Source organism: Kitasatospora sp. CB02891 (assembly GCF_002803145.1).
In the GTDB taxonomy this organism is placed as follows: Bacteria; Actinomycetota; Actinomycetes; order Streptomycetales; family Streptomycetaceae; genus Kitasatospora; species Kitasatospora griseola.
The window spans coordinates 250,425-364,226 of the sequence record NZ_NNBO01000007.1 but is presented as its reverse complement, the minus strand read 5'-3'; the positions used below and the strand labels follow the sequence as shown (position 1 = coordinate 364,226).

Genomic DNA, 113,802 nt, shown 5'->3' with positions numbered 1-113,802 from the left:
GGTGTCGCGCGGGATGGACACCACGGAGACGGACTTCCGGTCGGCGGAGATGTGCATCAGCATCATGGTGTCGCTGCGCTGTGCGCCCAGCTGCCAGGCCGGGGCCTTCGCAGCCTGCCCGGTGGTGGGCCGGTCCGCGCGGGCGTCGAGGCCGACCAGCAGGAAGGTCTGGCCGGAGTGCGGGACGGCGGTGGGCTGCCCGGCGCCGCCGGTCGGGAAGGCGTTCGGGATCCGCGCCACCGAGGACGCGTAGTGGTCGGCGGTCCACACCAGGGCGCCGAAGCCGGCGCCGAACAGCACCAGCAGCACGGCGAGGGTCCACAGCAGCAGCCGGCGGCCCCGGCGGCGGCGCGGCGCGGTCTCCGCCTCGCTCGAAAGGTCGCCGTCCCGGTCGTCGTCCCGGTCGTCGTCGCGGTCGAAGATGCTGAGCGGCCTCTGGTCCTCGTCGGCCTCGTCCGGCCGCTCCTCGGCAGTCATGCGCGCATTGTGAACCTTCCGTACAGACTTTCGGGCGGAAATCGTGGAACCGGCCGCCCCCCCGCTGGTAGGGGTACCGATAGCATCTGTGCCTGCGGCCGTCGCATTGCCTGGAACGGCCCGAACGAAAGGGAACACCCGTGGCTCCGCGCATCACGGTGATCGGTACTGGCTACCTGGGCGCCACGCATGCTGCGTGCATGGCCGAGCTCGGTTTCGAGGTCCTCGGGCTGGACATCGACCGGGACAAGCTCGCCGCGCTCGCCGCCGGCCGGGTGCCGATGTTCGAACCCGGGCTGTCGGAGCTGCTGCTCAAGCACGTGGCGGGCCACGAGGGCTCGACCGGCCGGCTGCGGTTCACCGACTCCTGGGAGGAGGTCGCGGCCTTCGGCGACGTGCACTTCATCTGCGTCAACACCCCGCAGCGCAAGGGCGAGTTCGCCGCCGACATGAGCTACGTGGACGCCGCGGTGGACTCGCTGGCCCCGCACCTGGACCGGCCGACCCTGGTGGTCGGCAAGTCCACCGTGCCGGTGGGCTCGGCGAACCGGCTGGCGGACCGGCTGGCCGCGCTGGCCCCGGCCGGCGAGCAGGTCGAGCTGGCCTGGAACCCGGAGTTCCTGCGCGAGGGCTACGCGGTCGGCGACACCCTGCACCCGGACCGCCTGGTGGTGGGCGTGCGCAGCGAGCACGCCGAGCAGGTGCTGCGCGAGGTGTACGCGGGCCCGATCTCGGACGGCGTGCCGTTCGTGGTGACCGACTTCCCGACCGCGGAGCTGGTGAAGGCCGCCGCGAACTCCTTCCTGGCGACCAAGATCTCGTTCATAAACGCGATGGCCGAGGTCTGCGAGAGCGCCGGCGCGGACGTGGTCCAGCTGTCCAAGGCGCTCTCCTACGACGCGCGGATCGGCGGCCGGTTCCTGAACGCCGGGCTGGGCTTCGGCGGCGGCTGCCTGCCCAAGGACATCCGGGCGTTCATGGCCCGGGCCGGGGAGCTGGGCGCCGACCAGGCGCTGACCTTCCTGCGCGAGGTCGACTCGATCAACATGCGGCGCCGCTCGCGGATGGTCGAGCTGGCCCGCGAGCAGTGCGGCGGCGGCTTCCTGGGCCGCCGGGTGGCGGTGCTGGGCGCGGCGTTCAAGCCGAACTCGGACGACATCCGGGACTCGCCGGCGCTGAACGTGGCCGGCCAGATCCAGCTGCAGGGCGCCCAGGTGACGGTCTACGACCCGAAGGCGATGGACAACGCCCGCAAGATGTTCCCCAGCCTGTCGTACGCGCCGTCCGCCCTGGAGGCGGTCCAGGGCGCGCACGTGGTGCTGCACCTGACCGAGTGGCAGGAGTTCCGCGAGCTGGACCCGGCCGAGGTCGGCGCGCTGGTCGCCGAGCGCCGCATGCTCGACGGCCGCAACGTGCTGGACGGCGAGTCCTGGCGGGCCGCCGGCTGGACCTACCGGGCGATGGGCCGGCCGTTCTCGGAATGACCGTGCCGGGCGGTTCGTTCTCACCGGCATGAGCTACGGAGACGACGCCACCGTCCGGAAGATCCTCACCTCCTCCGGCGACACCTGGGCCGTGGTCGGCCTGTCCACCAACACCGCGCGCGCCGCGTACGGGGTGGCCCGGGTGCTGCAGCGGGCCGGCAAGCGGATCGTGCCGGTGCACCCGAAGGCCGAGACGGTGCTCGGCGAGCAGGGCTACGCCTCGCTCGCCGAGATCCCGTTCCCGGTCGACGTGGTGGACGTGTTCGTCAACTCCGAGCTGGCCGGCCCGGTCGCCGACCAGGCGGTGGCGAAGGGCGCCAAGGCCGTCTGGTTCCAGCTCGGAGTGGTCGACGAGGCCGCCTTCGACCGCACCCGGGCCGCCGGGCTGGACATGGTGATGGACCGCTGCCCGGCGATCGAGCTGCCCCGGCTGTGAGCCGGCGTCAGCCGACCCGGACGGGGAAGGCGATGTCGCAGACCAGGTCGTCCGGGGCGGCGGCCGTGAAGTCGGCGAAGTAGACCTCCCGGCCCCGCCCGGTGCGCTCGGCGCCCGCCGACTCGATCCACCCGCAGACCGCGTCGTAGGCGCTGAGGATCTGCGGGAAGTCCACCTGCGCCTTGGTGATCCGGGTGTACGCCTCGCGGTGCGCGGGCTCGACCCGGTGCGGGACGGTGACGTCGCCGGCCCGGGCCGGGTCGATCGGCACGCAGACCTCGACCGGGCCGTCGGCGTCCTCGTCGACGTCCCCGTGGTAGATCACGAACGGGGCGGCGACCGGGCCGCCGAGGCCCGCGGCGGCCTCCGTCAGCCGGGCGGTGGCGCCGCCGATGAAGTCGTCCAGCTCCTCCGGCCTGGCCCGCCGCTGCTCGGTGAGCACCAGCTGGTCCGGCACCTCGCGCTGTTCGATCCGGTACATCTCGTCGATTCCTTCCAGTCCGCTGAGTTGGACGCGGAGGTGTTCGGCCAGCGCCCGCTGCGAGGCGGTGCGCCGTTCGACGGCCGCCCAGTACGCGGCGACCCGCTCGGCCGCCTCGGCGCTCGGCAGGGCGAGCACCTCGGCGACCGTGGCGAGCGGCATGTCCAGGCCGCGCAGCCGCACGATCAGCCGTGCGGTGCGCAGTCGGCCGGCCCGGTAGTACCGGTAGCCGGTGGCCTGGTCGACCAGGTCCGGCGGCAGCAGGCCCTGCCGGTCGTAAAGCCGCAGCGCCTTCGGCGACAGCAGGCCCCGGCGGGCGAACTCACCGGTGGTGAGCAGCCGTTCTTCCTCCACGCCGGTCAGCGTGGGGCCTGCCCCAGGGGCAGGGTCAATCCGGTCGTTCACGCGCCGTCCAACTGCTCCCGGGTGGCGATCGACGGCCCGCGCTCGGCCCGCAGGCGGCGGGCCACCGTCTCGGCCTCGCGCAGCACCCGGACGGCGTTGTGCCAGGTCAGCTTGGCGAGGTCGGCCTCGGACCAGTCGCGGCGCAGGAGTTCGGCGATCAGCACGGGGTAGCCGGCCACGTCGTCCAGGCCGGCCGGCAGGAACGGGGTGCCGTCGAAGTCGCCGCCGATGCCGATGTGGTCGATGCCCGCCACCTCGCGCATGTGGTCGAGGTGGTCGGCGACGTCGGCGACGGTGGCGACCGGGCGCGGGCGATCGGCCGCGAAGGCCTGCTGCACGGCCGTCGCCGCCGCGGAGGTGTCGAACGGGCTGAACCCGTGTGCGGTCATGTTCGCGTCGGCGGCGTAGGTCCACTCGATGGCGTCGGCCAGGACGAACATCGGCACGAAGGTGGCCATCGCGACCCCGCCGTTGCCGGGCAGCGCGGCGAGCACGTCGTCGGGGACGTTGCGCGGGTGGTCGCAGATCGCGCGCGAGGAGGAGTGCGAGAACAGCACGGGGGCCTCGGAGACCCGCAGCGCGTCGCGCATGGTGTCGGCGGAGACGTGCGAGAGGTCGACCAGCATGCCGAGCCGGTTCATCTCCCGGACCACCTCCTCGCCGAACCGGGTGAGGCCGCCGTGCACCGGCTCGTCGGTGGCGGCGTCCGCCCACGGCACGTTGGAGTTGTGGGTGAGCGTCAGGTACCGGACCCCGAGCGCGTGCAGCGCCCGCAGGGTGGCCAGCGAGGAGTTGACGGAGTGTCCGCCCTCCGCGCCCATCAGCGAGGCGATCCGGCCCTCCTGGCGGGCGCTCTCCAGGTCGTCGGCGGTCAGCGCGAGCCGCAGGTGCTCGGGGTACCGCTCGGTCATCGCCCGGACGAAGTCGATCTGCTCCAGCGTCGCACTGACCGCGTCGTCGCCGGACAGCTCCGCGGGCACGAACACCGACCAGAACTGCGCACCGACCCCGCCCGCCCGCAGGCGGCCGAGGTCGGTGTGCAGCCGGTGGCTCTGATCGGCCGCCAGGTCGACGGCGTCGAGGTCGTACCCGGCCTGGGCGCGCATCGCCCACGGCAGGTCGTTGTGGCCGTCCACCATGGGGGTGGTGCGGAGGACGGCCCTGGCACGCTCGATCAGTTCGGGAGTCATCCTCCCGTTCTACTACTTGCCGAAGCCGAAGGACTCGTTCCCCGCCACCTTGGCCCGGAGCTTGCGGCCCTTCTCGGTCGCCTGGCTGTTCAGCTCGGCCTGGAACTCGACCATCTTCTCGGCCAGTTCGGCGTCGAACGCGGCCAGCATCCGCACCGCGAGCAGCCCCGCGTTGCGCGCCCCGGCCACCGAGACCGTCGCCACCGGCACCCCGGCCGGCATCTGCACGATCGACAGCAGGCTGTCCATCCCGTCCAGGTACCGCAGCGGCACCGGCACCCCGATCACCGGCAGCGGCGTCACCGACGCCAGCATCCCGGGCAGGTGCGCCGCGCCGCCGGCCCCGGCGATGATCGCCTTCAGCCCGCGCCCGTGCGCCTGCTCCCCGTACGCCACCATCTCGCGCGGCATCCGGTGCGCGGAGACCACGTCGACCTCGTACGGGATCTCGAACTCGTCGAGCGCCTGCGCGGCGGCCTCCATCACGGGCCAGTCGGAGTCCGAGCCCATCACGATGCCGACCAGGGGGTTAGTCATTCGGTGATCGTTCCTCGCAGGTAGGCGGCCGCGTGGCGGGCGCGCTCGCGGACGTCTTCGAGGTCGTCCCCGAAGACGTTGACGTGGCCGACCTTGCGGCCGGGCTTCACGTCCTTTCCGTACATGTGGATCTTGAGGCCGGGGTCGCGGGCCATGCAGTGCAGGAAGGGGTGGTACATGTCGGGGTAGTCGCCGCCGAGGACGTTGACCATGACGGTCCACTTGGCGCGGGGGCGGGGGTCGCCGAGGGGGAGGTCGAGAACGGCCCGGAGGTGGTTCTCGAACTGGGAGGTGACGGCGCCGTCCTGGGTCCAGTGCCCGGAGTTGTGCGGGCGCATGGCGAGTTCGTTGACCAGGATGCGGCCGTCGCGGGTCTGGAAGAGCTCGACCGCGAGGTGGCCGGTGATGTCGAGGTCGCCGGCGATCCGGAGGGCGAGCTGCTGGGCCTCGTCGGAGAGGGCGGGGTCGAGGTCGGGCGCGGGGGCGGTGACCTCGGCGCAGATGCCGTTCTCCTGGACGGACTCGACCACCGGGTAGGCGACGGCCTGGCCGCTGGGCGAGCGCACCACGTTGGCGGCCAGCTCGCGGACGAAGTCGACCTTCTCCTCGGCGAGGACGGGGACGCCCGCGAGGAACGGGGCGGCGGCCTCGGCCTCGTCCTTGACGACCCAGACGCCCTTGCCGTCGTAGCCGCCGCGCACGGTCTTCAGGACGACGGGGTAGCCCGCGCCCTCGCCGGCGAACGCGGTGACGTCGGCCGGGTCGGCGACGATCCGGTGCCGGGGGCAGGGGACGCCGATGGAGTCCAGCTTGGCCCGCATCACGCCCTTGTCCTGGGCGTTGACCAGCGCCTCGGGGCCGGGGCGGACCGCGATGCCCTCGGCCTGCAGGGCGCGCAGGTGCTCGGTGGGCACGTGCTCGTGGTCGAAGGTGACGACGTCGCAGTCGGCGGCGAAGGCCCGCAGCACGTCGAGGTCGCGGTAGTCGCCGTACTCGGTGGTGCCGACCACCTGCGCGGCCGACTCCTGGGGAGTGTCGGCGAGGAGTTTGAAGCGGATGCCCAGCGGGATGCCCGCCTGGTGCATCATGCGGGCGAGCTGCCCGCCGCCGATGACTCCGACCACTGGAAAGTTCGCATTACCCGCTACAGTCACGCGCTCCAGGATATCGGGGCCGGTCAGGGGCCCGACACCGGCGTGCGCCGGGGGCGTGCACACCGGGCGTGGCACGGAGCACACAGAATGTGCGGGTAGCCTGGTGCGCCGGATCGCACGACACCATTTATCCGATCATGTGAACCATACGGAGCAGCCCGGATGACGATCACCACGGAATCGCGCCCCTCGTTGTCCCAGCGACTGCGCGGCCTGTCCCTGGAAGCGGTCGGCTTCGCCGTGATCGGCGCCTCGGGCGTGGTGGTCAACTTCGCCCTGTTCTGGATCCTCAACAACGTCGTCGGCCTGGCCTCGCTGCGCGCCAACATCGCGGCCACCCTGGTGGCCATCGCCACCAACTACCTGGGCTACCGGTACTGGCTGTACAAGGACCGCGACGCCGCCTCCCGCAAGCGCGAGATCACGCTGTTCCTGCTGTTCAGCGGCATCGGCATGCTGATCGAGACCGGCACCCTCGGCTTCACCCAGTACGTGCTGGGCCTGGACACCCCGTTCGAGAAGCTGGGCGGCAAGTTCCTGGGCCTGGTGATCGCCACCGTCTTCCGCTTCATCTCCTACCGCACCTGGGTGTTCAAGGCGATGCCCGAGCTGGAGGACCCCGAGGTGGTGCAGGAGGCCGAACTGCTGCTGGCCGCCGAGGACAACCGCTCGCTCACCAACTGACGTCACTCGCCCGCGTGGGCGAGGAACAGCGCGAACACCGGCGGCCGCAGCGACAGCAGTTCGAGGCGGCCGCCGTCGGCTTCGGCGAGGTCGCGGGCGACGGCCAGCCCGATGCCGGTGGAGTTGCGGCCGCTGACCGCCCGTTCGAAGACCCGGTTGCCGAGCTCCCGGGGAACGCCCGGCCCCTCGTCCTGGACCTCGGCGACCACCGAGCTGCCGGAGCGGCGGGCCCGCAGCGTGATGGTGCCGGCGCCGTGCATCAGCGAGTTCTCGATCAGCGTGGCCAGCACCTGGGAGACCGTGCCGGGGGTGCCGATCACCGGCACGTCGCGCAGCCCCTCGACGACCAGCTGGCGTCCGCTGTCGCGCAGCGTCGGGGCCCACTCCTCGACCTGCTGCTTGAGCACGTCGTCCAGGCAGAAGCTCACCGCGGTGGGGCTGTTGGGGTCGCGCTGGTTGGTGAGCAGCCGCTGCACCACGTCGGTGAGCCGCTCGACCTGCTGGAGGCCGATGGTGGCCTCCTCGCGGACGGTGTCCGGGTCCTCGGCGAGCGCGGTGATCTCCTCCAGCCGCATGGAGAGCGCGGTGAGCGGGGTGCGCAGCTGGTGCGAGGCGTCGGCGGCGAGCCGGCGCTCGGCGGTGAGCATCCGGGCGATCCGTTCCGCGCTGGTGTCCAGCACCTCGGCGATCCGGTCGAGTTCGGGCACCCCGTAGCGGCGGCCCTGCGGGCGGGGGTCGCCGGAGCCGAGCCGTTCGGCGGTCTCGGCGAGGTCGGTGAGCGGCCGGGCCAGTCGCTTGGCCTGCCAGACCGCGAGCGCCACGGCGGCCTGCACGGCCAGCAGCGCGACCACGCCGAGCAGCAGCAGCATGTTGCCGATCTCGTGGTCGAGCGCGGCCCGCGACTGGGCGACGGTGACGGTCTCACCGCTGGCCCCGGACTCGGTGGCGGTCAGCGCGGGCCCGTCGACCGGGCGGCCGAGGACGATCTGCGGCTGCCCGGGGATGTCCACGGTGACGTAGAAGTTCTCGGTCACCACGGCGGCGAACTTCTCGCCGGTGACCGGCTCGCCCGCGGCGAGCCGGCTCTCCACCAGGCCGAGCACCCGGACCGCCACCGCGTCCACCCGGTCGTTGGCGGCGTTGGTGATGGACTGCTTCTCGATCAGGGCCAGCGGCACGCAGAACACCGCGACCACCACCAGGACGACGCCCAGCAGTGAGTTGATCATCCTGCGCTTCACGCCGGGTGGACCTTCAGCTCTTCTCGAAGCGGAAGCCGACGCCCCGCACGGTGGCGATGTAGCGCGGGTTCGCGGCGTCGTCGCCGAGCTTCTTGCGCAGCCAGGAGATGTGCATGTCCAGGGTCTTGGTGGAGGTCCACCAGGTGGTGTCCCAGACCTGGCGCATGATCTCCTCGCGGGTGACGACCCGTCCGGCGTCCCGCACCAGCACCCGCAGCAGCTCGAACTCCTTGGCGGAGAGGGTGAGTTCCTCCTCGCCGAGCCAGGCGCGGTGCGACTCGATGTCGATCTTCACGCCGTGCGCGCCGGTGGTGAGCTGGTCGACGTTGCCGCGCCGGAGCAGGGCGCGGACCCGGGCGAGCAGCTCGGCCAGCCGGAACGGCTTGGTGACGTAGTCGTCGGCGCCGGCGTCCAGGCCGACCACGGTGTCCACCTCGTCCGCGCGGGCGGTGAGCACCAGGACCGGGAAGCTCTTGCCGTCGGCGCGCAGCCGCCGGCACACCTCCAGGCCGTCCATCTCGGGGAGCCCGAGGTCCAGCACGATCAGGTCGACGTCCTCGCTGAGGCCGGCGCCCAGGGCGGCCGGTCCGTCCTCGCGGACGAGCACCTCGTAGCCCTCGCGGCGCAGGGCGCGGGCCAGCGGTTCGGAGATTGCCGGGTCGTCCTCGGCCAGCAGCACACAGGTCATAGGGGCGATGGTAGACCGCTCGGGCACGCCCGATCAGGGGGTCTTCCGAGCTTTCGGCACGCCCGGGCGGCGCGCTGTGAACACTGTCACAGGGTGTGATCAACTTGCATTCCCGGGCATCTTCGGCAACAACTGCGCTTACATGGACATTCTTCGCACGAGCCTTGCCATCACAGGTAATTCTCCCGTCGAGGCATCGAAAGGCACAGTGCAGCGGCACCCTGCTTTACCTTCCGCATACCATTCACGCTCCGCAGTCAACCGAACTCGCGACTTACAGTGGTGGAGAACCCGAGCAAGACAGGCAAGGAATCAGCATGGCTTCGAGCACCCTGGAGTCTGAGGAACGGATCTCGACCGGTAACGGACGGACCTTCCTCGGCCACCCCCGCGGCCTCGCCACCCTCTTCATGACGGAGACGTGGGAGCGTTTCAGCTTCTACGGCATGCGCGCCCTGCTGGTCGTCTACATGTCGGCCAAGGCGGCCGACGGCGGCCTGGAGATGCAGGTGGCCACGGCCACCGCGGTGTACTCGGTCTACAACGCGATGGTCTACCTGCTGGCCCTGCCCGGCGGCTGGATCGCCGACCGGCTGCTCGGCGCCCGGCGCACCGTGGCCCTGGGCGGCGCGATCATCATGATCGGGCACTTCCTGCTCGCTGTGCCGGCCTCGGCGGCGTTCTTCGCCGGCCTGGTCTTCATCGCGATCGGCTCCGGCCTGCTGAAGGCCAACATCTCGACCATGGTCGGCCACCTCTACGACGGGCCCAACGACCCGCGCCGGGACGGCGGCTTCACGATCTTCTACATGGGCATCAACCTCGGCGCCTTCCTCGCGCCGCTCGCCATCGGCACCGTCGGCCAGAAGGTGAACTGGCACCTGGGCTTCGCGATGGCCGGCGTCGGCATGGCCCTCGGCCTGATCCAGTACCTGCTGGGCACCCGCCACCTCAGCCCGCGCTCCAGCGTGGTCAGCGCCCCGATCACCCCCGAGGAGCGCCGCACCGTGCTGCGCAAGGCCGGCCTGTGGCTGGCCGCCGCCGCGGTCTTCTACGGCGTGGTCGTCGGCACCGGCAACTTCAGCGTCTCCTGGGCGATCTGGCCGCTCTCGCTGGCCGGCATCGCCATCCCCGTCCTGGTGTTCAGCCGGATCCGCCGCGACCCGGAGCTGAGCGGCGAGGAGCGCTCGCGGATGAGCGGCTACCTGTGGTTCTTCGCCGCCGCCGCCGTGTTCTGGATGATCTACGACCAGTCCGGTTCGACGCTCAGCGTGTTCGCCGACCGCAACACCGCCGGCAGCCTGTTCGGCTTCTCGTTCCCGTCCAGCTGGTTCCAGTCGCTGAACCCGCTGTACATCATGGCGCTCGCCCCGGTGTTCGCCTGGCTGTGGAACGCCGCCGCCCGCCGCGGCCGCAACCCCTCCACCACCGCCAAGTTCGCCTTCGGCCTGCTGATGATCGGCGCGTCGTTCCTGGTGATGATGCTGGCGATGGCGGCGGCCAGCGGCGGCGTCAAGGTCACCCCGCTGTGGCTGGCCGTGGTCTACCTGATCCAGACCACCGGCGAGCTCACCCTCTCCCCCGTCGGCCTGTCCGTCACCACCAAGCTGGCGCCCGCCAAGTACGCCAGCCAGATGATGGGCATCTGGTTCCTCGCGGTCACCGCGGGCGACTGCGTGGCCGCCCTGAGCCAGCTGGCGCTGGGCGACAGCGTGGTCGGCTCCACCTGGTACTTCGCCGCCCAGGGCCTGCTCGCCATCGCCGCCGGCGTCGGCCTGTTCACCGCCCGCGGCCGGATCGGCAAGCTGATGGGCGACGTCCGCTAGCACCGCGGAGCAGGGCGGGGTCGGGCTTTCCTGACCCCGCAGACAGGGCGGGGTCAGACCTTCCTGACCCCGCCCTGCCACACGGCGGCGGTCAGCGGGACGCCCGGGCGGTACGCCAGGTGGACGTGCGAAGGCGCGTCCAGCAGCAGCAGATCGGCCCGGGCCCCCGGGGAGACCCGCCCCACATCGGTGCGGCGCAGTGCCAGTGCCCCGCCCGCGGTCGCGGCGTGCACCGCCTCGTCGGGGGTCATGCCCATCTCGCGCACCGCGACGGCGACGCAGAACGGCATCGAACTGGTGAAGCTGGAACCGGGGTTGCAGTCCGTGGACAGCGCGACCCGCGCCCCGGCGTCCAGCAGCCGCCGGGCGTCCGGATAGGGCGCCCGGGTGGAGAACTCCGCGCCCGGCAGCAGGGTGGCCACCGTGTCCCCGTCCGCCAGCGCCGCCACGTCCTGGTCGGTCAGGTGCGTGCAGTGGTCGGCGGACGCCGCTCCCAGCTCCACCGCCAGCTGCACGCCCGGCCCGAAGCTCAGCTGATTGGCGTGCACCCGCGGTGCCAGGCCCTTCGCCATCCCGGCGGTCAGCACCGCCCGCGCCTGGTCGCCGTCGAACGCCCCGCGCTCGCAGAACACGTCCACCCACCGCGCGAACGGGGCGCACGCCTCCAGCATCTCCCCCGTCACCAGCTCGACGTACCCCGCCGGATCCTCCGCGAACTCGGGGCCCACCACGTGCGCCCCGAGGTACGTCGTCTCCTCGGTGTGCCCCGCCGCGATCCTGAGCGACCGCGCCTCGTCGGCGGTGCTCAGCCCGTACCCGGACTTCACCTCCACGGTCGTGGTGCCCTGCCGCAGCATCTCCGCCAGGAACCGGGTCAGGTTCGCGTTCAGCTCCGCGTCCGACGCCGCCCGGGTCGCCGCCACCGTGGTCCGGATCCCGCCGGCCGAGTACGCCCGCCCCGACATCCGCGCGTTGAACTCCGCGGTCCGGTCCCCGGCGAACACCAGATGCGAATGGCTGTCCACGAACCCGGGCAGCAACGCCCGCCCGGCCGCGTCGACGGTCTCGTCGGCAGCGGGGGCGGCCACGCTCCGGCCCACCCACGCCACCCGGTCGCCCTCCACCACCACGGCGGCGTCCGGGATCAGCCCGAGCGGCCCGTCCCCGAGCGCCGGGTCGTTGGTGACCAGCGATCCAATGTTGCCGATGAGCAGGCTCACAGAATGATCCTTCGTCAGTTTCGTACTTCTCTTCACCGCGCGGAGCGGGAGGCGAACGTCCGCCGGATCGCGACTCCGGGAAGACGCCCTACCGCAGTGCGGCCACGGCTCCTGCCAACTGCTCCGCCACGTCCGGCACGAACTGGTGCACCCCGTCCTTGACGACGTGCCGCCCGCCCACCACCACGTGCCGTACGTCCGCCGCACTCGCCGCGAACACCGCGATCTCCGCGCCCAGCGAGGCCGGCGCCCCGGCCGTCCGCACGCTGTCGAGTGCGATCACGCAGAAGTCGGCCAGCGCCCCGGCCTCCAGCCGTCCGGCTTCGTCCCAGCCCAGCGACGCGTGCCCGTCCTCGGTGCCGGCCCGCAGCAGCGCGTTCGCCGTCCAGTGGCCCCTGGTGCGGGTGCGCAGGCGTTCGTCGAGCTCCAGCGCCCGGGCCTCCTCGAACGGGTCGATGACGGCGTGGCTGTCGGAGCCGAGGGTGATCGGGCAGCCCGCGGCGGCCAGCCGCTTGGCGGGGCCGATGCCGTCGGCGAGGTCCCGTTCGGTGGTGGGGCACATGCAGACGACGGTGGTGCTGTCCGACAGCAGCCGGACGTCCTCGTCCGTCAGGTGCGTCGCGTGGACCACCGAGGTGCGCGGCCCGAGGACGCCGTGGTCGGCGAGCAGGCGGGTCGGGGTGACGCCGTGCGCGGTGAGGCAGGCGTCGTTCTCGGCGGTCTGCTCGGAGAGGTGGACGTGCAGCGGCGCCTTGCGCATCGCGGCCCAGTGCGCGACGGCGCCCAACTGGTCGGCGGGGACGGCCCGCACGGAGTGCACCGCGGCGCCGATCCGGGCGTGCTCCGCGCCGGCCAGCGCGGCGGCCCGCTCGGCCCAGGCGTCCGCGGTCCCGTCGGAGAACCGCAGCTGCTCCCGGGTCGGCTCCGCGCCGAAGCCGGACGACAGGTAGCAGGTGTCCAGGAGCGTGATCCGGATGCCGGCCCGGGCGGCGGCCTCGATCAGCGCCTCGCCCATCGCGTTCGGGTTGTCGTACCGGACGCCGCCGGGCGCGTGGTGCAGGTAGTGGAACTCGCCGACGGCGGTGATGCCGGCCAGTGCCATCTCGGCGTACACCGCGGTGGCGAGCGCCAGGTAGCTGTCGGGGTCGAGCGCGGAGGCGACCCGGTACATGGTGTCGCGCCAGGTCCAGAACGTCCCGGAGCCGACCTGCACGGTGGAGCGCAGCGCCCGGTGGAAGGCGTGCGAGTGCGCGTTGGCCTGCCCGGGCAGGGTCAGCCCGGCGAGCCGCACGGCCCCGGCGGGGCATGGCCCGCTGTCGGGGGTGACCTTGGCGATCCGCCCGCCGGGGCCGACCGCGATCAGCACCTCGCGCTCGACCGCGGCGCCGTCGGCGTGCGGCAGCCAGGCGTGTTCGGCCCAGTACGTCACGACGGCTGACATGCGAGGTCCTCCAGTACGTCGGCGAGGGCGGCGACTCCGGCGTGGCAGTCGGCCCGCTCGGCGTGTTCGGCCGGGGAGTGCGAGACCCCGGTGGGGTTCCGCACGAACAGCATGGCGGTCGGGACGGCGGACGCCAGGATCCCGGCGTCGTGTCCCGCCCCGGTGGGCAGGACGGGGGCCTTCAGGAGGCCGGCCAAGTGGTCGCGCAGCGGGCCGTCGAAGTCGACGACGGGCGTGAAGGACTCGCGGGTGAGCGTCACCCGGACGCCGTCGCGTTCCCCGCGTTCGGCCGCGGACTGCTCGATGGCGTCGACCAGCTGACGCAGCGTCTCCTCGTCGGCGGCCCGGGAGTCCAGCCAGCCGCGGACCAGCGAGGCGATCGCGTTGGTGCCGTTGGGTTCGACGGCGACCTTGCCGAAGGTGGCGAGCGCCCCGGCGAGCCGGGCCTTCTTGCGGGCGGCGAGCACCGTGGTGGCGTAGGTCAGCATCGGGTCGCGGCGGTCGTCGAGCCGGGTGGTGCCGGCGTGGTTGGCCTCGCCGTGGAAGTCGAACCGCCAGCGGCCGTGCGGCCAGATCGCGCCGGCCACGCCGACCGGGTGCTCGTCCGTCAGCCACCGGCCCTGTTCGATGTGGAGTTCGACGAACGCGCCGATCCGGCCGAGCAGTTCGGGGTCCGGGCCGATCTGCGCCGGGTCGTGGCCGGCCTTGAGCATCGCGTCGGGCAGCCACACCCCGTCGGCGTCGCGCAGCCGGTACGCGGCGTCCCGGTCGAGGACGCCGGCGGCGAGCCGGCTGCCCACGCAGGCGACGCCGAACCGGGCGCCCTCCTCGTCGCCGAAGTTGGCGATCGCCAGCGGGCGGGTGAACTCCGCGCCGCGGGCGCGGAGTTCGTCGAGAGCGGCGAACGAGGAGATCACTCCGAGCGGGCCGTCGTAGGCGCCGCCGTCGGGGACGGAGTCCAGGTGCGAGCCGGTGACCACGGCGTTCCCGGCGGCGGGGTCGCCGAGCCAGGCCCACTGGTTGCCGTTGCGGTCGGTCTCGTAGTGCAGGCCGCGGGCGCGGGCCTGTTCCTCGAACCAGGCCCGGCACTCGGCGTCGGCGGAGTTCCAGGCGTGCCGGCGGTAGCCGCCGGAGGAGGCGGAGCGGCCCACGGGGAGCAGCTCCGCCCACATCGCGTCGAAGCCCTCGGTCACAGCTCGGCCATCGGCACGCGAACGCCCCGCTCGTCGGCGACCTCGCTCGCCCGGTCGTAGCCGGCGTCGACGTGCCGGATGACGCCCATGCCGGGGTCGTTGGTGAGGACGCGGCGGATCTTCTCGCCGGCCAGCGCGGTGCCGTCGGCGACGGTGACCTGCCCGGCGTGGATGGAGCGGCCGATGCCGACGCCGCCGCCGTGGTGGATGGACACCCAGGACGCGCCGGACGCGACGTTGACCATGGCGTTGAGCAGCGGCCAGTCGGCGATCGCGTCGGAGCCGTCCAGCATCGCCTCGGTCTCCCGGTAGGGGGAGGCGACGGAGCCGCAGTCCAGATGGTCGCGGCCGATCACGATCGGTGCGGACAGCTCGCCGGAGGCGACCATGTCGTTGAACCGCTCGCCGGCCTTGTCGCGCTCGCCGTAGCCCAGCCAGCAGATCCGCGCGGGCAGGCCCTGGAAGTGCACCTTCTCCTGGGCCATCTTGATCCAGCGGTGCAGCGACTCGTTCTCCGGGAACAGGTCGAGGACGGCCTTGTCGGTCTTGTGGATGTCCTTCGGGTCGCCGGACAGCGCGGCCCAGCGGAACGGGCCCTTGCCCTCGCAGAACAGCGGCCGGATGTACGCCGGGACGAACCCGGGGAACGCGAACGCCCGGTCGTAACCCGCGAGTTGGGCTTCGCCGCGGATCGAGTTGCCGTAGTCGAAGACCTCCGCGCCGCGGTCCTGGAAGCCGACCATGGCCTCCACGTGCCGGGCCATCGACTCGCGGGCGCGCTGGGTGAACTCGGCGGGCTTCTCGGCCGCGTAGCTCGCCATGTCCTCGAAGGCGACGCCGGTCGGCAGGTAGGCCAGCGGGTCGTGGGCGCTGGTCTGGTCGGTGACGATGTCGATCGGGGCGTCCATCGCGAGCAGCTGCGGCAGCAGGTCGGCGGCGTTGCCGAGCAGGCCGATGGAGAGCGGCTGCCGCTTGTCGCGGGCCTCGGTGGCGAGCTGCAGCGCGTGGTCGAGGCTCTTGGCCTCGACGTCGAGGTAGCGGTGCTCGATCCGGCGGGCGATCCGGGACGGGTCGCAGTCGATGCAGATCGCCACGCCGCCGTTCATGGTGACGGCCAGCGGCTGGGCGCCGCCCATGCCGCCGAGGCCGGCGGTGAGGGTGATGGTGCCTTCCAGCGTTCCGTTGAAACGCTTGTTGGCCACGGCCGCGAAGGTCTCGTAGGTGCCCTGGAGGATGCCCTGGGTGCCGATGTAGATCCACGAACCGGCGGTCATCTGGCCGTACATGGTGAGGCCGAGCGACTCCAGGCGGCGGAACTCCTCCCAGTTCGCCCAGTCGCCGACCAGGTTGGAGTTGGCGATCAGCACCCGGGGCGCCCACTCGTGGGTCTGCATCACGCCGACCGGCCGGCCGGACTGGACCAGCATGGTCTCGTCCTGCTTGAGGCCCTGGAGGGTCTTCACCATGGCGTCGAAGGAGCGCCAGTCGCGGGCGGCCTTGCCGGTGCCGCCGTAGACCACCAGCTTGGACGGGTGCTCGGCGACCTCCGGGTCGAGGTTGTTCATCAGCATCCGCAGGGCGGCTTCCTGCTGCCAGCCCTGCGTGCTCAGCCCGGTACCCCGTGCCGCGCGCACCTCGCGCGGGCCGCTCGCCTGCTCTGCCATGGACCAGCCTCCTTGCGGATGGATTCATTCACGATCAAGCAGAGTGAATATATCCAAACAACATCGGGCTGGCCAGAGTCTCGACGGCCCGCGTCGGCGCCTGTCCCCTCAGCTCTTCCCCGGCTCTTTCGGCGGAGCCTCCGGTGGACCGCCGCCCGGCGGACCGTCTCCCGGTGGACTTCCCGGACCGCTCCCGCCGTACTCGCCGCGCAGCGCCGCCAACCGGTGCCGGTACTCGTCGACCTCGATCTCGCCCCGGGCCAGCCGCTCGGCCAGCAGCCGCTCCGCCTCCGGGACCCGGCCGTGCGGCGGGCTCCCCCACTGCTTACCGTCCCCCGATCCGGTCGTCCGACTCGTCGAGTACATCCGCCACAGCGCGGCCAGCACGACGATCACCAGCAGCACGAACAGCATGAACGTGATCCCGGGCAGCACCCACGACCAGCCGCCGTGGTACCCGCGGTGCCAATACATGTCGATCACCCGCCACCGCACCCGAACGGGTGCGCCGATTCCAGTCTGCGCCCTCAGGCCGCCGCGTCGCCGTCCCAGTCGATGCCGATCTCGGCGAGCCAGCGGCGGTCCTCGGCGTCGGGCTGGGCGTTCGGGTCGCCGGGGCCGCCGTCAGCGGGGCGGTTCTCGTCGGAACCGCTCTCGCCGGGGCGGGCCGGCGGGCGCGGGACGTGCTGGACCGGGCCGACGCCGTAGCGGGCGGCGGCCGCGTCGGCGGCCGGGTCGCCGGGCTCCAGGACGCCGATGTGCACGGCCTCCTCGTCGCCCGGGTCGAGCACGGTGAGTTCGGGGTGCGGCGGGCGGCGGAGGGCGATGCGTCGGCCGCACTGCGGGCAGGACCATTCGTCGGCGCCGGAGCCGAGTCGTCCGGTGAGCCGCATCTGGTGGATCGGTGGTGGCATTGGACTTCCCCCGTCCAAGGCTGTCTTCGTCCCTACCGGGAAGATGCCCGCGCACGGCCGGTCGTCAACCCGGTACCGGGGTGTCATTGGGGGAACAACGGGTGTCAGTCCAGGAACAACTGACGGGCCGTCGCCGACTGTTCGATGGCTTCGAGCCGGGCTTCCGCGCCGGGGATCTCGTCGCACATCGCCTGCAGCAGCACCCGGCCGAGCACCATCGGGGCGCAGGCGGTGTCGAAGACCAGACCGGTGCCGACGGCGGCGGGCAGCATCAGGTCGGAGAGCTTGGCGACCGGGGCGAACGCGGAGTCGGCGACGGTCAGCACGGTCAGTCCGCAGTCGCGGGCCACCGCGAGGGCGTCCATCAGTTCGCGCGGGTAGCGGGGCAGCGCGAAGCACAGCAGGGCGCTGGCGCCGGCCGAGACGGCCTGCTCCAGGCGGTCGGCGAGCATCGAGCCGCCCTCGTCGAGCAGCCGGATGTCGGGGTGGACCTTGGCGGCGAAGTAGGAGAAGCCGCGGGCCTGGGCGGAGGCGGCGCGCAGGCCGAGCACCGGCAGCGGCCGGGAGGCGGCCAGCACCCGGGCGGCGCGGACGATCGGCGCGGGGTCGGCGAGCAGCTCGGCCAGGTGCCGCAGGTGGGCGATCTCGGCGAGCACGGCCTGCTGGTGCTCGTTGCGGACCACGTCGTGGTGGCTCTCCGGGTCGGCGGCCTCGCCGACGCCGAGTTCGCGCAGCTGCTTGCGCAGCGCGGGGTAGCCGTCGTAGCCGAGCGCGACGGCGAACCGGGTGACGGACGGCTGGCTGACGCCGGCGAGTTCGGCGACCTCGACGCTGGACAGGAACGGCGCCTCGGTGGCGTGCTTCACCAGCGAGTGGGCGATCCGCCGCTGAGTGGGCGTCAACCGGTGGCCCTCGAAGAGCTGGAGCAGCCGGGCGGACGGCCCGCTGTTCGTTCCGGTCTCGTCCAGGGCGGTCATCTCGGGTACCTCCACGCTCGGTTGGGCGGTCGCCGGTGGCTTCGGCGGTGGGACGACTGTGGCGCAGTCCCGACAGACGGGCAATCGCGTTCCGCCTGACGGGACGGGCGCATCCGGAGGGTGGTCGGCGCGCCCGTCCCGTGTCACATCATCAGGCGAGCGGACCGGTGACCCGCTGGACCGCCTCGATCAGTGCGCCGGTGCCGACCAGTTCGGCGGCGGCCTCCAGGTCCGGGGAGAGGAAGCGGTCGCGGCCGGGCCCGCCGACGCCGGCGGCGCGGGCGGCGGCGATCGCGGCGGCGGTCGCCGGGGCGAGCACCCCGGGCTGCTCCGCGGCCTGCTCGCGCATCTCCAGCGCCCGTGCGGAGGCGACGAGTTCGACGGCCAGCACCCGACCGAGGTTGGCCACCGCCTGGCGCAGCTTGCGGGCCGCGGACCAGCCCATCGAGACGTGGTCCTCCTGCATCGCCGAGGACGGGATGGAGTCCACCGAGGCGGGCACCGCGAGCCGCTTGTTCTCGCTGACCAGCGCCGCCTGCGTGTACTGGGCGATCATCAGACCGGAGTCCACGCCCGGGTCGTCGGCGAGGAACGCGGGCAGGCCGTGCGAGCGGGCCGTGTCGAGCAGCCGGTCGGTGCGGCGCTCGGAGATCGAGGCCAGGTCGGCGGCGGCGATCGCCAGGAAGTCCAGCACGTAGGCGACCGGTGCGCCGTGGAAGTTGCCGTTGGACTCGACCCGGCCGTCGGGCAGCACCACCGGGTTGTCGACGGACGCGGCGAGCTCCCGGTCGGCCACCAGCGCGGCGTGCGCGAGGGTGTCGCGGCCGGCGCCGGCCACCTGCGGGGCGCAGCGGATCGAGTAGGCGTCCTGGACCCGCGGCGCGTCGTCGTGGTGGTGGCCGGTCAGCCCGGAGCCGCGCAGCACGGCCAGCATGTTGGCGGCGGCCGCGGCCTGGCCGGGGTGCGGGCGGATCGGGGCGTGCAGCTCGGGGGCGAGCACCCGGTCGGTGGCGAGCAGCGCCTCCAGCGTCATCGCGGCGGTGATGTCGGCGGTGGTGTACAGGCGCCGGAGGTCGGCGAGGGCCATCACCAGCATGCCGAGCATGCCGTCGGTGCCGTTGATGAGGGCCAGGCCCTCCTTCTCCAGCAGTTCGACCGGCTCGATGCCGGCGGCGGCCAGCAGCTCGGCGGCGGGCTTCTCCGCGCCGTCGGGGCCGAACGCGGTGCCCTCGCCCATCAGGACGAGCGCGCAGTGCGAGAGCGGGGCGAGGTCGCCGGAGCAGCCGAGCGAGCCGAACTCCCGCACCGCCGGGGTGATTCCGGCGTTCAGCAGGGCGGCCATGGTCTCGGCGACCAGCGGGCGCACGCCGGTGCGGCCGGAGGCCAGCGTCTTCATCCGCAGGAACATCAGCGCCCGGACCACCTCGCGCTCCACCGTCGGGCCCATGCCGGCGGCGTGCGAGCGCACCAGCGAGCGCTGGAGCTGGGCCCGCAGTTCGGGGCTGATGTGGCGCACCGCCAGCGCGCCGAATCCGGTGGACACCCCGTACACGGGGCGGGGCTCGGCGGCGAGGGCGTCGATCCGGGCGCGCGCCCCGGCCATCTCGGCGAGGGCGTCCGGCCCGATCTCCACCCGGGCCCCGCCCCGGGCCACGGCGAGGACATCCTCGGCGCTGACGTCGGCCTTGCCGACCTGGACGACGACACTGTGCATATCCATATGCACATTCTCATCAGGTGAATGCGGATATGACAAGCAATCGTTCGGCACACCGCGGATGGTTGACTGGCCCGCGGAGGTGCGACACGGATGGCGCGGGCAACGGTACGGCGGCGAGTGGTGCGACTGCGCGACGGGGAGCGCGGCGCGCGGCCCGACAGTCTGGCGGCGGAGGAACCGCTGGAGATCCGGATCGGCGGCGAGGCGCTGACCGTCACCATGCGCACCCCCGGCCACGACTTCGACCTGGTGGCGGGCTTCCTGGTCGGCGAGGGCCTGGTCGCGGCCACCGAGGAACTCGCCGCGCTCCGCTACTGCGCCGGCACCGACGCCGACGGCGCCAACACGTACAACGTGGTCGACGCGGCCGTCCGCGGCGCGCGCCCGGCGCTCTCCGCGCACCGCAACCTGCTCACCACCAGCGCCTGCGGCCTGTGCGGACGCGACACCGTGGACGCCGTGCGCACCCGCAGCCGGTGGGACGTCTCGGCCGACCCGCTGACGCTCGACCCGGAGGTGCTCTACGCGCTGCCGGACAGGCTGCGCGCCGCCCAGCGGACCTTCGACTCCACCGGCGGCCTGCACGCGGCCGCGCTGTTCGCCGCCGACGGCGCCCTGCTGTGCGCCCGCGAGGACGTCGGCCGGCACAACGCGGTGGACAAGGTGGTCGGCTGGGCGCTGCGCGAGGGCCTGCTGCCGCTGCGCGGGCACGTCCTGCTGGTCTCCGGCCGGGCCTCCTTCGAACTGACCCAGAAGGCCGCGCTGGCCGGTCTGCCGCTGCTGGCGGCGGTCTCCGCGCCGTCCTCGCTCGCCGTCGACCTGGCCGAGGAGCTCGGCCTCACCCTGGTCGGCTTCCTGCGCGGGCGCAGCGCGAACGTCTACACCCGCGCGGACCGGATCGCCGGCGGCTGAACCGCCGGCGATCCGTCGAGGGGCCTCAGCGCGGCCAGAGGCTGGTGCGCCAGGTGTGCGGGCCGGGCGCGGGGACGGGACGGGGAGTGCGGCTGGTCCACGCGGTGGCCGGGCCGCTCGCGGAGGCCGCCCCGGCCCCGGCGGCGGCCCGGGCTTGGACCACCGCCAGGACGGTGGCCAGCTCCTCGGGGGTCGGCTGCCCGTGCAGCACCTGAATGGGAGTCATGCGGGTGAGCCCTTCTGCTACAGCGGGATGTTGCCGTGCTTCTTCGGCGGCAGCGCCTCCCGCTTGCCGCGCAGCGCCCGCAGCCCGCGGACGATGTGCCGGCGGGTCTCGCTGGGCGCGATGACCGCGTCGACGTAGCCGCGCTCGGCGGCCAGGTACGGGTTGAGCAGGGTGTCCTCGTACGAGGCGAGCAGCTCGGCCCGGCGCTCCTCGGCCCGGCCCTCGGCCTCGGCCGCGGCGATCTCCCGGCGGTGCAGGATGTTGACCGCGCCCTGCGCGCCCATCACCGCGATCTGCGCGGTCGGCCACGCCAGGTTGATGTCGGCGCCCAGGTGCTTGGAGCCCATCACGTCGTACGCGCCGCCGAACGCCTTGCGGGTGATCACGGTGATCAGCGGGACGGTGGCCTCCGCGTAGGCGAAGATCAGCTTCGCGCCGCGGCGGATGATGCCGTCCCACTCCTGGCCGGTGCCGGGCAGGAAGCCGGGCACGTCGACGAAGGTCAGCACCGGGATGTTGAACGCGTCGCAGGTGCGCACGAAGCGGGCGGCCTTCTCGCTGGCCGCGATGTCCAGGCAGCCCGCCAGGTCCATCGGCTGGTTGCCGACCACGCCCACCGGGTGGCCCTCGACCCGGCCGAAGCCGACCACGATGTTGCCCGCGTACAGCGGCTGGACCTCCAGGAAGTCCCCGTCGTCCAGCACGTGCTCGATCACCCGGCGGATGTCGTACGGCTGGTTCGCCGAGTCCGGGACGATGCTGTCGAGCTCCAGGTCCTCGTCGGTGATCGACAGGTCCGCCTGCTCCGGGTAGACCGGCGGGTCCGAGAGGTTGTTGGAGGGCAGGTACGAGAGCAGGCTCTTGACGTACTCGATGGCCTCCTTCTCGTCGGCGGCCAGGTAGTGCGCGTTGCCGGACTTGGTGTTGTGGGTGCGGGCGCCGCCCAGCTCCTCCATGTCCACGGTCTCGCCGGTGACGGTCTTGATCACGTCGGGGCCGGTGATGAACATGTGCGAGGTCTTGTCGGCCATCACCACGAAGTCGGTGACCGCCGGCGAGTACACCGCGCCGCCCGCGCACGGGCCCATGATCAGCGAGATCTGCGGGATCACGCCGGAGGCGTGCACGTTGCGGCGGAAGATCTCGCCGTACAGGCCGAGCGAGACCACGCCCTCCTGGATCCGGGCGCCGCCCGAGTCGTTGATGCCGATCATCGGGCAGCCGGTCTTCAGCGCGAAGTCCATCACCTTGACGATCTTCTCGCCGAACACCTCGCCCAGCGAACCGCCGAACACCGTGAAGTCCTGCGCGAACACCGCGATCTGGCGCCCGTCCACGGTGCCGTAGCCGGTCACCACGCCGTCGCCGTACGGCCGGTTCTTCTCCTGGCCGAAATTGGTCGAACGGTGCCGGGCGAACTCGTCGAACTCCACGAAGGAGTCCTCGTCCAGCAGCTCCAGGATCCGCTCACGGGCCGTCAGCTTGCCCTTGGCGTGCTGCTTCTCGACCGCGGCGGCGGAACCGGAGTGCACCGCCTCGTCGATCCTCCGCCGCAGGTCGGCGAGCTTTCCGGCGGTGGTGTGCGGGTCGTTCGGTGCCTCGGCCATTGCGGTGGCTCTCCCTGCGTCCTCGGCCGCCGGCCCGGGGCGTGGAGGGTTGCGGGCAGGGCGGCACTGCGGTCTACCGTTGCGTAGCGTAGCCAGCCCGGAGGCCTCCGCGGCTATGGCCATCGACACATCGTGCCACTGCCCGGATTGCGGGACGATGATGCGGAGTGCGGCCGTCGGCCTGGCCCTAGGGTGGTGGGGGTGAGCACACCCGAGAGCCCCCGACCCCGCCGCTCCGGACTGCGCGGCTTCGGCCACGGCGGCCCGTCCCCGTGGACCGACCTGGACCGCCCCCCGCTCGACGAGGCCGCCCTGCGGCTCGACCTGCTGCGCCCGGGCGCCCTGTGGACCTCACTCGATGTGGTGAGCGAGACCGGCTCCACCAACTCCGACCTGGCCGCCCGCGCCAAGGACGGCGCGCCCGAGGGCGCCGTGCTGGTCGCCGAGTCGCAGAACGCCGCCCGCGGCCGGCTCGACCGCCGCTGGACCGCGCCGCCCCGCTCCGGGCTGTTCCTGTCGGTGCTGCTGCGCCCGCAGGGCGTGCCGATGGAACGCTACGGCTGGCTGCCCATCCTGATCGGCACCGCCGTCTCCGCCACCCTCGACCGGATCGCCGGCGTCCGCACCGGCCTGAAGTGGCCCAACGACCTGCAGGCCGAGGTCGACGGGCAGGAACGCAAGCTCGGCGGCATCCTCACCGAACTCTCCGGCGGCGCCGTGATCGTCGGCCTCGGCCTCAACGTCTCGCTCCGGCAGGCCGAGCTGCCCGTCCCCACCGCCGGCTCGCTGGCGCTGGCCGGCGCCGAGACCACCGACCGGGCCACCCTGCTGCGCGCCGTGCTGCGCGAGTTCGCGGAGCTCTACGGCGAGTGGACGGCCGCCGCCGGCGACCCGCACGCCAGCGGACTGCTCCCCGCGTACACCGCCCGCTGCACCACCCTGAACCGGCCCGTGAAGGTCCAACTCCCCGGCGAACGCGAACTGCTGGGCGACGCGGTGGCCGTCGACGGCGACGGCCGGCTGGTGGTCCGCACCCCCGACGGCGCCCGGCACGCCGTCGCCGCCGGCGACGTGGTGCACGTACGCCCGCAGAACTGACCACGTCGCGCAGGGCCGGTCTCACCCTGCGGGACCCTCGGACCGGCTGCCGGGCGGATGCCCCGGATTACGCGATTCCGTGCGAACATTCCACCTGGCAGCGGTGTGAGGCTCGCCACTACCCCCGCGGTGGTCGCGCAGCCAACCCCGAGGACGGCAAGACACAAGTGCGCAGACGCACGGGGACGGACCGGTGACAGACAACGGCGGCGCCACCACGGGCTCCGGCAACAGCGGCTCTCCCGCCGGCACGCCCGGCGAGACGGACGAGACCACCGTCGCGACCGACCTGGAGCGGCTGATCCTCGACGCCCCGCGCAAGTACACCCCGTACCAGGCCGCACGCGCCGCCGAGGTCCCGATGGACCTCGCCACCCGCTTCTGGCGCGCCATGGGCTTCCCCGACATCGGCCAGTCCCGCGCCCTCAACGACAACGACGTGATCGCGCTGCGCCGCCTGGCCGGCCTGATCGAGTCCGGGCTGCTCAGCGAGCCCATGGCGATCCAGGTCGCCCGCTCCACCGGCCAGACCACCGCGCGACTCGCCGGCTGGCAGATGGACACCTTCCTCGACAACCTCACCCAGCCCGTCGAACCCGGCCTCACCCGCTCCGACGTCGCCTACCCGCTGGTCGAACTGCTCCTCCCCGAGCTCGAACAGTTCCTGGTCTACGTCTGGCGCCGCCAGCTCGCCGCCGTCACCGGCCGGGTCGTGCAGGCCGCCGAGGACCACGAGATCACCTCCGGCCGGCTCGCCGTCGCCTTCGCCGACCTGGTGGGCTTCACCCGGCTCTCCCGCCGCCTGGAGGAGGAGGAGCTCGGCGAACTCGTCGAAGGCTTCGAGAACACCTGCTCCGACCTGATCGCCGGCCAGGGCGGACGGGTCGTCAAGACCCTCGGCGACGAGATCCTCTTCGTCTCCGAGGACCCGGCCACCGTCGCCGAGATCGCCCTCTCCCTGGTCGAGACCCTCGCCAAGGAGGACAACATGCCCGCCCTGCGCGTCGGCATGGCCTTCGGCACCGTCACCTCCCGCATGGGCGACGTCTTCGGCACCACCGTCAACCTGGCCTCCCGCCTCACCTCCATCGCCCCCAAGGACGCCGTCCTGGTCGACGGCGAACTCGCGGCGGCCCTCGAACACAACGGCACCGCGACGCTCCCCGAGACCTCCCCCGCCCCCGGCCACCGCTTCCACCTCCAGCCCATGTGGCGCCGCCCGGTCCGCGGCCTCGGCCTGGTCGAACCCTGGCTCCTGACCCGGACGCCCACCGCCACCGCCTGAGCGGCGCACTACGACTCGTCGGCGCCCGTCGCGCAGTTCCCCCGCGCCCCTGTGTTCACGCCCGCCTGCCTAGCCAAAAATCCTCCCAAACCCCCCTAGGCTGGACGAAACAGCCCGCGGGAGGGAATGTGGCGACGATGAGTGAGCAGGTTGCGGCGCCGGACTCGCGGTTGCAGGCGGTGGTGGAGCTCGCACAGGCGATGGCCGGGGCGATGACGCCGCTGGAGGCGGTGCGGGCCGCGGCGGCGCGGGCGACGTCCGCGTTGGGGGCGACGATGGCGGCGGTCTCGGTGTGGGACCGCGAGTCGGGCCGGCTGCGGGTGCTGGTCAATCACGGGGAGCTCGCGCCGGGCGAGGAGGAGCTGCCGGAGGACGAGTCGTACCCGGTCGCGGACTTCCCGGAGATCGTGACGTACCTGGAGGAGCACTGGACCACCGGCCGGCTCCCCCGGGCGTGGGTGCAGACGGCGGAGGACCTCGGCCCGCACGCCGGTCATCCGCTTCCGGCGTCCGGCGCGTTCTGCCGCTCCCGCGCCGCGGGCCTGCGGCGTCGCGGGAGGGGCTGCTGCCTGGTCGCGCCGATCGTGCTGCACGGTCAGGCGTGGGGCGAGCTGTACCTGGCGCGCGGGATCGGGATGCCGGTGTTCACGGACGCCGACGCCGAGTACGCGACCCTGCTGGCCGCGCAGATCTCGGCGGGCCTGGCGCAGACCGAGCGGGTCGCCGACCTGCGCCGCCTGGCGTTCACGGACGCGCTGACCGGCCTGGCGAACCGTCGCGCCGTGGACGCCCGGCTGGAGGAGGCCCTGAAGGCGCACACCCGGGACGGCGTGGTGGTGACGCTGGTGGTGTGCGACGTGAACGGGCTGAAGCGGGTCAACGACCAGCTGGGCCACGAGATGGGCGACCGGCTGCTGGAGCGGTTCGCGCACCAGCTGTCGCTCACCGCGGCGAAGCTGCCGGGCAGCCTCGCCGCACGCCTCGGCGGCGACGAGTTCTGCCTGCTCGCGGAGGGCCAGTCCGCCGACGAGGTGGTCGCGGTCGCGGAGGAACTGTGCGCCCGCGCACTGGAGTTGACGGACGGCGAGGGCGTCGCCTGCGGGATCGCCTCGACCGGGGACTCGATCGGCCCGGTCACCACCGCGGACCGGCTGTTCCGGCTGGCCGACGCCGCGCAGTACCGGGCGAAGGCGGCCCGGGCCGCGCACCCGGTGGTGGCGGGCCGGGGCCACGGGCCCGGGTTCGCACCGGATCCGGTGGTGCAGCTCGCGGACAGCCGACGGGCGCCGAGCGGCCGGCCGAACGGCGACCGGCGGCGGTTCCGGGGCTCCGCGCACAGCGCCGACCCGGGGCAGCTGCTGGCGGCGGTGCTGGCCGCCCTGGACCAGGGCGGCGTGCAGGGCGCGGTGACGCATCCCGCGGACACGCTGGGGCGGCTGTCGGTCCTCGCCGAGACCGCGTCCCGACTGGTGAACGCCGTCGGCTGGTGGGTGTCGTACGTACCGCCGGGCTCGCCGCTGATGCGCACCGCCCGGCACGCCGTGTACCGGATGACCGGCGGCCCGGCCTCGGCCCGGGCACAGACCCAGCGGGCCCAGATCGAGGCCCCGGACGCGGTGTTCGACCTGCGGCACTACCCGCTGACCGGCCGGGCGGTGACCGGCGGGGCGTTCGCCCTGCGGGTCGGCGCTCCGGGCAACGACGCGGCGGAGGAAGCGGTGATGGTGGTCTCCGGCTACCGGGCGATGGTCGCGGCGGGCGGTGCGAACCCCGCGGGCGGCTGGCTGGTGGAACTCTTCGCCGACGAGTCCACCCTGCCCCTCGGCCAGGTCGCACCGGCCCTGCGCTCACTGGTGGCCGTGGCCCTGTCGGGGCCGTGCTCCCCGCCGCCGTCGTGACACGCGGCGAGGAGCACGACGGCGGCGCGGGCGGGTGCGAGACCGGGGGCGCCGCTCAGGGCCTGCCCGGCCGCTCAGCGGGCGAATTTCCGCCCGACCGCGAAGCTGCCCGGCCCGACCGCCGCGATCAGCAGGAACGCCCAGCAGAACAGCACCGCGGGCTCGCCGCCGTTCTGCAGGGGGAACAGCGCGTTCTGCTGGTGGACGGAGAAGTAGGCGTAGGCCATCGAGCCGGAGGCGACCAGCGCGGCGGTCCGGGTGCCGATGCCGAGCAGGACCAGCGCGCCGCAGACGAGTTGGATGACGGCGGCATACCAGCCGGGCCAGCTGCCGATCGGGACGGTGCCGCCGCCGTGCGCCCCGCCGAGGATGCCGAAGAGGGAGGCGGCGCCGTGGCACGCGAACAGGAGGCCGGTGACGGCCCGGTAGAGCGCGACGAGGTGCGGGCGGGCCGCGTCGGTGGCGGCTCTTGCGGTGGTGACGAGGTCGGACATGGGACTCCTCAGCCGGAACCAGTGGGGTGGTCTGCTGTGCGTGCCCTGACCTGGAGTCGACCTGCCGTCGGTCCGTGGGGGGAGTTCGGCTCCCCGCACGGAGCCGATCATGAACCGGACAAGTCAGTGGGTCCATTGCAGGGTGACAACGGCGCGACGTCAAGCAGGCGTCCGAACCATCACTCGTGCCGGGACTGAGTACGGATACTCAGGCGCCGCACCGCTCCCGCGTTGCAGGCTGATCGAATGCTCTGGTCAGACCCCCGCGACGAACCTTCGCCCGAGGCCCGCGAAGTCCAGCGCAGGCTGCACCGGACGGCGGTGGTGCTGGCGGTGCTGGCCGTGATCGCCGCGACGCTGCTGCTGGCCCGGCACGGCTAGGCTGGGCGGCATGACCGCTCGCCGCCCGCTCGTTCTCGCGTCCGCCTCCCCCGCCCGGCTGGGCCTGCTGCGGCAGGCGGGCCTGGATCCGCTGGTGCGGGTGAGCGGGGTGGACGAGGACGCGCTGTCCGCGCCGACGCCCGGCGAGCTCGCGCTGGTGCTGGCGGTGGCGAAGGCCGAGAAGATCGCCGGCGAACTGGCCGCCGAGCCCGGCGAGCCGCCGCTGGTGATCGGCTGCGACTCGGTGCTGGAGCTGGACGGCCTGGCGCTCGGCAAGCCGGCCGACGCCGCGGAGGCGATCGAGCGCTGGCGGTCGATGCGCGGCCGCGCGGGCGTGCTGCGCACCGGCCACTGCGTGATCGACACCGCCACCGGACGGCAGGCGCGGGCCACCGCTTCCACCACCGTCCGGTTCGGCACGCCGGACGACGCCGAGGTCGCCGCCTACGTCGCCTCCGGCGAGCCGCTGCACGTGGCCGGGGCGTTCACCCTGGACGGCCGTTCGGCACCGTTCGTGGAGGGGATCGACGGCGACCCCGGCAATGTGATCGGCCTGTCGCTGCCGCTGCTCCGCCGCCTGCTCGCCGAACTGGACGTGCGGATCACCGACCTGTGGGCCTGACGGGTCCTCAGCCCGCCGCGGGGGCGTGCTTGGCCAGGTAGGCCTTGACGTCTGGCAGCGCGCCGTCCTTGAGCAGCGGCGCGCCGTGGTTGCCGCCCGGGTAGATCTTCAGCTGCTTGTCCTCGGCCACCGAGGCGGCGTACAGCTCCTTGGCGTTGGCGGCGAACGGGGCGTCCATCTCCTCGGCGGCGAAGTAGGTCGGGATCTTCACCGACTTGACCGCGAGCCCCGCGTTGAACTGGTTGAACACGTCGGGCGAGCTGAGCGAGACCACGGCCTTGATCGGCAGCGGGCTGTCCAGCTTGGCGGCGACCAGCGAGGAGGTGCCGCCCTTGGAGGCGCCGATCAGGGCGAGGCCGGTGACGCCCTTCTCCTTGAGGCGGACGGCGGAGGCCTTGATGCCCTCGGTGACGTCGCCCTCGGAGGTGAAGGCCAGCACGGCGTACCCGGCCTTGGTGAACTCGCCGAACACCGGCGCCCATTCGCACAGCGAGCCGCTCAGCTGGTGGGAGAAGATCACCCCCACCTTGGCCCCGCCGGCGTCCGAGTCGCGGTAGTAGGCGTCCAGGCCGGTGCCGCCGGCGGTGCCCGCGTCGAGGGCGAACGAGCCCTTGGCGGCCTGTTCCTCGGTGAGGCAGCCGTAGGTCTTGGCGGTGGGCGACGGCGTGGCCGCGGCCTTGGTCGAACTGCCGCTGCTGGAGCAGGCGGTGAGCAACAGGGCGGTCGTCGCCAGGGCGACGGGCAGGACGATGCGCTTCACGATTCCCCCGTGAATTCTGCGGATATGTGGTGGCGACGCTAGGGACGGCCGCCGAACCGGGTCAATGGTCTGAACCATTCCGTTATGCCGCGGCGGTAAGAGAGGAAGCGGCTTCCGGTTCGCAAGGTGCGGAATTGGACAGAACCGGGGCCCCACATCTGTTGCACAGTTCCACACCCTGGGCAGGTGGGCCGCCGTTAGGCTGGCGAACCGGACCGGAAAGGGGCGACGGGAAGCGGAAAATGACCGATGGTGTGCTGAACGTCGTGCTGGGCCTGGTCGCTTCGGCGATCAGCGCGGGCCTCGGCTGGCTGGCGCAGACGCTGCGCCGGCGGCGCCGGCTGGAGCGGGAGCGCGCGTTCTTCGGGCTGACCTCCGGCGGCGAGGCGCTGCTGGTCGCCAACCGGCAGGTCTCCTCGGCCGATCCGCACAGCGTGGCCCGTGACGACGTGTACGCGCTGATGGAGCTGGCCGCGCTGGTCCGCGAGTGCGGCGCCCGGTCCGTGCTGACCTCGCACGACGAGGTGCGTCAGGGGCTGGGCGACAAGACCGAGTTCTGCGTGGGCGGCCCGGAGAGCAACGCCCGGACCGCCGCGCACCTGGCGTCCTGGCTGCCCGGCGCGGCGTTCGTCGCCCCGCCGGAGGGCGCCGGGCATCCGGTCCGCACGCTGCTGGTCGGGGACCGGGAGTTCGCCTTCCGGACGGCCGCCGAGCAGCCGGGCGGGACGGCGTACGCGCTGCTGGCCCGGATACACCTGCGGCCGGGCAGCCGACCGGTGTTCCTGATCGCCGGTCAGACCGCGGTCTCCAACCACGCCGCGGTCCGCTACCTGGCCGCCCACCACCGGTCGCTGGCCCGCCGGCACGGCCCGGACGGGGCGTTCGCAGTGGTGCTGCGGGTGGTCAACACCCGCGCCTACGGCCCGGACGTGGTCGAGTTCGAGGCGGACGTGACCGCCGGGGCGACCGCCCCGCCGCAGCCGGCGGCCGCTTGATCCGACACCCCGGTGTGGCGAAGGCCACCCGGTCCGCCCGGCTCGCCGGGCGCCCCGGCGCGGCCCCCCGCGCGTCCGCGACCTGCGGCGCGCCGCCAACCGCCGCCGCCCGTACGGAAATCGGGACACCGAGCGTGTGAGCACGCTCACCACCAGGGACTACTCGCCGGTAGCGCCCTTCAATCCATAGACTCGACGAGGTTCGAGAAGGGAGCCACAGTGCGCAAGGTGCTCATCGCCAATCGCGGCGAAATCGCTGTCCGCGTCGCCCGGGCGTGCCGGGATGCCGGCATCGCGAGTGTCGCCGTGTACGCCGAGCCGGACCGGGACGCGCTGCACGTGCGGGCGGCCGACGAGGCGTACGCGCTGGGCGGCGACACCCCCGCGAGCAGTTACCTGGACATCGCGAAGGTCCTGAAGGCGGCCGCCGATTCGGGTGCGGACGCGATCCACCCCGGTTACGGCTTCCTGTCCGAGAACGCCGACTTCGCGCAGGCCGTGATCGACGCCGGCCTGACCTGGATCGGCCCGCCGCCGCAGGCCATCCGCGACCTGGGCGACAAGGTCACCGCCCGCCACGTGGCGCAGCGCGCCGGCGCCCCGCTGGTCGCGGGCACCGCCGAGCCGGTGTCCGGGGCCGACGAGGTGGTCGCGTTCGCGTCCGAGCACGGCCTGCCGGTCGCCATCAAGGCGGCGTTCGGCGGCGGCGGCCGCGGCCTGAAGGTCGCCCGCACGCTGGAGGAGATCCCGGAGCTGTACGAGTCGGCGGTGCGCGAGGCGGTGGCCGCGTTCGGCCGCGGCGAGTGCTTCGTCGAGCAGTACCTGGACAAGCCGCGGCACGTGGAGACCCAGTGCCTGGCCGACCAGCACGGCAACGTGGTGGTCGTCTCCACCCGTGACTGCTCGCTGCAGCGCCGCCACCAGAAGCTGGTCGAGGAGGCGCCCGCGCCGTTCCTGACGGCCGAGCAGAACGCCGAGCTGTACCGGGCGTCCAAGGCGATCCTGCGCGAGGCGGGCTACGTCGGCGCCGGCACCTGCGAGTTCCTGGTCTCCCAGGACGGTCTGATCTCCTTCCTGGAGGTCAACACCCGGCTGCAGGTCGAGCACCCGGTGTCCGAGGAGGTCACCGGCCTCGACCTGGTCCGCGAGATGTTCCGGATCGCCGACGGCGAGGAGCTCGGCTACGACGACCCGGAGGTCCGCGGCCACTCCTTCGAGTTCCGGATCAACGGCGAGGACCCGGGCCGCAACTTCCTGCCCGCGCCCGGCACCGTGACGCTGTTCGCCCCGCCGTCCGGCCCGGGCGTGCGCCTGGACGCCGGCGTGGAGTCCGGCTCGGTGATCGGCCCCGCCTGGGACTCGCTGCTGGCCAAGCTGATCGTCACCGGCACCGACCGCAAGCAGGCCCTGCAGCGCGCCAAGCGCGCCCTGGAGGAGTTCAAGGTGGAGGGCATGGCCACCGCCATCCCGTTCCACCAGGCCGTGGTCACCGACCCGGCGTTCGCACCCGAGGTGCACGGCTCCGAGGGCCCGTTCACGATCTACACCCGCTGGATCGAGACCGAGTTCGACAACACCATCCCGGCGTTCGTCGGCGCCGGCGGCGACGGCGAGGAGCCCGAGGGCCGCGAGACCGTGGTGGTCGAGGTCGGCGGCAAGCGCATCGAGGTGTCGCTGCCGTCCTCGCTGGGCGTCGCCTCGGCCCCGGCCGCGGGCGCCTCGGCGGGCAAGGCCAAGCGCCGGGTGGGCGCCAAGAAGGCCGCCTCCGCGGTCTCCGGCGACACCCTCGCCTCGCCGATGCAGGGCACCATCGTCAAGGTCGCCGTCGAGGAGGGCCAGGTGGTCGCCGAGGGCGAGCTGATCGTGGTCCTGGAGGCGATGAAGATGGAGCAGCCGCTGAACGCCCACAAGGCCGGCACCGTGGTCGGCCTGAAGGCCGAGGTCGGCCAGTCGGTCTCCAGCGGCGCCGCGCTCTGCGAGATCAAGGACGTCTGATCCGTCCGGAAGGGCGGCGGGAGTCCACCGGCTCCCGCCGCCCTTCGGCCTATCCGGCCGCCTCCAGCACCAACTGCTCGACGCCGCACAGGAACTGCGCCATCTGCGGGCGCTCCAGCAGCGCGCCGTCGGCGACCATCAGCAGCTCGATCGCGCCCGGCACGGCGACCACGTCCACCGCGACGGACACCCCGGGGCGGGCCGGGAACGCCTCCGGGAACCTCAACTCCCGCTCCACCTCCCCGGCTTCGGCCGCCCCGTCGGACATCGCCACGGCCAGCGGGTCCCGGGTGTCGTTCCAGATCACCGAGTGGTCGGCGGGCTCCACGCCGGACGCCCGCAGCGCCGCCAGGTCGGCGTCCAACTGCGGCTTGTGGTACCCGGAGTGGCGGTAGGCGCTGAGCGCCGGGCCCTGGCAGCGGCCGACCGTCCCCGCGAAGTCCTCGGCCAGCTCCGGGAGATGGAACAGGCCCTCCTGGGCGAGCGTGGTGACGGCCTCCGCGGCCTGCTCGGTGAACCGGTTGCCGACCACCACCTGGAACAGCACCTCACGCTGCCCGCCCAGCCGCCCCAGCTCGGTGGCGGCGGCCGCCAGCAGCACCGTGGCGTCACTGGTGCGCAGCCGGGCCGCGGCCCGCGGCAGCGCGGCGGCCAGCTCCGGGGAGCGCAGCACCGCGAACGGGAACCGCCGCTCCGGGTCCGGTTCGCCGTCCGGGCGCGGCAGTTGGGCGCGCGGGCCGCGGCTCAGCTTGTCCCGCCAGTGCCGGCGGGCGGCGGCGTCCCGGCGGCGGCCGCGCGGCGAGTCCTGCTCGGCGGCCTCCTCCAGCGGCTGCGCGAACGTCCGCTCGGCGCGCAGCTCGGCGGCGCTGCGCCCACCGGCCAGCAGCGTCAGGTCGCGGACGGCGCGGCGCATCCCCCAACCGTCCGAGGCGGTGTGCGACAGCACCAGCGCCACCTGTCGGACCAGGCCGTCCACCAGCACCAGGCCGAGCCGCACCGGCCACTCCCCCGACAGGTCGAACGGCCGGGCGGCGAACTCGGCGAGCAGCTCCGCCGCGGCCCCGGCGGCCCGCTCGGCGCTGTCGCGGTGCAGCACGGCGACCGGCAGCGCCCCGTCCGCGTCCACCTCCTGCACCAGGTCGCCGTCCCGCTCGACCAGCCGGGTGCGCAACGCGTCGTGCAGGTGCAGCAGTTCGGTGAAGGCCCCGAGCGCCGTCGCCAACGGCAGGCCCGGCTCGACGGGCGCCGCCGTCCGCAGGTTGTACCGGGGCGCCTCGGGGCCCAGCTTCACCAGCGCGGTGTGGATCGCCCGCTGCCCCCAGGTCGCGGGGCCCCGCCCGCCGCGGGCCGCACGCACCGTCAATTCCGTTGTGCCGTAGGGTCTTTCGCTCGATGCGTCCATGGGCGCAGACGCTACAAGCGGGCCCGGCCGGCCTGCCAGGGGGCAGGGACCGCCGGGCCGGAAGCGGTCAGCGGATCCGTTCGGCGAGCCGCGCGGCGATCGGCAGGCCGCCGTGCGGGGCGGGGCGGCGCTGGCCGGGGAGCGGGGTGCCGGGGGCGGCGAGCCCGGCCGGCGGGACGGGGCGGCGGGGCGGTGCGGCGGACGGCTGCGGGTGCACCGCCGGCGCCTCGGCGGGCAGGCCGAGCGCGGCGACCGAGATCTGCACCCCGCAGTCGGCGAGCGCGTCGAGTTCGCGGGCGGTCGGGTCCTCCGCCGCGGTGTGCTCGTCGGTGACCAGCCGGGTGATGGCATCGGTGGCGACGGTCTGGAACATGCTGTCCGCGCCGAGTTTGGTGTGGTCGGCGAGGACGATCACCTCGTTGGCGGACTGCACCAGGGCCCGGTCGACGCTGGCGGAGAGCATGTTGGCGGTGGACAGGCCGCGTTCGGCGGTCAGCCCGCTGCCGGAGATGAAGGCCTTGGTGACCCGCAGCCCGGCCAGCGACTGCTCGGCGCCGCTGCCGACCAGCGCGTAGTTGGAGCCGCGCAGGGTGCCGCCCGTCATCACCACCTCGACCCGGTTGGCGTGCGCCAGCGCCTGGGCGACCAGCAGCGAGTTGGTGACCACCGTCAGCCCGGGCACCCGGGCCAGTCGGCGGGCCAGCTCCTGGGTGGTGGTGCCGGCGCCGACCACGATGGCGTCGCCCTCCTCGACCAGGCCCGCGGCGAGATCGGCGATGGCGCTCTTCTCGGCCGCGGCGAGATGGGTTTTCTGCGGATAGCCGGGCTCCCGGCTGAAGCCGCCGGGGAGCACCGCGCCGCCGTGGCGGCGGTCGAGCAGCCCTTCGGCCTCCAGCGCCCGGACGTCCCGGCGGACGGTGACTTCGGAGGTCTGGACGACGCGGGCCAGCTCTCGGAGCGACACGGCTCCGTTGGCGCGCACCATCTCGAGGATCAACTGGCGACGTTCTGCAGCAAACACAGAACCGACGGTAACCCGAGTGACCGTCTGCTTTCAGGCGTTTGCACCTGGTAACCGGATTTGCTCACCCAAGAGCGGCGCACGACCGTACAATGCGCGCTCCGCCGGGCGGGTGAGCCGGGCGGCGTGCGCCCGGCTCGGCCCGAACGAGCCGGTGGAACGTCAGGAACCGGCGCCCTCGCGCTTGCGGATGTGCAGCTGGCGGGCGGCCTCGGCGGTGGAGCCGGACAGCGACGGGTAGACGGTGAAGGTGTTGGCCACCTGCTCGACCGTCAGGTTGTTGTCCACCGCGATCGAGATGGAGTGGATCAGTTCGGAGGCGCGCGGCGCGACCACCACGCCGCCCACCACGATGCCGGTGCCCGGGCGGGCGAACAGCTTCACGAAGCCGTCCCGGATGCCCTGCATCTTGGCCCGCGGGTTGCCGCGCAGCGGGAGCTTGATCTCGACCGCGTCCATCTTCCCGCAGGACACGTCGGCGTGGGTGTAGCCGACGGTGGCGATCTCCGGGTCGGTGAACACGTTGGACGCCACGGTCTTCAGGTTCAGCGGCTGCACCGCGTCGCCGAGCGCGTGGTACATCGCGATCCGGCCCTGCATGGCGGCCACCGAGGCCAGCATGAACACGCCGGTGCAGTCGCCGGCCGCGTACACGCCGGGGGCGGAGGTGCGGGAGACCCGGTCCACCTTGATCTGGCCCCAGTCGTTGACCGCGACGCCGGCCTCCTCCAGGCCCAGGTCCGCGGTGTTGGGAATGGAGCCGACCGCCATCAGACAGTGCGTGCCGGTGATCACCTTGCCGTCGGCCAGCGTGACCTCCACCCGGTCCCCGATCCGCTTGACGCTCTCGGCGCGGCTGCGGCCCATCACGTTCATGCCCCGGCGGCGGAACACGTCCTCCAGCACCTCGGCGGCGTCCGGGTCCTCGCCCGGCAGCACCCGGTCGCGCGAGGAGACCAGCGTGACGTTCGAGCCGAGCGCCTGGTAGGCGCCGGCGAACTCGGCGCCGGTGACGCCGGAGCCGACCACGATCAGCTCGCGCGGCAGCTCCTCCAGGTCGTACACCTGCGTCCAGGCCAGGATCCGCTCGCCGTCCGGCTGGGCGTCGGGGAGTTCGCGCGGGCGCACGCCGGTGGCGATCAGCACCGCGTCGGCGCGCAGCGACTCGACCCGGCCGTCGGTGTGGTCGACCAGCACCTCGCGGGAGCCGTCGATGGCCTGCCCGCTGCTGCCGAGCCGGCCGCGGCCGCGCAGCACGGTGACGCCGGCCCGGGTCACGGCCTGGGTGATGTCGTGCGACTGGGCGATCGCCAGCCGCTTCACCCGTCGGTTCACCTTGCCGAGGTCCACTCCGACCACCCGGGCCGGGTCGGCGGCGTCCGGCGTGCCGTCCGCGACCAGGATGCCGAGTTCCTCGTAGGAGCTGTCGAAGGTAGTCATCACCTCGGCGGTGGCGATCAGCGTCTTGGACGGCACGCAGTCCGTCAGCACCGCCGATCCGCCCAGACCGTCGCGATCGACGACGGTCACCTCCGCGCCGAGCTGGGCGGCCACGAGGGCCGCCTCGTATCCGCCTGGTCCGCCACCGATGATCACGATCCGAGTCACGTGCTCCATTGTCCCGCACGCCGGAACGGATTCCACGCCGGGGCCGTTGTTGTCGACCCTTGCTCCCGGCCCGGGGGCGCCGGTAGGGGCGGGGTCCGCGGGCGGGCCCGGTCGGGGGCTGCGGGCGGGCCGCTCCCGTAGGCTGACGCACATGTCGCTCTATGCCGCCTACGCCACCAACCTCGACGCCCGGCAGATGAGCCGGCGTGCCCCGCACTCCCCGCTGCGCGGCTCCGGCTGGCTGCCCGGCTGGCGGCTGACCTTCGGCGGCGAGCAGCTGGGCTGGGAGGGCTCGCTGGCCACCGTGGTGGAGGACGAGAAGGAGCAGGTCTTCGTCTCGCTCTACGACGTCGCCCCGATGGACGAGGACGGCCTGGACCGCTGGGAGGGCGTGCAGCTCGGCATCTACCGCAAGGTGAAGCTGCGCGCGCAGACCCTGGACGGTGAAGTCGCGGTGTGGACGTACGTGCTGAACGACTACGAGGGCGGCCTGCCCGCGGCCCGCTACCTCGGCCTGATCGCGGACGCCGCGGAGAGCGCCGGCGCCCCCGACGACTACGTGCTGGACCTGCGCCACCGCCCCTGCTGACGGCGCGTCCGCGCCTGCGGCGGACGGGAGTTCGGCCGCGTCCCCCGTCGTCCCGGCGGGGACGAATGACGGCGTTCCGTGCATTCCGGTAACGATCCGGCATGGCTCGGCCCCGTTGTCTACGCGCGTAGGCAGATTTGACCTATCCTCGACCATGTGAACGCATCTCCTCAGACGGTCGTCTCCGCCGACCCCTACGCCGCCGCTCGGGAAGCCGCCGACCGGCTGCGCGAACTCACCGGCGCCGAGCGCCACGACGTCGCCCTGGTGATGGGCTCCGGCTGGGTGCCGGCCGCCGACGCCCTCGGTGAGACGCTCGCCGAATTCCCGGTCACCGAGCTGCCCGGCTTCCCCGCCCCCGCGGTGGCCGGCCACGCCGGCACCATCCGCTCGGTGCGGATGCCCGGCGACGGCGACCGCCGGGCGCTGGTGTTCCTCGGCCGCAACCACTACTACGAGGGCCACGGCGTGGCCACCGTGGTGCACGGCGTGCGCACCGCCGCCGCGGCGGGCTGCAAGACCATCGTGCTCACCAACGGCTGCGGCGGCCTGCGTCACGGCTGGACGCCCGGTCAGCCGGTGCTGATCAGCGACCACATCAACCTGACCGCGGACTCCCCGATCGTCGGCGCCAACTTCGTCGACCTCACCGACCTGTACTCCAAGCGCCTGCGCGCGCTGTGCCGCGAGGTCGACCCGTCGCTGGACGAGGCCGTGTACGTGCAGTTCCGCGGCCCGCACTACGAGACCCCGGCCGAGGTCAACATGGCCCGGGTGCTCGGCGGCGAGCTGGTCGGCATGTCCACCACCCTGGAGGCCATCGCCGCCCGCGAGGCCGGCGCCGAGGTGCTCGGCATCTCGCTGGTCACCAACCTGGCCGCGGGCATCACCGGCGAGCCGCTCAACCACGCCGAGGTGCTGGAGGCCGGCAAGGCCTCCGCCGAACGGATGGGCGCCCTGCTGGCGAAGGTCCTGGAGCGCATCTGACACCCCGCCCGGGACGCGACTCCCGGGCAGCTCAGCACCTCTGACCGAGAATCGGCGCAGGACGACGGCGGCCATCGACGGGTTCGGTGGCCGCCGTCGCTCCCTCCGCCGCAGTACCCACACTCCGTCCATCCACGTACAGGGAGCGGGCCGCATGCCGAAGGCACCCACCAACGACCTCCTCGACCGGGCCCGTGCCTGGCTGGCCGAGGACCCCGACCCGCAGACCCGGCAGGAGCTGTCCGCGCTGCTGGCCGCCGCCGAGGGCCCCGAGGTCGAGGCCGAGGAGCGGATCGCCTGGTCGCGGCTGGCCGAACGGTTCTCCGGCCGGCTCCAGTTCGGCACCGCCGGCCTGCGCGGCGAACTCGGCGCCGGCCCGATGCGGATGAACCGCGCCGTGGTGATCCGCGCCGCCGCCGGCCTCGCCGGGTACGTCCGCAAGCACCCCGAGCTGGGCGACCTGGTGGTGATCGGCTACGACGCCCGGCACAAGTCGTACGACTTCGCCCGCGACACCGCCGCCGTGGTGGTCGGCGCCGGCCTGCGCGCCGCGCTGCTGCCCCGGCCGCTGCCCACCCCCGTGCTCGCGTACGCCATCCGGCACCTGGGCGCGGCGGCCGGCGTGGTCGTCACCGCCAGCCACAACCCGCCGCAGGACAACGGCTACAAGGTCTACCTGGGCGACGGCTCGCAGATCGTGCCGCCCGCCGACGCCGACATCGCCGCCGAGATCGACGCGCTCGGCGCCCTCGCCGACGTCCCGCGCGCCACCGAGGGCTGGGAGGTGCTCGGCGAGGACGTCCTGGACGCCTACCTCGACCGGGCCGCCGCCGTCCTGGACGCCGACGGGCCGCGCGGACTGACCACCGTCTACACCCCGTTGCACGGCGTCGGCCGCGACGTGCTGCTGGCCGCGTTCGAGCGGGCCGGCTTCCCGGCGCCGACCGTGGTCGCCGAACAGGCCGAGCCCGACCCGGACTTCCCGACCGTCGCCTTCCCCAACCCGGAAGAGCCCGGCGCGATGGACCTGGCCTTCGCCACCGCCCGCGCCGCCCGCCCCGACCTGGTGATCGCCAACGACCCGGACGCGGACCGCTGCGCCGTCGCCGTCCCCACCGCCGACGGCGACTGGCGGATGCTGCGCGGCGACGAGGTCGGTGCGCTGCTCGGCGCGGCCCTCGCCGCCAAGGGCGCGAGCGGCGTCTTCGCCACCACCATCGTCTCCTCGACCCTGCTCGGGAAGATCGCCGCCGCGGCCGGCCTCGGCTACGCGGAGACCCTCACCGGCTTCAAGTGGATCTCCCGCGCCGAGGGCATCCGCTACGGCTACGAGGAGGCGCTCGGCTACTGCGTCGACCCGGACGGCGTGCGCGACAAGGACGGCATCACCGCCGCCCTGCAGATGGCCGAGCTCGCCGCCGGCCTGAAGCGCGACGGCCGCACCCTCGCCGACCTGCTGGACGACCTCGCCCTCGCGCACGGCCTGCACGCCACCGACCAGCTCTCGGTCCGCGTCGACGACCTCTCCGTCATCGCCGAGGCGATGCGCACCCTGCGCGACAAGCCCCCCGTCGAACTGGCCGGCCTCGCCGTCGCCCGCGCCGACGACCTCACCGCCGGCACGCCCGAGCTGCCGCCGACCGACGGCCTGCGCTACTACCTCACCGGCCCCGCGGTCGGCTCCGCCCGGATCGTGGTCCGCCCGTCCGGCACCGAGCCCAAGCTCAAGTGCTACCTGGAGGCCGTCCTCCCGGTCGCCGCCCGGGAGGACCTCCCCGCCGCCCGCGAACAGGCCCACGCCCTGCTGACCGCCCTCAAGCAGGACCTGGCGGCCGCCGCCGGCCTCGTCTGACCCTCCGGCAACGGAAGAGGGCCCCGGGAGGAGTCCCGGGGCCCTCTGCGTGCCGTCGTCAGGTCGCGGCGACGACCGAGACCAGGGCGACCAGGCCCGCCAGGGTGGGGGCGATCACCCACCAGCACCAGGTGGCCCGGACCTCGCCGGAGGCGCCGGGGTTGCGGGCGTAGCGCTCGGCCTGCTCCTGGAGGGAGGCGACCACCGCGTCGGACCAGGCGCGGGTCGGGTCGAGCTGGTCGGGCCGCGTGGACGTCTGCTTGGTGCGGGCCTTGGGCAGCGCCGGGTCGCCCTGGGCGGCGGCCCTGGCCGCGCGGCGGGTGGCCTTCTTGCGCTGGCGGATCGAGACCGGAACCGCCCAGACCTGGAACTTGCGTCCGCCGGCGAAGAGTTCGACCGAGTAGCCGGCCCTCAGCCCCTCCACGCTGGCCCACGGCACGACCACGGTGCGCAGCGGGTTGCGGACCAGCAGCCGCTGGTCGTTGGACTTCACCACGGGCCGCAGCGTGTAGGCGGCCACCGGGAAGACGAAGACGGGCGCGGCGGCGAGCGCGACCCACGGGGTGGCGCCGGTGCCGGAGACGACGGCGTCGATGATCAGCCAGCCGGCGACTCCGAGCAGCATGACGCCCGCGATGACGCCGGGGACGGAGCGGTGGACGCGGTCGGCGTACTTGGGCCCGTCGGCGGCGGACCCCTGGTCGGGTGTCCGGTCGGATTCGGTCATGGCGTCGATTCTGCCCCAGGTCGGGGCCGTCCCCAATGGCGACGGGGGCACGGGACGGTCACGAATGATCCGTCCCGTGACCTGGGGCGTTCAGGCGGTGCGGCGGCGCAGCGTGGCCGCGCCGAGGGCGAGGGCGAGCAGCGCGCTGCCGGCCACCACCGCGAGGTCGGCCACCACCTGTCCGTCGACGCCGCTCCGCGCGGTGATCCGGCCCATCGCGTCGACGGCGTAGGACAGCGGCAGCACGTCGGAGATCACCCGCAGGGCGGGGGCCATGTCGGCGCGGGGCACGAACAGTCCGCACAGCAGCAGCTGCGGCAGCAGCACGGCGGGCAGGAACTGGACGGCCTGGAACTCGGTGGCGGCGAACGCGGAGACCAGCAGGCCGAGGGCCATGCCGAGCAGTCCGTCGGCGAGCGCGACGGCGAACACCAGCCAGGTGGGTCCGGCCACCTGGAGGCCGAGCAGGCCGATGGTGAGGGCGGAGGCCAGCGCGGCCTGCACCAGGGCGACCAGGCCGAACGCGAGGGCGTAGCCGAGCAGCAGGTCGAGCCGGCCCAGCGGCATGGTGAGCAGCCGCTCCAGGGTGCCGGTGGTGCGTTCGCGCAGCATCGCCACCGAGGTGACCAGGAACATCACCATCAGCGGGAAGACGCCGAGCAGCTCGGGGCCGATCCGGTCGAAGGTGCCGGGCTGCCGGTCGTACATGTACTTGAGCAGCACCAGCAGCAGGCAGGGCACGGCCAGCAGCATGGCGACGGTGCGCGGGTCGTGGCGCAGCTGGGCGAGGACGCGGCGGGCGGTGGCCAGGGTGCGGCGGGCGGCGGCGCTCATCGGACGGTCTCCTGCGGGTGCTGCACGAGGGTGAGGAAGGCGCTCTCGACGTCGCTCGCGCCGGTGGCGGCGAGCAGCGCGGCGGGGGTGTCGTGGGCGAGCAGCCGGCCGTCGCGCATCAGCAGCAGGCGGTCGCAGCGGGTGGCCTCGTCCATCACGTGGCTGGAGACCAGCAGGGTGGCGCCGGCCCGGGCGAGGTCGGCGAACAGCTGCCAGAGGTCGCGGCGCAGCACCGGGTCGAGGCCGACCGTGGGTTCGTCGAGGATCAGCAGTTCGGGCCGGCCGAGCAGGGCGGCGGCGAGCGAGACCCGGGCGCGCTGGCCGCCGGAGAGCCGGGCGACGGGGGTGCGGCGGTGGGCGTCCAGGCCGACCTGTTCGATCACCCGGTCGGGGTCGGTGCGCGGGGCGCCGAGGACGGCGGCGAAGTAGTCGAGGTTCTCGCCGACCGTCAGGTCGCCGTAGACGGAGGGCGCCTGGGTGACGTAGCCGACCCGGTCGCGCAGGGCGGCGCTGCCGGCCGGGCTGCCGAGCACGGTGACGGTGCCGGCGGCGGTGCGCTGCACGCCGACGACGGCGCGCAGCAGGGTGGTCTTGCCGCAGCCGCTGGGGCCGAGCAGGCCGGTGACGGTGCCGCGGGGGACGTCCAGGTCGAGGCCGGGCAGCACGGTGGCGCCGCCGCGCCGCACGACGAGTCCGGTGATCCGGATCGCGGGGTCGTCGGCCGACCCCGCCGAGGAATTCATCATGTGATGAATTCTGTGCCCGGGCAGCGAAGCCCGTCAAGGCCGCCAACACCCCCCGCCGTGAGCTGCGTCACCCACGTCAACCCGACGACCGCTCCCGTTCGTAGCGACAGGTAAGCAACCGACCTGCAAGGAGCCGACCGATGACCGAGGAGGAGTTCACCGACTTCTACAGCCACTCGGTCCGCCGGCTCACCGGCCAGCTGTACCTCGTCACCGGCGACCTCCACGAGGCGCAGGACGTGGTCCAGGAGGCCTTCGTCCGCGCCTGGGGCCACCGCCGCTCCCTCGACCGCGACCACGCGCCCGAAGCCTGGGTGCGCACCGTCGCGGGCCGCCTGGCGATCAGCCGCTGGCGGCGGGCCCGCACCGCCGCCCGGGCCTGGCGGCGGCACGGCGAACCCGCCGACGTGGCCGGGCCCGACCCGGGCACCGTCGACCTGGCCGCCGCGCTGCGCCGCCTGTCCGAACGCCAGCGCCTGTGCGCCGCCCTGTTCTACGTCTGCGACCTGCCGCTGGACCGGATCGCCGACGAGACCGGCCTGGCCCCCGGCACCGTCAAGGCCCACCTGTCCCGGGCCCGGGCCGCCCTCGCCCAGCACCTCGACACCCCCTCCGAGGCCGAGGAGAACATCGATGCACTCCCCTGACCCGAGACTGGCGGCCGCACTGCGGACAGCCGCCGACGCCGCCTCCGCCCGCACCTTCGCCCCGCCCGCCCGGCAGATCGCCGCCCGCGGCCGCCGGCGCCGCCGGGTCCGGGTCGGCGCGACCCTGACCGTCACCGCCTGCCTGGCGATCACCGTCGGCGTCACGCTCGCCCCCGACCGCCCGCCCCGTCCCGTCGGACCGGCCGACGCCCCGGCGACCGTCCGGCCGCCCACCCCGTCCGCCACCCTCGCCCCGAGCCCGACCCGCACCCCGCCCCACGACGCCGTCAGCTCGCCACCGCCGTCGCGGCCGAGCGCCAGCACCACCCACCCGCAGCCCTGATCCCCGACCGACCAGGACCCCCGATGCCGACCACCGCCCTGACCGACCGCCCGACGCCCACCGCCCCGCCGCCCCCGCGCCCCGCACCCGCGCTCCCGGAGCCACTGGCCCGGCTGTGGCACGCGGCCGGCCCGGCCCTGGCGGTGTACGCGGGCGCGCTGGTCCTGCACCTGACGCTGCTGGCCGCGATGATCACCCGGCCCGGCGCCACGCTGACCGACCGGCTGACCGCCTGGGACGGGCGGCACTTCCTGGAGATAGCCTCCGCCGGCTACCCCGACGCCTACAGCTACACGCCCGAGGGCGAGCTGACCGGCAACGACCTGGCCTTCTTCCCGCTGTTCCCGATCCTGGTCCGCCTGGTGCACGCGGCGACCGGCCTGAGCTGGTCCGTCTCCGGCATCGTCACCGCCCAACTCGCGCTGCTGGCCGCCCTGGTGACGATCCACCAACTGGTGGGCCGGCTGTACACCCGGCGGACCGCCACCGTGGTCCTGGTGCTGCTGGCCGCCGCGCAGCCGATGTCCCTGGTGTTCTTCATGGCCTACAGCGAGTCGCTGCTGCTGGCCACCGCCGCCGCCGCGCTGCTCGCCGCGCACCGCCGCGCCTGGCCCGCCGCCGGCCTGTTCGCCTTCCTCGCCGGGCTGACCCGCCCGGCCGGCCTCGCCGTGGTCGCCGCGCTCGCCGTCGCCGCCCTGCTCGAACTGCGCCGCGAGCGCCGGCTGCTCCCCGGCCCGCTCGCCGCCACCGCGCTGGCCTGCACCAGCACCCCGCTGTACCTGTGGTGGGTCGCCGACCGGCTGGGCGACGCCGACGCCTGGTTCGCCGTCCAGCGGGCCGGCTGGGACACCCACTGGGACTGGGGCGCCTCGCTGTGGGAGTTCCTGACCCGCACCCTGCAGACCGGCGAGGGCTGGGTCCCGGTCTCGATCGCCGTCCTGATCCTCGCCCACCTGCTCGGCACCGCCCTGGCCGTCCGCCGCACCACCTGGCCGCCGCTGCTGGTCTACGGCGCGACGGTGGTGGTACTGACCCTGGCGCAGAGCAACTACTACCACTGCAAGCCGCGCCTGCTGGCCCCCGCGCTGCTCTTCCTGCTCCCCGCCGCCGGCGCCCTCGCCCGGGCCCGCCGCGGCACCCGGACCGCCGTCCTCGCCGGCGCCGCCCTGTTCGGCTGCTGGTACGGCGCGTACCTGCTCACCGCCTGGCGCTACGCGATCTGACCCGTCGTCGGACCGCCCCCGGCACGGGGCTTGACAGCCCCGCAATAAGCGGTGCGGCGACAGCGGGCCGGTTCGGTACGATTGCGGCGGCCGGGCGGCCGCTGAGAACGCGTCGCGGACCGGCCCTCGACACCCGCTCGCGGGCACCGCCGCGTGCCCGCCGGAGAGCATCGGAGTTCCCCAGGATGACTCGGCAGTTGATCACCAGCGCGCTTCCCTACATCAACGGGATCAAGCACCTGGGCAACATGGTCGGGTCGATGCTCCCGGCGGACGTGTACTCCCGCTACCTGCGCCAGCGCGGCCACGAGGTGCTGTACATCTGCGCCACCGACGAGCACGGCACCCCGGCCGAGCTGGCCGCCCAGGAGGCCGGGCTGCCGGTCGCCGAGTTCTGCGCCCGGGCGCACGACCAGCAGAAGGCCGTCTACGACGGCTTCCAGCTGTCCTTCGACTGGTTCGGCCGCTCGTCCTCGCCGCAGAACCGGGAGATCACCCAGGAGATCGCCCGCGAGCTGCACGCCAACGGCTTCATCGAGGAGCGGGCGATCCGCCAGGTCTACTCGATCGCCGACGGCCGCTTCCTGCCCGACCGCTACATCGTCGGCACCTGCCCGCACTGCGGCTACGACAAGGCCCGCGGCGACCAGTGCGAGAGCTGCACCCGCGTGCTCGACCCGACCGACCTGCTGGAGCCGCGCTCGGCGATCAGCGGCAGCTCCGAGTTGGAGGTCCGGGAGACCAAGCACCTGTTCCTGCTCCAGTCCAAGCTCACCGACGAGGTCGAGGCCTGGATCGACGCGAACGGCGACAGCTGGCCGGTGCTCGCCTCCTCGATCGCCCGCAAGTGGCTCACCGAGGGCCTGCAGGACCGCGCCATCACCCGCGACCTGGAGTGGGGCGTCCCCGTCCCCGCCGACGTGTGGCCCGAGCTGGCCGCCGAGGGCAAGGTCTTCTACGTCTGGTTCGACGCCCCGATCGAGTACATCGGCGCCACCAAGGAGTGGGCCGACGCGACCGGCGGCGACTGGCGCTCCTGGTGGTACGAGGCCGACGACACCGTCCGCTACACCGAGTTCATGGCCAAGGACAACGTCCCGTTCCACACGGTGATGTTCCCCGCCACCATCCTCGGCTCGCGCAAGCCCTGGAAGAAGGTCGACTACGTCAAGGCCTTCAACTGGCTGACGTACTACGGCGGCAAGTTCTCCACCAGCCAGAAGCTCGGCATCTTCACCGACGTCGCGCTCGAACTGCTCCCCGCCGACTACTGGCGCTACTACCTGATGGCGAGCGCCCCCGAGTCCGACGACTCCAGCTTCACCTGGGACCTGTTCGCGGCCACCGTCAACAAGGACCTCGCCGACACCCTCGGCAACTTCGTCAACCGCGTGCTGTCCTTCAGCCGCAAGCGCTTCGGCGACGAGGTCCCGGCCGGCGCCGGGAACAGCGAGACCGAGATCGCGCTCGGCGCGCAAATCGCCGACCTGCTCGCCGAGTACGAGGCCCAGCTGGACGCGCTCAACTTCCGCAAGGCCGCGCAGGCGCTGCGCGCACTCTGGTCGGCCGGCAACTCCTACCTCGACGTCACCGCGCCGTGGACGCAGATCAAGACCGACCCGGAGGCCGCGGCCCGCACCCTGCGCACCGCGATCAACCTGATCCACCTCTACTCGGTGGTCTCCGAGCCGTTCATCCCGACCGCGGCCCGCACCGTCCGCGAGTCCTTCGCGCTCGACGGCGACACCCGCACCTGGATCTCCGCCGACGAGGCCCGGGCGCTCTCCCTGGTCCCGGCCGGCACCGGCTTCACCGTGCCGCCGGTGCTGTTCGCCAAGATCACCGACGAGGACCTCGCCGCCTGGACCGAGCGCTTCGGCGGCGGCCAGGCCTGACCCGTCAGCCCGTCAGGTACCCCTGGACGGTGCGCCCCAGCAACGGGGCCAGCACCTCCGGGGGTGCCGAGGCGAGCGGCTCCACCGCGATCACGTACCGGGCCACCGCCAGACCGACGATCTGCGACATCACCAGTTCCACCCGCAACTCCGGCTGCTCGACGTCCAGTCGGGCCGCCACCCGGTCGACCAGCTCGGTCACCATGAACGACCGCATCAGCGCCGCCACCTCCTCGCTGGCGGCCGCCGTCCGCACCAGCGCGAGCAACCGCTCGCGCACCGGCGGCTGCTCCCACAACTCCAGCACGAACGCCGCCACCCGCTCGCCGGCTGACGCCGGGTCGCCCTCGAAGACCTTCTCGACCACGGCGCGCGGCTCGAACGGAAACTCCAACGCGGCCATGAACAGCCGGTCCTTGCTCCCGAAGTAGTGGTGCAGCAACGCCGCATCCACCCCCGCCGCCCGGGCGATCGCCCGCATGCTCGCCTTCTGGTACCCCCGCGCCGCGAATTCGGCCCGCGCCGCCACCAGCACCGCCCCCCGGGTGTCCTCACCCCCGGGCCGCCGGCCCCTCGCCTTCGCTGCAGTCACGCTCACATGGTGCACCACCAGGGGCTCGGGGAACGGCGAGGCCATGTCTGCGGGGGAGCAACAGGGCGCGAAAGGGTCCATAGGTTTCTGGTCCCCGCCGTGAGGCCCACCGCAGCCACGACCAACCGCTGTCCTCGACCACCTGCAACACGGCCTCGCCGTTCCCCGAGCCCCTGAATGCACGCCCCGCCTACCATTCGCCTACGCGCGTAGATATGCTGCCCTGGTGACTATGTCCACTCTTGCAGCCAACGCCCCCGGCGCCACGGGCGGCGGCCTCGCGGACGTCGCGGCGTCCGAGGCCACCTTGCGCCGCTTCCTGCACGGCCTGCCCGGGGTCGACCAGGTGGGCCTGGAGGCGCGCGCAGCGACTCTCGGCACCCGGTCGATCAAGACCACCGCCAAGGCCTTCGCCATCGACCTCGCCATCTCGATGATCGACCTGACCACGCTGGAGGGCGCGGACACGGTCGGCAAGGTCCGCTCGCTGTGCGCGAAGGGCCTGAACCCGGACCCGACCGACCGCACCGCTCCGCAGGTCGCGGCGATCTGCGTGTATCCGGACATGGTCGAAACCGCGAAGACCGCGCTGCGCGGCAGCGACATCCAGGTGGCGTCGGTGGCCACCGCGTTCCCGTCCGGCCGGGCCGGGATGCCGGTGAAGCTGGCGGACACCGCGGAGGCGGTCGCCGCGGGCGCCGACGAGATCGACATGGTGATCGACCGGGGCGCGTTCCTCTCCGGCCGCTACCTGGAGGTCTTCGAGGAGATCCGCGCCGTCAAGGAGGCGTGCAGGCGTCCCGACGGCAGCTCCGCCCACCTGAAGGTGATCTTCGAGACCGGTGAGCTGCAGACGTACGACAACGTCCGCCGCGCGTCCTGGCTGGCGATGATCGCGGGCGCGGACTTCATCAAGACGTCCACCGGCAAGGTCGCGGTGAACGCCACTCCCCCGGTGACGCTGCTGATGCTGGAGGCGGTGCGGGACTTCCGCGCGGCCACCGGCACGCAGGTCGGCGTGAAGCCGGCCGGTGGCATCCGCACCACCAAGGACGCGATGAAGTACCTGGTGATGGTGAACGAGACGCTGGGCGACGACTGGCTGAGCCCGCACTGGTTCCGGTTCGGCGCGTCCAGCCTGCTGAACGACCTGCTGATGCAGCGCCAGAAGCTGCGCACCGGCCGGTACTCCGGTCCCGACTACGTGACGGTGGACTGACCATGGCGAAGACCGACAAGAAGACCGCAGAGAAGACCGAGCAGCCCGTGAAGCCGTCCGGCCTGTTCGAGTACGCCCCGGCCCCGGAGTCCCCGGCCGCCGCGGGCGAGATCGCGACGTCCTACGGCCACTTCATCGGCGGCCGGTTCGTCGACTCCTCCGGCTCGGAGGCGCTGAAGACCGTCAACCCGGCGACCGAGCAGGTGCTGGCGGAGTTCGCGCAGGGCACCGAGGAGGACGTGGACCGTGCGGTGGCGGCCGCCCGGAAGGCGTTCGCCGGCTGGTCGTCGCTGCCGGGCAGCGAGCGCGCCAAGTACCTGTTCCGGATCGCCCGAATCGTCCAGGAGCGCAGCCGCGAGCTGGCCGTCCTGGAGTCGATCGACAACGGCAAGCCGATCCGGGAGACCCGCGACGTCGACCTGCCGCTGGTCGCCGCGCACTTCTTCTACTACGCGGGCTGGGCCGACAAGCTCGACTTCGCCGGCTTCGGGCCGAACCCGCGCCCGCTGGGCGTCGCCGCGCAGGTGATCCCGTGGAACTTCCCGCTGCTGATGCTGGCGTGGAAGGTCGCCCCGGCGCTGGCCACCGGCAACACGGTGGTGCTGAAGCCCGCCGAGACCACCCCGCTGACGGCTCTGCGGTTCGCCGAGATCTGCCGCCAGGCGGGCCTGCCGGACGGTGTGGTGAACATCGTCACCGGTGACGGCCGCACCGGCGCCGCGCTGACCGCGCACCCGGACGTGAACAAGGTCGCCTTCACCGGCTCCACCCCGGTCGGCCGGGCGATCGCCAAGCAGATCGCCGGCACCCGCAAGAAGCTCTCGCTGGAGCTCGGCGGCAAGGCCGCGAACATCGTGTTCGACGACGCGCCGCTGGACCAGGCCGTCGAGGGCATCGTCAACGGCATCTTCTTCAACCAGGGCCACGTGTGCTGCGCGGGCAGCCGCCTGCTGGTGCAGGAGTCGGTCCAGGACGAGCTGCTGGACGCGCTGAAGCGCCGGATGGGCACCCTGCGGGTCGGCGACCCGCTGGACAAGAACACCGACATCGGCGCGATCAACTCGGCCGCGCAGCTGGCCCGGATCACCGAGCTGGCCGCCGCGGGCGAGCAGGAGGGCGCCGAGCGCTGGGCGCCGGAGTGCGAACTGCCCGGCGCGGGCTACTGGTTCCGCCCCACCCTGTTCACCGGCGTCTCGCAGGCGCACCGGATCGCCCGCGAGGAGATCTTCGGGCCGGTGCTGTCGGTGCTGACCTTCCGCACCCCGGCCGAGGCCGTGGAGAAGGCCAACAACACCCCGTTCGGCCTGTCCGCGGGCATCTGGACGGAGAAGGGCTCGCGCATCCTGTGGATGGCGAACCGGCTCCGCGCGGGCGTGGTGTGGGCGAACACCTTCAACAAGTTCGACCCGACCTCGCCGTTCGGCGGGTACAAGGAGTCCGGTTACGGCCGCGAGGGCGGCCGCCACGGTCTGGAGCCCTACCTGAATGTCGAGGCCCTCGATGTCTGAGACTGCCATGCGGATCGAGGTCTTCAAGACCTACAAGCTGTACGTCGGCGGGAAGTTCCCGCGCTCGGAGAGCGGGCGGGTGTACGAGGTGACCGACACGAAGGACCAGTGGCTGGCCAACGCCCCGCTGGGCACCCGCAAGGACACCCGGGACGCCGTGCTGGCGGCCCGCGCGGCCGTGAAGGGCTGGTCGGGCACCACCGCGTACAACCGCGGCCAGGTGCTGTACCGGGTCGCGGAGATGCTGCAGGGCCGCCGCGAGCAGTTCGCCGCCGAGGTGGCGGCCGCCGAGGGGCTGGGCGCCAAGAAGGCGGCGGCGCTGGTGGACGCGGCGATCGACCGCTGGGTCTGGTACGCGGGCTGGACCGACAAGGTCGCGCAGATCGCGGGCGGCGCCAACCCGGTGGCCGGTCCGTTCTTCAACCTGTCCACCCCGGAGCCGACCGGCGTGGTCGGCGTGGTCGCGCCGCGCACCGGTCACGGCTTCTCGCTGCTCGGCCTGGTGTCGGTGGTCGCTCCGGCGATCGCCACCGGCAACACCGTGGTGGTGGCGGCGGCCGAGCAGGCCCCGCTGCCGGCGCTGTCGCTGGGCGAGGTGCTCGCCACCTCCGACGTGCCGGGCGGCGTGGTCAACCTGATCTCCGGCCGCACCGCGGACATCGCCCCCACGCTGGCCTCCCACCAGGACGTCAACGCCCTCGACCTGGCCGGGGCGATCGACCTGGAAGGACCCGGCGCGGCGGCCGCCCTGGAGGCGTCGGCGGCGGATACATTGAAGCGAGTGGTCCGACCGGCCGCCGACCCGTCCGCCGTGGACTGGACGGCCTCCCCCGGCACCGGGCGACTGCTCTCCTTCCTGGAGACCAAGACGGTCTGGCACCCGATGGGCATCTAGCCCGGCCCGACCGGCCAACTCCACACAGACCGGCCGCCCTCAGCGCCCCTACCCCCCCCCGGGGGCCGGGCGGCCGCGACGGGCCCGCACTTCTCCCCCCCCTGGTGCGGGCCCGTCCTCATGCCCTCCCGCCCGAATCGGGGCCGACCGGCGGGTTACAACCAGCCCGTCGGATGCGTCAGACTGGTATCTCGTGAGTGACTCCCCGCTGAACCGCCGACCGATATCCCGCGTCATCCTGCTGTCGGGCCCCTCGGGGTCGGGGAAGTCCTCGCTGGCCGAGCGCAGCGGCCTGCCGGTGCTGCAACTCGACGACTTCTACAAGGACGGCGACGACCCGACGCTGCCGCAACTGCCGGACGGCGGCGGGCCGGACTGGGACTCGCCGGACTCCTGGCACGGCGAACAGGCGCTGGCGGCGATCCGGACGCTCGCCTTCGACGGGCAGGCCGAGGTGCCGGTGTACTCGATCCCCGCGAACGGCCGCTCCGGCAGCCGCACGCTGGAGCTGGACGGCGCGGCGGCGTTCGTCGCGGAGGGCATCTTCGCGGCCGAGCTGGTCCGCCGCTGCCAGGCCGAGGGCCTGCTCGGCGACGCCCTGTGCCTGCGCAACAAGCCGTCCACCACGGCCTGGCGGCGCTTCCGCCGGGACGTCCGCGAGGGCCGCAAGTCGATCCCCTACCTGCTGCGCCGCGGCCTGCGCCTGATGCACGCCGAGCGCGGCATCGTCGCCCGCCAGGTCGAACTGGGCTCGTACGCCTGCTCGGGCGTCGAGGCCGGCCGCCGGATCGCCGCGGTGGCCCGCCAGCTGCCCGCCGAACTGGTCTGAGACACAAGGGGGACGTGGCAGTGGACGAGCGCTGGCTGGTGGCCGGGCTGGGCAATCCGACCCGCCGGTACGCGGGGACGCGGCACAACGCGGGCTTCCTGGTGGCGGACCGGCTGGCCGAGCGCCACGGTGCCCGCTGGCGCGGGGTGACCACCCGCACCGCCTCGTTCGCCCTCGACGGCCGCACCGTGCTGCTGGCCGAGCCGCAGTGGTCGATCAACCTGTCGGGACGCCCGGTCGCGGCGCTGCTGCGCCGTCACCGGGTGCCGGTGGAGCGGCTGCTGGTGATCCAGGACGACCTGGACTTCCCGTTCGGCGCGGCCCGGTTGAAGCGCGGCGGAGGCCCGGGCGGCCACAACGGCGCCCGTTCGGTGCACACGGCGCTGGGCACCGCCGACTACGCGCGGCTGCGGGTGGGCGTGGGCCGGCCGCCGAAGGGCGTCAAGGTGAGCGACTTCGTGGTGGACCGCTTCTCCGAGCAGGAGCAGCAACGGATGCCGGAGCTGCTGGACCGCTGCGCGGACGCCGTCGAGGCGTTCGTCCTGCGCGGCCTGAACCGCGCCCAGGACGTGCTGCACACCGCCGACGCGCACTGACGTCGGGTCAGCCCTCGTCGGGCACGCCGCGGCGGACCAGCCAGGGCAGCAGGAACCAGAGGCCGCCGAACAGCAGCCCGATCACCGCGGTGATCGGAACGGCCGCGGGGAAGCCGAGGACCACGGCGAGGACCAGCAGGACGGCGCCGCTGAGCGCCATCGCCAGCAGGACCAGGCCGACCTGGGCGATCCGGGCGGAGACCTTGACGATCCTGGTCCGCTTGGGGTGCCGGAACAGGCCGCGGTGCAGGGCCACGGGCGTGGCGAGCACGGCGGCGGCGACCACCGTGAGCAGCAGCACCACCACGTACAGGTCCTGCCGGGCGTCGTCGAGTTCGGCGAACCGCGGGGTGAAGGCGACGCCGAGCAGGAACGCGAAGACGATCTGCACGCCGGTCTGCAGCACCCGCAGTTCCTGGAGCATCTCGACCAGCCGCCGGTCGGCGCGGGCCTGCGGGGATTCCGCCACGGGGTCGTCCATCCGCTCATTGTGGCGGTCGGCGGGCCGGGAGACGACGGAGGCGGGCCCCGGTGCTTTCTCCCCCGCACCGGGGCCCGCCTCCGCCTGCGGCGCCGGACGGCCCCCGGCGGACGCTCCCCCCAGAGCGGTCCGCCGTCGTCCACCACCTTCCCCCACCACCCGTCCCCCGACGGGAGTCGTGTCGCTCAGGCGACCAGCTCGCCGAAGGCGTGCACGGTGTCGCCGGAGCGGTTGAGCTGCTCGTCCTCGCGCATCCGGCGCAGCGCGCGCCAGATGGAGCTCTTCACGGTGCCGACGCTGATGCCGAGGATGTCGGCGATCTCCGGGTCGGTGCGGCCCTCGTAGTAGCGCAGCACGAGCATGGTCCGCTGGTTCTCGGGCAGCTTGGCGAGCGCCTGCCAGAGCACGGTGCGCAGTTCGGTGCCGCCCATGGCGTCGGTGTCGCCGGCGTGCTCGGGGAGTTCCTCGGTCGGGTACTCGTTGACCTTGCGGCGGCGCCAGGCCGAGATGTGCAGGTTGGTCATGGTGCGGCGGAGGTAACCGCCGACCGCGGCCTTGTCGGTGATCCGGCCCCAGGCGCGGTAGGTGGAGAACAGCGCGGACTGCAGCAGGTCCTCGGCCTCGTGGCGGTCGCCGGTCAGGTGGTAGGCGGTGGCGTACAGGGAGGCGCGGCGCTCACGCACGTACGCGGTGAACTCGGCGATGTCGCGTGCCTCGTCCGTCGCGGCGGCCGGCTGCTCGCCCTGCGCGCCTCCCTGGTCGGCCTGCTCCCCCCGGAAGGTCTGCGGCGCGAGCCGCAGCATCCGGCCCGCGGCCTGGCTCCCCAGCCGGCCGTGGGTGGTGTCCCCGCTCCTGGTCCCCACGACCGGGCGGCGGGTTCCGGCGCTGTGCGTGCACCCCCGTACGACGACGGCGCCGGCGCTCTCCTCCTCGTGACGCGGCCGGTTGGTGCCCAGCACGGCTGCACGCGGCCCGGCGTTTCGGGTCGTCAGCGTTGCGGTCATCGGGCACCCCCATGGTCGGTACGAGCGGTTCCTTGCTCGTCGCCGCTCCGGGCCGGGCCCGGTGTTTGTTGCGGCGACAAGGAAAATCCTGCCGGGCGCTCGTCATGGCGGTGTCTGTCGACTGTCACAGGGCTGTCACAAGGACACCCGTTTCCGGGCAGTCGTCGGCTCCGACAGGGCTGACGCCGGAGCAGGCCGATCCGGTTCCCGGGAGGGCCGGGATCACCCGGGTGGGTGTTTCCCGGGTCAGGGTGGGACACAATGACCTCCGTGTCTTACCTGCTTCTGATCGAGGACGACGACGCCATTCGCACGGGCCTCGAACTCGCCCTCACCCGCCAGGGTCACCGGGTCGCCACCGCCGCGTCCGGCGAGGACGGTCTGCGCCTGTTCAAGGAGCAGCGCCCGGACCTGATCGTGCTCGACGTGATGCTGCCGGGCATCGACGGTTTCGAGGTGTGCCGGCGCATCCGGCGCACCGACCAGCTGCCGATCATCCTGTTGACGGCGCGCTCCGACGACATCGACGTGGTGGTCGGCCTGGAGTCCGGCGCCGACGACTACGTGGTGAAGCCGGTGCAGCCACGGGTGCTGGACGCCCGGATCCGGGCCGTGCTGCGCCGCGGCGAGCGGGAGAGCTCGGACTCCGCGGCGTACGGCGGCCTGGTGATCGACCGCTCGGCGATGACCGTGACCAAGGACGGCCAGGACCTCCAGCTGACCCCGACCGAGCTGCGGCTGCTGCTGGAGCTGAGCCGCCGCCCGGGGCAGGCGCTGTCCCGCCAGCAGCTGCTGCGGCTGGTCTGGGAGCACGACTACCTGGGCGACTCCCGCCTGGTGGACGCGTGCGTGCAGCGGCTGCGGGCGAAGGTCGAGGACGTGCCGTCCGCGCCGACGCTGATCCGTACCGTCCGCGGGGTCGGCTACCGTCTGGACCCGCCCGCGTGACGCCCTCCTTCTGCCTGGTGAGCCTTTTTTGACCGACCATCAGTCCGCGCCGCACCGTGCCCGTTCGGTGTCCTGGCAGCGGCTCAGCTCGTTGCGGGTCCGGCTGATCGCGGTGTTCGCCGCGGTCGCGCTGGTGACCGCCGTGTCCGCGTCCGGGATCGCCTACTGGCTGAACCGCGACGCGGTGCTCAGGCGCGCCCAGAACGCCTCCCTGAACGACTTCCGCGGCTCGTTGACCCGCACCGTCTCGCAGCTGCCGCTGCACCCGACCTGCCAGGACCTGTCGTCGCTGGCGGTGCAGGTGGCGAGTTCCGGCCTGGCGTACGACGTGGTCGTGGTCGACCCGTCGCAGCCGGACTGCACCGCTTCCTCCGACCCGATCGCCTTCACCGCCAAGCAGGTGCCGCCGGCCCTGGTCACCGCGGTCAACAAGCCGCGCGAGATCGGCCCGGGCAACCCGTACCAGTACCACCTGTACTGGCAGCGGGTGAACCTGTCCGGGCCGTACGTGGTCGGCGGGACGAAGGTCGAGCCGGACGGGCCGACCGCCTACATGTTCAAGTCGCTGCAGAACGAGCGGGCCGACCTGAACACCCTCGGCTGGTCGCTGGCGATCGCCACCCTGCTGGCGCTGGTCGGCTCCGCGCTCCTCGCGCAGGGCGCCTCGGCGACGGTGCTGCGGCCGGTGCGCCGGCTCGGCGACGCCGCCCGGCGGCTCGGCGAGGGCGAACTGGACACCCGGCTCGACGTCGAGGGCAACGACGAACTCGCCGACCTGGCACGGACGTTCAACCGCACCGCGGAGTCGCTGTCGGAGCAGGTCGCGGAGCTGAGCGCACGCGAGGCGCAGTCCCGGCGGTTCGTCGCCGACATGTCGCACGAGCTGCGCACCCCGCTGACCGCGATGACGGCCGTCACCGACATCCTGGAGGACGAGGCCGACTCGCTCGACCCGATGATCGAGCCGGCGGTGCGGATCGTGGTCTCCGAGACCCGCCGGCTGTCCGACCTGGTGGAGAACCTGATGGAGGTGACCCGGTTCGACGCCGGCACCGCCAAGCTGGTCGCCGACGAGGTCGACATGGCCGACCTGATCATGTCCTGCATCGACGGCCGGGCCTGGTACGACGCCGTCGAACTGGACGCCCCGCGCGGCATCCTGGCCGTCGTCGACCCGCGCCGCCTGGACGTGGTGTTCGCCAACCTGATCGGCAACGCGCTCAAGCACGGCGGCTCCCCGGTGAAGGTGAAGGTCCGCCAGGACGGCGAGACCGTGGTGGTGTCCGTCTCCGACGGCGGCCCCGGCATCCCGGAGGACGTGCTGCCGCACGTCTTCGACCGCTTCTACAAGGCCGACAAGGGCCGGGCCCGCTCCGAGGGCAGCGGCCTGGGCCTGTCCATCGCCGAGGCCAACGCCCTCATCCACGGCGGCGCCATCACCGCCGCCAACAACCCGGAGGGCGGTGCCGTGTTCACCCTCACCCTGCCGCTCACCCAACCGCCCGCCCCCGGCCCGGAAGAAGCACCATGACCGCCCGCCGCCGCCTCCACGCCGTCGCCCTGCTGGCCGGCTCGACGGCCCTGCTCACCGGCTGCGGCATCCGCCCCACCGCGGTGCCGGTCGACGCCGGCGCGCCCGCCAGCCGCACCGCCTGCCCCACGCCCGTCCTGATGCCGGTCGCCCCGACGGCGACCGGGTCGGCCGGCGCCACCGCGCCGGCCGCGTCCGCGTCCGCGAAGGCCACCCCGAGCCGGGTCCCGACGCCGTCGGCCACGCCCTCGCCGACTGCGACGCCGACGGCGACGGCGACGGCGCCCGGGGTGTTCGGCGCGCCGTCGGCCCGCCACTGCCCCTGATCACCCGAACGGCGGAACCACCGCCGGTACGGCGCGCGTCCCCCGGAATGTGCACACCACTGCGCGAACCGACCGCACGACGGCGCCGTACCGGTACCGGACGGCAGCCCGGCTGCTGCTGACCCTCCACCTCCTGCTGCTGGTCTGGCTGGCCCTCCGGCCGGTCACCGCGGCCTGGACCGGCCCGTCCAACCTCACCCCGTTCGCCTCCGTGCACCAGGCGCTCACCACCCGCACCCTGCCCGCCGCACTCGCCTCCGGCCTCCTGCCGCTGGCCCCCGCGGGCCTGCTGCTCCCGCTCGCCGTCGGCAGCCCCGACCGGTCCTGGCTGCTGTCCTTCCTCCGCACCACCGGCGCCGCCGCCCTGCTCGCCACCGCCCTGGAGATCCTGGAGGGCTGGGCCCCCGGCCACGTCCTCGACGTCGACGACATCCTCCTCGGCACCCTCGGCGCCGCCGCCGCCCACCTGCTCCTGGCCACCCCGCTGCGTGCCCGCGCCCTGCGCCGCCCGGCCGTGGCGCCGCGCGCCGCTACGCCGCGCCGGGGCCCGAAGGAGCAGCGCCCGCGCTCCGTCGCGGCGCCCGTGATCCGGACGCTCGGCTCCCCGGTGGCTCCGCGGCGCTGAGGGCCCGCGTCGCGGTCCGATTTCCGCTCCCACTGCATTCGCCCACGATCGAACGGCCGAATGCGCAGGCCCGGAAATCCGCCGACCCGCGGCGGCCGTTCAGCCCTCCGACAGCTCCTCGCCCACCGGCAGCTGCGCGTCGAAGTCGTGGACCTGGTCGGCGGGCGGCGGCGTGACCGTCACCGGCGCGCCGTGGTCGCGGAGCCGCACGGTGAGACGGTTCGAGCCGGAGGCGAGCTCCACCCGCAGCAGCTGCGGTTCGCCTTCGGCGGCGACCGCGATCCGGAGCTCCGAGCTGCCGGCGGGGCCGGTGTCCAGGGCGAGTTCGTCGACGGCGTCCTCGGTCGTGAAGTGCAGGACCACCGCCGGGACGCCGCCGATCCGGGTGCTGCCGTCGCGGACCCACTGCCCGCTGCGGGCGCCGCCCGTCAGGGTGTTCAGCTCGTCCGGCATGCCGAGGGCCAGGTCGCAGTAGGTCGCCAGCTGGTCGGCCTCCTTACTGCTGGTGGACATCCACTGGTCGGCCGGCCCGCCGGGGCCGCGCAGGCCGCCCGCCTTGAAGAAGGTCCGCCCGTCCTTGCGCAGGACGTGGGTCTGCCGCAGTTGCCTGTTGTAGCCGTCCTCGATCGGGTTGCCCCCGGCCACCTCGTCGGTGCAGTCGCCGTTGCGGGCGGCGGAGACGGTGGCAGTCTCGCTGCCGTCCGCCGAGTCGCCCCGGAGGGTCATCCGCACCGAGGTCGCCCCGGCCCCGGCCGCCTGCGTCCTGGCGACGACCTCCGCCCCCGAGAGCCCGGCCAGTCCGTTCTCCGCGGCCGGGCCCGAACGGTCCTCCGATCCGCAGGCGGCCGTTCCCGCCATGGCGAGAACGGTCAGGGCAAAGGCGGCCGGCAACCGGTTCGCACGCACAGGAAGTCCTTCGAATTCAGCGGAAGAAGATCAATTCGCGCGAGTGTGGCATTTCCCCGACGTCGACCACCAGTCAGTTCCGTCCCTTCACCCACCCTTTGACCTTGTTTGCCCGGAAGACGAAATGCACACGGAGGTTCCCGGCCTCGGGGTCCGCCCCGGAGTCGACCCCGAGGTCGGCGTACCCCGGGACGGGGAGCGGCTCCGGGTCCGAATCGGCATCGCGGCGGACGGAGAGCAGCAGGTCGCGGCGCGACGATGGAGTCATCCCCGGTCGGACCGCCCGGCCCGGAAACACTCCGCTCGGAGGAGAAGATGAGCACCCTCGCCCGCCCCCGCCACCACCGCGTCATCGGCGGCGTCTGCGCCGGCATCGCCCAGCGCTTCGGGTTCACGCCGTGGACGGTCCGGATCATCTTCCTGGCGTCCTGCCTGCTGCCCGGCCCGCAGTTCCTGATCTACCTGGCGCTGTGGCTGCTGCTCCCGCAGGAGCCGTGACCCGCCCGCGGCGCCCGATGACGCCCGCGCCACCCGTACCGCCCATGACGAAGGGGCCGCCCCGCTGCTGCGGGACGGCCCCTCGGCCGTTCTGCTCCTCGCCGGAGCCGTCAGCCGCCCACACCGGGCAGGCCCGGCAGGCCGGGGGCGCCGCCGCCGGTCGGGGTCAGGCTGGTCAGCGTGCTGATCACACCGCCGACCGGGGTCTTGGCCAGGCCCTGGCCGCCCGGGACGGCGTCCAGGCCGCCCACCCGGTGCTCGGGCGCGGCCTGCGGGTCGACACCGGCGGGGCCGACCTGCTCGGCGACCGGCGCGGTCTGCTCCGCGGCCTGGGCCGGGGCGGGGGCCGCGGCCGGGGTGCCGGCGGCCGGGTTGAGCGCGCCCGTCACGGTGCCGAGCTGGTCGGCGCCGGGCAGCTTGCTCACGGCCCCGGTGGCGGCACCGGTCACACCCGGGTTGGTGAGCGCGCCGGTCGGCAGTCCGAGGCCGCCGGGGGCGACCGGCGCGGCGGAGGCGGTGCCCGCGGCGACGGCGGCGGCGACAACGCCGAGCACGGCGGTGCCGGCGGCCTTGAGAGTGGCCTGCTTCATGTGTGCGTCCTCAGTCCTGGTCGGGCCGGTGCGGGGTCGCACGCCCGGGGATTCAGGGCACGGCCGTCACACCGAGTCAGCAGTGACCGGCTCACCGTAGTGACAGCGCCACGCCCGGTTCAAAATCCGACCACTCCCCCGAGTGATAAGTCCGACCATCTCCATGGACGTTGACCACTCGGGGGGCAGACCGCCGACGACGGACCGTCAGCCGCGCGGACCGAACAGCCACTCGGCCTTCAGCTCCGCGTACCCCGGCTTGATCACGTCGTTGATCATCGCCAGCCGCTCGTCGAACGGCAGGAACGCCGACTTCATCGCGTTGACGGTGAACCACTCCAGGTCGCCCAGCGTGTAGCCGAACGCGTCCACCAGGTGCCCGAACTCGCGGCTCATGCTGGTCCCGCTCATCAGCCGGTTGTCGGTGTTGACGGTGACCCGGAACTTCAGCCCCGCCAGCAGCCCGATCGGGTGCTCGGCGTACGACGCCGCCGCACCGGTCTGCAGGTTCGACGTCGGGCACATCTCCAGCGGCACCCGCTTGTCCCGCACGTACGCGGCCAGCCGCCCGAGCTCCACCCGGCCGTCCTCGCCGACCGTGATGTCGTCCACGATCCGCACACCGTGACCGAGCCGGTCCGCGCCGCAGCACTGCACCGCCTCCCAGATCGACGGCAGCCCGAACGCCTCACCGGCGTGGATGGTGAAGTGGTTGTTCTCGCCCTTGAGGTAGTCGAACGCGGCCTGGTGCCGGGTCGGCGGGTGACCGGCCTCCGCGCCCGCGATGTCGAACCCGACCACCCCGCGGTCCCGGTGGCGGTTCGCCAGCTCGGCGATCTCCTGCGAACGGGCCGCGTGCCGCATGGCGGTCAACAGCGTCCCGACCCGGATCCGGTGCCCGCGCGCCCGGGCGTTCGCCTCGCCCAGCCGGAAGCCCTCGTTGACGGCCTCCACCACCTCGTCCAGGGTCAGCCCCGCCTCCAGGTGCTGCTCCGGCGCGTACCTCACCTCGGCGTACACCACGCCGTCCGCCGCCAGGTCCTCCGCGCAGTCCGCCGCCACCCGGACCAGCGCCGCCCGGGTCTGCATCACCGCACACGTGTGCGCGAACGTCTCCAGGTACCGCTCCAACGACCCCGAGTCCGCCGCCTCCCGGAACCACACCCCGAGCTCCGCCGGGTCGGTGGTCGGCAGCCCTTCGTAGCCGCAGTCCGCCGCCAGCTCGACGATGGTCTCCGGCCGCAACCCACCGTCCAGGTGGTCGTGCAACAGAACCTTGGGGGCGCGGGCAATCTGCTCCGCCGTGGGAACACGCGGGGCCGTCGTGCCCGCGAGAGTGATCTGCTTCTCCATTGCCGGAGCATAGCCCCTACGCGCGTAGATCAGCCACGTGCCCCACCCACCGTGGGAAGCGGAACCCCCGCACGGCCCTGAGCGGGGGCGTCCCCGCCACAACAGCACGAGGTCACGGAACACAGACACCGATGAGGCGAGGGGCTGCGTCGCACGCCGGGCCAGGCCGACGAATTGCCCCGCCCAACCCCACCGCGAAGCGGAACCCACACCGCGAAGCGGAACCCACACCGCGAAGCGGAACCCACACCGCGAAGCGGAACCCACACCGCGAAGCGGAACCCACACCGCGAAGCGGAACCCACCCCGCGAAGCGGAACCCACACCGCGAAGCGGAACCCACACCGCGAAGCGGAACCCACACCGCGAAGCGGAACCCACACCGCGAAGCGGAACCCACACCGCGCAGCGGAACCCACACCGCGAAGCGGAACCCACACCGCGAAGCGGAACCCACACCGCGAAGCGGAACCCACACCGCGAAGCGGAACCCACACCGCGAAGCGGAACCCACACCGCGAAGCGGAACCCACACCGCGAAGCGGAACCCACACCGCGAAGCGGAACCCACACCGCGAAGCGGAACCCTCGCTCAGTCGTGGGCCAGGATGCTCCCCCGGCGGGACAGGACGAAGTCCCGGAATGCGGCTGCCGGTGGGGTGAGGGGGCGGGTCGCGTGCCAGGCGAGGCCGATGGCTCGGCGGGTGCGGGGGGCGGTGACTTCGAGTTCGACGACGCCCGGGCGGGGGACGAGGGCGGGTGGGAGGAGGGCGACGCCGAGGCCGGCGGCGACCAGGCCGCGGAGGGTTTCGACCTCCTCGCCCTCGAAGGCGATCCGCGGGGTGAAGCCAGCCTCCGCGCAGAAGCCCTCCATGATGTGGCGCAGGCCGTAGCCCTCCTCGACCGTCACCCACGGCTCGTCGGCGACCTCGGCGAGGCGGATCCGGCGGCGCCCGGCGAGCCGGTGGTCCGCGGGGACGGTCAGGTAGAGGCGCTGCTCGTCGAGCGGACGGGCCGTCAGTTCGGGCGTGTCGGGGAGCGGGGAGACCAGGCAGAGGTCCAACTCCCCGGCGCGCAGGCGTTCCAGCATCGCGGCGACGTAGTCCTGCACCAGTTGGAAGCGGACCTGCGGATGCCCGGCCCGGAACCCTCGCAGCAGGGCGGGCACCGCGTCCGTCCCCATGGTGTGCAGGAAGCCGAACGCGACCCGCCCGGCCGTCGGGTCGGCCTCCGCGCGGGCCGCCTCCGCGCCGCGTTCGACCTCGGCGAGCGCCCGTTCGACGGCGTCCAGCAGCAGCCGTCCGGCCCGGGTCAGGCGGACGGTGCGGCCCTGCCGGGCGAGCAGGTCGACGCCGAGCTGTGCCTCCAGGCGGGCGACCGCGCGGGAGAGGGTGGGCTGCGGCATGCCGAGCAGCTGCGCGGCCCGGGTGACGTGTTCCAGTCGGGCGACCGCCGCGAACTCCGCCAACTGCGGTGCGAGGCGCGTCACATCGGCGTCCGGACCGAGCTCGGCGAGGCGGGTGGGCGCGGAGCTGCTCTCATACGTCACGGCATGGATCTTCCCTCATTCATGCATTGGACGCATCAGCCCGCGCCGCCCTAGCGTCATTGGCATGCAGCCTGCCAGTACCGAGGCGCTCTCCGCGCCCGCCCCCGCATCCCCCGCATCCGTGACCGACCTGCGCCTGCGCCCCGGCAGCCGGGACTTCCGCCGCGCCAACCTCGCCCTGTTCGCGGCCGGTGTCGCCACCTTCGTCCTGCTGTACTCCACCCAGGGCCTGCTGCCGATCCTCTCCGCCGACCTCGACCTGACGCCCGGCCAGGCCAGCTGGACGGCCTCCGCGTCCACCCTCGGCCTCGCGCTCGCGCTGCTGCCCGCCAGCGCCCTCTCCGACCGGTACGGGCGCACCGCAGTGATGACGGCGTCCACCCTCGCCGCCGCGCTGCTCGCCCTCGCGCTGCCGTTCGCCCCGGACCTCACCACGCTGGTGGTCCTGCGGGCCGTCCAGGGCGCGGCGCTGGCCGGGCTCCCGGCCACCGCGATGGCCTACCTCGCCGAGGAGGTGCACCCGACGGCGCTGGCCTCCGCAATGGGCCTGTACGTGGCCGGCAACTCGATCGGCGGGATGGGCGGACGCCTGGTCTCCGGCTGGGTCGCGGCCGCCTGGGGCTGGCGCTGGGGGCTGGCGGTCTCGGCCGTCCTCGCGCTGCTCGCGGTGCTCGCCTTCCGGCTGCTGATCCCCCGGGCCCGGCACTTCCGGCGGACGCCGGTGGACGCCCGCGCGCTGGCCGCGACCGTCGCCGGACACCTGCGCAACCCGCTGCTGCTGCGGCTGTATGCGCTCGGGATGCTGTTCATGGCGGTCTTCGGCGCGGTCTACAACACCGTCGGGTACCGGCTCACCTCGGCGCCGTTCCACCTGCCGGAGTCCGTCGCCGCGTCGATCTTCGTGGTGTACCTGGTCGGCACGGCGTCCTCCGCCTCGGCCGGCCGGCTGACCGCCCGCTGTGGCCGCCGCGGCACCCTCTACCTGGCGATCTCCGCCACCACGGCCGGCCTGCTGCTCTCCCTCGCGAACTCGCTGTTCTGCGCGATCCTCGGCCTGGTCCTGATCACCGCCGGCTTCTTCGCGGGCCACGCCACCGCGTCCTCCGCCGTCGGCCGCACCGCCGCCACCGGCCGCGCCCAGGCCTCCGCGCTCTACCTGATCGCCTACTACCTCGGCAACAGCCTCGGCGGCACGGTCGGCGCCGACGCCTACCACTCCACCGGCTGGTCCGGCACGGCCACCGTCGCCCTCACCGCCATGGCCTGCGCGGCCGGCGTCACCCTGTACGCCACCCACCGCGCCACAGCCGCCCGCCGGGCGGTGGCCGTCGATACACTCCGGGCATGAGCGTCGACCCTGCCACGTTTGCCAGGCTCCGCGAGATCGCCGATCAGCTGCCGCAGGTGCCGGGCGGGGGGAAGACAGAGATCGCGAACGGCACCGTCGTCATGATGACGTCCCCGGTGAAGCGCCACGAGCTCGCAGTCGTCCGCATCGCTCAGCAGCTCAACGCCCAGCTTCCGCAGAGCCATCCGGGCTACCTCGCCCACGGAGGCGCCGACCTGGTCGACCCCTCCCTCGGGCGCCTGCGCAACCCCGACCTCATGGTCTTCCCCGAAGCGGCGCTCGACGACGAGGCTGCGGCGTTCCTGCCGAGCCAGGTCCTCCTCGTCGTCGAGATCGTGTCGAAGAGCAACGCCGAAACGGACTACCACGCCAAGGTCCGCGACTACGCGGCCATGGGCATCCCGCTCTACCTGCTGGTCGACCCCCGGCTGGGCACCGGCATCGTCCACGCCGAACCCGGCTACACCCGCCGCACCGACTTCGCCTTCGGCGACGTCATCACCGTCGGCCCGTGGACCCTCGACACCGGCGTCCTGCGCACCTACTCCTGAGAGCGGGCGCGCAGGGCGCGTCGGCGAACCGTCAGGCGATCCGGTCCAGGACGATCGGGGCCGGGGTGAACCCGGTGCCGGTGGGGGCGATGGTGATGGCGTCGTGCAGGGCCTCGATGGCGTAGGGGAAGCGCTCGGGGGTGTCGGTGTGGAGGGTGAGGAGGGGCTGGCCGGCGGTGACGGTGGCGCCGGGCTTGGCGTGGAGTTCGACGCCGGCGCCGGCCTGGACCGGGTCCTCCTTGCGGGCGCGGCCGGCGCCGAGGCGCCAGGCGGCGACGCCGACGGCGTAGGCGTCGAGGGTGGTGAGGACGCCGGTGGCGGGGGCGGGGATGACGTGGGTCTCGCGGGCGACGGGGAGGGGGGCGTCGACGTCGCCGCCCTGGGCGGTGATCATGCGGCGCCAGTGGTCCATGGCGGAGCCGTCGCGGAGGGCGTCGGCCGGGTCCTTGCCGTGGACGCCCGCGGCGGCGAGCATCTCGCGGGCGAGCGCGAGGGTGAGTTCGACGACGTCGGCGGGGCCGCCGCCGGCGAGGACCTCCAGCGATTCGCGGACTTCGAGGGCGTTGCCGGCGGTGAGTCCGAGCGGGGTGGACATGTCGGTGAGCAGGGCGACGGTCGCGACGCCGGCGGAGCGGCCGAGGCCGACCATGGTGCGGGCGAGCTCGCGGGCGTCGTCGAGGTTCTTCATGAACGCGCCGGAGCCGACCTTGACGTCCAGGACGAGTGCGCCGGTGCCCTCGGCGATCTTCTTGGACATGATCGAGGAGGCGATCAGCGGGATGGCCTCGACGGTGCCGGTGACGTCGCGCAGGGCGTAGAGCTTCTTGTCGGCGGGGGCCAGGCCGTCGCCGGCGGCGCAGATCACGGCGCCGCAGTCGCGCAGGACGGCGAGCATCTCGTCGTTGGAGAGCAGGGCGCGCCAGCCGGGGATGGATTCGAGCTTGTCGAGGGTGCCGCCGGTGTGGCCGAGGCCGCGGCCGGAGAGCTGCGGGACGGCGGCGCCGCAGGCGGCGACCAGCGGGGCGAGCGGGAGGGTGATCTTGTCGCCGACGCCGCCGGTGGAGTGCTTGTCGGCGGTGGGGACGCCGAGCGAGGAGAAGTCCATGCGCTCGCCGGAGCGGATCATCGCGTCGGTCCAGCGGCTGATCTCACGGGCCGTCATGCCGTTGAGCAGGATGGCCATCGCGAGGGCGGACATCTGCTCGTCGGCGACCTCGCCGCGGGTGTAGGCGTCGATCACCCAGTCGATCTGGGGGTCGGTCAGCTCGCCCCGGTCGCGCTTGGCCCGGATGACGGAGATGGCGTCCATGCAGGTGCTCCAGAGAGGTGTGAAATGCGAAGAGTGCCGCGGGATGTCCTCCCGCGACACTCTACGCGCGTAACAAAGTGATCAGCCAGCAGAAGCTACAGCTTGTCCGGCCCGAACGCGTCCGGCAGGACCTCGCTCATCGGCCGTACCCCGGACGGCAGTTCGACCAGCAGGTCGGGGCCGCCGTGCTCGAAGAGCAGCTGGCGGCAGCGCCCGCACGGCATCAGCAGCTCGCCGGCGCCGTCCACGCAGGTGAACGCCGTCAGCCGGCCGCCGCCGGTGGCGTACAGCGCGGAGACCAGGCCGCACTCGGCGCACAGGCCGAGGCCGTAGGAGGCGTTCTCCACGTTGCAGCCGGTCACCGTGCGGCCGTCGTCGACCAGGGCCGCCGCCCCGACCGGGTACTTGCTGTAGGGGGCGTAGGCGTGGCGCATCGCCGCGCGGGCGGCCTCCCGCAGCGCCTCCCAGTCCACCGCGTCCGCGGTCGGGGGCGGCGTCACTTGGCCTGTCCCTTGCGGTAGATCTGGCCGTCGGCCTTGGGCATCCGCAGTCGCTGGGCGGCCAGCGCGAGCACCACCAGGGTGATCACGTACGGGGTGGCGACGATCAGCGGGCGCTGGACGGCGTCGGTGGTGGCGTACCAGAGGGCGACGCCGCCGGCGACCACCAGGCTGATCGCGCCGGCCGTGAACTTGCGGCGGTAGAACTGCCACAGCGCGAGCGCCGCCATCGCGATGGCGACCACCAGCAGCAGCACGTGCACCGAGTCTGCGTCGCGCAACTGGAGGCTGTCGGTGAAGCCGAACAGGCCCGCGCCGGCGGCCAGGCCGCCCGGCATCCAGTTGCCGAAGATCATCGCGGCCAGGCCGATGAAGCCGCGGCCCTGGGTCTGGCCGTCCCGGTAGAAGTGCGCGGCGACCAGCGAGAGGTACGCGCCGCCGAGGCCCGCGAAGGCGCCGGAGGAGATCACCGCGAGGTACTTGTACTTGTAGACGTTGACGCCCAGCGACTCGGCGGCGGTCGGGTTCTCGCCGCAGGAGCGCAGCCGCAGGCCGAACACCGTGCGCCAGAGCACGAAGTAGCTGCCGACCAGGAACGCGCCGGCGATCAGGGTGACCACCGACAGCTCGGTGGTGAGGCCGCGGACGATGCCGGCCACGTCGGAGACCAGGAACCAGTGGTGCTGCTCGATGCCGTCCAGCCAGTTCGACAGGCCGGGGACGGTGAAGGTGGGCAGCGACTCGGCGGGCGGCGACTGGTTCGCACCGGCGCCGTCGGCCACGTAGTCCTTGTAGTAGATCCGGTTGACGTACGCGCAGATGCCGGGGACCAGCAGGTTGATGCCGACGCCGGAGACGATGTGGTCGACGCCGAAGGTGACGGTGATCAGCGCGTGCAGCAGACCGCCGGCCGCGCCGCCCGCCATGCCGGCCAGCAGGCCGACCCACGGGTTGACCAGGAAGCCGGCCCAGGCGCCGCAGAACGTGCCGGCCACCATCATGCCTTCGAGGCCGATGTTGACCACGCCCGCGCGCTCGGCCCACAGGCCGCCGAGGCCGGCCATGGCGATCGGCACGGCGGAGGACACCGCGGCGCCGATCTGGCCCGAGGAGGTCAGTCCGTGGTTGCCGGTGATCGCGCCGATCGCCGCGAACAGCAGCAGGGCGGCCGCGATCAGCAGCAGCACCACCGGCCAGGTCAGCTTGGACTTCTTCTTCGCGGGCGCGACGGACGACGTCGGCTTGGCGACAGTGGTGCTCATGCCGCCACCTCCTTCTGGGCGGCCGCAGTGGCGGCGGCCTGCGCGGCGAGCTCGGCGCCGACCTTCTGCTGCTGGCGCTTGAGGCCGAAGCGGCGCACCAGTTCGTAGGCCACGACGACGCAGATGACGATGGTGCCCTGGATCACCGGGATGATCTCGGCCGGGTAGTCGCCCCGGGTGGGCAGCTGGGCGCCGGAGGCGTCCAGGAAGGCGAACAGCAGCGCGGAGAACGCGATGCCGATCGGGGTGTTGCGGCCGAGCAGCGCCACCGAGATGCCGATGAAGCCCAGGCCGACCTGCACGTTCTGGCCGAAGTACGGGGTGTTCTGCATCAGCTCGGGCAGGCCCACCAGGCCGGCCAGCGCACCGGAGACCACGATCGAGGTGATCACCATGCGCTTGACGTTGACGCCGGAGGCCTTGGCGGCGGTCTCCGAGCGGCCGGTGGCGCGCAGGTCGAAGCCGAACCGGGTGCGGTTCAGGGTGAAGTGGAAGACCACGCCGACCAGCGCCGCGATCACGATGAAGCCCCACAGGGTGCCGCCCTGGGTCTCGATCGAGAAGAAGTGGCTGGACTCGGAGATCTTCGCGGTCTGGATCGAGTTGGTGGTGCCGCCGGTCTTCGGCGCCAGGATGCCCGGCACCAGCAGCACGCCGATCACGGCGGTGGCGATGGCGTTCAGCATGATGGTCGAGATGACCTCGCTGACGCCGCGGTAGACCTTCAGCACACCGGCGATCGACGCCCACAGGCCGCCGACGAACATCGCGACGATCAGCAGCAGCGGGATCTGCAGGAAGGCCGGCAGGTCGATCTGGGTGCCGACGAACGCGGCCATCATCATGGCCAGCTTGTACTGGCCCTCGATGCCGATGTTGAACAGGTTCATCCGGAACCCGAACGCGGCGGCGGCCGCGGCCAGGTAGTACACGGTCGCCTTGTTCAGGACGGCGACCTGGCCGTCCGACGCGGTGCCGTAGTTCCACATGATCCGGAAGGCGCCGAACGGGTCGCGGCCGGAGACCGCCAGCAGCGTGCCGGCGATGATCACCGACAGCAGCACGGCCAGCACGGGCGCGGCCAGGCCGAGCCCGATCCGCTCCAGGTCGATCTGCCGCTTGCGCGGCCGGTCGGCCGCTTCTGCAGCCGGGGGGTTGGGACTGGTCATGTGGCTACTCCCCCGCCTGCACGTAATCGGCGGTGTCGGTGGGCGGAACCCGGTCGGAGCCGGTGGTGCCGGTGTCGGAGACGATGTGGCCGGTGGCGGCGCCGGTCATCGCGGTGCCCAGATCCTCCGCGGTGACGGTGGCCGGGTCGGCGTCGGCGACCAGCGCGCCGCGGTAGATCACCCGGATGGTGTCGGACAGGCCGATCAGCTCGTCCAGGTCGGCGGAGATCAGCAGCACCGCCAGGCCCTCGCGCTGCGCGGAGCGGATCTGCTCCCAGATCTGCGCCTGCGCGCCGACGTCCACGCCGCGGGTCGGGTGGGCGGCGATCAGCAGCTTCGGGTCGTGGCTCATCTCGCGGCCGATGATCAGCTTCTGCTGGTTGCCGCCGGACAGCGACGCCGCGGTGACCTCGATGCCGGGGGTGCGGACGTCGTACTGCTCGACGATCCGCTGGGTGTCGGCCCGGGCGCCGGCCGGGTCGAGCAGCGCGCCCTTGGAGTTGGGGCGCTCGGTGACGTGGCCGAGGATCCGGTTCTCCCAGAGCGGGGCCTCCAGCAGCAGGCCGTGCCGGTGCCGGTCCTCCGGGATGTAGCCGATGCCGGCCTCGCGGCGGGCCCGGGTGCGGGTGCCGGTCAGGTCGGCGCCGTCCAGCGTGACGGTGCCGGCGTCCAGCGGCAGCATGCCCATGATCGCCTCGACCAGTTCGGCCTGGCCGTTGCCCTCGACACCGGCGATGCCGAGGATCTCGCCCTTGTGGATGCGCAGCGAGATGTCGTCCAGCACCACGCGCTCGACGCCCTCGGCGTCCGGCTTGGCGATCCGCAGGCCCTCGACGCGGAGCATCTCCACGTCGGTGACGGTGGACTCGCGGCTCTCCGGGGAGGGCAGTTCGGCGCCGACCATCAGCTCGGCCAGCTGGCGGGCGGTGACGGCCTTCGGGTCGGCGTCGCCGACCGTGGTGCCGCGGCGGATCACGCTGATCGCGTCGGCGACCGACAGCACCTCGTGCAGCTTGTGCGAGATGAAGATGACGGTGACGCCCTCGGCCTTGAGCTCGCGCAGGTTGTCGAACAGCGCGTCGACCTCCTGCGGGACCAGGACCGCGGTCGGCTCGTCCAGGATCAGGATCCGGGCGCCGCGGTACAGCACCTTGAGGATCTCCACGCGCTGCCGGTCGGCCACGCCGAGGTCCTCGACCAGCTCGTCCGGCCGCACGCCGAGGCCGTACTGGTCGGACAGCTCGCGGATCTTCGCCTTCGCCTTCGCGCCGATGCCGTACAGCTTCTCGCTGCCCAGGACGATGTTCTCCCAGACGGTGAGGTTGTCGGCCAGCATGAAGTGCTGGTGCACCATGCCGATGCCGCGGGCGATCGCGTCGCCCGGGGTGGCGAAGACCACCTGCTCGCCGTTGATGGCGATGGTGCCCTCGTCCGGCTTCTGCATCCCGTAGAGGATCTTCATCAGGGTGGACTTGCCGGCGCCGTTCTCGCCCATCAGGGCGTGCACGGTGCCGCGCTGCACGGTGATGTCGATGTCGTGGTTGGCCACCACACCGGGGAAGCGCTTGGTGATGCCGCGCAGTTCGACGGCCGGTGTCGCCGTCCCCGCGCTGGGGATGCCGCCGGGGGAGGCGGAGTCGGAGGGGGTGATGGCGATCTCCTGCTGGTCGTCGGGCGCTTCGTCGCGCTGGAGGCTCAAGAGGGAACCCTGGGGTGGTGCAGCCGCCGGACGGACACCGGGGTGCGGCATGGGCAGGGGCCCGGGGGATGCGCAGCGCGCATCCCGTCCGAGCCCCTTCCGTGAGATGTGTCAGACCACTGCGCCGCCCGGCGGGCGGGCGGCGCACCGGCAGGGGATCAGCCCTGCGGGACGGTCGGGACCTTGGTCGCGCCGCTGGTGATCTGCTGGGTGGCGGCGTCGATCTTCGCCTTGATGTCGTCGATGAAGCCACCGGTGACGGACAGCGACACGCCGCCGTCCTTCAGGTCGAAGTTCTTCACGCCGCCCTGGGCGTTGCCGTCCTTGGCCGACTTGATGAAGGAGAACACCGCGGTGTTCACGTTCTTCAGCATCGAGGTGAGGATGTGGTCCTTGTACTTCGACAGGGCCGGCTGGTTGGCCTGGTCGGAGTCGACGCCGATCGCCCACTTGTTGCCCGGGGCGGTGGCGACGGCCTCGATGGAGCCGCTGCCGGAGGAGCCGGCGGCGGAGTAGATGACGTCCGCGCCCTTGTCGAGCTGGCCCTGCGCGGCCTGCTTGCCCTTGCCCGGGTCGGCGAAGCCGGTGTTGTCCGGCGGGGTCGACAGGTAGGTGACCTCGACGGTGATGTCCGGGGTGACGGACTTGGCGCCCGCGGTGTAGCCGGCCTCGAACTTCTTGATCAGCTCGGACTGGACGCCGCCGATGAAGCCGACGTGCTTGGTCTTCGACTTGTTGGCCGCGGCCACGCCCGCCAGGAAGGAGCCCTGCTCCTCGGAGAAGGTCAGCGAGGTCACGTTGGACGGCTGGTCCGGCGAGTTCGAGTCGACGATCGCGAACTTGACGTTCGGGTTGTCCTTGGCGACCTTGTTGACCGCGTCCTGGTAGATGAAGCCGACCGCGATGACCGGGTTGAAGCCGCCGTTGACCAGCGACTTCAGGCGCTGCTCCTTGTCGGCCTCGGACTCACCGGACTTGGCCTCGGCCTCGTTGATGGTGGCGCCCAGCTCGGACTTGGCCTGGTCCAGACCACGCGCGGCGGAGTCGTTGAAGGACTGGTCCCCACGGCCGCCGATGTCGTAGGCCATGCCGACCTTCAGACCGGAGCCGCCGCCGGCACCGGCGGTGTTGTTGTCGGTGCTCTTTGCGCCGCAGGCGGCGAGCGAGGCGATGCCCAGGGAACCCGAGAGCACGGCCGCGGCGAGCTTGAGTGAACGGCGCAAGGGAGTTTCTCCTTCTCACACACCCGGTTGGCGTGGTCGAGCGCCACCGTAACGCGCGTAGAACACGGTTGTGTTACGGCCTGCACAGGCCCCGGGGTTGTTATCAAAATGTGGTCGTACGCCCGGGCAAATCCGGACATAGCCGCACACTTGTTCAACTCCCGTTCCGCTACTGGCTGGTAGCGCGCCACCACGGTACGCCTCCGCCCCTTACCCCGGAACACGCCTCCCCGCACCCGCCGGAGCGGCCCCGCCGGCCCCGGCCGTCGGCCCCGGCCCATGGCACGGGCCCCCTCCCCGGAGAGTCGTTCGCGCGGCGGATCCGGCCGCGCGAACGACTCTCCGGGAAGGGGGCCCGCCCCGGTGCGCGCTCAGATCCGGGCGTGCTCCAGGGCCAGCGAGGCGAACAGCTCGACGCCGATGGCGATCGCCCGCTCGTCCGCGTCGAAGTCGCCCTGGTGGAGGTCGCGGACGCCCTTCTCGTCCGGGCTGCGGACGCCCAGGCGGGCCAGCGCGCCCGGCGCGTGCTCCAGGTACCAGGAGAAGTCCTCGCCGCCCAGGCTCTGCTCGGTCGGCTCCACAACCGGGCCGCGGCCCTCGGCGAACCGCTCGTTCATGGCACGCTCCAGCTGGTCGATCGAGTCGGCCTCGTTGACCACCGGCGGGACGCCCCGGTGGTAGTTCAGCGTCCACTTGGCGCGGTACGTCTCGGCCAGGTGCGCGACCAGCTCCTCCAGCACCTCCGGCGCCTGCCGCCAGCCCGCCAGCTCCAGGCAGCGCACGGTGCCCTCCAGTTCGGCGTGCTGCGGGATCACGTTCGGCGCCGAGCCGGCCGCGATCCGCCCCCACACCAGCGAGACGCCCCAGCGCGGGTCCATCCGGCGGGCCAGCCCGGACGGCGCCTCGGCGGCCAGCTTGGCGACCGCGGTGACCAGGTCGGTGGTCAGGTGCGGGCGGGCGGTGTGCCCGCCCGGGCCGTCCACGCTGATCATCACCTTGTCGCAGGCCGAGGTGATCGCCCCGGTCTTCAGGGCGATCCGGCCGACCTGCACCTTGGGGTCGCAGTGCACCGCGAAGATCCGCCCGACCCCCTTCATCCCGCCGGCCGCGATCACGTCCAGCGCGCCGCCCGGCATCGTCTCCTCCGCCGGCTGGAAGATCAGCCGCACCGGACGGGTCAGCTCCCCCGCGGCCAGCGCCTCGGCCAGCACCAGCGCGGTGCCGAGCACCACCGCGGTGTGCACGTCGTGCCCGCAGGCGTGCGCCCGGCCGGGCACCGTGGAGCGGTACGGGACGTCCTTCTTGGCGTCGTCGATCGGCAGCGCGTCGATGTCGGCGCGGAACGCCAGCAGCGGGGTGCCGGGCGCGGTGCCCGGCGGGACGAGGTCCACCAGCAGACCGGTGCCGCCCGGGAGCACCCGCGGCTCCAGCCCGGCGGCGACCAGTCGCTCGCGCAGCAGCTTGGTGGTGCGGAACTCCTGGCGGCCGAGCTCCGGGTGCCGGTGGAGATCACGGCGCAGGTCGATCAACTCGGCCTGGTGGGCCGCTACTCGGGCCCGGAGGGCGGCGAGCGGGCGGACGGCGGTGACGGTGGCAGCGGCTGCAGGCTGAGGATCGTTCACCTTGACAAGACTAGGCCGGTGAGAGGCTTTTGGCCCCTCTTCCACCAAAGTTCTCACCGTTTGGATGCATACCGGGATCCACGGTGGGTATGACTCTCCGATTCGGCCCGCGCCTGTGTTCGGCTCCCTTCGTATGCAACGACCTGCACCGGCGGCCGGACACGGTGACCACTCCCCCGGGGCCCGCCGCCCCGCCCGCGACCAACCCTTCCCCCCGATCGGGTCATGGCCGGGTAAATCTTTCGGCCTCACTCTTGAGCGGCGCACATCAGTCCGAATAGACAGCTGTCGCACAGTCAACTCCGGTGCCGCAGTGGGGTGGGACAGTCCGCCTGCGGCGCGCCTCGTCACGCCCTCACGAAGGGCGGCTGACGCTCCATCGAACCGAGAAGGGGGGACCGACGTGCCCATCACGCGCAATCGGCTCGCCAAGAGCATCGCTCCGGCCACCGTCGCGGCCGCACTGATCATCACCACCCTCGGCGCGGCCGTTCCGGCCACCGCCGCCACCCCCGTGGGCGACACCGCCCGCGCCCTGCCGGGCACCCACCCGGAGTGGGCCACCCCGCAGGCCGACGCGGGCGCGGCCGACGCCGCCGCCCCGGCGACCGCCCGGATCTACCTGGCCGGCCGCGACGCGAGCGGCCTCGCCGCCCTCGCCCGGGCCGTCTCCGACCCCAAGTCCCCGAGCTACGGCCAGTACCTGACGTCCGCTCAGGTCCAGGCGAAGTTCGGCGCCACCCCGGAGCAGGTCAAGGCCGTCACCGACTGGGTGTCCGCCGCGGGCCTCACCGTCTCCGCCTCCAACGCCCACTACGTGCAGGTCGCCGGCTCCACCGCCGCGATGACCAAGGCGTTCGGCACCGGCTTCCACAACTACCGCACCGCGGACGGCACCCACCGGGCGCCGACCGCCGACGCCAAGGTGCCGGCCGCCGTCTCCGACGCCGTCCTCGCCGTCTCCGGCCTGGCCGACTCGATCCACAAGAACGTCTCCTCGGCCACCTCGGTCCGCGAGGCGGAGCAGCGCCTGAACGCCGCCGCCAAGCTCGCCGGCCCGGACAAGAAGGACCCGGCGACCCTGCCGACCGTCGCGACCTGCTCCGAGGACGGCTACGGCTCGAAGACCGCCAAGGGCGCCCCCGAGGGCTACGAGAAGAACGAGCCGTTCGCCCCTTGCTCGTACGTCCCCTCCCAGCTCCGCAAGGCCTACGGCGTCACCGACGCCAAGGTCGGCGGCAAGGGCGCCCGCGTCGCCATCATCGACGCGTACGGCCTGTCCACCATGGAGCAGGACGCCAACCACTTCTCCACCCTGCACGGCGACCAGCCGTTCAAGCCGGGCCAGTACACCGAGTACGTCACCCCGGACAAGTGGGTCCACGAGGCCGAGTGCGGCGGCCCCGCCGGCTGGGCCGGCGAGGAGGCGCTCGACGTCGAGATGGTGCACGGCCTCGCGCCGGACGCCAACGTCGTCTACGTCGGCGGCAACTCCTGCTACGACGAGGACCTCTACGACGCCATGGCCAAGGTCGTGGACGAGCACCTCGCCGACGTCGTCTCCAACTCGTGGGGCGAGATCATGCACGGCAAGTCCGGCGACATCGACCCCGCCGTGGTGGCCGCCGACAACCAGATCTTCCAGCTGGGCGCCCTCACCGGCATCGGCTTCACCTTCTCCTCCGGCGACTGCGGCGACAGCTCCCCGGGCGCGGCCGCCACCGGCGTCAACTGCGAGGCCGACACCAACCAGGCGCAGGCCGACTGGCCGTCCGCGTCCCCGTGGGTCACCTCGGTCGGCGGCACCGCCCTCCAGCTGAACGACAAGGCCGGCAAGTACGGCCACGAGGTCTCCATGGGCGACCTGCGCTCGGTGCTCTCCGCCGACCAGAAGTCCTGGACCCCGATGCCGGGCACGTTCTACTTCGGCGGCGGCGGCGGTGTCTCCAAGGACTTCGCCCAGCCGTGGTACCAGCAGGGCGTCGTCCCGGACCGCATCAGCCGGACCGCGGCCGACGGCAGCACGTCCAAGACCCCGCTGCGCGCCACCCCCGACATCGCGATGAGCGGTGACCTGGTGGCCGCCACCCTGGTCGGCTTCACCGCCGACGGCGCCTACAGCGAGGGCGGCTTCGGCGGCACCTCGGTCTCCGCCCCGGAGACCGCGGCCATGTTCGCCAACGCCATCGAGGCCCGCGGCGGCCGCGCCCTCGGCTTCGCCAACCCGGCCCTGTACGACCGCGCCGCCACCAACGCCTTCCACGACGTGGACGACAACGCCGTCCGCACCAAGCGCGGCAACGTCGTCGACCTCGGCGTCGTCAACGGCGCCCTGAAGGTCCGCCTCTACAAGATCGGCGCCGACTTCGGCCTCTCGGCCGCCGCCGGCTACGACACGGCCACCGGCCTGGGCTCCCCGGGCAAGGGCTTCTTCAAGTCCTTCGCCGTCAAGAAGTAGTCCGCAGAACGCAGTCGAGGGGTGCCGGGGATCCTTCCCCGGCACCCCTCTTCGCCTTAACAGCGACCTGCGCGTGGGCGCGACCCTCAGAAGCGGTCCACCGGCACGTAGGTGCCCCACACGCCCCGCAGCGCGTCGCACACCTCGCCGACCGTCGCGCGAGCCGCCAGCGCCTCCTTCATCGGGTACAGCACGTTGTCCGTCCCCTCCGCCGCCTTGCGCAGCAGGGTGAGCGAGCGGTCCACCGCCGACGAGTCCCGGTCCGCCCGCAGCCGCGCCAGTCGCTCCGCCTGCTGCGCCTCGATCGCTGGGTCGACCCTGAGCGGCTCGTACGGCTCCTCCGCCGCGAGCTGGAAGCGGTTGACGCCGACCACGGTCCGCGTGCCGGAGTCCTGCTCCTGCTGGATGCGGTACGCGGTGCGCTCGATCTCGCCCTTCTGGTAGCCCTGTTCGATGGCCGCGACGGCGCCGCCCATGTCCTCGACCTTGGCCATCAACTCCAGCGCGGCGGCCTCCAGTTCGTCCGTCATCGCCTCGACCACGTAGGAGCCCGCGAACGGGTCGACGGTGGCGGTGATGTCGGTCTCGAAGGCGAGCACCTGCTGGGTGCGCAGCGCGAGCCGCGCGGACTTCTCGGTGGGGAGCGCGATCGCCTCGTCGAAGGAGTTGGTGTGCAGCGACTGCGTCCCGCCGAGGACGGCGGCGAGCGCCTGCACGGAGACCCGGACGAGGTTGACCTCGGGCTGCTGGGCGGTCAGCTGGACGCCGGCGGTCTGGGTGTGGAAGCGCAGCATCTGCGACTTGGGGTTCTTCGCGCCGAACTCCTCCTTCATGACGCGGGCCCAGATCCGGCGTGCGGCACGGAACTTGGCGACCTCCTCCAGCAGGGTGGTGCGGGAGACGAAGAAGAAGGAGAGTCGGGGCGCGAAGTCGTCGACGTCCATGCCGGCGGCGACCGCGGTGCGCACGTACTCGATGCCGTTGGCGAGGGTGAAGGCGATCTCCTGCGCGGGGTTCGCCCCAGCCTCGGCCATGTGGTAGCCGGAGATGGAGATGGTGTTCCACTTGGGGATCTCGGCCCGGCAGTACTGGAAGACGTCGGCGATCAGCCGCAGCGAGGGCTTGGGCGGGAAGATGTAGGTGCCGCGGGCGATGTACTCCTTGAGCACGTCGTTCTGGATGGTGCCGGTGAGCCGGTTCGACGGCACGCCCTGGGCCTCGCCGACCAACTGGTAGAGCAGCAGCAGCAGCGAGCCGGGCGCGTTGATGGTCATCGAGGTGGAGACCTCGCCCAGCGGGATGCCGCCGAACAGGACGTTCATGTCCTCGACGCTGTCGACGGCGACGCCGACCTTGCCGACCTCGCCGTGCGAGATCGCCGCGTCCGAGTCGTAGCCCATCTGGGTGGGCAGGTCGAAGGCGACGGACAGGCCCATGGTGCCGTTGGCGATGAGCTGCTTGTAGCGGGCGTTGGACTCCGCGGCGGTGCCGAAGCCGGCGTACTGGCGCATCGTCCACGGCTTGCCGGTGTACATGGTCGGGTAGACGCCGCGGGTGAACGGGTACTGGCCGGGGGTGCCGAGCCGGCTCGCGGCGTCGAAGCCGGCCAGGGTCTCGGGGCCGTACACCGGCTCGATCGGCAGGCCCGACTCGGTGCGGCGGGGCTCGGCTGCCATGGATGTCCTCCGCGGAAGGTGATGGGGGGTTGGCGCCGATTGACGCCTCGGCTGGATACGCAATGTAGCCGCGCCCCTCACGGGCAGACAGATGCCACGGCTGGGAGCTTGCTCACAACACGTGCGAACCGTTCCTTGGGATGATCCACCTGCACCGAACACCAGGCCGAGACACGAGGAGTGGGACATGAGCGAGCAGAAGGTGGCGGTGGTCACCGGCGCCAGCAGCGGCATCGGGGCGGCGACCGCCCGGCGGCTGGCCGCGGACGGTTTCCAGGTGGTGCTGACCGCCCGCCGCACCGAGCGGATCGAGGCGCTGGCGAAGGAGCTCGGCGGCCGGGCCTTCACCCTGGACGTCACCGACCGGGCCGCGGTGGACGCGTTCGCCGCCGAGGTCGGCCGGGTGGACGTGCTGGTGAACAACGCGGGCGGCGCGCTCGGCGCGGAGAGCGTCGAGACCGGCGACCCGGCGGACTGGCGCACCATGTTCGAGGTCAACGTGATGGGCGTGCTGCACCTGACCCAGGCGCTGCTGCCCGCGCTGCGCGCCACCGGGGACGGCACCGTGCTGATCATGTCCTCGACGGCGGCGCTGGCCGCGTACGAGGGCGGCGGCGGCTACGTGGCGGCGAAGCACGCCGTCCACTCGGTGGCCCAGACCCTCCGCCTCGAACTCGTGGGCGAGCCGATCCGGGTGATCGAGATCGCGCCCGGAATGGTGAAGTCCGAGGGCTTCGCGTTGACCCGGTTCCGCGGCGACCAGGACAAGGCCGACGCGGTGTACGCGGGCGTCGCCGAGCCGCTCACCTCCGAGGACGTCGCCGACACCGTCTCCTGGGCGGTGACCCGTCCGGCACACGTCAACATCGATCTGCTGGTGGTCCGGCCCCGGGCGCAGGCGGCCAACCACAAGGTGCACCGGACCGGCTGACCGGACCTCGGTGAACGACAACGGCGGCGGGTCACAACTTGATAGCTCGATCGGATGAAATCGGCCCGCCGCCTCCCCAACTGATGAACCCTCAACTACCGTGGAGGCGCTGCCCCGCCGAGCCGTCGCCGACTCCGGGCGGAGGCACTGCCACACCCTCCCTCTGTCTCTGCAGCATCCCCCCTTCCCGCCCTCACGAGGAGGATCCGCTGGCCAGCGACATCCCGCCGCAGCGTCTCGACGTGCGGACGGATCCGTCCCTACTGGGACTGCACCGGTTCAACGAGGCCGACTCCGGCGCGGTCGAGGAGGCGCTGCTCGCCTGCTGCGGCAGCCACCGCTGGGCCCTGCGCCTGACCGCCCACCGCCCCTACCCCGACATCGGCTCCCTGCTCGCGGCCGCGAGCGAGGCCAGCTACGACCTGCGCCCGGCGGACCTCGCCGAGGCGCTGGCCGACGAGAGCTGGATGCCGCAGCCGCTGCTCGGCATGCGCGCTCCCGGCAGCCAGGCGGCGCACACCGCGCTGCGCGCCGCGCACGCCGCGTACGAGGCGCGTTTCGGCCACGTCTTCGTGGTCTGCCTGGACGGGGTGGACCCGGAGGAGATGCTCGACGCCGTGCTGACCTCGATCCGCACCCGGCTGGCCAACGACCCGGACGAGGAACGCCTCATCTCCGCCGAGGAGTTGCGCCGGATCGCGCTGACCCGCCTGGAGCACCTGGTGGCCGTCCGGAGCTGACCGGGCGGCCCCGGGCCGTGCTGCGAACGCTTCGTCACGGAGCGTCGGAGTTCCCGTTCCGATTAGCCCGTGCGTGCCTGATTGATCACAGCAGGGGCCCCCGACGGCAGAGGGGCGCGGCGCGTCGATAGGATGCTCGCGGCCGGTGGACCGTATCCGGCCGGGCTGACCGACAGAAAGCCGGCCGAGCCCCCAATCCGCTTCCGGAGGGTTTTCCGTGCCGGCTGGAACGCTGTACCGCGGCCGGGAAGGCATGTGGAGCTGGGTGGCTCACCGAGTCACCGGCGTCCTGATCTTCTTCTTCCTGTTCGCACATGTCCTGGACACCGCCCTGGTGCGGGTGTCGCCCGAGGCGTACGACTCGGTGATCGCCACCTACAAGGTGTGGATCGTGAACCTGATGGAGTACGGCCTGGTGGCCGCCATCCTGTTCCACGCCCTGAACGGCCTTCGCGTCGTGGCGGTCGACTTCTGGGCCAAGGGCCCGAAGTACCAGAAGCAGATGCTGTGGACCGTCGTCGGCATCTGGGTCGTCCTGATGGGCGGCGCCTTCTACCCCGTTCTGCAGCACACCCTTCGTTCCTGGTTCGGGGGCTGATCCGCATGTCCACTGAGACCAAGGACCTGGTGGTCCCCTCGCTCCAGGCCCACACGGCCAAGGGCCTGGGCACCGGCAACCCTGCCGACGCCTTCGTGGTGGAGCCCGCCCGGGCCCGCACCAAGAAGACCCCGCGCCGCACCCGCACCAACTTCGAGATGCTCGCCTGGCTGTTCATGCGCCTGTCGGGTGTCGTCCTGGTGGTGCTGGTCCTCGGCCACCTGCTGATCAACCTGATGCTGGACGGCGGCGTCTCGAAGATCAGCTTCGCCTTCGTGGCGGGCCGCTGGGCTTCCCCGTTCTGGCAGATGTGGGACCTGCTGATGCTGTGGCTGGCGATGCTGCACGGCTCGAACGGCATGCGCACCGTCATCAACGACTACGCGGAGAAGGACGCCACTCGTCTGTGGCTGAAGGGTCTCCTCGGTGTCGCGACCGTCTTCACGGTCGTCCTCGGCACCCTGGTGATCTTCACCTTCGACCCGAACATCTGACGAGCCACCAGAGGCGACTGACCCCATGCAGATTCACCAGTACGACACCGTCATCGTCGGCGCCGGCGGCGCCGGCATGCGCGCGGCCATCGAGTCGACCCAGCGCAGCCGCACCGCGGTTCTGACCAAGCTCTACCCGACCCGGTCGCACACCGGCGCGGCGCAGGGCGGCATGTGTGCCGCGCTCGCCAACGTCGAGGAGGACAACTGGGAGTGGCACACCTTCGACACGGTCAAGGGCGGTGACTACCTGGTCGACCAGGACGCCGCCGAGATCATGTGCAAGGAGGCCATCGACGCGGTCCTCGACCTGGAGAAGATGGGCCTGCCCTTCTCCCGCACCGACCAGGGCCGGATCGACCAGCGCCGCTTCGGCGGCCACTCCCGCAACCACGGCGAGGCCCCGGTCCGCCGGTCCTGCTACGCCGCGGACCGCACCGGCCACATGATCCTGCAGACGCTGTTCCAGAACTGCGTCAAGCACGGTGTGGAGTTCTTCAACGAGTTCTACGTCCTCGACCTGCTGATCAACGAGGGCAAGACCGCCGGCGTGGTGGCCTACGAGCTCGCCACCGGCGAGATCCACGTCTTCCAGGCCAAGGCCGTGGTGTTCGCCTCCGGCGGCACCGGCAAGATGTTCAAGGTCACCTCGAACGCGCACACCCTGACCGGTGACGGCCAGGCCGTGGCGCTGCGCCGCGGCCTGCCGCTGGAGGACATGGAGTTCTTCCAGTTCCACCCGACGGGCATCTGGCGGATGGGCATCCTGCTCACCGAGGGCGCCCGCGGCGAGGGCGGCATCCTGCGCAACAAGGACGGCGAGCGCTTCATGGAGCGCTACGCCCCCGTCATGAAGGACCTCGCGTCCCGTGACGTGTGCTCCCGCGCGATCTACTCGGAGATCCGGGCCGGCCGCGGCTGCGGCCCCGAGGGCGACCACGTCTACCTGGACCTGACGCACCTCCCGCCGGAGCAGCTGGACGCCAAGCTGCCCGACATCACCGAGTTCGCGCGCACCTACCTCGGCATCGAGCCCTACACGGACCCGATCCCGATCCAGCCCACCGCGCACTACGCGATGGGCGGCATCCCGACCAACGTCGAGGGCGAGGTCCTGAGCAACAACACCGACGTCGTTCCCGGCCTGTACGCCGCGGGCGAGGTCGCGTGCGTGTCGGTGCACGGCGCCAACCGCCTGGGCACCAACTCGCTGCTGGACATCAACGTGTTCGGCCGCCGCGCGGGCATCGCCGCCGCCGCGTACGCCGACAACCACGACTTCGTCGAGCTGCCGGAGAACCCGGGCGCGCTGGTCGAGGCACTGGTCGAGGGCCTGCGGGAGTCCACCGGCACCGAGTCCGTCGCGCAGATCCGCAAGGAGCTGCAGGAGTCGATGGACACCAACGTGTCCGTCTACCGCACCGGCAAGACCCTGCAGCAGGCTGTCGAGGACGTCACGGCGCTCAAGGAGCGTTTCAAGAACGTCGCGATCCAGGACAAGGGCTCGCGGTACAACACCGACCTGCTGGAGGCCATCGAGCTGGGCAACCTGCTCGACCTGGCCGAGGTGCTGGTCGTGTCCGCGCTGGCCCGCGAGGAGTCCCGCGGCGGTCACTACCGCGAGGACTTCCCGACCCGCGACGACGTGAAGTTCATGCAGCACACCATGGCGTACCGCGAGGTGGCCGAGGACGGCTCCACCTCCATCCGCCTCGACTACAAGCCGGTCGTGCAGACCCGCTACCAGCCGATGGAGCGTAAGTACTGATGTCCACTCCGACCGTCGAGAAGCACTCGGCCGCGCTGGACGCGGTCGAGGCGGGCAGCACCAAGCTGATCAACGTCACCTTCCGGATCCGCCGGTTCAACCCGGAGGAGCACCCGGACCCGGTGTGGGTGGACTACCAGCTCGAAATGGACCCGAAGGAGCGCGTCCTGGACGCGCTCAACAAGATCAAGTGGGAGCAGGACGGCACCCTCACGTACCGCCGCTCCTGCGCGCACGGCATCTGCGGTTCGGACGCCATGCGGATCAACGGGCGCAACCGGCTGGCGTGCAAGACCCTGATCAAGGACGTCGACCCGGAGAAGCCGATCACGGTCGAGGCCATCAAGGGCCTCGCGGTCCTGAAGGACCTGATCGTGGACATGGACCCGTTCTTCCAGGCGTACAAGGACGTCATGCCGTTCCTGATCACCTCGGGGAACGAGCCGACCCGCGAGCGTCTGCAGTCGCAGGCCGACCGCGAGCGCTTCGACGACACCACCAAGTGCATCCTGTGCGCCGCGTGCACCTCCTCGTGCCCGGTGTTCTGGAACGACGGCCAGTACTTCGGCCCGGCGGCGATCGTCAACGCGCACCGCTTCATCTTCGACTCCCGCGACGAGGGCGCCGAGCAGCGCCTGGAGGTCCTCAACGACCGTGAGGGCGTGTGGCGTTGCCGCACCACCTTCAACTGCTCGGAGGCCTGCCCGCGTGGCATCGAGGTCACCAAGGCGATCCAGGAGGTGAAGCGCGCGCTCGTCACGCGTCGCTTCTAGTCCCGCGCTGCTCGAAGGGCCCGTCCGGAGTTCGCTCCGGGCGGGCCCTTCGGCGTGCCGTCAGGCGGAAGCGCCGCGGCCGGTTCTGACGGTGGCCAGGGTGAGCAGCAGCGGGCCGAGGAACAGCGCCACCGCCATCGTCCGGTAGTCCTGCCCGGCGGCGGACGCGGTCAGCGACAGCTGGGTGCCGAGGACGGCCGCGCCGGCCACCGGGACCAGCGCGGGCAGCCGGTGCCGCCAGGCGTACAGCAGCGCCGCCGCCAGCCCCAGGTACGCCCACAGGGCGCCGCGCCACAGCAGCCAGTCCAGCTGCGGGGCGCGCAGCAGAGTGCGGCTCCAGTCGGCCGCGGAGTGCAGCGGCCGCAGCAGGCCGTGCGAGGACGGGGACGCCTCCGGCACCTCGGTGGCGGCGTGCGGGCCGCCGGCGCCCGCCCACACCGACCAGGCGAGGCGGCCCCGGCAGAGTCGGGCGTCCAGCACCCGGTCCGGGTGCTCCCGCAGCAACTTCCGCCAGGCGGCGGCGAGTTCGTCCTGGGCGCGGCCGGCGGCGGCGGAGTCCCAGCGGTCCGTGAGGGCGGCGGTCGACGAGCAGTCCGCGCCCGCCGCGTCCCAGGCGGCGGGCGGGGCGACCGCAGTCAGCTCCCGGTCCGCGCCGCCGGGGTCGCGGTACTGGGCGAGCGCCAGGTCGGCGGCCCGCAGCGGGTGCAGGTCGCCGGCCCGGGCCGCCGGGTGGCCGAGCAGCGCGAGGGCGATCGGCACCGCCAGCGCGGCGGCCGTGAGCAGCGCGAGCCGGCCGCGCGCCCGGGGCAGCGCCGGCAGCAGCACCAGCGCGGCGATCAGCGCGGCGCCCGCGCCGCGCGGGCCGGTCAGGGCGAGCAGCACGATGGCCGAGAACAGCACCGTCAGATCCAGCCGCTGCGCCGGACCGCCCCGGTGCAGCGTCCCCTCCGCCCGCCGGGCGAGCAGTCGCAGACCGGCCGCGGTGAGCAGCAACGCCCCTGCGGTGGACGGCACTTCCGGGCTGAGCGAGACCACCAGGCTGCCCGTCGGCGGCAGCGCGGCCAGCGCCACGGCCACCGGCCCCGACCAGCGGCCGCGCACCCCGAACCGGGCCAGCGCGGCCACCAGGTGCCCCAGCGCGAACGCCACCGCCGCGGTCTGCGCCAGCGTCACCCCCGCCGGGTGGAGGACCCGCACGGCCGCGTCGTACAGCGGCGCGCCCCCGCCCGCGGCGGTGCCGGTGAACGCCGGGTACCCGGCCGCCCACCAGAGCAGCAGCACCGCCTGGCAGGCCGCCGCCACCGCGAGCGGCAACCGCAGCCGGGACTTGGCGCGCCGGTGCCGCCGTTCCCGCTCCTGGCGCTGCGCCCACTCGGGGCGGGTGTCGCCGAGGGTGGTGCTGGTGCTCATCGCGGAGCCTCCCACATCCCCTGCTCCCCGGCCCGGCCCTCGGCCTCTCGCCGCCATCCGCCCGGGAGTCGTGCCGGGCAGGCTAGCAGCCGGATTCGGCCACCTCCAGAGGTCCGGACACGCCGAGGGCCCGCCCCGGCCGCAGCCGGAACGGGCCCCGAGGGTCGATCAGGCCAGAACGCCCAGGTCCTTCGGGGTGCCGACGCCCTTGAACGTCACCAGGTGCCGGTCGGCGGTGACGGCGTACAGGTCCGCCCGGCCGTCGCCGTCCAGGTCGCCCGAGCTGCCCAGGGTCGGGTACTCGGCCACCGGGAAGTTCCCGATCACGGCGCCGTTCGCCGGGTCGGCCAGCGCGGAGTAGTCGTAGCTGCCCTCGCCGAGCTTCGGCACGGCGTACGCCCGCAGGGTGCCGGTGGACTGCTCGCGGGACCACAGCGCCAGGTTGCCGTTCGCGTCCGGGCCCGGGGCGATCAGGTCGTAGCCGTTCCACAGGCCGGAGGTGGTCAGCTGGGTGGAGTCGCCGAACCGCGACGGGTCCCGCTGCAGCCACAGGTTGCCCTGCTCGACGTCCAGCAGCGTGATCGCGGTCGGCTTGCCGGGCTCCACGGAGCCGAACGCGACCAGCTGCTGCACCTCGCGGAAGCTGGTGCTGTGGTCGGCCGGGCAGGCGACCGGGGCCTTGGCGGTGTCGACGCAGTCAGTGGCGTGGCTCATCAGCGACGGCGACCGGGTGCCGAGCGGCAGCGCGCCCTGGTTGACGTACTGGTACAGGTAGCCCGAGTTGTCGGGGGCGGCGTCGCGCACGTAGATCGTGTCGGCGGGCGCGCCGCCGCCGCTCCAGCCCTTGTGCGCGATCTGCAGTCCGCTCCAGCTGTCGCCCCAGGGCGAGCGCGCGGCGGGGACCACGGTGGTCGGGGCAGTGCTGTCGGAGTTGCCGCTGATCACCAGCAGGTTGCCCTGCGAGTCGGGCAGCAGGATGTCGGGGACGCCGTCGTTGTCGACGTCGCCGAGCGCCTGCGGCGGGTTGGGGTTCCACGGCGCGTAGAAGGTGTAGCTCAGCGGCTGGGTGACCCGGCCGGTGCGGTCGATCGCCTGCACCTGGAGGCTGTGGGTGCCCCACGCGGCCGGCTTGAGGGTGACGCTCGCGGTGCCGTCGGCGCCGGCCTCGACGATGTCGGCGCCCGGGGTGCAGCCGCCGCCGGTGCTCAGGGTGCCGTCCAGCACGTAGCGGAAGCAGGCCACGCCGGACCCGGCGTCCGTCGCGGAGAAGGTGAAGACGCCCTTCTGCCCGGCGAACTTGCCGCCGCCGCTCTCCGGGAAGTCCGTGGAGGTCACGGCCAGGCCGGTCGGCGCGGCGGTGTCGACGCCGAACCGGCAGGTCTCGGTGGGCGCGCCGGAACCGGGCTGGTACTCCGGCCACACCTGCCAGGTGTAGCCCGCACCGTCGGTCAGACCGGTGACGGTGACCTGGACGGTGCCGTCGGCCGCGGCGGTGGCGGTGCCGTCGAACACCTTCGCGCCGGTCGCGTTCCACACCTTGAAGCGGGCGGCGGGCGCGGTGGTGCGGGCTGTGAGCACCGGGTCGGCGGTGGTCACCCAGCCCGGCGTGCCGGTGGCGTTGCAGCCGTCCCCGGCCAGGGTCGGCGTCGACCCGACGGTCGGGCCGGTGACCCCGGGACCGGGCACCGCCTGCGCGGCGGGAGCGACGAACAGGCCGACCGCGACGGCCGCGGTGGCGCAGGCGGCGAGCAGCCGCGGAGAGGTGGCACGGGACATCGGAGAATCCCCCCAGGAAGTGTTGCCCGGGCAAGTCGATCACCTGCCCGGCCGCGCATCCTGGCACCCCTCGCGAGCTGCACGCAAGCAGAATAATGACGCCTCGGCAGCCACCGCCCGCAAAGGGCCCGCTCCGACCTTCGCCGGAGCGGGCCCTGACGGACGATCAGGCGATCGCGCCCAGGTCCTTGGGGGTGCCGACGCCCTTGAACGTCACCAGGTGACGGCCGGGGGTGACGGCGTAGAGGTCCGCCCGGCCGTCGCCGTCCAGGTCGCCGGAGCTGCCCAGGGTCGGGTAATCGGCCACCGGGAAGCTGCCGATCACGGCGCCGTTCGCCGGGTCGGCCAGCGCGGAGTAGTCGTAGCTGCCCTCGCCGAGCTTCGGCACGGCGTACGCCCGCAGGGTGCCGGTGGACTGCTCGCGGGACCACAGCGCCAGGTTGCCGTTCGCGTCCGGACCGGGGGCGATCAGGTCGTAGCCGTCCCACAGACCCGTGGTGGTCAGCCGGGTGGAGCCGCCGGACCGCGAGGGGTCGTGCTGCAGCCACAGGTTGCCCTGCTCGACGTCCAGCAGCGTGATGCCCTCCGGGTTCTGTGCGTCCACCGAGCCGAACGCCACCAACTGCTGGACGGCCTTGTAGGTGGTGCTGTGATCGGCCGGGCAGGTGGTCGGCTCCATGGCGAGGTCGACGCAGGACTTGGAGTGGCCGGCCAGCGACGGCGTCCGGACGCCGAGCGGCAGCGCGCCCTGGTTGACGTACTGGTAGAGGTAGCCGTTGTTGCCGGGGGCGGCGTTGCGGACGTAGATCGTGTCGGCGGGCGCACCGCCGCCGCTCCAGCCCTTGTGGACGATCTGCAGCCCGTTCCAGCTGCCGCCCCAGGGCGAGCGCGCGGCGGGCACCACGGTGGTCGGGGCGGTGCTGCCCGCAGCGCCGCCGATCACCAGCAGGTTGCCCTGCGAGTCGGGCAGCAGGATGTCCGGGACGCCGTCGTTGTCGACGTCGCCGAGCGCCTTCGGCGGGTTCGGGTTCCACGGCGCGTAGAAGGTGTAGGGCAGTGGCTGGGTGGGATTGCCCGCGTGGTCGAACGCCTGCACCTGGAGGTTGTGGGTGCCCCACCCGGCCGGGGTGAGGGTGACGCTCGCGGTGCCGTCCGCACCGGGGACGACGACGCCCGGGCCGGGGGTGCAGCCGCTGGTCGTGCTCAGGGTGCCGTCCAGCACGTACCGGAAGCAGGCCAGGCCGGACCCGGCGTCCGTCGCGGCGAAGGTGAACACGCCCGGCTGGCCCGCGTACGTGGAACTGCCGCTGCTCGGGAAGTCGTCGGAGTGCACGCCGAGGCCGGTCGGCGGGGTACGGTCGACGCCGAACCGGCAGGTCACGCCGGGCGTACCGGGGCCCGACGGGTACTCCGGCCGCACCTGCCAGCTGTAGCCGGCGCCCTCGGCCAGGTCGGCGATGGAGGTCTGCACCTCGCCGATGGGGTTGGCCGTGGCGGTGGTGTCGAGGACCTTCGCCCCGTTCGCGTCCCACAGCTCGAAGCGGGCGGCGGGCGCGTCGGTGGTCGCGAACAGCGCCGGGCCCGGGTAGCTGACGGTGACCCAGCCGGGCGTGCCGGTGGCGCTGCAGCCGTCGGTGCGGGCGTCGGCCAGGTAGGTGCCCGGACGGACGGTCGGGCCGGTGATCCCGGGGCCGGGATCGGCCTGGGCGGCGGGCGCGGCGAACAGCCCCGCGGCGAGAACGGTGGTGGCGCACGCGGCGAGCAGCCGCGGCGGGACGGCACGGGACATCGGAAATCCCCCCAGAGAACGATGCGCGGGCGATCGATCGATCGCCCGGCCGCGCATCCTGGCAGCCCCGGGATCCGCCCGCAAGGGCGCCTTCGGCGCTACTCCGCGGCGGCCGTCCGGCGCAGAGCGCGCAGGCCCCGGACGCCGAGTGCACCGATGGCGAGGCCGAGCAGCAGCGAGGTGACGGCGAGCAGCAGGTGGACCCAGAAGAAGGCGGTCGGCTGCGAGTGGTCGCCGTTCACGAACGCCTGGCCGCCGGAGTCCTTCCACAGGTTCTTGGCGAAGGTCGTCCAGATGAAGACCGACCAGACGCCGAAGGCGGTGAGGAACCAGGAGACCGGGCGGCTGAGCTTCATGACGGGGTTCCTTCGCGGCAGACGGGTGGCCCGTCCAGTATGCGCGGCCCGCCGAACGGAGCAGCGGGCGGTACTCGTTCGTGGCGTCGGTCGGCGGCTTCGACGGCCGGGCGGCGGGGCGCGGGTTAGCTTCCGGGAATGCAGACAGTCCGCCGGATCGTCCTCGGTTCGTCCGCTGCCGCCCTGGTCCTGCTCCCGGTCGGCCCGCCGGCCGTCGCGGCGGTCCCCGGCGACGCCCCGCCGCCCCCCGTGGTCGGCGGCGACCGGCTGGGCGCGGCGGGCGTGCAGGTCGCACCGGGCCCGGAGGCTCCGCCGCTGCCGTCCGATCTGACCGGGAAGTCCTGGGTGGTCGCGGACGCGGACACCGGCCAGGTGCTGGCCGCGTTCAACGCGCACACCCGGCTGCCGCCCGCGTCCACCCTGAAGATGCTGTTCGCGGACACCGTGCTGCCCCGCTTCCCGGCCGACGAGGTGCACCGGGTGGGCTGGACGGAACTGCAGGGCATGGGCGCGGGCAGCAGCCTGGTCGGCATCAAGGAGGACCTGGACTACAAGGTCGAGGACCTGTGGCGCGGAGTGTTCCTGTCCTCCGGCAACGACGCGGTGCACGTGCTGGCCAACATGAACGGCGGGGTCGCGAAGACCGTCGTCGACATGCAGGCCCGCGCCGACCAGTTGCAGGCCCGCGACACCCACGTGGTCAGCCCGGACGGCTACGACATGGACGGGCAGGTCACCTCGGCGTACGACCTGACCCTGTTCGCCCGGGCCGGGCTTCGCAACGAGGAGTTCCGCGGCTACTGCAGCACCCGCTGGGCGCAGTTCCCCGGCGCGGTCGACAGGAGCGGGCAGCGCGGCAGCTTCGGCATCGCCAACACCGACCGGCTGCTCGGCAAGTACCCGGGGCTGATCGGCGTGAAGAACGGTTACACCACCAACGCGGGCGCGACCTACACCGGCGCCGCCGTCCAGGGCGGCCGCACCATGCTGGTCACCGTGATGCACCCGGCCAGCAGCCCGAAGGTCTACGACGAGGCGGCGGCACTGCTGGACTGGGGCTTCGCCGCGGCCGGCAAGGTCGCCCCGGTCGGCGCGCTGGCCGAGGACCTGGCGCCCGCCGGGAGGCCGGCCCAGCCGGTCACCGACGCCCCGTCACCACCACCGGCGGCCGCCCCCTCCCCTCCCCCGCGGCAACCTGCCACCCTCCACCCCCAACCGGTGACCGCGGCCCACGCCGCGGCCGACGGCCCGAGCGCGGCCACCTGGTCCGCGGTCGGCCTCTGCGCGGCGGTGGCCGCGGCCGGGATGCTGCGACTCCGCGCGCTGCGACGCCAGGCCGAGCGACGAGCGCAGGCTCAGGGGCGCGAGGAACTGCGCGCCCGGCCGAGAGCCCGCCGGCCGGACCGCGCCGCAGGACCATGAGCCGCGCCCCTGAAAGCGCCCCCTCAAACCGCTCCGCGGCCCGCCCGGAGGGCCCGTCTCACGGCGCGGGCCGCGACCGGCGGCAGGACGTCGAGGGCGACGCGGCGGACGAGGGAGCGGGTCGGGGCGGCGCCGCTGGAGGCGCGGACGGCGAATTCGTGGCGGCCCGAGGGGTCGTCCCAGGCGAGGCGGTGGCAGGTCTGTCCGGCGAAGTGCTCCTCGTCGAGCCGGAAGCCGTCGCCGCGCCAGTCGCGGGCGAGCAGGTCGGCGCGGACGGCGTCGGCGTCGCCCCACGTGCCGTAGAACTTCTCGGGGGTGAGCAGGACGGGCTTCAGGCCGAGGGTGAAGACCGCTTCCCAGACGGCGGCGGACACGCCGGGGGTGTGCGGGGCGCGGTAGTCGTCGAGGGCGACGACGCCGTTCCCGGCGAGTGCGTCGCGGGCCACCCGGATGTCGCCCGCGACGTGCTCGTACAGGTGCGAGGCGTCGATGTGGACGAAGCGACAGCTGTCGGTGGGGATCCGGCCGTCGGCGAGCACCGAGGTGGGGGCCTGGACGATCACCGGCAGTTCGGGGTGGAAGGCCAGGTAGTTGATCTCGAAGGCGCGCCGGGTGAGGGTGGAGCGGTAGGACATGGTCATCTCGGCGGAGTTGTCGCCGTCGGGCGCGTCCGCGTCGAAGAGGTCACAGACGGTGAAGGCCTCCCCGGGGTGCAGGTGGTTGCCCAGCAGGATCGCCGAGCGGCCCAGGTAGGCGCCCATCTCCAGCAGGTCGCCGGTGACGCCGGCGGCGGTCTGCCGGGCGAGCAGCCAGCCGAAGACCTCCCGGTCGACGCGGAAGAACCAGCCGGGGACGTCGTCGGGGGTGGCGGGGGCGGTCGGAGCGGCGGTGGTGTCGGTGAGGGACACACGGTCTCCAGGGTGAGGCGGCCGGGCGGGGGGACGCGCCGGCGGGACGGTCGGCCGTGGGGTGCGGCCGCACTGAGATGTGACGCGGATCATAGATCAGCCGTCCGAATGGTGGACAGAGGGTGAGCACGGCGATTCTCCGGCGGCGGCGAGCGCGGCCTCGGCCTGCCGGACGGCGCGTCGGCGGGCCGCCTCGGGGTCGGCCAGAGCCGTCCAGGCCGCGCAGTACATCAGCAGTCTGGACACGAAGTTGATCCACAGCAGCAGGGCGACGGGCACCCCGAACGCGCCGTAGACGCTGCGGCCGGCGACCGAGCCCAGGTAGGAGGAGAGCGCCAGCTTGAGCAGCTCGAAGCCGACCGCGCCGATCAGCGCGCCCTGCAGCAGGGCGCTGCGGCGCTGGCCGGCGATCCGCGGGAACGGACCGAGCAGGTACCCGAAAAGCAGCAGGCCGGCGCCGACGGCGATGACGAAACCGAGGCCGGACAGCAGCCAGCGGCCGGCTCCGCCGTCCAGGCCCAGCCAGTCGGCGAGCCGGTGCGCGAGCGTGGTGGCGAACGCGGACGCGGCCAGTGAGGCCAGGCAGACCAGGCCCAGTCCGAGCAGCACCACGGCATCCCGGATTTTCACCTGAAAGAGGTTCCCGCCGTCGTCGGGCAGTCGCCACACGCTGCGCACCGCGCCGCGCATGGTGTCGACCCAGCCGAGGCCGGAGACCAGCAGCAGGGCGCCGGAGACCAGTCCGACGGTGCCGGCGTTGGCGACCATCGCGTTCAGGTCGAGCGAGTCGGACAGGCCGGGCAGCTGTTCGGCGATCCGGTCCTGGACCTGACGCACCCGGGAGTCGGAGAGCGTGGCCAGGGCGACCGCCAGGGCCACGGTGAGCAGCGGGAACAGCGCCAGGAACCCGAAGAAGGTGACCGCCCCGGCCAGCCGGTTGCCGTGCACGTCGGCGAACAGCCGGTACACCAGGTACGGGCGGCTGCGCAGCACCCGGGCCACCAGTGGTCCGATCAGCGGCAGCCCGGTGAGGAAGTCCATCCTCCGCTGTATACCGGGCGGGCCGTGCCACGTCCGGGTGACGCGCCGTCGGCCGGGCGGCGGCAGGTCGGACCGGGCGGCGGACGGCGCGGCGGCGGCCTCAGCGGCGGACGGCGCGGCGGCGGGCTCAGCGGCGGACGGCGCGGCGGGCCCTGGCCAGCACCCGCAGGCTCTGGAAGCCCAGGTAGCTGCCGCGGCCGAGCAGTTCGCCGCGCACGCCCTCCGGTCCGGCGGGCGGCCGGTAGCCGGCCGGGCGGTGCCGGGAGCAGTGCTCGGCGGCGCGGCGGAAGAACTCGCGGCGGTCGGCGGCCGGGACGCGTCCGGGCTTGGTGACCACGGTGGCCAGGTGGCCGAGCATCATCCGGTAGATGACCGGCCGCCAGCGGTCCAGGTCGGGGCGGGCGTCGAGGAAGGCGAACACCCGGTCGTACTGCTCGAAGACGTCGAAGTGCTTGCGGGAGGCGGTGGCGAGGATGTTGCCGCCCTCGCGGCGCTGCCGGTAGTGCACGCCGACCTGGTCGAGCAGGGTGATGGACTCGGCGGCGAGCAGCGCCGGGTACGTCCAGGGGGTGTCCTCGTAGTACCCGGGCGGGAAGGTCAGGCCCTGCTGCTGGACGAACGCGCGGCGGTAGGCCTTGTTCCACACCACCTGGAGCAGGTCGAGCAGGTCGCGGCGCTCGTCGAGGGTGAAGGTGTCCGCGCCGGGCCTGGCGAACACCGGGGCGGAGGCGGAGCGCACCACGCGGCCGTCCCAGTAGCTGCGGGCGTAGTCGTACACCAGCAGGTCGGGGTCGCCGGTGGCGCGCAGCCGGGCGTCGGTGGCGGCCAGCAGGTCGGGGGTGAGGGTGTCGTCGCTGTCCAGGAACAGCAGGTAGTCGCCGGTGGCGAGTTCCAGGCCGGCGTTGCGGGCCAGGCCCAGGCCGACGTTCTGCTCCAGGTGGCGGACCGTCACCCGGCTGTCCCGGGCGGCCGCTTCGTCGAGGATCGCGCCGCAGCCGTCGGGCGAGCGGTCGTCGACGGCGATCAGTTCGAAGTCGGTGAAGGTCTGGGAGAGCACGGACTCCAGGCAGGCGGGGAGGTACTCCTCGACCGCGTGGACGGGCACGATCACGCTGAACCGCGGCATCTCTTCACCCTCCTGAGCTGGCCTGGTCAGGCGCAGACTAGCAAGCCCGGAGAGGTAGAATCGCGGCCGGTGCCGGTCCGGGTTCGACACGTACGCCTGGCCCACCCGGCCGAACTTCCTGAGGAAAGGCTCTGCGCTCCCGATGGCCCCCCGTCTGTCCGTTGTCGTCCCGATCTACAACGTCGAGCGCTATCTGGAGGAGTGCCTGGACTCCATCGCCGCGCAGACCTTCGACGACCTCGAGTGCGTCATGGTCGACGACGGCTCGAAGGACTCCAGTGCCGCCGTCGCCGCGGCCTACGCCGCGAAGGATTCGCGCTTCCGGCTGGTCCAGCAGGTGAACAAGGGCCTGGGGGCGGCCCGCAACACTGGTTACCGGCACATCTCCGAGGGCACCGAGTTCCTCGCGTTCGTCGACAGCGACGACACCCTGCCGCCGTCCGCGTACGAGCTGATGATCAGCACGCTGGACGAGACCGGCTCCGACTTCTGCACCGGCAACGTGCTGCGGTTCCGCGCCGTCGGCCACTACCAGTCGGGCGGCCACCGCAAGCCGTTCGCGGCGACCCGGCTGCGCACCCACATCACCGAGCTCCCGGCGCTGGTCACCGACCGCACCGCGTGGAACAAGGTGTACCGCCGCTCGTTCTTCGACCAGGCGGGCGTGCTCTACCCCGAGGGCATCCTGTACGAGGACGCCCCGGTCAGCGTGCCGCACCACTACCTGGCCCGCCGGGTCGACGTGCTCGCCGAGCCGATCTACCACTGGCGCGAGCGGGAGGTCGGCGAGATGTCGATCACCCAGATGAAGACCAACCCGAAGGGCGTCATCGACCGGGTCAAGTCGATGGAGCTGGTCCGCGACTGGCTGGGCGGCCAGAGCGACCCGAAGTTCCGCAAGTACCTGCGCGCCTACGACGAGAACAACCTCGTCGAGGAGATCCCGATGTTCTTCGGCTCGGTGCTGGAGGGCGACCCGGAGTACAACGCCGCCTACCTGGAGTCGGCCGGCCGGCTGCTGCGCGCGATCGGCCCGGAGCAGGTCCGCAAGCTGCGCGCCCCGCTGCGGCTCAAGTACCACCTGACCCTGCAGGGCCGGCTCGACGAGCTGATCGAGCAGCTGATCTTCGAGAAGGACAGCAACGGCGCCGCCCCGACCCGCGGCCTGCTCCGCCCGTACGCCGACTACCCGTTCCTGCGCGGCGGGCGCAAGAGCGTCCCGGCGGACGTGCTGCGGCTGAGCAACGCCCTGGTGATGCGCTCCCGGCTGTACGAGGCGCGCTGGGACGACGGCAAGCTCCAGCTGACCGGGCACGCCTTCCCGGAGCACCTGGGCGCCGAGAACAAGCACGACATGGTCAAGGCGCTGATCCTGCGCGAGGCCAAGGGCCGCCGCGTGGTGGCCGTGCAGACCCGGACGGAGTTCAGCCCGGAGGCCACCGCCAGCTCCCCGCACGACCTGTACAGCTGCGACTGGGCGGGCTTCTCCGCCACCATCGACCCGCAGCGGCTCAAGCACCGCGGCGAGTGGAAGGACGGCTCCTGGCGGGTGCTGGTGGCCGGCGCCGGCAAGGGCGGCGTGTACAAGGGCCGGGTGTCGGTCGGCTGGCACGACCGCGCCGAGTTCGCGCCCGTGCACTGGGTCGAGGACGACGTCCGGGTGGTGCCCTGGCAGCGCGACACCCACCTGCTGCTGCGGGTGGAGCGGGTGCGCGCCCGCGCCGTGTCGGCGATCGCCGACGGCGGCGTCGTCGAGCTGCGCGGCCTGGTCCGCTCCGGCAGCGACCTGGCCGGCGCGGAACTGCGCCTGCAGCACGTCGAGTCCGAGCGCGACGTGTACGCGCCGCTGGAGCTGGGCGTCCCGTCCGGCCGCGACCTGCCGTTCACCGCGCGGATCCGGGTCGCCGACCTGACCGCCGTCCGGGAGGCCTGGAACGCCCTCGACCCGGCCGCCGAGCAGCGCACCCGCGACCGCTGGGACCTGGAGCTCAAGCTCGTCGACGGCAGCGCGCTGCCGGTCGTCCTGGACGACCGCACCGCCCCGGTCGAGCTGCACATGCCGCTGGCCGGCGACACCCGCGCGCTGTACGCCAAGCCCTCCCCCAGCGGCTACCTGCAGCTGTGCGACCAGGTGCTGCAGCCGGTCGTCGAGGAGATCGCCCGGGCCAAGGACGGCGAGGGCTTCGTGCTCAGCGGCTCCTTCCCGCTGCCCGGCGCCCACCACTACGAGCTGGTGATCCGGCACCGCAAGCGCCGCGAGGAGCACGCCTTCCCGGTGGAGATCGCCGACGGCCGGTTCCGGGCCGCGCTGCCCGCCGTGCCGACCGCGTCCTTCGCCGGCCGGGTCCCGCTGCACAAGGGCACCTGGACGGTGCTGTTCCGCCCGGTCGGCGCCGCCTTCGACAGCGAGTGGCCGGCCGCGGTGCTCGCCGCGTCGACCTTCGACACGCTGCCGCTGGAGGTGGAGGCCCGGGGCAAGCACGTCGCACTGGAGCGCCGCCTGTTCGACAGCCTGTCGCTGGAGGCCCGCGACCCGCTGTCCCCGGCCGAGCGCAGCGGCTACCGGCAGCGGCAGCTGCGGCACTCGTTCCCCGAGCTGCAGCGCCGCCCGCTCACCGACACCGTGCTCTACCACACCGTCCGCGAGGACTGGTGGGCCGCGGACGGCGGCCTGTACACCGACTCGCCGCGCGCCGTGCACGAGGAGCTGGTCCGCCGCGGCCTGCCGCTGCGCCACCTGTGGACGTCCGTCGACCTGCAGGCCGAGCTGCCGCAGACCGCCGAGTGCGTCCGGCACCGCTCGCCCGAGTGGTTCGAGGCGCTGGCCACCGCCAAGTACATCGTCACCTCGACCCACCTGCCGACGTACTTCCGCCGCCGCCCCGGCCAGGTCGTCCTGCAGACCTGGCAGGGCACCCCGCTGAAGCGGGTCGGCACCGACTTCGAGAAGGTCTGGTTCACCGACGCCGGCTACCTGGAGCACCTCAAGAAGGAGGTGCCGCAGTGGAGCCTGCTGGTGGCGGGCAGCCGCTGGGCCGCGCCGGTGCTGCGCCGCGCCTTCGACTTCGGGGGGAAGGTGCTGGAGAGCGGCTACCCGCGCAACGACGTGCTGTTCGCCGCCGACCGGGAGAAGACCGCCGAGCGGGTCCGCGAGCAGCTCGGCCTGCCCGAGGGCAAGCAGGTGGTGCTGTACGCGCCGACCTTCCGTGAGGACCGGCGGCTGCCCGACGGCGGCTACCAGCTCAACCTCCAGCTCGACCTGGCGGCGGCCCGCGCCGCGCTCGGCGAGGAGCAGGTCCTGCTGGTGCGCGGCCACGAGGTGGTCCGGGCCCGGATCCCGGAGGCCGGCAACGGCTACGTCTGGGACGTCAGCACCTACCCCGACACGGCGGAGCTGCTGCTGGTCGCGGACGTGCTGGTGACGGACTACTCCGCCGCCGTGTTCGACTTCATGAACACCGGCCGTCCGGTGCTGTTCTTCACCTACGACCTGGAGCACTACCGCGACAACCTGCGCGGCTTCAGCCTGGACCTGCAGGCCAAGGCCCCGGGCCCGCTGCTGGCCACCTCGGCCGAGGTGGTCGCCGCGCTCGGCGACCTGCCGAAGGTCACCGCCGAGTACGCCGACAAGTACGCGGCGTTCCGCGAGGCGTACTGCGACCTGGACGACGGCGGGGCCGCCGCCCGGGTGGCGGACGCGCTGCTCGCCGAGGGCGAGTGAGCGGGGAAATAGCCCCAGGAAAAGCGAATATCGTATGTAAATAAATCAATTCCCTCCCTTTTCGAAAAAGGGAGGGAATTGACTTTTACCGACGTTTTGCACTGGGATACCGGAATGTCCCACCTGCTACGGCGCCCCACCGCCGACCGGCCCCCGCACCCCGCCGAACCGGTCGCCGGCGCGGCGCTGCGCCGCGCCTTCTGGGAGGGCGGCGAACTCGTCCTGATCGGCGAGGGCCGACTCCTCGACGCACCCGGCGAACGCCCCGGGCAGATCCGCATCGTGCTCGAACTGCACCCCGTCGACGGCAGCCGCCGCCCGCTGCGGCTGCGCACCGTCCCGTGCTACCTGCCGGAGGCCACCGACGACAGCGCGCAGACCCGGCACAACCTCGACTGGACCGGGTTCACCGCCCGCCTCGACCCGGCGCCGCTGCACGCCCCCGCGCTGCGCTCCGTCACCGGCTGGCGGGTCGAGGCGGTCGTCGGCTGCGGCCCGCGCCGGGCCCGCGCCCCGCTCGCCGCGCACTGGTGCGGCAGCGGCGAGTACCCGCCCGCTGGCTGGACCGGCCCGGCGCTCCAACTGGTGCCGACCGTCGAGGACGGCGCGCTGCACCTGACGGTGCGTCCGGTCCGCGCCCGGGTCGACTCCTGCCGCTCCCGCCCCGACGGCTTCGAACTGCGCGGCACCGCCGCCGCCCCCGGCGGCGCCCTGGTGCTGCGGCACCGCACCACCGGCGCCGTCGTGGAGAGCCTGGTGCACTGGCAGGGCGAGGAGTTCACCGCCGCCGTCGGCACCGTCCCGCGCCTCGCCGAGGGCCACTGGGAGCCCGCGCTGGTCCTGCCCGACGGCGACGCCCCGCTCGTCCTGCGCCACCCGCCCGCCGGCGCCTGCCAACTCCCGCTGCCCGCCGACCGGGTCCTGTACGCCAAGCAACTCTCCGACGACCGGCTGCAGTTCTGCGTCCAGCCGGCCGAACCGCTGGTCGACCGGATCACCCTCGCCGACGGCGGCTTCGACCTGGCCGGCGAGTTCCCCGGCGGCCTGGACGCCCCGCTGGAGCTGGTGCTGCGGCACTGCGGCGACGGCCGCGAACGGCGCGCCGCCGTCCACCCCGCCGACGGCGACCGCTTCACCGTCCGGCTGCCGCTCACCCCCGACGGGCCCGACGGCGCGCCCCGCCCGCTCGGCAAGGGCGTCTGGGAGGCCGTGCTGTGCCCCGCCGGCCCCGACGACCGTCCCGGCCACCCGCTGCGGCTGCACCCCGCCGCGCTGGCGCAGCTTCCGGCCCGCGCCCGCTCCGGCGACAAGTCCTTCCTGCTGCAACGCCGTTGGCACGACACCCTGATCGTGGACAGCCTCCCGGTGCTGGCCGCCCTGGAGCGCAGCGCGCTGCGCCAGCACCGGCTGCGCACCGAGAGCTACCCGGCCGCCCGCCGCCGCCCGCTGCGCGACGCCGTGCTGTACGACGTCTTCGGCGGCCGCGGCTACGCCTGCAACCCGCGCGCCGTGCACGCCGAACTCGCCCGCCGGCAGCTCCCGTTGGAGCACCTGTGGGTGATCGAGGACGGCCAGGAGCAGCCGCCCGGGCCGGTCCGCGCGATCCGCCAGTGGAGCCCCGAGTGGTACGAGGCGCTCGCCACCTGCCGCTACCTGGTCGGCAACACGCACTTCCCGGAGTTCCTGCGCCGCCGCGACGGCCAGGTGGTGGTGCAGCTGTGGCACGGCACCCCGCTGAAGCGGATCGGGCACCGCATGCCGGAGAACCGCACCACCGTCGACGGCTACCTGGAGCGGCTGGACCGCGAGGTGCCGCAGTGGAGCCTGCTGCTGTCGCCCAGCCCGTTCGCCACCCCGGAGCTGGTCGCCTCCTTCGGCCACCGCGGCGAGGTCCTGGAGGGCGGCTACCCGCGCAACGACCGGCTGGCCCGCCCCGACCCGGACGAGGTGGCCGCCGTCCGCCGCCGGCTGCGGGTGCCGCCCGGCCGCCGGGTGGTGCTGTACGCGCCGACCTGGCGGGACGACCGGCGCGGCGCCGGCGACCGCTTCGAGGTCGACCTGCACCTCGACCTGGCCGCCGCCCGGGCCGCCCTCGGCCACGACCACGTGCTGCTGCTGCGCCCGCACGTGCACTGCGTCGGCGCGCTGCCGGACGACGACTTCGTCCGCGACGTCGCCGACTACCCGGACGTCCAGGACCTGCTGCTGGTCGCCGACGTGCTGGTCACCGACTACTCCTCGGTGATGTTCGACTTCGCGGTGACCGGCCGCCCGATGCTGTTCTTCACCTACGACCTGGAGCACTACCGCGACCGGCTGCGCGGCTTCACCTTCGACTTCGAGCGGCACGCCCCCGGCCCGCTGCTGACCGGCTCCGCGCAGGTGGTGGCCGCGCTACGCGACCTCGACCCGGCCCGGTACCGGGAGAACTACCGCGCGTTCCGCGAGCGGTTCTGCCCGCTGGACGACGGCGGGGCGGCCGCCCGGCTGGTCGACCGGATGCTCGCCCTCGGCGCGGTCGGCTGAGCCGGCCCGCCGCTCGTAGGGGCCGGGCACCGGGAAGTACGCGGCCAGGAACGCGGCCATCGCCCGGTCCTGCTCCTCCGCGGGGCTGCCGTCGCCGGCCCCGTCGGCCAGGCAGAACACCGGCAGGTCGCGTTCGTCGAGCAGCCGGGCCAGCCGGTCCCGGTCCTCGGCGCGGTCCACCGCCAGGTACCCGTGGCGGAGGGTCCCGTCGACGGCGGCGCCGCGCAGCTGCGCGTGGTACAGCGCCAGGGTGATCGGCGCGACGTCGGCGGCGGAGCGGAACGCGGAGCGGCCGGTGGCCTCCAGCTCGGGCCGCCAGCGCCGTTCGGCGTCCTCCAGCAGGCTGCGCCGCAGCGCGTACGGGACGTGCGCGAGCACCCGGGTGATGGCCCGGCCGTGGTCGCGTTCCAGGGCCCGCCGGGTGTTCTGCTGGGCGGACGTGTAGACGTCGGCGGAGCCGGCCCCGGCGGACGGCGGGACGATCCGGGTGTCGCGGAAGACCTTCGGCTGTCCGTTGCCGAGGAAGAAGTCCTCGGGGCGGACCGGCCCGCCGAGGAACATGTCGTCGTTGAAGTACAGGAAGTGCTCGGCCAGGCCGGGGATCCGGTGCAGTCCGGTCTCGATCGCGTGCGAGTTGAACACCGGTCCGCCGGCCAGCAGTCGACGGTGCGACACCAGGGTGGGGCCGGGGGCGGACGGGTCCAGCCAGGACGGGGTCTGGTCGTCGGTGACCAGGTAGATCCGCCGGATCCAGGGGGCGTACATGGCGATCGAGCGCAGGCAGTGCCGCAGTTCGTCGCGGTCGCGGTAGCGGTGGTCGCCGTCGTCGTGGGCGGGGCCGTCGGCGGCGGTCCGCGATTCGCCGGACAGCCGGGCGCGGGCGGCGTCGCGGCGGGCCCGCCAGGCGGGGTCGCGGTCGTCGACCCAGGTGATCACGGCGTCCACCGGGAAGCGGACGTCCTCCGGCAGGGCGTGCAGGAACGGCTCCGCGACGGGGTAGTCGCGGTCGCCGACCCGGACCGTGCCGGCCGCCTCCAGCGAGGGCAGCCACCAGCCGAACGGGGTCTGGTCGATCGCGGCGACGGCGCCGTGCGCCGACCCGTCGGTGTCCCAGAACTCCAGGTCGCAGCCGTGGTCCTCGCCGTAGTACAGGGTGCGGCTGCCGGTCACCACCGGCCGGTACAGGCGCACGCCCTTGACCCGCTCGGGCAGCTCGACGGGCTCCGCCGGTTCGGCGGCGTCCTCGGCGTCCGCCACGGCCTCGACGGGCGGCGGCAGTTCGTGCTCCGCGACGGCGGGCGGCAGCTCCTCGGCGAGCACGGTGCCGTGCACGGTGCCGTGGCCGAGCAGCGCGGCGTACACGGGGGCGCCGCGGAAGGCGTCGGCGAGGGCGGTCAGCGCCCGGTCCCGGCCGCCGGGGGGAACGGCCAGCCGGTGGCGGGTGCCGCGGTCGGGGATGAGCAGGTGGGGCACGCTGGCGGCGTCCAGCGCCGCGGCGGCGGCGGCGAGGTTGGCCTCGCGGGCCCGGGGGGCGAGCAGGTCGTCGCGGAGCTCGGCCAGCCGGTCTCGGTGCCGCACCAGGCGGCGGTCGGCGGCCAGCAGCTCGTCCTCGCGGACCCGCCGCGGGTCCACCGGCGGGACCGGGACGGCGGCGGCGGGCACGGGCGGCGGCAGCACGCCCAGCCGACGGAGCACCCGGCCGGCGAAACGCCGTGCAACTGTCCGCACCGACCGCTTGCCAGCCATTGTTCTCCCGCCGCGCGATGACTCGTTTCGACGGTAACAACGACGAAAGGCAAGGTGAAGGAATGGCAAAGAACTCCCAGACAACTCCAGGAATCCCCAGGCGGAACCCTCAGGCTCGGCCGAACGCGTAACCGTGCCAGGGCCGCCAGACGGCGTCCGCCCCGAACGTCGAGAGCACGAACTCGGTGACCTCGAACGCCGCGCGGAAGCCCCGGGCCTGCTCCTGGGCCTCGTCCAGGACGGGGTCGGTCAGGCCGTGCGCGACGGTGACGTGCGGGTGGTACGGGAAGGCGAGTTCGCGGGCCAGCGGACCGGAGCGGACCTCGGCCTCCAGCTCGCGGCACTCCTGGGCGCCCTCCTCGACCCGGACGAAGACCACCGGCGACACCGGGCGGAACGTCCCGCTGCCCTGCAGCAGCATCCGGAACGGGCGCTGCGCGGCCGCCACCGCCCGCAGGTGCTCCTCGATGCCGGGCAGCAGGGCGGCCCGGGTCTCGGTGGGCGGCAGCAGCGTGACGTGGGTGGGTATCGCCCGGGCCTGCGGGTCGCCGTGGCCGGCCCGGGCGTCCTGCACCTGGCTGCCGTACGGTTCCGGGACGTGTATGGACACGCCGATGGTGACGGTCTCGTCGAGACCGTCGCCATCGGGGGCGGCAGCCGTCGGCATCAGCGCTTCGGCGCCAGGAAGCCGACCCGGTCGTACACCTCGGCGAGCGTCTCGGACGCCACCGCGCGGGCCTTCTCGGCGCCCAGCGCCAGCACCCGGTCGAGCTCGGCCGGGTCGTCCAGGTACTCCTGGGTCCGGGTCTGGAACGGGGTCACCCAGTCGGTGAACAGCTCGGCCAGTTCGGTCTTCAGGGCGCCGTACATCTTGCCGTCGAAGTGCGCGACCAGCTGCTCGATGCTCATCCCGCTGAGCGCGGAGTGGATCCGCAGCAGGTTGGAGACGCCGGGCTTGTTCGCCTCGTCGTAGGTGACCACGGTGTCGGTGTCGGTGACGGCGCTCTTGAACTTCTTGGCGCTGGTCTTCGGCGGGTCGAGCAGGCTGATCAGGCCCTTGTCGCTGGCCGCGGACTTGCTCATCTTCGCCGTCGGGTCCTGCAGGTCCTGGATCTTGGCGGTGGCCTTCAGGATGTACGGCTCGGGGACGGTGAAGGTCTTGCCGTAGCGGGTGTTGAAGCGCTCCGCGAGGTCGCGGGTGAGCTCCAGGTGCTGGCGCTGGTCCTCACCGACCGGGACGGTCTGGGTCTGGTAGAGCAGGACGTCGGCGACCATCAGCACGGGGTAGGTGAACAGGCCGACGGTGGTGCGGTCGGCGCCCTGCTTGAGGGACTTGTCCTTGAACTGCGTCATCCGGGAGGCCTCGCCGAAGCCGGTGAAGCAGTTCATCACCCAGGCCAGCTGCGCGTGCTCGGGCACGTGCGACTGCACGAACAGGGTGCAGCGCTCCGGGTCCAGGCCGGCGCCGAGCAGCTGCGCGACGGAGACCCGGGTGTTCTGCCGCAGCGTCGCCGGGTCCTGCTCGACGGTGATCGCGTGCAGGTCGACGACCATGTAGAAGGCGTCGTTGGCCTCCTGCATGTCGACCCACTGGCGCACCGCGCCGAGGTAGTTGCCCAGGTGGAAGGAGCCTGAGGTGGGCTGGATGCCGGAGAGCACCCGAGGACGGTCCTTCACCGGACCGGTGACCGCTGCGTTGACCATGCGCCCATTCTTCCAGTTCCCCCGACCGCTCAGGAAACGTCCTGCGCACCCGGGTTCGGCAGTGTGACGGCACTCACCCGCAGCCGCTCGATCCGCCGCCCGTCGAGCCGGGCCACGGTGATCCGGGCGCCGGAGTCGGTGAGCACCTGGTCGCCCTTCTGCGGCAGCCGGCCGAGCTCGCGCACCACGAAGCCGGCGACCGTCTCGTACGGGCCCTCGGGCAGCGTGAAGCCGGTCTCCTCGGCGAAGTCGGCGAGGTTCAGCAGGCCGTCGAGCTCGACGCCGCCGCCCGCCAGCCGGCGGGTCGCGGTGGTGTCCTGGGCGTCGTACTCGTCGCGGATCTCGCCGACCACCTCCTCGACCAGGTCCTCCAGCGTGACGATGCCCGCGGTGCCGCCGTACTCGTCGACCACGATGGCCAGGTGGTGGCCCTCGCGGCGCATCTCGCTCATCGCCTCCAGCACCCGCTTGGTGGCGGGCAGCAGCTTCACCGGGCGGGCCAGGTCACGGACCCGGGCGGCCTCCTCGCCGCGCACCCCGTACAGGTCGCGGACGTGCACGAAACCGGTGACGGCGTCGTAGGAGCCCTCCACCACCGGGTAGCGGGAGTGCGGCGAGGAGTCGGTCTCGGCCCGGACCTCGCGCACCAGCCGGTCGGCGTCCAGGAACGTCACCTCGGTGCGCGGCACCATCACCTCGCGCAGCTGGCGCTCCCCCGCCGCGAACACCTCGTTGATCAACTCGCGTTCGTCCGAGCCGAGTTCGGTGTTCGCCGCGACCAGCCCGCGGAGCTCCTCCGGGCTCATCACCCCGCGCCCGGCGGACGGGTCGCCGCCCAGCAGGCGCACCATCAGGTTGGTCGAGTGGCCGAGCAGCCAGATCACCGGGCGCAGCGCCACCGACATCACGTCGACCACCGGCGCGGCCAGCAGCGCGATCGACTCGGCCCGCTGCAGGCCGATCCGCTTGGGCGTCAACTCGCCCAGCACCAGCGACGCGTAGGAGATCACCAGGGTCAGCCCGACCAGCGCCACCGCGTCCGCGACGCCGTCCGACAGCCCCGCCTCCACGAACACGGGCGCCAGCTTGCCGGCCAGCGTGTCCGCGCCGAACGCCGCCGACAGGAAGCCCATGCACGTCACCCCGACCTGCACGGCGGCCAGGAACCGGTTCGGGTCGGCCGCCAGGTGCGCCGCCCGGGCGGCCCGCCGCGAACCGACCGACTCCAGGGTGCGGATCTGCCCCTCGCGCAACGAGATCAGCGCGATCTCGGCGACGTTGAACAACCCGCCCAGCATGATGAACACCAGGACGAGCGCGGCGTCCTGCAGGGTTTCGCTCACGGCCCGAGTGTAGGAGAACGGCCGGGCGCCCCGTGGGCACCCGGCCGTTCACTTCACTCGCGGCGGAGCGGCGCTCAGATGAGGCCGAGCTCCTTGACCGCGTCGCGCTCCTCGGCGAGCTCGCCGACCGAGGCGTCGATCCGCTTGCGGTCGAACTCGGAGAGGTCCAGGCCCTGGACGATCTCGAACTTGCCGTCCTTGGTGGTGACCGGGAACGAGGAGATCAGGCCCTCCGGCACGCCGTACGAGCCGTCGGAGACGATGCCCATCGAGGTCCAGTCGCCGGCCGGGGTGCCGTTGACCCAGGTGTGGACGTGGTCGATGGCGGCGTTGGCGGCCGAGGCGGCCGAGGACGCGCCGCGGACCTCGATGATCTCGGCGCCGCGCTTGGCGACCTTCGGGATGAAGAAGTTCTCGACCCACGCCTGGTCGGCGCCGACGGCGTCGAAGGCGGCCTTGCCGGCGATCTCCGCGTGGAACAGGTCCGGGTACTGGGAGGCGGAGTGGTTGCCCCAGATGGTGACCTTCTTGACGTCCTCGACCGTCACGCCGGCCTTCTTCGCCAGCTGGGCGACGGCGCGGTTGTGGTCCAGGCGGGTCATCGCGGTGAAGCGCTCGGCCGGCACGTCCGGGGCGTTGCGCTGGGCGATCAGGGCGTTGGTGTTGGCCGGGTTGCCGACCACCAGGACCTTGATGTCGTCCGCGGCGTTGTCGTTGATCGCCTTGCCCTGCGGACCGAAGATGCCGCCGTTGGCGGACAGCAGGTCGCCGCGCTCCATGCCCGCGGTACGCGGACGGGCGCCGACCAGCAGCGCCACGTTGGCGCCGTCGAACGCCACGTTCGCCTGGTCCGTGATGGTGATGTCGCGCAGCAGCGGGAACGCGCAGTCGTCCAGCTCCATCGCGACACCCTCGGCGGCCTTCACGCCCTGCGGGATCTCCAGCAGGCGCAGGTTCACCGGCACGTCGGCACCCAGCAGGTGACCGGAGGCGATGCGGAAGAGCAGCGCGTAGCCGATCTGGCCGGCCGCTCCGGTAACGGTGACGTTGACGGGGGTGCGAGTCATATCTACCTTCTCCAGCAAATCGCCAGGCGCCCCAGGCACATCGGCGCACTGGAGCCGAGGATGATCTCTCGATGTCGAGAGACCCGGCTCAGGTTATCGCAGGGTCACAACCGGGTGCGAAACCAGGGAGCGCGCAACGAGGGGGCGCGGGTGACTGCCCGGAGCGGGAGGGGAGCGTCAGCAGGATCGCGACGCGGGACAGTGACCTGCCCGTGGTCGCGACCTTGCTGACAGCCACTCGTCCGATCAGTGCACGGGGTGCCCGATCAGCCGGCCGATGTTGTCGAGCATCGGCACGTTCAGCCACGGGTGGGGCTGCGCCACCAGGGTGAGCAGCACGATCACCCCGCCGAGGACGAACATCAGGGTGACGTCGGTGAACCGGCTGCGGACGGCGAGCATGCCGACGTCGGGCAGGCCGAGTCGCAGCAGTGCGCCGAGCAGGGGTGCGACGCCGACGGCGAGCAGGCCGAGCCGGAAGTTGCCGGCCCAGGTGGTGAGCAGGCCGAGGGCGGCGACGGCGAGCACCAGGGTGATCGGCCACTGCCGGAGCGGGAGGGTGTGGCCGCGGCCGAGTGCCGCCCGGGAACCCTCCGGGGGGAGGGTTCCTTCCGTGGTGAGGGGTCGGCGGCGGGCGCGCTTCATGACGCCGGGCACCGGTCTCAGACGCCGGCGCGGCGCTCGGCCGCCTCGACGATGTTGTTGAGGAGCATCGCGCGGGTCATCGGGCCGACACCGCCGGGGTTGGGGGAGATCCAGGCGGCGACCTCGGCGACGCCGGGGTGCACGTCGCCGACGATCTTGCCCTCGCTGCGGGAGACGCCGACGTCCAGCACGGCCGCGCCGGGCTTGACGTCCTCGGGCTTGACCAGGTGCGGGACGCCCGCGGCGGCGACCACGATGTCGGCCTTGCGCAGGTGGAAGGCGAGGTCGCGGGTGCCGGTGTGGCACAGCGTCACGGTGGCGTTCTCGCTGCGGCGGGTGAGCAGCAGGCCGATGGAGCGGCCGACGGTGATGCCGCGGCCGACGACCACGACCTCGGCGCCGTCGATGGCGACGTCGTGGCGGCGGAGCAGTTCGACGATGCCGAGCGGGGTGCAGGGCAGCGGGCCGTCGATGCCGAGGACGAGGCGGCCGAGCGAGGTCGGGTGCAGGCCGTCGGCGTCCTTGTCGGGGTCCATGAGTTCGAGCACGCGGTTCTGGTCCAGGCCCTTGGGGAGCGGCAGCTGGACGATGTAGCCGGTGCAGGCCGGGTCGGCGTTGAGCTCGCGGACGACGTTCTCGACGTCCTCCTGGGTGGCGGTGGCGGGGAGCTCGCGCTGGATGGAGGCGATGCCGATCTCCGCGCAGTCGCGGTGCTTGCCGTTGACGTACCACCGGCTGCCCGGGTCGTCGCCGACCAGGACGGTGCCGAGGCCGGGGACGATGCCCCGCTCCTTGAGGGCCGCCACGCGGACGGCGAGTTCGGACTTGATCGCGGCCGCGGTGGCCTTGCCATCGAGAATCTGGGCAGTCATGTCTCCATTCTTCCGGATCCGGGGTCCGCGACGTGCCGCCGGGCGGGGTCCGCGTCCCGGCCGGGCGGGTCCTGTACGGAGCGTCCCGGGCGGCCACGGAGCGTGCCGGGGGATTGCGGTTGTGCCACGGTCGCGCGCGTGGCCTGCATGTGGCTGGACATCGCGCCGCGCCAAGGCCCACGATGACGGGGCAAGTGCCGCCGCCCAGGTACTGGTGACGGACCGTCGGGCGACGGGGGACGAACAAGTCGGGGGAATCGACAAGTGAGCAATCCGTACCAGCCGGATCCGTACGGCGGTTACGGCCAGGCAGGCGGCCCGCCCGGCCCGCCGCCGCAGCAGCCGCCGCCCTACGGCTATCCCCAGGCGCCGCAGCCGCCTCAGCCGATGCAGCCCGGTTACGGCTACGGCTATCCGCAGCAGGCGCACCCTTCGCACCCGTACCCGCCGAACGTTCCGATGTCGGTGAACAACAACGCCGCCACGGCGTCCGTGGTGATCGGTTTCGTCGCGATCCTGCTGTCCTGCATCTTCTTCCTGGGGATATCGGGCCTGGTGGGCCTGGGCTTCGGCGTCTCGGGGCTGAAGCGGGCGACGCAGCTCGGGGGCACCGGGCGGACCGCCGCGATCGGCGGCATCGTGCTGAACTCGCTGGCCCTGCTGATCTCACTCGGCGTGATGGTCCTCGCGGTCACCAGCCCCTCATGAACCCCGTGGCCCCCGGGCCGACCGCTCCGGTGACGACGCGTCCACTGCCGCTGCCCGGCGAGGTGTTGACGCCCGGTCGGCGGCGGTCGGCCGGTGCGGCGCTGCCCGCGCCCGGGCCCGGCGTTCGGCCCGTTTCGGCACTCTGACGCTCCGGACGGAGGGCCCGGTCGATGGTCGTCGGTCCTCCTGCCGTCGGACCCGTCCGCTACTCTCCGACGCAGTCGGCGTGTCCCCTGCCCGTCCGTCCCCAGGTTTTTTCCGTTCCGTCCACGCTCCTTCCTGCCCGGAGGCATCGATGAGCTACCCGCCCGACCCCAACAACCCCTACGGCCAGCCGCAGCAGCCGCCGCAGCAGCCCGGTTACGGCTACCCGCAGGCGCCGCCGGTGCAGCAGCCCGGCTACGGCTACCCGCAGGGCCAGGTGCCGCCGCAGCCCGGTTACGGCTACGGCTACCCGCAGGCGCCCGGCACGATCCAGGCCAACAACGGCTACATCAACATCGCCAACCTCGGCATGGTGCGGATCGCCACCATGGGCCAGCGTTTCCTGGCCCGCCTGCTGGACGGTCTGATCAGCGGCGTGGTCGTCGGCATCGCGATGGCGCTGGGCCTGGCCGGTGCGCTGGGTCTGTCGGGCGACATCAAGGACTGCACCGGGTACAGCTACGGCACCGCGGCGTACCAGAGCTGCACGAACGAGCAGGTCCAGCAGTCGGCCGGCGTCTTCGCCGCCTTCTTCGGCATGGCGGCCGCGGTCGGCATCTTCAACCTGCTCTACGAGTGGCTGATGGTCGGCCTGGTGGGCGCGACCCTCGGCAAGATGGCCCTGGGCCTGCGGGTGGTCAAGGAGAACACCGGCCAGAACCCGGGCGTCGGCGCCGGCTTCGTCCGCTTCATCATCCCGCAGGTCGGCTACCTGGTCTGCGGCATCGGTCTGCTGCTGGTCTGGCTGTCGCCGTTCTTCGACAACTCCGGCAAGCTGCAGGGCTGGCACGACCGTGCCGCCGGCACCGTGGTGATCAAGAAGTAACGCCCGCCCGGCACGCCCGAGGGCCCCGCACTCCGTCTTCGGAGTGCGGGGCCCTCGGCGTCGGGGACCGGCCGGTCAGTGGAAGAAGTGCCGGGTCCCGGAGAAGTACATGGTCACGCCGGCCTTCTCGGCGGCGGCGATCACCTCTTCGTCGCGGATCGAACCGCCGGGCTGGACCACGGCCTTGACGCCCGCGGCGAGCAGGATCTCCAGGCCGTCGGCGAACGGGAAGAACGCGTCGGAGGCGGCGTAGGAGCCGACCGCCCGCTCGCCGGCCCGGGTGACGGCCAGCTTGCAGGAGTCGACGCGGTTGACCTGGCCCATGCCGACGCCGACCGAGGCGCCGTCCTTGGCGAGCAGGATCGCGTTGGACTTGACGGCCCGGCAGGCCCGCCAGGCGAAGGCGAGTTCGGCGAGCTCGTCGGCGGACAGCGCCGCGCCGGTGGCCAGCGTCCAGGTCGACGGGTCGTCGCCCTCGGCGTCGACGCGGTCGACCTGCTGGAGCAGCACGCCGCCGGAGATCCGGCGGGACTCCAGCTTGTCGGCGGGGGCCTCGGGGGCGAGCAGCACCCGCAGGTTCTTCTTCTTGGCCAGCACCTCGAGCGCGCCGTCCTCGTAGCCGGGGGCTACGACGACCTCGGTGAAGATCGGGGCGATCTGCTCGGCCAGCTCGACGGTGACCGGGCGGTTGACGGCGATCACGCCGCCGTACGCGGAGACCGGGTCGCAGGCGTGCGCCTTGCGGTGCGCCTCGGCGACGTCCGCGCCGGTGGCGATGCCGCACGGGTTGGCGTGCTTGATGATCGCGACGGCGGGGCCGGCGTGGTCGTAGGCGGCGCGGCGGGCGGCGTCGGTGTCCACGTAGTTGTTGTAGGACATCTCCTTGCCCTGCAGCTGCTGCGCGCCCGCCAGGCCGCCGGTGCCGTCGAGGTAGAGCGCGGCCTGCTGGTGCGGGTTCTCGCCGTAGCGCAGGACGTTGCCGAGCTCCCACGTGTCGCCGAGGAAGGTCGGGAACGCGGCGTCCGACTCGGTGTAGCCGGACTGCTCGAACCAGGAGGCGACGGCGACGTCGTACGCGGCGGTGTGCGCGAACGCGGCGGCGGCCAGGCGCTTGCGGGTCAGCAGGTCGAAGCCGCCGGACTGCGCGGCCGTCAGCACGTCCGCGTAGCGGGCCGGGTCGACCACGACGGCCACCGAGGGGTGGTTCTTGGCGGCGGCGCGGACCATCGACGGGCCGCCGATGTCGATCTGCTCGACGCACTCGTCGGGGGTGGCGCCGGAGGCGACGGTGGCGGTGAACGGGTACAGGTTCACCACGACCAGGTCGAACGGCTCGACGCCGAGCTCGGCCAGCTGCGCGCGGTGCGACTCCAGGCGCAGGTCGGCGAGGACGCCGGCGTGCACCCGCGGGTGCAGGGTCTTGACCCGGCCGTCCAGGCACTCGGGGAAGCCGGTCAGCTCGGAGACCTCGGTGACCGGGACGCCGGCGGCGGCGATCCGGCCGGCGGTGGAGCCGGTGGAGACGATGGCGACCCCGGCGGCGTGCAGGCCCTGGGCCAGCTCCTCCAGACCGGTCTTGTCGTACACGCTGATCAGCGCGCGCCGGATCGGGCGTACGTTCTCGGAGACGGGCGGAGTGGCGGAGGGAGCGGCGCTCATGCCGGGATCCATACCTTTCGGTCTTCGATGCGGTGTCCTTCGCGGGCCAGCCGGCCCACGACCTCGACGAGCAGCTTGCGCTCGACAGTCTTGATGCGCTCGTGCAGCGCCTCGCCGCCGTCGGCGTGGTCGGTGTCCTCGACCTCCACCACGCCCTGGGCGATGATCGGCCCGGTGTCCACGCCGGCGTCCACCAGGTGCACGGTGCAGCCGGTGACCTTCACGCCGTACGCGAGCGCGTCGGGGACGCCGTGCGCCCCGGGGAAGGCGGGCAACAGCGCGGGGTGGGTGTTGACGGTGCGCCCGGCGAAGGCGCCGACGAACGCGGGGCCGAGGATCTTCATGAACCCGGCGGAGATCACCAGGTCGGGTTCGTACGACGCGACGGCGGCGGTCAGCGCGGCGTCCCAGGCGGCCCGGTCGGCGTGGTCCTTGACGCGCTCGACGAAGACCGGGATACCGGCCTTCTCGGCCCGGTCGATGCCGGCGATGCCGTCCCGGTCGGCGCCCACGGCGACGATCCGCGCCCCGAAGGCGGGGTCGGCGGCGGCGTCGATCAGTGCCTGGAGGTTGGTGCCGGAGCCGGAGACCAGCACCACCAGCCGGGCCGGTCCGGGGGTACGGGGCGGGAAGACTTGGGCGTCAGCGGCAGCCACGGCGCGGTTCTCCGTAGGTCGTGTCGCCCGCTGGTACGTCCACCGTCGGTGGGGCCATTACGGGCGGCGGCAGGTCGGGAGCCGTCGACGGGCGCGGGCGCCCGCGGCGCTGCGGGATCCGGGGAACCGTCGGGAGCTGCCGACCGTCACCACGATAACGGCTGGCGGGAGGCCATCTGTAACCGCCCGGCAACGCTACGCGCGTAGTTGAGACGGGGATCTCCCGGCCGCCCGGCCCCGGTTCTGGCGGGGTGCCGTACAGCCGCCGAGCGGTTGGGGGATCATTGACCGACCGCCCACTCCCCCATCGCCGGGCGGACAACCGACGAGCAGAAACGGCCGACACCATGAGCAGCGGCGAGGACAGCGGCGAGCGCAACCCCTTCGCGCCCCCTCCGCCCGGCGCCCCGGACCAGCCCTGGAGTCCGCGCGTCCCGCAGCCCCCGGCGTCCGGCGGCCGGCCGGACGGGCCGCCGGACGGCGAGCGCCCGCAGCCGCCGCAGTGGGGCCCGCGCCCCGAGCCCGGCCCGCAGGGGCCCCGCCTCGACCTGTCCGACCCGGCGCACCGGGCCGCCCGCAACGCCCTGCTGTCGGGTTTCGCCGCGCTGCTGACGGCGCTGTTCAGCCTGTTCTGGATCAGCTTCCCGCTCGCCCTGCTCGCCGTCTGGTACGCCGTCACCGTGCTGCGCGCGCCCGCCGAGCCGGTCACCGACCCGTTCGCGCCGCGCCCGGTCCGCCCGCAGGTCCCGGCCGCGCTCAGCGCGCTGCTCACCGGCGGCCTGGCGCTGGTGATGTCGCTGGGGGCGTTCACCCTGCAGTTCGCCTACCACGACTACCTGGACTGCGTGAATTCCGCGATCACCAAGGAGGGCGTGCACAGCTGCGGCAACGACGTCCCCACCTGGGTGACCACGCTCTACGAGGGCCCCGCGGAGTGACCTGCCGTCAGGCCCCGTCCGCGACCGGGGCGACGAACCCCGACTCGTAGGCGGCGATCACCGCCTGGGTGCGGTCGCGCGCGCCGAGCTTGCCGAGCAGGCTGCTGACGTGCGTCTTGACGGTCTGCACGCCCAGGTGCAGCTGGGCGCCGATCTCCGCGTTGGACAGCCCGCGCGCCATCAGCCGCAGCACCTGCCCCTCGCGCTCCGTCAGCCCGGCCCGGGCCACCGCCCCGCCGTCCGCCGCGTGCGGGGCCCGGGCCGCGGCGAGGCGGCGGATCGACGCCGGGAACAGCAGCGACTCGCCGGCCGCGACCAGCCGCACCGCCTGGACGATCTCCGCCGGGCGGGAGCGCTTGAGCAGGAAGCCGTCCGCGCCGGCCCGCAGCGCCTCGTACACGTAGTCGTCGGCCTCGAAGGTGGTCACCACCAGGATCTTCGGCGGCCCGTCCGCGCCGCGCAGGATCGCCCGGGTCGCGGCCAGCCCGTCCACGCCGGGCATCCGGACGTCCATCAGCACCACGTCGGGGCGCAGCGTGCGGACCAGGCCGAGGGCCTCGGCGCCGTCCTCGGCCTCGCCGACCACCTCGATGCCGTCCTGGGCGTCCAGCACGGCGCGCAGGCCGGCCCGGATCAGCTCCTCGTCGTCGACCAGCAGCACCTTGATCACCGTCACCGGCCCAACCGTAGCGGCAGCCGCACCCGCAGCACCCAGTCCGGGCCGTCCGGGCCGGCCTCGCACTCGCCGCCGAGCAGCACCGCGCGCTCCCGGACGCCGCGCAGGCCCTTGCCGCCGCCCTTGCGCGAACTCCCCTTCCCAGTAAGCGCGTTGCGGCAGGACAGAGTCAGCTCGCCGGCCGCGACCACGGCCCGAATACGGATCGGCGTGCCGGGGGCGTGCCGCAGCGCGTTGGTGACGCCCTCCTGGACGATCCGGTACGCCTCGCGGGACAGCACGCCCGGCAACTCGCCCGCCCGGACGTCCAGTTCGGCGTCGACGGGGCTGCCGGTGGCGCGCGCGGCGGCGAACAGCTCCTCGACCCGGTCCAGGCCCGGCTGCTCGGCGGCGGCACCCTCCGGGGCCTCGCGCAGCAGCACCAGCATCCGCTCCAGGTCGTCCAGCGCGCGGCGGCCGGTGGTCTCGATCGCCTCCAGCGCCCGCTCCCGGAACGCCGGATCGGCGACCTCCCGGGCCGCGCCCGACTGGAGCACCGTCACGGTCAGCGCGTGGCCGATCGAGTCGTGCAGTTCGCGGGCCAGCCGGTTGCGCTCCAGCAGCCGCTCCGCACGCAGCTCCGCCGCGGCCAGCCGCTCCGCCGCCGACGGCCCCAACAGCCGCGTCGCCAAAACGAGTTGGAGCCGACCGGCGAGCACCGCCAGCCAGAGCAGGACGAACAGCGCGAGCGGCGCCAGCAGCACCTGCGGCCCGAACGGCGGCCGGACCGCGGCGGCGGCCGCGCCGACCGCCACGACCGTCAGCATGCCCACCGCGACGCCGAGCGCCACCCGGGCGACCAGCCACAGCGCCGTCCGCCCGCGATCCGCCCAACTCGCCGACGGCGCCACGCCGATCGACTCCTCACGCGCCGGCACCAGCAGCAGCCGCGCCTGCACGCCCTCCGCCCGCCGCACCGCCGGCACCAGCGCGACCAGGCACAGCAGCGGCACGTCGATCGCGCCGCTCACCAGCACCGCCCGCCCGGTCGAGACGCCCTCCGTCCCCGGGTAGACCAGCACCACGATCCCGGCGAACACCAGGCCGACCGACAGGTGCAGCAGTCGGGCCCAGGTGGCGGGCAGCAGCAGCGGAGCGAACAGGGCGGACACCCCGCCATCCTCCCCCGCCCCCGCCCGCTGCGGCCTCCCTCCCGGGAGGGAGGCGAACCACTCCCCGGCGGGATCTGCCGCCCCCCGCCCGCCGATTGACTGGGTGTCACGAAGAACCCGAGGGAGGAGCACCCACCGTGATCGAGATCCGCGACCTGACCAAGGCGTACGGGGAGCGCCGCGCCGTGGACGGCCTCAGTTTCCGGGTGGCGGCGGGCCGGGTCACCGGCTTCCTCGGGCCGAACGGCGCGGGCAAGTCCACCACCCTGCGGACGGTGCTCGGCCTGGACCGACCCACCGCCGGCGAAGCCCTGATCGACGGCCTGCCCTACCGGCGGCTCACCGAACCGCTGCGCCGGGTCGGCGCCCTGCTCGACGCCCAGGCCGTGCACGGCGGCCGCACCGCCACCGGCCACCTGCGCTGGATCGCCGCCTCGCACCACCTGCCCGCCCGCCGGATCGACGAGGTGCTCACCCTGGTCGGCCTCACCGACGCCGCCCACCGCCGGATCCGCACCTTCTCGCTCGGCATGCGCCAACGCCTGGGCATCGCCGCCGCACTGCTCGGCGACCCGGCCGCACTGCTGCTGGACGAACCGGTCAACGGCCTGGACGCCGAAGGCATCCGGTGGATCCGGACCCTGCTGCGCCGACTCGCCGACGAGGGCCGCGCGGTCCTGGTCTCCTCGCACCTGATGGCGGAGATGGCGCAGACCGCCGACCACCTGGTGGTGATCGGCCGGGGCCGACTGCTCGCCGACACCTCCACCGCCGCGTTCCTCACCGAGCACGGCCGCCGCCGCCGGACCCGGGTCCGGGCCGTCGACCCCGCCGCGCTGGCCGCCCTGCTCGCCGAGACCCACCCCGCGGCGGTGCCGCTCGGCGACGGCGGCTACGACGTGCCGGACGCCGACCCGGGCGAGCTCGGCGCACTGGCCGCGTCCCGCCGGGTCGCGCTGGTCGAACTGTCCGTCACCCACGACTCACTGGAGGAAGCCTTCATGCGGATGACCGCGGACACCGTCGAGTACCGGGCGGTGACGGCATGAGCACCTACCCCCTGCGCGCCGAATGGACGAAGTTCACCACCCTGCGCTCGCTGTGGACGACCCCCTGGTGGCCGTCGCGCTGAGCGCCGGCATCACCGCCGCCGTCCAGTTCGCCTACGGCCGCACCGACACCTCCCTCACCGAGGACCCCATGGAGGGCCTCTACTTCGGCCTCAACTTCGGCCAGGTCGCGGTGGTCTGCCTGGGCATCCTGCTGATCGGCCAGGAGTACGCCTCCGGCACCCTCGCCGGCTCACTGGCCGCCGTCCCCGACCGGACCCGCTTCTACCACGGCAAGCTCATGCTCGGCGCGGCCCTCGGCCTCGCCGTCGGGCTCCTCACCGTGGCCGGCCAACTCGCCGCCACCGCCGCCACCGTGGGCCTCGACCTGACCGCCCCCGGCACCTGGCGGGCACTCGCCGCCGGAGTGCTCTACCACCCGCTCCTCCTGGTCCTGTGCCTCGCACTGACCACCGTGCTGCGCAACCAGACCGCCGCACTCGGCCTGCTCTCCCCCCTGATCTTCCTCGGCACCACTGCCCTGACCGCGATCCCCGGCGTCCGCGAGATCGCCCAATTCCTCCCCGACCGCGCCGGCCTCTACGCGACCCGCCTCCACGACGCCCCCGACGTCCACTACGGCCACGGCACCGGACTGCTGCTGATGACCCTGTGGACGGCGATCGCCGCGGCGGCGGGCCACTACGCCCTGCGCCGCCACGACGCCTGACCCCTGCGCCCACCCACCCACCTACCCGTGACCCCACCGCCATCCCGCTGCGCGAAGCTCGGCAGGACGCGAGTGGGCGGAGGCGCGACTGCCCGCTGCGCGGAGCTCGGCGAAACGGGAATGGGTGGTCGAGGGGCTGTTCGCTGCACGGGGCACGGCAGGATGGGGATAGGTGGTCGAGGGACTGTCCGCTGCACGGGGCACGGCAGGACGCGAGTAGGCGGTCCAGGGACTGTCCGCTGCGCGGGGCACGGCGGGACGGGAGTAGGCGGTCCAGGGGCTGTTCGCTGCACGGGGCACGGC

At 73.1% G+C, this 113,802-nt stretch carries 103 protein-coding genes and 1 pseudogene (1 of these 104 cut by a window edge); 46 read left to right on the top strand and 58 right to left on the bottom strand.

From position 1 onward, the window contains the following. Positions 1-477, bottom strand: partial view of an LCP family protein gene (locus CG736_RS18660; protein ID WP_100587310.1) — the beginning only. The gene continues 675 nt to the left of window position 1, outside the view; the window shows 477 of its 1,152 coding nt (coding positions 1-477); its start codon is at positions 475-477; its stop codon lies beyond the left edge, outside the window. Between the two features lie 140 nt (positions 478-617). On the opposite strand from CG736_RS18660, the gene CG736_RS18655 reads away from it, so the two are divergent. Then, positions 618-1,961, top strand: coding sequence for a UDP-glucose/GDP-mannose dehydrogenase family protein (locus tag CG736_RS18655; protein WP_100587309.1), 1,344 nt, complete (start codon positions 618-620; stop codon positions 1,959-1,961). A gap of 28 nt (positions 1,962-1,989) precedes the next feature. Beyond that, positions 1,990-2,397: a CoA-binding protein gene (locus tag CG736_RS18650; RefSeq protein ID WP_100587308.1), complete on the top strand. Its 408-nt coding sequence runs from the start codon at positions 1,990-1,992 to the stop codon at positions 2,395-2,397. Between the two features lie 7 nt (positions 2,398-2,404). Here the strand turns inward: CG736_RS18650 and CG736_RS18645 are convergent, their stop codons facing one another. From CG736_RS18645 to CG736_RS18630, 4 genes are read right to left on the bottom strand one after another with little or no spacing between them, the layout of a single operon-like run. Next, entirely contained in the window at positions 2,405-3,232 is an 828-nt protein-coding gene (locus tag CG736_RS18645) for a MerR family transcriptional regulator (protein ID WP_369880218.1), read from the bottom strand. Positions 3,233-3,279: 47 nt separating this feature from the next. Further along, entirely contained in the window at positions 3,280-4,473 is a 1,194-nt protein-coding gene (locus tag CG736_RS18640; RefSeq protein ID WP_100587307.1) for a dipeptidase, read from the bottom strand. 12 nt (positions 4,474-4,485) lie between these two features. Further along, complete coding sequence (purE, locus tag CG736_RS18635) at positions 4,486-5,010, bottom strand: 5-(carboxyamino)imidazole ribonucleotide mutase (RefSeq protein ID WP_100587306.1); 525 nt, start codon at positions 5,008-5,010, stop codon at positions 4,486-4,488. Continuing rightward, positions 5,007-6,098, bottom strand: a complete 1,092-nt coding sequence (locus CG736_RS18630) for a 5-(carboxyamino)imidazole ribonucleotide synthase (RefSeq protein WP_232734063.1) — start codon at positions 6,096-6,098, stop codon at positions 5,007-5,009. The genes purE and CG736_RS18630 overlap by 4 nt, the downstream gene beginning before the upstream one ends. A gap of 228 nt (positions 6,099-6,326) precedes the next feature. Between CG736_RS18630 and CG736_RS18625 the strand changes: the two genes are divergently transcribed. Beyond that, positions 6,327-6,848 carry a GtrA family protein gene (locus tag CG736_RS18625; RefSeq protein WP_100587304.1) on the top strand — a complete coding sequence of 174 codons (522 nt, stop codon included), beginning with the start codon at positions 6,327-6,329 and terminating at the stop codon, positions 6,846-6,848. Between the two features lie 2 nt (positions 6,849-6,850). Here CG736_RS18625 and CG736_RS18620 read toward each other — a convergent pair whose 3' ends face one another. Together CG736_RS18620 and CG736_RS18615 are read right to left on the bottom strand one after the other, a co-directional pair. Next, positions 6,851-8,089: an ATP-binding protein gene (locus tag CG736_RS18620; RefSeq protein WP_100587303.1), complete on the bottom strand. Its 1,239-nt coding sequence runs from the start codon at positions 8,087-8,089 to the stop codon at positions 6,851-6,853. A gap of 13 nt (positions 8,090-8,102) precedes the next feature. Continuing rightward, complete coding sequence (locus tag CG736_RS18615) at positions 8,103-8,777, bottom strand: response regulator transcription factor (RefSeq protein ID WP_043914270.1); 675 nt, start codon at positions 8,775-8,777, stop codon at positions 8,103-8,105. Positions 8,778-9,094: 317 nt separating this feature from the next. On the opposite strand from CG736_RS18615, the gene CG736_RS18610 reads away from it, so the two are divergent. Then, the gene (locus CG736_RS18610; protein WP_100587302.1) at positions 9,095-10,603 is read left to right on the top strand and encodes a peptide MFS transporter; all 1,509 of its coding nucleotides are present in this window, start codon (positions 9,095-9,097) and stop codon (positions 10,601-10,603) included. Between the two features lie 53 nt (positions 10,604-10,656). On the opposite strand, the gene hutI is transcribed toward CG736_RS18610, so the two are convergent. From hutI to hutH, 8 genes are all read right to left on the bottom strand, one after another. After that, positions 10,657-11,823 carry an imidazolonepropionase gene (gene hutI / locus CG736_RS18605; RefSeq protein WP_100587301.1) on the bottom strand — a complete coding sequence of 389 codons (1,167 nt, stop codon included), beginning with the start codon at positions 11,821-11,823 and terminating at the stop codon, positions 10,657-10,659. Between the two features lie 88 nt (positions 11,824-11,911). After that, complete coding sequence (locus CG736_RS18600) at positions 11,912-13,264, bottom strand: formimidoylglutamate deiminase (protein WP_100587300.1); 1,353 nt, start codon at positions 13,262-13,264, stop codon at positions 11,912-11,914. Beyond that, positions 13,249-14,436 (bottom strand): allantoate amidohydrolase, encoded by a 1,188-nt coding sequence (locus tag CG736_RS18595; protein ID WP_100587350.1) that lies wholly within the window; start codon positions 14,434-14,436, stop codon positions 13,249-13,251. The genes CG736_RS18600 and CG736_RS18595 overlap by 16 nt, the downstream gene beginning before the upstream one ends. Before the next feature lie 17 nt (positions 14,437-14,453). Continuing rightward, complete coding sequence (hutU, locus tag CG736_RS18590; RefSeq protein WP_100587299.1) at positions 14,454-16,121, bottom strand: urocanate hydratase; 1,668 nt, start codon at positions 16,119-16,121, stop codon at positions 14,454-14,456. Between the two features lie 108 nt (positions 16,122-16,229). Further along, positions 16,230-16,604: an SHOCT domain-containing protein gene (locus CG736_RS18585; protein WP_157815632.1), complete on the bottom strand. Its 375-nt coding sequence runs from the start codon at positions 16,602-16,604 to the stop codon at positions 16,230-16,232. A 44-nt stretch (positions 16,605-16,648) separates the two neighbouring features. Further along, complete coding sequence (locus CG736_RS18580) at positions 16,649-17,035, bottom strand: hypothetical protein (RefSeq protein WP_043914284.1); 387 nt, start codon at positions 17,033-17,035, stop codon at positions 16,649-16,651. A 104-nt stretch (positions 17,036-17,139) separates the two neighbouring features. Beyond that, positions 17,140-18,012 carry a MurR/RpiR family transcriptional regulator gene (locus CG736_RS18575; protein WP_100587297.1) on the bottom strand — a complete coding sequence of 291 codons (873 nt, stop codon included), beginning with the start codon at positions 18,010-18,012 and terminating at the stop codon, positions 17,140-17,142. Positions 18,013-18,163: 151 nt separating this feature from the next. Continuing rightward, positions 18,164-19,726: a histidine ammonia-lyase gene (hutH, locus tag CG736_RS18570; RefSeq protein WP_100587296.1), complete on the bottom strand. Its 1,563-nt coding sequence runs from the start codon at positions 19,724-19,726 to the stop codon at positions 18,164-18,166. A gap of 96 nt (positions 19,727-19,822) precedes the next feature. Between hutH and fdhD the strand changes: the two genes are divergently transcribed. Then, positions 19,823-20,644, top strand: a complete 822-nt coding sequence (gene fdhD / locus CG736_RS18565) for a formate dehydrogenase accessory sulfurtransferase FdhD (protein ID WP_043914289.1) — start codon at positions 19,823-19,825, stop codon at positions 20,642-20,644. 25 nt (positions 20,645-20,669) lie between these two features. Here fdhD and CG736_RS18560 read toward each other — a convergent pair whose 3' ends face one another. Beyond that, the gene (locus CG736_RS18560) at positions 20,670-20,870 is read right to left on the bottom strand and encodes an acyl-CoA carboxylase subunit epsilon (RefSeq protein ID WP_100587295.1); all 201 of its coding nucleotides are present in this window, start codon (positions 20,868-20,870) and stop codon (positions 20,670-20,672) included. 17 nt (positions 20,871-20,887) lie between these two features. Then, positions 20,888-22,477, bottom strand: a complete 1,590-nt coding sequence (locus CG736_RS18555) for an acyl-CoA carboxylase subunit beta (protein WP_100587294.1) — start codon at positions 22,475-22,477, stop codon at positions 20,888-20,890. 201 nt (positions 22,478-22,678) lie between these two features. Here CG736_RS18555 and CG736_RS18550 point away from each other — a divergent pair, with 201 nt between their 5' ends. From CG736_RS18550 to CG736_RS18540, 3 genes are all read left to right on the top strand, one after another. Continuing rightward, positions 22,679-23,575: a biotin--[acetyl-CoA-carboxylase] ligase gene (locus CG736_RS18550; RefSeq protein ID WP_369880217.1), complete on the top strand. Its 897-nt coding sequence runs from the start codon at positions 22,679-22,681 to the stop codon at positions 23,573-23,575. Positions 23,576-23,768: 193 nt separating this feature from the next. Further along, positions 23,769-24,860, top strand: a complete 1,092-nt coding sequence (locus CG736_RS18545) for an adenylate/guanylate cyclase domain-containing protein (RefSeq protein ID WP_100587293.1) — start codon at positions 23,769-23,771, stop codon at positions 24,858-24,860. A 137-nt stretch (positions 24,861-24,997) separates the two neighbouring features. After that, complete coding sequence (locus CG736_RS18540; protein ID WP_100587292.1) at positions 24,998-26,758, top strand: sensor domain-containing diguanylate cyclase; 1,761 nt, start codon at positions 24,998-25,000, stop codon at positions 26,756-26,758. Positions 26,759-26,832: 74 nt separating this feature from the next. On the opposite strand, the gene CG736_RS18535 is transcribed toward CG736_RS18540, so the two are convergent. Continuing rightward, the gene (locus tag CG736_RS18535) at positions 26,833-27,252 is read right to left on the bottom strand and encodes a DoxX family protein (protein WP_100587291.1); all 420 of its coding nucleotides are present in this window, start codon (positions 27,250-27,252) and stop codon (positions 26,833-26,835) included. Between the two features lie 246 nt (positions 27,253-27,498). Between CG736_RS18535 and mmpB the strand changes: the two genes are divergently transcribed. Continuing rightward, positions 27,499-27,633, top strand: coding sequence for a morphogenic membrane protein MmpB (mmpB, locus tag CG736_RS38405; protein WP_255419013.1), 135 nt, complete (start codon positions 27,499-27,501; stop codon positions 27,631-27,633). A gap of 10 nt (positions 27,634-27,643) precedes the next feature. Then, positions 27,644-28,255, top strand: coding sequence for a nucleoside triphosphate pyrophosphatase (locus CG736_RS18530; protein WP_100587290.1), 612 nt, complete (start codon positions 27,644-27,646; stop codon positions 28,253-28,255). 7 nt (positions 28,256-28,262) lie between these two features. Here CG736_RS18530 and CG736_RS18525 read toward each other — a convergent pair whose 3' ends face one another. Next, entirely contained in the window at positions 28,263-29,015 is a 753-nt protein-coding gene (locus CG736_RS18525) for a S9 family peptidase (RefSeq protein WP_100587289.1), read from the bottom strand. A 242-nt stretch (positions 29,016-29,257) separates the two neighbouring features. On the opposite strand from CG736_RS18525, the gene CG736_RS18520 reads away from it, so the two are divergent. Both CG736_RS18520 and CG736_RS18515 read left to right on the top strand, forming a co-directional pair. Then, entirely contained in the window at positions 29,258-30,010 is a 753-nt protein-coding gene (locus CG736_RS18520) for a hypothetical protein (protein ID WP_100587288.1), read from the top strand. Positions 30,011-30,229: 219 nt separating this feature from the next. Continuing rightward, positions 30,230-32,005 carry a biotin carboxylase N-terminal domain-containing protein gene (locus tag CG736_RS18515; protein ID WP_100587287.1) on the top strand — a complete coding sequence of 592 codons (1,776 nt, stop codon included), beginning with the start codon at positions 30,230-30,232 and terminating at the stop codon, positions 32,003-32,005. 49 nt (positions 32,006-32,054) lie between these two features. On the opposite strand, the gene CG736_RS18510 is transcribed toward CG736_RS18515, so the two are convergent. The 3 genes from CG736_RS18510 to CG736_RS18500 all read right to left on the bottom strand — a co-directional run bounded on the left by CG736_RS18510 (position 32,055) and on the right by CG736_RS18500 (position 36,045). Next, positions 32,055-33,362, bottom strand: a complete 1,308-nt coding sequence (locus CG736_RS18510) for a condensation domain-containing protein (RefSeq protein ID WP_157815631.1) — start codon at positions 33,360-33,362, stop codon at positions 32,055-32,057. Positions 33,363-33,474: 112 nt separating this feature from the next. Next, complete coding sequence (locus CG736_RS18505) at positions 33,475-34,392, bottom strand: DeoR/GlpR family DNA-binding transcription regulator (protein ID WP_043916429.1); 918 nt, start codon at positions 34,390-34,392, stop codon at positions 33,475-33,477. Between the two features lie 198 nt (positions 34,393-34,590). Then, positions 34,591-36,045, bottom strand: a complete 1,455-nt coding sequence (locus CG736_RS18500) for an NAD(P)H-quinone dehydrogenase (protein WP_100587285.1) — start codon at positions 36,043-36,045, stop codon at positions 34,591-34,593. A 142-nt stretch (positions 36,046-36,187) separates the two neighbouring features. Here CG736_RS18500 and CG736_RS18495 point away from each other — a divergent pair, with 142 nt between their 5' ends. The 3 genes from CG736_RS18495 (at position 36,188) to CG736_RS18485 (ending at position 39,464) form a co-directional block, all read left to right on the top strand. Then, positions 36,188-36,625 (top strand): gamma-glutamylcyclotransferase, encoded by a 438-nt coding sequence (locus CG736_RS18495; RefSeq protein ID WP_100587284.1) that lies wholly within the window; start codon positions 36,188-36,190, stop codon positions 36,623-36,625. A gap of 156 nt (positions 36,626-36,781) precedes the next feature. After that, positions 36,782-37,612, top strand: coding sequence for a purine-nucleoside phosphorylase (locus CG736_RS18490; RefSeq protein ID WP_198520544.1), 831 nt, complete (start codon positions 36,782-36,784; stop codon positions 37,610-37,612). A 154-nt stretch (positions 37,613-37,766) separates the two neighbouring features. Further along, positions 37,767-39,464, top strand: coding sequence for a phospho-sugar mutase (locus tag CG736_RS18485; RefSeq protein ID WP_100587282.1), 1,698 nt, complete (start codon positions 37,767-37,769; stop codon positions 39,462-39,464). Positions 39,465-39,522: 58 nt separating this feature from the next. Here CG736_RS18485 and CG736_RS18480 read toward each other — a convergent pair whose 3' ends face one another. From CG736_RS18480 to CG736_RS18470, 3 genes are all read right to left on the bottom strand, one after another. Beyond that, the gene (locus CG736_RS18480) at positions 39,523-40,191 is read right to left on the bottom strand and encodes a PH domain-containing protein (RefSeq protein WP_043914307.1); all 669 of its coding nucleotides are present in this window, start codon (positions 40,189-40,191) and stop codon (positions 39,523-39,525) included. 90 nt (positions 40,192-40,281) lie between these two features. Then, positions 40,282-41,025 (bottom strand): ABC transporter permease, encoded by a 744-nt coding sequence (locus CG736_RS18475; protein ID WP_100587281.1) that lies wholly within the window; start codon positions 41,023-41,025, stop codon positions 40,282-40,284. After that, entirely contained in the window at positions 41,022-41,771 is a 750-nt protein-coding gene (locus CG736_RS18470) for an ABC transporter ATP-binding protein (protein WP_100587280.1), read from the bottom strand. The genes CG736_RS18475 and CG736_RS18470 overlap by 4 nt, the downstream gene beginning before the upstream one ends. A 140-nt stretch (positions 41,772-41,911) precedes the next feature. Here CG736_RS18470 and CG736_RS18465 point away from each other — a divergent pair, with 140 nt between their 5' ends. The 4 genes from CG736_RS18465 to metG all read left to right on the top strand — a co-directional run bounded on the left by CG736_RS18465 (position 41,912) and on the right by metG (position 45,879). Further along, positions 41,912-42,418 carry a SigE family RNA polymerase sigma factor gene (locus CG736_RS18465; protein ID WP_100587279.1) on the top strand — a complete coding sequence of 169 codons (507 nt, stop codon included), beginning with the start codon at positions 41,912-41,914 and terminating at the stop codon, positions 42,416-42,418. Further along, positions 42,405-42,761 carry a hypothetical protein gene (locus CG736_RS18460; RefSeq protein WP_100587278.1) on the top strand — a complete coding sequence of 119 codons (357 nt, stop codon included), beginning with the start codon at positions 42,405-42,407 and terminating at the stop codon, positions 42,759-42,761. The genes CG736_RS18465 and CG736_RS18460 overlap by 14 nt, the downstream gene beginning before the upstream one ends. A gap of 23 nt (positions 42,762-42,784) precedes the next feature. After that, the gene (locus tag CG736_RS18455) at positions 42,785-43,984 is read left to right on the top strand and encodes a mannosyltransferase family protein (protein WP_232734053.1); all 1,200 of its coding nucleotides are present in this window, start codon (positions 42,785-42,787) and stop codon (positions 43,982-43,984) included. A gap of 185 nt (positions 43,985-44,169) precedes the next feature. After that, complete coding sequence (metG, locus tag CG736_RS18450) at positions 44,170-45,879, top strand: methionine--tRNA ligase (RefSeq protein ID WP_100587277.1); 1,710 nt, start codon at positions 44,170-44,172, stop codon at positions 45,877-45,879. Positions 45,880-45,883: 4 nt separating this feature from the next. Here metG and CG736_RS18445 read toward each other — a convergent pair whose 3' ends face one another. Next, entirely contained in the window at positions 45,884-46,471 is a 588-nt protein-coding gene (locus CG736_RS18445) for a TetR/AcrR family transcriptional regulator (protein WP_232734052.1), read from the bottom strand. 232 nt (positions 46,472-46,703) lie between these two features. Between CG736_RS18445 and deoC the strand changes: the two genes are divergently transcribed. From deoC to pth, 5 genes are all read left to right on the top strand, one after another. Continuing rightward, the gene (deoC, locus tag CG736_RS18440) at positions 46,704-47,690 is read left to right on the top strand and encodes a deoxyribose-phosphate aldolase (RefSeq protein ID WP_100587275.1); all 987 of its coding nucleotides are present in this window, start codon (positions 46,704-46,706) and stop codon (positions 47,688-47,690) included. Positions 47,691-47,692: 2 nt separating this feature from the next. Further along, positions 47,693-49,198, top strand: coding sequence for an aldehyde dehydrogenase family protein (locus CG736_RS18435; protein ID WP_232734051.1), 1,506 nt, complete (start codon positions 47,693-47,695; stop codon positions 49,196-49,198). Beyond that, complete coding sequence (locus CG736_RS18430; protein ID WP_100587274.1) at positions 49,191-50,093, top strand: aldehyde dehydrogenase family protein; 903 nt, start codon at positions 49,191-49,193, stop codon at positions 50,091-50,093. Before CG736_RS18435 ends, CG736_RS18430 begins: the two co-directional genes overlap by 8 nt. Before the next feature lie 193 nt (positions 50,094-50,286). After that, positions 50,287-50,922 carry an ATP-binding protein gene (locus CG736_RS18425; protein WP_100587273.1) on the top strand — a complete coding sequence of 212 codons (636 nt, stop codon included), beginning with the start codon at positions 50,287-50,289 and terminating at the stop codon, positions 50,920-50,922. 14 nt (positions 50,923-50,936) lie between these two features. Next, the gene (pth, locus tag CG736_RS18420; protein ID WP_100587272.1) at positions 50,937-51,518 is read left to right on the top strand and encodes an aminoacyl-tRNA hydrolase; all 582 of its coding nucleotides are present in this window, start codon (positions 50,937-50,939) and stop codon (positions 51,516-51,518) included. Positions 51,519-51,525: 7 nt separating this feature from the next. On the opposite strand, the gene CG736_RS18415 is transcribed toward pth, so the two are convergent. Together CG736_RS18415 and CG736_RS18410 are read right to left on the bottom strand one after the other, a co-directional pair. Then, positions 51,526-51,999 carry a DUF6328 family protein gene (locus tag CG736_RS18415; RefSeq protein WP_100587271.1) on the bottom strand — a complete coding sequence of 158 codons (474 nt, stop codon included), beginning with the start codon at positions 51,997-51,999 and terminating at the stop codon, positions 51,526-51,528. A 185-nt stretch (positions 52,000-52,184) separates the two neighbouring features. Continuing rightward, positions 52,185-53,003: a SigE family RNA polymerase sigma factor gene (locus CG736_RS18410; protein ID WP_100587270.1), complete on the bottom strand. Its 819-nt coding sequence runs from the start codon at positions 53,001-53,003 to the stop codon at positions 52,185-52,187. 270 nt (positions 53,004-53,273) lie between these two features. Between CG736_RS18410 and CG736_RS18405 the strand changes: the two genes are divergently transcribed. The 4 genes from CG736_RS18405 to CG736_RS18390 are packed head-to-tail and all read left to right on the top strand — an operon-like array spanning position 53,274 to position 56,433. Then, positions 53,274-53,951, top strand: coding sequence for a response regulator transcription factor (locus CG736_RS18405; RefSeq protein ID WP_100587346.1), 678 nt, complete (start codon positions 53,274-53,276; stop codon positions 53,949-53,951). 28 nt (positions 53,952-53,979) lie between these two features. Beyond that, a complete protein-coding gene (locus CG736_RS18400; RefSeq protein WP_043914332.1) occupies positions 53,980-55,482 on the top strand; it encodes a sensor histidine kinase in 1,503 nt (500 codons plus the stop codon). Further along, positions 55,479-55,808 (top strand): hypothetical protein, encoded by a 330-nt coding sequence (locus CG736_RS18395; protein WP_100587269.1) that lies wholly within the window; start codon positions 55,479-55,481, stop codon positions 55,806-55,808. Before CG736_RS18400 ends, CG736_RS18395 begins: the two co-directional genes overlap by 4 nt. A 49-nt stretch (positions 55,809-55,857) precedes the next feature. After that, on the top strand, positions 55,858-56,433 hold the full coding sequence (locus CG736_RS18390; RefSeq protein WP_157815630.1) for a VanZ family protein: 576 nt from the start codon (positions 55,858-55,860) through the stop codon (positions 56,431-56,433). A gap of 99 nt (positions 56,434-56,532) precedes the next feature. Here the strand turns inward: CG736_RS18390 and CG736_RS18385 are convergent, their stop codons facing one another. Continuing rightward, complete coding sequence (locus CG736_RS18385; protein WP_157815629.1) at positions 56,533-57,291, bottom strand: hypothetical protein; 759 nt, start codon at positions 57,289-57,291, stop codon at positions 56,533-56,535. A gap of 363 nt (positions 57,292-57,654) precedes the next feature. On the opposite strand from CG736_RS18385, the gene CG736_RS18375 reads away from it, so the two are divergent. Beyond that, positions 57,655-57,837, top strand: a complete 183-nt coding sequence (locus tag CG736_RS18375; RefSeq protein ID WP_100587265.1) for a PspC domain-containing protein — start codon at positions 57,655-57,657, stop codon at positions 57,835-57,837. 110 nt (positions 57,838-57,947) lie between these two features. Here the strand turns inward: CG736_RS18375 and CG736_RS18370 are convergent, their stop codons facing one another. The 3 genes from CG736_RS18370 to CG736_RS18360 all read right to left on the bottom strand — a co-directional run bounded on the left by CG736_RS18370 (position 57,948) and on the right by CG736_RS18360 (position 61,329). After that, the gene (locus CG736_RS18370; RefSeq protein ID WP_100587264.1) at positions 57,948-58,427 is read right to left on the bottom strand and encodes a hypothetical protein; all 480 of its coding nucleotides are present in this window, start codon (positions 58,425-58,427) and stop codon (positions 57,948-57,950) included. A gap of 207 nt (positions 58,428-58,634) precedes the next feature. Beyond that, complete coding sequence (locus CG736_RS18365; protein WP_100587263.1) at positions 58,635-59,780, bottom strand: adenosine deaminase; 1,146 nt, start codon at positions 59,778-59,780, stop codon at positions 58,635-58,637. Positions 59,781-60,372: 592 nt separating this feature from the next. Continuing rightward, positions 60,373-61,329: a LysR family transcriptional regulator gene (locus CG736_RS18360; RefSeq protein ID WP_043914338.1), complete on the bottom strand. Its 957-nt coding sequence runs from the start codon at positions 61,327-61,329 to the stop codon at positions 60,373-60,375. Between the two features lie 64 nt (positions 61,330-61,393). On the opposite strand from CG736_RS18360, the gene CG736_RS18355 reads away from it, so the two are divergent. Then, positions 61,394-62,677 carry an MFS transporter gene (locus CG736_RS18355; protein ID WP_100587262.1) on the top strand — a complete coding sequence of 428 codons (1,284 nt, stop codon included), beginning with the start codon at positions 61,394-61,396 and terminating at the stop codon, positions 62,675-62,677. Continuing rightward, positions 62,674-63,228: a Uma2 family endonuclease gene (locus tag CG736_RS18350; RefSeq protein ID WP_100587261.1), complete on the top strand. Its 555-nt coding sequence runs from the start codon at positions 62,674-62,676 to the stop codon at positions 63,226-63,228. Before CG736_RS18355 ends, CG736_RS18350 begins: the two co-directional genes overlap by 4 nt. Positions 63,229-63,259: 31 nt before the next feature. Here CG736_RS18350 and CG736_RS18345 read toward each other — a convergent pair whose 3' ends face one another. The 7 genes from CG736_RS18345 to CG736_RS18315 all read right to left on the bottom strand — a co-directional run bounded on the left by CG736_RS18345 (position 63,260) and on the right by CG736_RS18315 (position 72,012). Continuing rightward, entirely contained in the window at positions 63,260-64,537 is a 1,278-nt protein-coding gene (locus CG736_RS18345) for a thymidine phosphorylase (RefSeq protein ID WP_100587260.1), read from the bottom strand. A 95-nt stretch (positions 64,538-64,632) separates the two neighbouring features. Continuing rightward, positions 64,633-65,037 carry a cytidine deaminase gene (locus CG736_RS37855; protein WP_255419012.1) on the bottom strand — a complete coding sequence of 135 codons (405 nt, stop codon included), beginning with the start codon at positions 65,035-65,037 and terminating at the stop codon, positions 64,633-64,635. Continuing rightward, a complete protein-coding gene (locus tag CG736_RS37850) occupies positions 65,034-66,299 on the bottom strand; it encodes an ABC transporter permease (RefSeq protein WP_100587259.1) in 1,266 nt (421 codons plus the stop codon). The genes CG736_RS37855 and CG736_RS37850 overlap by 4 nt, the downstream gene beginning before the upstream one ends. Continuing rightward, positions 66,296-67,468, bottom strand: a complete 1,173-nt coding sequence (locus CG736_RS18330; RefSeq protein ID WP_100587258.1) for an ABC transporter permease — start codon at positions 67,466-67,468, stop codon at positions 66,296-66,298. The genes CG736_RS37850 and CG736_RS18330 overlap by 4 nt, the downstream gene beginning before the upstream one ends. A 4-nt stretch (positions 67,469-67,472) precedes the next feature. Beyond that, a complete protein-coding gene (locus CG736_RS18325) occupies positions 67,473-69,218 on the bottom strand; it encodes an ABC transporter ATP-binding protein (RefSeq protein WP_369880216.1) in 1,746 nt (581 codons plus the stop codon). A 107-nt stretch (positions 69,219-69,325) separates the two neighbouring features. After that, positions 69,326-70,390: a BMP family protein gene (locus CG736_RS18320; protein WP_100587257.1), complete on the bottom strand. Its 1,065-nt coding sequence runs from the start codon at positions 70,388-70,390 to the stop codon at positions 69,326-69,328. 371 nt (positions 70,391-70,761) lie between these two features. Next, complete coding sequence (locus CG736_RS18315) at positions 70,762-72,012, bottom strand: amidohydrolase (protein WP_100587256.1); 1,251 nt, start codon at positions 72,010-72,012, stop codon at positions 70,762-70,764. A gap of 403 nt (positions 72,013-72,415) precedes the next feature. On the opposite strand from CG736_RS18315, the gene CG736_RS18310 reads away from it, so the two are divergent. Next, positions 72,416-74,470 carry a protease pro-enzyme activation domain-containing protein gene (locus CG736_RS18310; protein ID WP_198520543.1) on the top strand — a complete coding sequence of 685 codons (2,055 nt, stop codon included), beginning with the start codon at positions 72,416-72,418 and terminating at the stop codon, positions 74,468-74,470. Between the two features lie 86 nt (positions 74,471-74,556). Here the strand turns inward: CG736_RS18310 and CG736_RS18305 are convergent, their stop codons facing one another. Further along, positions 74,557-76,146, bottom strand: a complete 1,590-nt coding sequence (locus CG736_RS18305; RefSeq protein ID WP_100587254.1) for a methylmalonyl-CoA mutase — start codon at positions 76,144-76,146, stop codon at positions 74,557-74,559. Positions 76,147-76,333: 187 nt separating this feature from the next. Between CG736_RS18305 and CG736_RS18300 the strand changes: the two genes are divergently transcribed. From CG736_RS18300 to CG736_RS18275, 6 genes are all read left to right on the top strand, one after another. After that, positions 76,334-77,077 carry an SDR family oxidoreductase gene (locus tag CG736_RS18300; RefSeq protein WP_043914350.1) on the top strand — a complete coding sequence of 248 codons (744 nt, stop codon included), beginning with the start codon at positions 76,334-76,336 and terminating at the stop codon, positions 77,075-77,077. Positions 77,078-77,319: 242 nt separating this feature from the next. After that, positions 77,320-77,817 carry a 2-oxo-4-hydroxy-4-carboxy-5-ureidoimidazoline decarboxylase gene (locus CG736_RS18295; protein WP_100587253.1) on the top strand — a complete coding sequence of 166 codons (498 nt, stop codon included), beginning with the start codon at positions 77,320-77,322 and terminating at the stop codon, positions 77,815-77,817. A 217-nt stretch (positions 77,818-78,034) separates the two neighbouring features. Further along, positions 78,035-78,415 carry a succinate dehydrogenase, cytochrome b556 subunit gene (gene sdhC / locus CG736_RS18290; protein ID WP_100587252.1) on the top strand — a complete coding sequence of 127 codons (381 nt, stop codon included), beginning with the start codon at positions 78,035-78,037 and terminating at the stop codon, positions 78,413-78,415. A gap of 5 nt (positions 78,416-78,420) precedes the next feature. Continuing rightward, on the top strand, positions 78,421-78,909 hold the full coding sequence (gene sdhD / locus CG736_RS18285) for a succinate dehydrogenase, hydrophobic membrane anchor protein (RefSeq protein WP_100587251.1): 489 nt from the start codon (positions 78,421-78,423) through the stop codon (positions 78,907-78,909). Positions 78,910-78,934: 25 nt separating this feature from the next. Beyond that, positions 78,935-80,677: a succinate dehydrogenase flavoprotein subunit gene (gene sdhA / locus CG736_RS18280; protein WP_100587250.1), complete on the top strand. Its 1,743-nt coding sequence runs from the start codon at positions 78,935-78,937 to the stop codon at positions 80,675-80,677. Beyond that, the gene (locus tag CG736_RS18275) at positions 80,677-81,450 is read left to right on the top strand and encodes a succinate dehydrogenase iron-sulfur subunit (RefSeq protein ID WP_100587249.1); all 774 of its coding nucleotides are present in this window, start codon (positions 80,677-80,679) and stop codon (positions 81,448-81,450) included. Before sdhA ends, CG736_RS18275 begins: the two co-directional genes overlap by 1 nt. Positions 81,451-81,510: 60 nt before the next feature. On the opposite strand, the gene CG736_RS18270 is transcribed toward CG736_RS18275, so the two are convergent. The 4 genes from CG736_RS18270 to CG736_RS18255 form a co-directional block, all read right to left on the bottom strand. Continuing rightward, on the bottom strand, positions 81,511-82,860 hold the full coding sequence (locus CG736_RS18270; protein WP_100587248.1) for a hypothetical protein: 1,350 nt from the start codon (positions 82,858-82,860) through the stop codon (positions 81,511-81,513). Between the two features lie 168 nt (positions 82,861-83,028). Beyond that, positions 83,029-84,636: a hypothetical protein gene (locus CG736_RS18265; protein ID WP_100587247.1), complete on the bottom strand. Its 1,608-nt coding sequence runs from the start codon at positions 84,634-84,636 to the stop codon at positions 83,029-83,031. Between the two features lie 166 nt (positions 84,637-84,802). After that, on the bottom strand, positions 84,803-86,425 hold the full coding sequence (locus CG736_RS18260; RefSeq protein ID WP_100587246.1) for a hypothetical protein: 1,623 nt from the start codon (positions 86,423-86,425) through the stop codon (positions 84,803-84,805). Between the two features lie 98 nt (positions 86,426-86,523). Continuing rightward, on the bottom strand, positions 86,524-86,781 hold the full coding sequence (locus tag CG736_RS18255; RefSeq protein WP_100587245.1) for an SCO4848 family membrane protein: 258 nt from the start codon (positions 86,779-86,781) through the stop codon (positions 86,524-86,526). 138 nt (positions 86,782-86,919) lie between these two features. Between CG736_RS18255 and CG736_RS18250 the strand changes: the two genes are divergently transcribed. Next, positions 86,920-88,203, top strand: a complete 1,284-nt coding sequence (locus tag CG736_RS18250) for a D-alanyl-D-alanine carboxypeptidase family protein (RefSeq protein WP_100587244.1) — start codon at positions 86,920-86,922, stop codon at positions 88,201-88,203. A 23-nt stretch (positions 88,204-88,226) separates the two neighbouring features. Here CG736_RS18250 and CG736_RS18245 read toward each other — a convergent pair whose 3' ends face one another. The 3 genes from CG736_RS18245 to CG736_RS18235 form a co-directional block, all read right to left on the bottom strand. Continuing rightward, entirely contained in the window at positions 88,227-89,111 is an 885-nt protein-coding gene (locus CG736_RS18245) for a class I SAM-dependent methyltransferase (protein ID WP_232734050.1), read from the bottom strand. Between the two features lie 96 nt (positions 89,112-89,207). Beyond that, entirely contained in the window at positions 89,208-90,152 is a 945-nt protein-coding gene (locus CG736_RS18240) for a YihY/virulence factor BrkB family protein (RefSeq protein WP_100587242.1), read from the bottom strand. Positions 90,153-90,279: 127 nt separating this feature from the next. Continuing rightward, positions 90,280-91,278 carry a glycosyltransferase gene (locus CG736_RS18235; protein WP_232734049.1) on the bottom strand — a complete coding sequence of 333 codons (999 nt, stop codon included), beginning with the start codon at positions 91,276-91,278 and terminating at the stop codon, positions 90,280-90,282. Positions 91,279-91,420: 142 nt separating this feature from the next. Between CG736_RS18235 and CG736_RS18230 the strand changes: the two genes are divergently transcribed. Both CG736_RS18230 and CG736_RS37845 read left to right on the top strand, forming a co-directional pair. Continuing rightward, positions 91,421-94,999, top strand: coding sequence for a CDP-glycerol glycerophosphotransferase family protein (locus tag CG736_RS18230; RefSeq protein WP_100587241.1), 3,579 nt, complete (start codon positions 91,421-91,423; stop codon positions 94,997-94,999). 114 nt (positions 95,000-95,113) lie between these two features. Continuing rightward, positions 95,114-97,525, top strand: coding sequence for a CDP-glycerol glycerophosphotransferase family protein (locus tag CG736_RS37845; protein ID WP_100587240.1), 2,412 nt, complete (start codon positions 95,114-95,116; stop codon positions 97,523-97,525). Positions 97,526-97,570: 45 nt separating this feature from the next. On the opposite strand, the pseudogene CG736_RS18220 reads toward CG736_RS37845, so the two are convergent. From CG736_RS18220 to CG736_RS18190, 7 genes and pseudogenes are all read right to left on the bottom strand, one after another. After that, positions 97,571-99,271, bottom strand: a pseudogene (locus CG736_RS18220) (stealth conserved region 3 domain-containing protein); the annotation flags it as partial. A 109-nt stretch (positions 99,272-99,380) separates the two neighbouring features. Further along, the gene (locus tag CG736_RS18215; RefSeq protein ID WP_100587238.1) at positions 99,381-99,938 is read right to left on the bottom strand and encodes a 2'-5' RNA ligase family protein; all 558 of its coding nucleotides are present in this window, start codon (positions 99,936-99,938) and stop codon (positions 99,381-99,383) included. Then, positions 99,938-100,975: a tryptophan--tRNA ligase gene (gene trpS / locus CG736_RS18210; RefSeq protein ID WP_100587237.1), complete on the bottom strand. Its 1,038-nt coding sequence runs from the start codon at positions 100,973-100,975 to the stop codon at positions 99,938-99,940. Before trpS ends, CG736_RS18215 begins: the two co-directional genes overlap by 1 nt. Before the next feature lie 29 nt (positions 100,976-101,004). Continuing rightward, positions 101,005-102,318: a hemolysin family protein gene (locus tag CG736_RS18205; RefSeq protein WP_100587236.1), complete on the bottom strand. Its 1,314-nt coding sequence runs from the start codon at positions 102,316-102,318 to the stop codon at positions 101,005-101,007. A gap of 74 nt (positions 102,319-102,392) precedes the next feature. Further along, on the bottom strand, positions 102,393-103,385 hold the full coding sequence (locus tag CG736_RS18200; RefSeq protein WP_043914437.1) for a malate dehydrogenase: 993 nt from the start codon (positions 103,383-103,385) through the stop codon (positions 102,393-102,395). Positions 103,386-103,631: 246 nt separating this feature from the next. Then, positions 103,632-104,030, bottom strand: coding sequence for a DUF3017 domain-containing protein (locus tag CG736_RS18195; protein ID WP_043914439.1), 399 nt, complete (start codon positions 104,028-104,030; stop codon positions 103,632-103,634). 17 nt (positions 104,031-104,047) lie between these two features. Next, positions 104,048-104,902 (bottom strand): bifunctional methylenetetrahydrofolate dehydrogenase/methenyltetrahydrofolate cyclohydrolase, encoded by an 855-nt coding sequence (locus tag CG736_RS18190; RefSeq protein ID WP_100587235.1) that lies wholly within the window; start codon positions 104,900-104,902, stop codon positions 104,048-104,050. Positions 104,903-105,166: 264 nt separating this feature from the next. Between CG736_RS18190 and CG736_RS37120 the strand changes: the two genes are divergently transcribed. After that, positions 105,167-105,610 carry a hypothetical protein gene (locus CG736_RS37120; RefSeq protein WP_198520542.1) on the top strand — a complete coding sequence of 148 codons (444 nt, stop codon included), beginning with the start codon at positions 105,167-105,169 and terminating at the stop codon, positions 105,608-105,610. A gap of 295 nt (positions 105,611-105,905) precedes the next feature. After that, positions 105,906-106,640: an RDD family protein gene (locus CG736_RS18180; RefSeq protein ID WP_100587234.1), complete on the top strand. Its 735-nt coding sequence runs from the start codon at positions 105,906-105,908 to the stop codon at positions 106,638-106,640. Between the two features lie 75 nt (positions 106,641-106,715). Here the strand turns inward: CG736_RS18180 and purH are convergent, their stop codons facing one another. Together purH and purN are read right to left on the bottom strand one after the other, a co-directional pair. Further along, positions 106,716-108,299, bottom strand: a complete 1,584-nt coding sequence (gene purH / locus CG736_RS18175) for a bifunctional phosphoribosylaminoimidazolecarboxamide formyltransferase/IMP cyclohydrolase (protein ID WP_100587233.1) — start codon at positions 108,297-108,299, stop codon at positions 106,716-106,718. Next, on the bottom strand, positions 108,296-108,955 hold the full coding sequence (gene purN / locus CG736_RS18170) for a phosphoribosylglycinamide formyltransferase (RefSeq protein WP_100587232.1): 660 nt from the start codon (positions 108,953-108,955) through the stop codon (positions 108,296-108,298). The genes purH and purN overlap by 4 nt, the downstream gene beginning before the upstream one ends. A 347-nt stretch (positions 108,956-109,302) precedes the next feature. Here purN and CG736_RS18165 point away from each other — a divergent pair, with 347 nt between their 5' ends. Further along, a complete protein-coding gene (locus CG736_RS18165; protein WP_100587231.1) occupies positions 109,303-109,893 on the top strand; it encodes a hypothetical protein in 591 nt (196 codons plus the stop codon). A 7-nt stretch (positions 109,894-109,900) separates the two neighbouring features. On the opposite strand, the gene CG736_RS18160 is transcribed toward CG736_RS18165, so the two are convergent. Next, positions 109,901-110,563, bottom strand: coding sequence for a response regulator transcription factor (locus CG736_RS18160; protein WP_100587343.1), 663 nt, complete (start codon positions 110,561-110,563; stop codon positions 109,901-109,903). A gap of 2 nt (positions 110,564-110,565) precedes the next feature. Further along, positions 110,566-111,720: a sensor histidine kinase gene (locus tag CG736_RS18155; protein ID WP_100587230.1), complete on the bottom strand. Its 1,155-nt coding sequence runs from the start codon at positions 111,718-111,720 to the stop codon at positions 110,566-110,568. Positions 111,721-111,857: 137 nt separating this feature from the next. Here CG736_RS18155 and CG736_RS18150 point away from each other — a divergent pair, with 137 nt between their 5' ends. Further along, the gene (locus CG736_RS18150) at positions 111,858-112,769 is read left to right on the top strand and encodes an ABC transporter ATP-binding protein (RefSeq protein WP_100587229.1); all 912 of its coding nucleotides are present in this window, start codon (positions 111,858-111,860) and stop codon (positions 112,767-112,769) included. 52 nt (positions 112,770-112,821) lie between these two features. Continuing rightward, positions 112,822-113,499, top strand: a complete 678-nt coding sequence (locus CG736_RS18145; RefSeq protein WP_100587228.1) for an ABC transporter permease subunit — start codon at positions 112,822-112,824, stop codon at positions 113,497-113,499. Positions 113,500-113,802 lie beyond the last annotated feature (303 nt).

Coding starts and splice junctions, on each gene's coding strand:
- trpS (WP_100587237.1), bottom strand. CDS start 100,975: ATGGTCAACGCAGCGGTCACCGGTCCGGTGAAGGACCGTCCTCGGGTG.
- CG736_RS18165 (WP_100587231.1), top strand. CDS start 109,303: ATGAGCAGCGGCGAGGACAGCGGCGAGCGCAACCCCTTCGCGCCCCCT.
- CG736_RS37845 (WP_100587240.1), top strand. CDS start 95,114: ATGTCCCACCTGCTACGGCGCCCCACCGCCGACCGGCCCCCGCACCCC.
- CG736_RS18455 (WP_232734053.1), top strand. CDS start 42,785: ATGCCGACCACCGCCCTGACCGACCGCCCGACGCCCACCGCCCCGCCG.
- CG736_RS18475 (WP_100587281.1), bottom strand. CDS start 41,025: ATGAGCGCCGCCGCCCGCCGCACCCTGGCCACCGCCCGCCGCGTCCTC.
- CG736_RS18240 (WP_100587242.1), bottom strand. CDS start 90,152: ATGGACTTCCTCACCGGGCTGCCGCTGATCGGACCACTGGTGGCCCGG.
- CG736_RS18435 (WP_232734051.1), top strand. CDS start 47,693: ATGGCGAAGACCGACAAGAAGACCGCAGAGAAGACCGAGCAGCCCGTG.
- CG736_RS18530 (WP_100587290.1), top strand. CDS start 27,644: ATGACCGCTCGCCGCCCGCTCGTTCTCGCGTCCGCCTCCCCCGCCCGG.
- purE (WP_100587306.1), bottom strand. CDS start 5,010: ATGACTAACCCCCTGGTCGGCATCGTGATGGGCTCGGACTCCGACTGG.
- hutH (WP_100587296.1), bottom strand. CDS start 19,726: ATGCACAGTGTCGTCGTCCAGGTCGGCAAGGCCGACGTCAGCGCCGAG.
- fdhD (WP_043914289.1), top strand. CDS start 19,823: ATGGCGCGGGCAACGGTACGGCGGCGAGTGGTGCGACTGCGCGACGGG.
- CG736_RS18370 (WP_100587264.1), bottom strand. CDS start 58,427: ATGAAGCAGGCCACTCTCAAGGCCGCCGGCACCGCCGTGCTCGGCGTT.
- CG736_RS18470 (WP_100587280.1), bottom strand. CDS start 41,771: ATGATGAATTCCTCGGCGGGGTCGGCCGACGACCCCGCGATCCGGATC.
- CG736_RS18540 (WP_100587292.1), top strand. CDS start 24,998: ATGAGTGAGCAGGTTGCGGCGCCGGACTCGCGGTTGCAGGCGGTGGTG.
- CG736_RS18265 (WP_100587247.1), bottom strand. CDS start 84,636: ATGTCCCGTGCCACCTCTCCGCGGCTGCTCGCCGCCTGCGCCACCGCG.
- CG736_RS18480 (WP_043914307.1), bottom strand. CDS start 40,191: ATGACCGAATCCGACCGGACACCCGACCAGGGGTCCGCCGCCGACGGG.
- metG (WP_100587277.1), top strand. CDS start 44,170: ATGACTCGGCAGTTGATCACCAGCGCGCTTCCCTACATCAACGGGATC.
- mmpB (WP_255419013.1), top strand. CDS start 27,499: ATGCTCTGGTCAGACCCCCGCGACGAACCTTCGCCCGAGGCCCGCGAA.
- CG736_RS37850 (WP_100587259.1), bottom strand. CDS start 66,299: ATGAGCACCACTGTCGCCAAGCCGACGTCGTCCGTCGCGCCCGCGAAG.
- CG736_RS18640 (WP_100587307.1), bottom strand. CDS start 4,473: ATGACTCCCGAACTGATCGAGCGTGCCAGGGCCGTCCTCCGCACCACC.
- CG736_RS18355 (WP_100587262.1), top strand. CDS start 61,394: ATGCAGCCTGCCAGTACCGAGGCGCTCTCCGCGCCCGCCCCCGCATCC.
- CG736_RS18325 (WP_369880216.1), bottom strand. CDS start 69,218: ATGCCGCACCCCGGTGTCCGTCCGGCGGCTGCACCACCCCAGGGTTCC.
- CG736_RS18615 (WP_043914270.1), bottom strand. CDS start 8,777: ATGACCTGTGTGCTGCTGGCCGAGGACGACCCGGCAATCTCCGAACCG.
- CG736_RS18500 (WP_100587285.1), bottom strand. CDS start 36,045: ATGGAGCACGTGACTCGGATCGTGATCATCGGTGGCGGACCAGGCGGA.
- CG736_RS18495 (WP_100587284.1), top strand. CDS start 36,188: ATGTCGCTCTATGCCGCCTACGCCACCAACCTCGACGCCCGGCAGATG.
- CG736_RS18350 (WP_100587261.1), top strand. CDS start 62,674: ATGAGCGTCGACCCTGCCACGTTTGCCAGGCTCCGCGAGATCGCCGAT.
- CG736_RS18395 (WP_100587269.1), top strand. CDS start 55,479: ATGACCGCCCGCCGCCGCCTCCACGCCGTCGCCCTGCTGGCCGGCTCG.
- CG736_RS18330 (WP_100587258.1), bottom strand. CDS start 67,468: ATGACCAGTCCCAACCCCCCGGCTGCAGAAGCGGCCGACCGGCCGCGC.
- CG736_RS18375 (WP_100587265.1), top strand. CDS start 57,655: ATGAGCACCCTCGCCCGCCCCCGCCACCACCGCGTCATCGGCGGCGTC.
- CG736_RS18200 (WP_043914437.1), bottom strand. CDS start 103,385: ATGACTCGCACCCCCGTCAACGTCACCGTTACCGGAGCGGCCGGCCAG.
- CG736_RS18610 (WP_100587302.1), top strand. CDS start 9,095: ATGGCTTCGAGCACCCTGGAGTCTGAGGAACGGATCTCGACCGGTAAC.
- CG736_RS18180 (WP_100587234.1), top strand. CDS start 105,906: ATGAGCTACCCGCCCGACCCCAACAACCCCTACGGCCAGCCGCAGCAG.
- CG736_RS18650 (WP_100587308.1), top strand. CDS start 1,990: ATGAGCTACGGAGACGACGCCACCGTCCGGAAGATCCTCACCTCCTCC.
- CG736_RS18235 (WP_232734049.1), bottom strand. CDS start 91,278: ATGCCGCGGTTCAGCGTGATCGTGCCCGTCCACGCGGTCGAGGAGTAC.
- CG736_RS18595 (WP_100587350.1), bottom strand. CDS start 14,436: ATGTGGGCGGAGCTGCTCCCCGTGGGCCGCTCCGCCTCCTCCGGCGGC.
- CG736_RS18300 (WP_043914350.1), top strand. CDS start 76,334: ATGAGCGAGCAGAAGGTGGCGGTGGTCACCGGCGCCAGCAGCGGCATC.
- CG736_RS18255 (WP_100587245.1), bottom strand. CDS start 86,781: ATGAAGCTCAGCCGCCCGGTCTCCTGGTTCCTCACCGCCTTCGGCGTC.
- CG736_RS18305 (WP_100587254.1), bottom strand. CDS start 76,146: ATGGCAGCCGAGCCCCGCCGCACCGAGTCGGGCCTGCCGATCGAGCCG.
- CG736_RS18600 (WP_100587300.1), bottom strand. CDS start 13,264: ATGTCAGCCGTCGTGACGTACTGGGCCGAACACGCCTGGCTGCCGCAC.
- purH (WP_100587233.1), bottom strand. CDS start 108,299: ATGAGCGCCGCTCCCTCCGCCACTCCGCCCGTCTCCGAGAACGTACGC.
- CG736_RS18505 (WP_043916429.1), bottom strand. CDS start 34,392: ATGGTGCGCGCCAACGGAGCCGTGTCGCTCCGAGAGCTGGCCCGCGTC.
- CG736_RS18430 (WP_100587274.1), top strand. CDS start 49,191: ATGTCTGAGACTGCCATGCGGATCGAGGTCTTCAAGACCTACAAGCTG.
- sdhD (WP_100587251.1), top strand. CDS start 78,421: ATGTCCACTGAGACCAAGGACCTGGTGGTCCCCTCGCTCCAGGCCCAC.
- CG736_RS18365 (WP_100587263.1), bottom strand. CDS start 59,780: ATGGAGAAGCAGATCACTCTCGCGGGCACGACGGCCCCGCGTGTTCCC.
- CG736_RS18275 (WP_100587249.1), top strand. CDS start 80,677: ATGTCCACTCCGACCGTCGAGAAGCACTCGGCCGCGCTGGACGCGGTC.
- CG736_RS18575 (WP_100587297.1), bottom strand. CDS start 18,012: ATGACCGCCCTGGACGAGACCGGAACGAACAGCGGGCCGTCCGCCCGG.
- CG736_RS18215 (WP_100587238.1), bottom strand. CDS start 99,938: ATGCCGACGGCTGCCGCCCCCGATGGCGACGGTCTCGACGAGACCGTC.
- CG736_RS18250 (WP_100587244.1), top strand. CDS start 86,920: ATGCAGACAGTCCGCCGGATCGTCCTCGGTTCGTCCGCTGCCGCCCTG.
- CG736_RS18630 (WP_232734063.1), bottom strand. CDS start 6,098: ATGATGCACCAGGCGGGCATCCCGCTGGGCATCCGCTTCAAACTCCTC.
- CG736_RS18555 (WP_100587294.1), bottom strand. CDS start 22,477: ATGGCCGAGGCACCGAACGACCCGCACACCACCGCCGGAAAGCTCGCC.
- CG736_RS18230 (WP_100587241.1), top strand. CDS start 91,421: ATGGCCCCCCGTCTGTCCGTTGTCGTCCCGATCTACAACGTCGAGCGC.
- CG736_RS18460 (WP_100587278.1), top strand. CDS start 42,405: ATGCACTCCCCTGACCCGAGACTGGCGGCCGCACTGCGGACAGCCGCC.
- CG736_RS18385 (WP_157815629.1), bottom strand. CDS start 57,291: ATGGCGGGAACGGCCGCCTGCGGATCGGAGGACCGTTCGGGCCCGGCC.
- sdhA (WP_100587250.1), top strand. CDS start 78,935: ATGCAGATTCACCAGTACGACACCGTCATCGTCGGCGCCGGCGGCGCC.
- CG736_RS18410 (WP_100587270.1), bottom strand. CDS start 53,003: ATGACCGCAACGCTGACGACCCGAAACGCCGGGCCGCGTGCAGCCGTG.
- CG736_RS18485 (WP_100587282.1), top strand. CDS start 37,767: ATGCCGAAGGCACCCACCAACGACCTCCTCGACCGGGCCCGTGCCTGG.
- CG736_RS18260 (WP_100587246.1), bottom strand. CDS start 86,425: ATGTCCCGTGCCGTCCCGCCGCGGCTGCTCGCCGCGTGCGCCACCACC.
- deoC (WP_100587275.1), top strand. CDS start 46,704: ATGTCCACTCTTGCAGCCAACGCCCCCGGCGCCACGGGCGGCGGCCTC.
- CG736_RS18625 (WP_100587304.1), top strand. CDS start 6,327: ATGACGATCACCACGGAATCGCGCCCCTCGTTGTCCCAGCGACTGCGC.
- CG736_RS18190 (WP_100587235.1), bottom strand. CDS start 104,902: ATGACTGCCCAGATTCTCGATGGCAAGGCCACCGCGGCCGCGATCAAG.
- CG736_RS18580 (WP_043914284.1), bottom strand. CDS start 17,035: ATGCCACCACCGATCCACCAGATGCGGCTCACCGGACGACTCGGCTCC.
- CG736_RS18195 (WP_043914439.1), bottom strand. CDS start 104,030: ATGAAGCGCGCCCGCCGCCGACCCCTCACCACGGAAGGAACCCTCCCC.
- CG736_RS18415 (WP_100587271.1), bottom strand. CDS start 51,999: ATGGACGACCCCGTGGCGGAATCCCCGCAGGCCCGCGCCGACCGGCGG.
- hutU (WP_100587299.1), bottom strand. CDS start 16,121: ATGGCAGAGCAGGCGAGCGGCCCGCGCGAGGTGCGCGCGGCACGGGGT.
- CG736_RS18270 (WP_100587248.1), bottom strand. CDS start 82,860: ATGAGCACCAGCACCACCCTCGGCGACACCCGCCCCGAGTGGGCGCAG.
- CG736_RS18560 (WP_100587295.1), bottom strand. CDS start 20,870: ATGACTCCCATTCAGGTGCTGCACGGGCAGCCGACCCCCGAGGAGCTG.
- CG736_RS18465 (WP_100587279.1), top strand. CDS start 41,912: ATGACCGAGGAGGAGTTCACCGACTTCTACAGCCACTCGGTCCGCCGG.
- CG736_RS18535 (WP_100587291.1), bottom strand. CDS start 27,252: ATGTCCGACCTCGTCACCACCGCAAGAGCCGCCACCGACGCGGCCCGC.
- CG736_RS18345 (WP_100587260.1), bottom strand. CDS start 64,537: ATGGACGCCATCTCCGTCATCCGGGCCAAGCGCGACCGGGGCGAGCTG.
- CG736_RS18520 (WP_100587288.1), top strand. CDS start 29,258: ATGACCGATGGTGTGCTGAACGTCGTGCTGGGCCTGGTCGCTTCGGCG.